General features: G+C 38.7%; 95 protein-coding genes, 4 tRNA genes and 4 pseudogenes. 61 read left to right on the forward strand and 42 right to left on the reverse strand.

Annotated features, from left to right (window positions below; translation table 11 throughout):
- From F993_RS19490 to F993_RS19480, 3 genes are all read left to right on the forward strand, one after another.
- On the forward strand, window positions 1-4,192 hold a 4,192-nt coding region (locus F993_RS19490), incomplete at its 5' end, for a beta strand repeat-containing protein (RefSeq protein WP_004651919.1).
- Between the two features lie 117 nt (window positions 4,193-4,309).
- A complete protein-coding gene (locus F993_RS19485) occupies window positions 4,310-5,983 on the forward strand; it encodes a hypothetical protein (protein WP_004651920.1) in 1,674 nt (557 codons plus the stop codon).
- Window positions 5,984-5,994: 11 nt separating this feature from the next.
- The gene (locus tag F993_RS19480) at window positions 5,995-7,719 is read left to right on the forward strand and encodes a CapA family protein (RefSeq protein WP_004651921.1); all 1,725 of its coding nucleotides are present in this window, start codon (window positions 5,995-5,997) and stop codon (window positions 7,717-7,719) included.
- On the opposite strand, the gene F993_RS19475 is transcribed toward F993_RS19480, so the two are convergent.
- Window positions 7,716-8,441, reverse strand: coding sequence for a zinc metalloprotease (locus F993_RS19475; RefSeq protein ID WP_004651922.1), 726 nt, complete (start codon window positions 8,439-8,441; stop codon window positions 7,716-7,718). The genes F993_RS19480 and F993_RS19475 overlap by 4 nt on opposite strands.
- 90 nt (window positions 8,442-8,531) lie before the next feature.
- Between F993_RS19475 and F993_RS19470 the strand changes: the two genes are divergently transcribed.
- Together F993_RS19470 and F993_RS19465 are read left to right on the forward strand one after the other, a co-directional pair.
- Window positions 8,532-8,852 (forward strand): MGMT family protein, encoded by a 321-nt coding sequence (locus F993_RS19470; RefSeq protein ID WP_004651924.1) that lies wholly within the window; start codon window positions 8,532-8,534, stop codon window positions 8,850-8,852.
- 35 nt (window positions 8,853-8,887) lie between these two features.
- Window positions 8,888-9,643: a barstar family protein gene (locus tag F993_RS19465; protein ID WP_004651925.1), complete on the forward strand. Its 756-nt coding sequence runs from the start codon at window positions 8,888-8,890 to the stop codon at window positions 9,641-9,643.
- Window positions 9,644-9,652: 9 nt separating this feature from the next.
- Here F993_RS19465 and F993_RS19460 read toward each other — a convergent pair whose 3' ends face one another.
- From F993_RS19460 to carA, 6 genes and pseudogenes are all read right to left on the reverse strand, one after another.
- Window positions 9,653-10,090 (reverse strand): universal stress protein, encoded by a 438-nt coding sequence (locus F993_RS19460; protein ID WP_004651926.1) that lies wholly within the window; start codon window positions 10,088-10,090, stop codon window positions 9,653-9,655.
- A gap of 234 nt (window positions 10,091-10,324) precedes the next feature.
- A complete protein-coding gene (locus F993_RS19455; RefSeq protein ID WP_004651927.1) occupies window positions 10,325-10,945 on the reverse strand; it encodes a CatB-related O-acetyltransferase in 621 nt (206 codons plus the stop codon).
- 60 nt (window positions 10,946-11,005) lie between these two features.
- Window positions 11,006-11,220, reverse strand: a pseudogene (locus F993_RS20845) (hypothetical protein).
- 100 nt (window positions 11,221-11,320) lie between these two features.
- Complete coding sequence (gene greA, locus F993_RS19450) at window positions 11,321-11,797, reverse strand: transcription elongation factor GreA (RefSeq protein WP_004651928.1); 477 nt, start codon at window positions 11,795-11,797, stop codon at window positions 11,321-11,323.
- Between the two features lie 92 nt (window positions 11,798-11,889).
- A complete protein-coding gene (gene carB, locus F993_RS19445; protein WP_004651929.1) occupies window positions 11,890-15,123 on the reverse strand; it encodes a carbamoyl-phosphate synthase large subunit in 3,234 nt (1,077 codons plus the stop codon).
- A 14-nt stretch (window positions 15,124-15,137) separates the two neighbouring features.
- Window positions 15,138-16,277, reverse strand: coding sequence for a glutamine-hydrolyzing carbamoyl-phosphate synthase small subunit (gene carA, locus F993_RS19440; protein ID WP_004651931.1), 1,140 nt, complete (start codon window positions 16,275-16,277; stop codon window positions 15,138-15,140).
- 360 nt (window positions 16,278-16,637) lie between these two features.
- Here carA and F993_RS19435 point away from each other — a divergent pair, with 360 nt between their 5' ends.
- The gene (locus F993_RS19435) at window positions 16,638-17,219 is read left to right on the forward strand and encodes a hypothetical protein (RefSeq protein ID WP_004651932.1); all 582 of its coding nucleotides are present in this window, start codon (window positions 16,638-16,640) and stop codon (window positions 17,217-17,219) included.
- A 47-nt stretch (window positions 17,220-17,266) separates the two neighbouring features.
- On the opposite strand, the gene F993_RS19430 is transcribed toward F993_RS19435, so the two are convergent.
- Window positions 17,267-17,803 (reverse strand): DOMON-like domain-containing protein, encoded by a 537-nt coding sequence (locus F993_RS19430; protein WP_004651933.1) that lies wholly within the window; start codon window positions 17,801-17,803, stop codon window positions 17,267-17,269.
- A 5-nt stretch (window positions 17,804-17,808) separates the two neighbouring features.
- Window positions 17,809-18,135 (reverse strand): ribosome assembly RNA-binding protein YhbY, encoded by a 327-nt coding sequence (yhbY, locus tag F993_RS19425; RefSeq protein WP_004651934.1) that lies wholly within the window; start codon window positions 18,133-18,135, stop codon window positions 17,809-17,811.
- Window positions 18,136-18,363: 228 nt separating this feature from the next.
- Here yhbY and rlmE point away from each other — a divergent pair, with 228 nt between their 5' ends.
- From rlmE to F993_RS19390, 7 genes are all read left to right on the forward strand, one after another.
- Complete coding sequence (rlmE, locus tag F993_RS19420) at window positions 18,364-19,014, forward strand: 23S rRNA (uridine(2552)-2'-O)-methyltransferase RlmE (protein WP_004651935.1); 651 nt, start codon at window positions 18,364-18,366, stop codon at window positions 19,012-19,014.
- Between the two features lie 136 nt (window positions 19,015-19,150).
- On the forward strand, window positions 19,151-21,046 hold the full coding sequence (gene ftsH, locus F993_RS19415; RefSeq protein ID WP_004651936.1) for an ATP-dependent zinc metalloprotease FtsH: 1,896 nt from the start codon (window positions 19,151-19,153) through the stop codon (window positions 21,044-21,046).
- A gap of 134 nt (window positions 21,047-21,180) precedes the next feature.
- A complete protein-coding gene (folP, locus tag F993_RS19410; RefSeq protein ID WP_004651937.1) occupies window positions 21,181-22,032 on the forward strand; it encodes a dihydropteroate synthase in 852 nt (283 codons plus the stop codon).
- Window positions 22,033-22,126: 94 nt separating this feature from the next.
- Window positions 22,127-22,885 carry an SIMPL domain-containing protein gene (locus F993_RS19405; RefSeq protein ID WP_004651938.1) on the forward strand — a complete coding sequence of 253 codons (759 nt, stop codon included), beginning with the start codon at window positions 22,127-22,129 and terminating at the stop codon, window positions 22,883-22,885.
- Window positions 22,886-23,031: 146 nt separating this feature from the next.
- Window positions 23,032-24,672, forward strand: coding sequence for a vWA domain-containing protein (locus tag F993_RS19400; RefSeq protein ID WP_004651939.1), 1,641 nt, complete (start codon window positions 23,032-23,034; stop codon window positions 24,670-24,672).
- Window positions 24,673-24,757: 85 nt separating this feature from the next.
- Window positions 24,758-25,666 (forward strand): pyridoxal-phosphate dependent enzyme, encoded by a 909-nt coding sequence (locus tag F993_RS19395; protein ID WP_004651940.1) that lies wholly within the window; start codon window positions 24,758-24,760, stop codon window positions 25,664-25,666.
- 188 nt (window positions 25,667-25,854) lie between these two features.
- Window positions 25,855-26,169 carry a DUF5713 family protein gene (locus F993_RS19390; RefSeq protein ID WP_004651941.1) on the forward strand — a complete coding sequence of 105 codons (315 nt, stop codon included), beginning with the start codon at window positions 25,855-25,857 and terminating at the stop codon, window positions 26,167-26,169.
- 33 nt (window positions 26,170-26,202) lie between these two features.
- Here the strand turns inward: F993_RS19390 and F993_RS19385 are convergent, their stop codons facing one another.
- The 3 genes from F993_RS19385 to F993_RS20360 form a co-directional block, all read right to left on the reverse strand.
- Window positions 26,203-27,804, reverse strand: a complete 1,602-nt coding sequence (locus F993_RS19385) for a CocE/NonD family hydrolase (RefSeq protein WP_004651943.1) — start codon at window positions 27,802-27,804, stop codon at window positions 26,203-26,205.
- Window positions 27,805-27,927: 123 nt separating this feature from the next.
- Window positions 27,928-28,878, reverse strand: coding sequence for a DMT family transporter (locus tag F993_RS19380; protein WP_004651944.1), 951 nt, complete (start codon window positions 28,876-28,878; stop codon window positions 27,928-27,930).
- 98 nt (window positions 28,879-28,976) lie between these two features.
- A complete protein-coding gene (locus F993_RS20360) occupies window positions 28,977-29,246 on the reverse strand; it encodes a hypothetical protein (RefSeq protein WP_157407260.1) in 270 nt (89 codons plus the stop codon).
- A 34-nt stretch (window positions 29,247-29,280) separates the two neighbouring features.
- On the opposite strand from F993_RS20360, the gene pnuC reads away from it, so the two are divergent.
- Window positions 29,281-29,853 (forward strand): nicotinamide riboside transporter PnuC, encoded by a 573-nt coding sequence (pnuC, locus tag F993_RS19375; protein WP_171065979.1) that lies wholly within the window; start codon window positions 29,281-29,283, stop codon window positions 29,851-29,853.
- Between the two features lie 45 nt (window positions 29,854-29,898).
- Here the strand turns inward: pnuC and F993_RS19370 are convergent, their stop codons facing one another.
- Both F993_RS19370 and F993_RS19365 read right to left on the reverse strand, forming a co-directional pair.
- A complete protein-coding gene (locus F993_RS19370) occupies window positions 29,899-31,041 on the reverse strand; it encodes a glycerophosphodiester phosphodiesterase (RefSeq protein WP_004651946.1) in 1,143 nt (380 codons plus the stop codon).
- A gap of 175 nt (window positions 31,042-31,216) precedes the next feature.
- Window positions 31,217-32,830, reverse strand: a complete 1,614-nt coding sequence (locus F993_RS19365; RefSeq protein WP_004651947.1) for a phosphoethanolamine transferase — start codon at window positions 32,828-32,830, stop codon at window positions 31,217-31,219.
- 330 nt (window positions 32,831-33,160) lie between these two features.
- On the opposite strand from F993_RS19365, the gene F993_RS19360 reads away from it, so the two are divergent.
- The 3 genes from F993_RS19360 (at window position 33,161) to F993_RS19350 (ending at window position 38,567) form a co-directional block, all read left to right on the forward strand.
- Complete coding sequence (locus F993_RS19360) at window positions 33,161-36,265, forward strand: efflux RND transporter permease subunit (protein WP_004651948.1); 3,105 nt, start codon at window positions 33,161-33,163, stop codon at window positions 36,263-36,265.
- Between the two features lie 293 nt (window positions 36,266-36,558).
- Window positions 36,559-37,896: a magnesium transporter gene (gene mgtE / locus F993_RS19355; RefSeq protein ID WP_004651950.1), complete on the forward strand. Its 1,338-nt coding sequence runs from the start codon at window positions 36,559-36,561 to the stop codon at window positions 37,894-37,896.
- A 77-nt stretch (window positions 37,897-37,973) separates the two neighbouring features.
- On the forward strand, window positions 37,974-38,567 hold the full coding sequence (locus tag F993_RS19350; protein ID WP_004651951.1) for a DUF4112 domain-containing protein: 594 nt from the start codon (window positions 37,974-37,976) through the stop codon (window positions 38,565-38,567).
- A 58-nt stretch (window positions 38,568-38,625) separates the two neighbouring features.
- Here the strand turns inward: F993_RS19350 and htpX are convergent, their stop codons facing one another.
- The gene (gene htpX / locus F993_RS19345) at window positions 38,626-39,531 is read right to left on the reverse strand and encodes a protease HtpX (RefSeq protein ID WP_004651952.1); all 906 of its coding nucleotides are present in this window, start codon (window positions 39,529-39,531) and stop codon (window positions 38,626-38,628) included.
- Window positions 39,532-39,748: 217 nt separating this feature from the next.
- The gene (locus F993_RS19340; RefSeq protein WP_004651953.1) at window positions 39,749-40,627 is read right to left on the reverse strand and encodes a lytic transglycosylase domain-containing protein; all 879 of its coding nucleotides are present in this window, start codon (window positions 40,625-40,627) and stop codon (window positions 39,749-39,751) included.
- 497 nt (window positions 40,628-41,124) lie between these two features.
- Between F993_RS19340 and ttcA the strand changes: the two genes are divergently transcribed.
- Together ttcA and F993_RS19330 are read left to right on the forward strand one after the other, a co-directional pair.
- Window positions 41,125-42,030 carry a tRNA 2-thiocytidine(32) synthetase TtcA gene (gene ttcA, locus F993_RS19335; RefSeq protein WP_004651954.1) on the forward strand — a complete coding sequence of 302 codons (906 nt, stop codon included), beginning with the start codon at window positions 41,125-41,127 and terminating at the stop codon, window positions 42,028-42,030.
- Between the two features lie 197 nt (window positions 42,031-42,227).
- Entirely contained in the window at window positions 42,228-42,611 is a 384-nt protein-coding gene (locus F993_RS19330) for an SCP2 sterol-binding domain-containing protein (protein ID WP_004651955.1), read from the forward strand.
- Between the two features lie 53 nt (window positions 42,612-42,664).
- Here F993_RS19330 and F993_RS19325 read toward each other — a convergent pair whose 3' ends face one another.
- The gene (locus tag F993_RS19325) at window positions 42,665-43,774 is read right to left on the reverse strand and encodes an MltF family protein (protein WP_004651956.1); all 1,110 of its coding nucleotides are present in this window, start codon (window positions 43,772-43,774) and stop codon (window positions 42,665-42,667) included.
- A 373-nt stretch (window positions 43,775-44,147) separates the two neighbouring features.
- Here F993_RS19325 and greB point away from each other — a divergent pair, with 373 nt between their 5' ends.
- From greB to F993_RS19300, 5 genes are all read left to right on the forward strand, one after another.
- On the forward strand, window positions 44,148-44,636 hold the full coding sequence (greB, locus tag F993_RS19320; RefSeq protein WP_004651957.1) for a transcription elongation factor GreB: 489 nt from the start codon (window positions 44,148-44,150) through the stop codon (window positions 44,634-44,636).
- A 96-nt stretch (window positions 44,637-44,732) separates the two neighbouring features.
- Window positions 44,733-44,822 (forward strand) — tRNA-Ser (locus tag F993_RS19315).
- Between the two features lie 168 nt (window positions 44,823-44,990).
- Window positions 44,991-46,202 (forward strand): tyrosine-type recombinase/integrase, encoded by a 1,212-nt coding sequence (locus F993_RS19310; protein ID WP_004651959.1) that lies wholly within the window; start codon window positions 44,991-44,993, stop codon window positions 46,200-46,202.
- A 280-nt stretch (window positions 46,203-46,482) separates the two neighbouring features.
- Window positions 46,483-48,612: a DEAD/DEAH box helicase gene (locus F993_RS19305; protein WP_004651960.1), complete on the forward strand. Its 2,130-nt coding sequence runs from the start codon at window positions 46,483-46,485 to the stop codon at window positions 48,610-48,612.
- 5 nt (window positions 48,613-48,617) lie between these two features.
- Complete coding sequence (locus tag F993_RS19300; RefSeq protein ID WP_004651961.1) at window positions 48,618-49,283, forward strand: DUF2290 domain-containing protein; 666 nt, start codon at window positions 48,618-48,620, stop codon at window positions 49,281-49,283.
- Between the two features lie 104 nt (window positions 49,284-49,387).
- Here F993_RS19300 and F993_RS19295 read toward each other — a convergent pair whose 3' ends face one another.
- Together F993_RS19295 and F993_RS19290 are read right to left on the reverse strand one after the other, a co-directional pair.
- The gene (locus F993_RS19295; protein WP_004651962.1) at window positions 49,388-49,654 is read right to left on the reverse strand and encodes a helix-turn-helix transcriptional regulator; all 267 of its coding nucleotides are present in this window, start codon (window positions 49,652-49,654) and stop codon (window positions 49,388-49,390) included.
- A 22-nt stretch (window positions 49,655-49,676) separates the two neighbouring features.
- Window positions 49,677-49,964 carry a pyocin activator PrtN family protein gene (locus tag F993_RS19290; RefSeq protein WP_004651963.1) on the reverse strand — a complete coding sequence of 96 codons (288 nt, stop codon included), beginning with the start codon at window positions 49,962-49,964 and terminating at the stop codon, window positions 49,677-49,679.
- A gap of 138 nt (window positions 49,965-50,102) precedes the next feature.
- Here F993_RS19290 and F993_RS19285 point away from each other — a divergent pair, with 138 nt between their 5' ends.
- Window positions 50,103-51,338, forward strand: coding sequence for a hypothetical protein (locus F993_RS19285; RefSeq protein ID WP_157407262.1), 1,236 nt, complete (start codon window positions 50,103-50,105; stop codon window positions 51,336-51,338).
- 42 nt (window positions 51,339-51,380) lie between these two features.
- On the opposite strand, the gene F993_RS19280 is transcribed toward F993_RS19285, so the two are convergent.
- The gene (locus tag F993_RS19280; RefSeq protein WP_004651966.1) at window positions 51,381-52,313 is read right to left on the reverse strand and encodes a hypothetical protein; all 933 of its coding nucleotides are present in this window, start codon (window positions 52,311-52,313) and stop codon (window positions 51,381-51,383) included.
- A gap of 558 nt (window positions 52,314-52,871) precedes the next feature.
- On the opposite strand from F993_RS19280, the gene F993_RS19275 reads away from it, so the two are divergent.
- Both F993_RS19275 and F993_RS19930 read left to right on the forward strand, forming a co-directional pair.
- Window positions 52,872-53,762 carry a YagK/YfjJ domain-containing protein gene (locus tag F993_RS19275; RefSeq protein WP_004651967.1) on the forward strand — a complete coding sequence of 297 codons (891 nt, stop codon included), beginning with the start codon at window positions 52,872-52,874 and terminating at the stop codon, window positions 53,760-53,762.
- A 121-nt stretch (window positions 53,763-53,883) separates the two neighbouring features.
- Window positions 53,884-54,159 (forward strand): hypothetical protein, encoded by a 276-nt coding sequence (locus F993_RS19930; RefSeq protein WP_004651968.1) that lies wholly within the window; start codon window positions 53,884-53,886, stop codon window positions 54,157-54,159.
- 305 nt (window positions 54,160-54,464) lie between these two features.
- Here the strand turns inward: F993_RS19930 and F993_RS19270 are convergent, their stop codons facing one another.
- Complete coding sequence (locus tag F993_RS19270; RefSeq protein ID WP_004651969.1) at window positions 54,465-55,730, reverse strand: phospholipase effector Tle1 domain-containing protein; 1,266 nt, start codon at window positions 55,728-55,730, stop codon at window positions 54,465-54,467.
- Between the two features lie 340 nt (window positions 55,731-56,070).
- Here F993_RS19270 and F993_RS19265 point away from each other — a divergent pair, with 340 nt between their 5' ends.
- Window positions 56,071-57,192: a PD-(D/E)XK nuclease family protein gene (locus F993_RS19265; RefSeq protein WP_004651970.1), complete on the forward strand. Its 1,122-nt coding sequence runs from the start codon at window positions 56,071-56,073 to the stop codon at window positions 57,190-57,192.
- A gap of 148 nt (window positions 57,193-57,340) precedes the next feature.
- Window positions 57,341-57,823 (forward strand): GIY-YIG nuclease family protein, encoded by a 483-nt coding sequence (locus tag F993_RS19260; protein WP_004651972.1) that lies wholly within the window; start codon window positions 57,341-57,343, stop codon window positions 57,821-57,823.
- Window positions 57,824-57,943: 120 nt separating this feature from the next.
- Here the strand turns inward: F993_RS19260 and F993_RS19255 are convergent, their stop codons facing one another.
- The 3 genes from F993_RS19255 to F993_RS19245 form a co-directional block, all read right to left on the reverse strand.
- Complete coding sequence (locus F993_RS19255; protein WP_004651973.1) at window positions 57,944-58,300, reverse strand: hypothetical protein; 357 nt, start codon at window positions 58,298-58,300, stop codon at window positions 57,944-57,946.
- Window positions 58,301-58,436: 136 nt separating this feature from the next.
- Complete coding sequence (locus F993_RS19250; protein WP_004651974.1) at window positions 58,437-58,742, reverse strand: hypothetical protein; 306 nt, start codon at window positions 58,740-58,742, stop codon at window positions 58,437-58,439.
- Between the two features lie 399 nt (window positions 58,743-59,141).
- Window positions 59,142-59,933, reverse strand: coding sequence for an NYN domain-containing protein (locus tag F993_RS19245; protein WP_004651975.1), 792 nt, complete (start codon window positions 59,931-59,933; stop codon window positions 59,142-59,144).
- Window positions 59,934-60,172: 239 nt separating this feature from the next.
- Here F993_RS19245 and F993_RS19240 point away from each other — a divergent pair, with 239 nt between their 5' ends.
- The 4 genes from F993_RS19240 to F993_RS19225 all read left to right on the forward strand — a co-directional run bounded on the left by F993_RS19240 (window position 60,173) and on the right by F993_RS19225 (window position 64,179).
- Complete coding sequence (locus tag F993_RS19240) at window positions 60,173-61,219, forward strand: DUF932 domain-containing protein (RefSeq protein WP_004651976.1); 1,047 nt, start codon at window positions 60,173-60,175, stop codon at window positions 61,217-61,219.
- 166 nt (window positions 61,220-61,385) lie between these two features.
- The gene (locus F993_RS19235) at window positions 61,386-62,462 is read left to right on the forward strand and encodes a YqaJ viral recombinase family nuclease (protein WP_004651977.1); all 1,077 of its coding nucleotides are present in this window, start codon (window positions 61,386-61,388) and stop codon (window positions 62,460-62,462) included.
- Window positions 62,463-62,694: 232 nt separating this feature from the next.
- A complete protein-coding gene (locus tag F993_RS19230; RefSeq protein WP_004651978.1) occupies window positions 62,695-63,597 on the forward strand; it encodes a recombination directionality factor in 903 nt (300 codons plus the stop codon).
- Window positions 63,598-63,834: 237 nt separating this feature from the next.
- Complete coding sequence (locus tag F993_RS19225; RefSeq protein ID WP_004651979.1) at window positions 63,835-64,179, forward strand: hypothetical protein; 345 nt, start codon at window positions 63,835-63,837, stop codon at window positions 64,177-64,179.
- Between the two features lie 20 nt (window positions 64,180-64,199).
- Here F993_RS19225 and F993_RS19220 read toward each other — a convergent pair whose 3' ends face one another.
- The 3 genes and pseudogenes from F993_RS19220 to F993_RS19210 form a co-directional block, all read right to left on the reverse strand.
- On the reverse strand, window positions 64,200-66,956 hold the full coding sequence (locus F993_RS19220; protein ID WP_004651980.1) for a UvrD-helicase domain-containing protein: 2,757 nt from the start codon (window positions 66,954-66,956) through the stop codon (window positions 64,200-64,202).
- Between the two features lie 98 nt (window positions 66,957-67,054).
- Window positions 67,055-67,240 (reverse strand): annotated as a pseudogene (gene xseB, locus F993_RS19215) (exodeoxyribonuclease VII small subunit); the annotation flags it as partial.
- Window positions 67,241-67,366: 126 nt separating this feature from the next.
- The gene (locus tag F993_RS19210; protein WP_004651982.1) at window positions 67,367-69,136 is read right to left on the reverse strand and encodes a hypothetical protein; all 1,770 of its coding nucleotides are present in this window, start codon (window positions 69,134-69,136) and stop codon (window positions 67,367-67,369) included.
- A gap of 339 nt (window positions 69,137-69,475) precedes the next feature.
- Here F993_RS19210 and F993_RS19205 point away from each other — a divergent pair, with 339 nt between their 5' ends.
- On the forward strand, window positions 69,476-70,945 hold the full coding sequence (locus tag F993_RS19205; protein WP_004651984.1) for a patatin-like phospholipase family protein: 1,470 nt from the start codon (window positions 69,476-69,478) through the stop codon (window positions 70,943-70,945).
- Window positions 70,946-71,087: 142 nt separating this feature from the next.
- Here the strand turns inward: F993_RS19205 and F993_RS19200 are convergent, their stop codons facing one another.
- Both F993_RS19200 and F993_RS19195 read right to left on the reverse strand, forming a co-directional pair.
- Window positions 71,088-72,317 carry a hypothetical protein gene (locus F993_RS19200; protein WP_004651985.1) on the reverse strand — a complete coding sequence of 410 codons (1,230 nt, stop codon included), beginning with the start codon at window positions 72,315-72,317 and terminating at the stop codon, window positions 71,088-71,090.
- Window positions 72,318-72,319: 2 nt separating this feature from the next.
- Entirely contained in the window at window positions 72,320-72,676 is a 357-nt protein-coding gene (locus F993_RS19195) for a hypothetical protein (protein ID WP_004651986.1), read from the reverse strand.
- Between the two features lie 843 nt (window positions 72,677-73,519).
- Here F993_RS19195 and F993_RS19935 point away from each other — a divergent pair.
- Together F993_RS19935 and F993_RS19190 are read left to right on the forward strand one after the other, a co-directional pair.
- Window positions 73,520-73,918, forward strand: a pseudogene (locus F993_RS19935) (hydrolase or metal-binding protein); the annotation flags it as partial.
- 239 nt (window positions 73,919-74,157) lie between these two features.
- The gene (locus tag F993_RS19190) at window positions 74,158-75,351 is read left to right on the forward strand and encodes a hypothetical protein (RefSeq protein WP_004651989.1); all 1,194 of its coding nucleotides are present in this window, start codon (window positions 74,158-74,160) and stop codon (window positions 75,349-75,351) included.
- A 148-nt stretch (window positions 75,352-75,499) separates the two neighbouring features.
- Here F993_RS19190 and F993_RS19185 read toward each other — a convergent pair whose 3' ends face one another.
- Together F993_RS19185 and F993_RS19180 are read right to left on the reverse strand one after the other, a co-directional pair.
- Complete coding sequence (locus F993_RS19185) at window positions 75,500-77,263, reverse strand: hypothetical protein (RefSeq protein WP_004651990.1); 1,764 nt, start codon at window positions 77,261-77,263, stop codon at window positions 75,500-75,502.
- On the reverse strand, window positions 77,260-78,984 hold the full coding sequence (locus F993_RS19180) for a hypothetical protein (protein WP_004651991.1): 1,725 nt from the start codon (window positions 78,982-78,984) through the stop codon (window positions 77,260-77,262). The genes F993_RS19185 and F993_RS19180 overlap by 4 nt, the downstream gene beginning before the upstream one ends.
- 568 nt (window positions 78,985-79,552) lie before the next feature.
- On the opposite strand from F993_RS19180, the gene F993_RS19175 reads away from it, so the two are divergent.
- The 4 genes from F993_RS19175 (at window position 79,553) to F993_RS19160 (ending at window position 84,393) form a co-directional block, all read left to right on the forward strand.
- Window positions 79,553-80,431, forward strand: a complete 879-nt coding sequence (locus F993_RS19175; protein ID WP_004651992.1) for a nucleotidyltransferase domain-containing protein — start codon at window positions 79,553-79,555, stop codon at window positions 80,429-80,431.
- Window positions 80,432-80,454: 23 nt separating this feature from the next.
- The gene (locus F993_RS19170; protein WP_004651993.1) at window positions 80,455-82,197 is read left to right on the forward strand and encodes a diadenylate cyclase; all 1,743 of its coding nucleotides are present in this window, start codon (window positions 80,455-80,457) and stop codon (window positions 82,195-82,197) included.
- A gap of 23 nt (window positions 82,198-82,220) precedes the next feature.
- On the forward strand, window positions 82,221-82,820 hold the full coding sequence (locus F993_RS19165; RefSeq protein ID WP_004651994.1) for a Cap15 family cyclic dinucleotide receptor domain-containing protein: 600 nt from the start codon (window positions 82,221-82,223) through the stop codon (window positions 82,818-82,820).
- A gap of 592 nt (window positions 82,821-83,412) precedes the next feature.
- Window positions 83,413-84,393 (forward strand): hypothetical protein, encoded by a 981-nt coding sequence (locus tag F993_RS19160; RefSeq protein WP_157407264.1) that lies wholly within the window; start codon window positions 83,413-83,415, stop codon window positions 84,391-84,393.
- Between the two features lie 84 nt (window positions 84,394-84,477).
- Here F993_RS19160 and F993_RS19940 read toward each other — a convergent pair.
- Both F993_RS19940 and F993_RS19155 read right to left on the reverse strand, forming a co-directional pair.
- Window positions 84,478-84,705 (reverse strand): annotated as a pseudogene (locus F993_RS19940) (tyrosine-type recombinase/integrase); the annotation flags it as partial.
- A gap of 235 nt (window positions 84,706-84,940) precedes the next feature.
- Window positions 84,941-85,537 carry a LysE/ArgO family amino acid transporter gene (locus tag F993_RS19155; protein WP_004651998.1) on the reverse strand — a complete coding sequence of 199 codons (597 nt, stop codon included), beginning with the start codon at window positions 85,535-85,537 and terminating at the stop codon, window positions 84,941-84,943.
- A gap of 387 nt (window positions 85,538-85,924) precedes the next feature.
- Between F993_RS19155 and F993_RS19150 the strand changes: the two genes are divergently transcribed.
- Both F993_RS19150 and F993_RS19145 read left to right on the forward strand, forming a co-directional pair.
- Window positions 85,925-87,088: an MFS transporter gene (locus tag F993_RS19150; protein WP_004651999.1), complete on the forward strand. Its 1,164-nt coding sequence runs from the start codon at window positions 85,925-85,927 to the stop codon at window positions 87,086-87,088.
- A gap of 246 nt (window positions 87,089-87,334) precedes the next feature.
- On the forward strand, window positions 87,335-88,222 hold the full coding sequence (locus F993_RS19145) for an ArgP/LysG family DNA-binding transcriptional regulator (RefSeq protein ID WP_004652000.1): 888 nt from the start codon (window positions 87,335-87,337) through the stop codon (window positions 88,220-88,222).
- Between the two features lie 182 nt (window positions 88,223-88,404).
- Here the strand turns inward: F993_RS19145 and F993_RS19140 are convergent, their stop codons facing one another.
- Entirely contained in the window at window positions 88,405-88,740 is a 336-nt protein-coding gene (locus tag F993_RS19140; RefSeq protein ID WP_004652001.1) for a hypothetical protein, read from the reverse strand.
- Between the two features lie 347 nt (window positions 88,741-89,087).
- Here F993_RS19140 and F993_RS19135 point away from each other — a divergent pair, with 347 nt between their 5' ends.
- The 3 genes from F993_RS19135 to F993_RS19125 all read left to right on the forward strand — a co-directional run bounded on the left by F993_RS19135 (window position 89,088) and on the right by F993_RS19125 (window position 90,944).
- The gene (locus F993_RS19135) at window positions 89,088-89,498 is read left to right on the forward strand and encodes a J517_1871 family lipoprotein (protein WP_004652002.1); all 411 of its coding nucleotides are present in this window, start codon (window positions 89,088-89,090) and stop codon (window positions 89,496-89,498) included.
- A 75-nt stretch (window positions 89,499-89,573) separates the two neighbouring features.
- Window positions 89,574-90,197 carry a MarC family protein gene (locus F993_RS19130; RefSeq protein WP_004652003.1) on the forward strand — a complete coding sequence of 208 codons (624 nt, stop codon included), beginning with the start codon at window positions 89,574-89,576 and terminating at the stop codon, window positions 90,195-90,197.
- Between the two features lie 228 nt (window positions 90,198-90,425).
- Window positions 90,426-90,944: an acyl-CoA thioesterase gene (locus tag F993_RS19125; RefSeq protein ID WP_004652004.1), complete on the forward strand. Its 519-nt coding sequence runs from the start codon at window positions 90,426-90,428 to the stop codon at window positions 90,942-90,944.
- A 133-nt stretch (window positions 90,945-91,077) separates the two neighbouring features.
- On the opposite strand, the gene F993_RS19120 is transcribed toward F993_RS19125, so the two are convergent.
- Window positions 91,078-91,272 (reverse strand): hypothetical protein, encoded by a 195-nt coding sequence (locus tag F993_RS19120; RefSeq protein ID WP_004652005.1) that lies wholly within the window; start codon window positions 91,270-91,272, stop codon window positions 91,078-91,080.
- Between the two features lie 478 nt (window positions 91,273-91,750).
- Between F993_RS19120 and F993_RS19115 the strand changes: the two genes are divergently transcribed.
- The 7 genes from F993_RS19115 to pgaD all read left to right on the forward strand — a co-directional run bounded on the left by F993_RS19115 (window position 91,751) and on the right by pgaD (window position 98,489).
- Complete coding sequence (locus F993_RS19115) at window positions 91,751-92,788, forward strand: CobW family GTP-binding protein (protein ID WP_004652006.1); 1,038 nt, start codon at window positions 91,751-91,753, stop codon at window positions 92,786-92,788.
- Window positions 92,789-92,842: 54 nt separating this feature from the next.
- A complete protein-coding gene (locus F993_RS19110) occupies window positions 92,843-93,373 on the forward strand; it encodes a YaeQ family protein (protein ID WP_004652008.1) in 531 nt (176 codons plus the stop codon).
- A 30-nt stretch (window positions 93,374-93,403) separates the two neighbouring features.
- The gene (locus tag F993_RS19105) at window positions 93,404-93,745 is read left to right on the forward strand and encodes an FKBP-type peptidyl-prolyl cis-trans isomerase (protein ID WP_004652009.1); all 342 of its coding nucleotides are present in this window, start codon (window positions 93,404-93,406) and stop codon (window positions 93,743-93,745) included.
- Window positions 93,746-94,113: 368 nt separating this feature from the next.
- Window positions 94,114-94,515, forward strand: a complete 402-nt coding sequence (locus F993_RS19100; protein ID WP_004652010.1) for a hypothetical protein — start codon at window positions 94,114-94,116, stop codon at window positions 94,513-94,515.
- A gap of 256 nt (window positions 94,516-94,771) precedes the next feature.
- On the forward strand, window positions 94,772-96,769 hold the full coding sequence (pgaB, locus tag F993_RS19090; protein WP_004652012.1) for a poly-beta-1,6-N-acetyl-D-glucosamine N-deacetylase PgaB: 1,998 nt from the start codon (window positions 94,772-94,774) through the stop codon (window positions 96,767-96,769).
- 13 nt (window positions 96,770-96,782) lie between these two features.
- Window positions 96,783-98,039, forward strand: a complete 1,257-nt coding sequence (gene pgaC / locus F993_RS19085; RefSeq protein ID WP_004652013.1) for a poly-beta-1,6-N-acetyl-D-glucosamine synthase — start codon at window positions 96,783-96,785, stop codon at window positions 98,037-98,039.
- A 33-nt stretch (window positions 98,040-98,072) separates the two neighbouring features.
- Window positions 98,073-98,489: a poly-beta-1,6-N-acetyl-D-glucosamine biosynthesis protein PgaD gene (gene pgaD, locus F993_RS19080; protein ID WP_004652014.1), complete on the forward strand. Its 417-nt coding sequence runs from the start codon at window positions 98,073-98,075 to the stop codon at window positions 98,487-98,489.
- Window positions 98,490-98,633: 144 nt separating this feature from the next.
- Here the strand turns inward: pgaD and F993_RS19075 are convergent.
- Window positions 98,634-98,719 (reverse strand) — tRNA-Leu (locus tag F993_RS19075).
- Window positions 98,720-98,931: 212 nt separating this feature from the next.
- Here F993_RS19075 and F993_RS19070 point away from each other — a divergent pair.
- Entirely contained in the window at window positions 98,932-100,692 is a 1,761-nt protein-coding gene (locus tag F993_RS19070) for an alkaline phosphatase D family protein (protein ID WP_004652015.1), read from the forward strand.
- A 128-nt stretch (window positions 100,693-100,820) separates the two neighbouring features.
- Here F993_RS19070 and F993_RS19065 read toward each other — a convergent pair.
- Together F993_RS19065 and F993_RS19060 are read right to left on the reverse strand one after the other, a co-directional pair.
- Window positions 100,821-100,906 (reverse strand) — tRNA-Leu (locus tag F993_RS19065).
- Window positions 100,907-100,914: 8 nt separating this feature from the next.
- Window positions 100,915-100,988: transfer RNA gene (locus F993_RS19060), tRNA-Cys, on the reverse strand.
- Between the two features lie 152 nt (window positions 100,989-101,140).
- Between F993_RS19060 and folD the strand changes: the two genes are divergently transcribed.
- The 3 genes from folD (at window position 101,141) to F993_RS19045 (ending at window position 103,132) form a co-directional block, all read left to right on the forward strand.
- A complete protein-coding gene (gene folD, locus F993_RS19055) occupies window positions 101,141-101,989 on the forward strand; it encodes a bifunctional methylenetetrahydrofolate dehydrogenase/methenyltetrahydrofolate cyclohydrolase FolD (protein ID WP_004652016.1) in 849 nt (282 codons plus the stop codon).
- Between the two features lie 47 nt (window positions 101,990-102,036).
- Entirely contained in the window at window positions 102,037-102,705 is a 669-nt protein-coding gene (locus F993_RS19050) for a class I SAM-dependent methyltransferase (protein WP_004652017.1), read from the forward strand.
- Between the two features lie 142 nt (window positions 102,706-102,847).
- On the forward strand, window positions 102,848-103,132 hold the full coding sequence (locus F993_RS19045) for a GNAT family N-acetyltransferase (RefSeq protein ID WP_004652018.1): 285 nt from the start codon (window positions 102,848-102,850) through the stop codon (window positions 103,130-103,132).
- A 61-nt stretch (window positions 103,133-103,193) separates the two neighbouring features.
- On the opposite strand, the gene F993_RS19040 is transcribed toward F993_RS19045, so the two are convergent.
- Window positions 103,194-103,616, reverse strand: a complete 423-nt coding sequence (locus F993_RS19040; RefSeq protein ID WP_004652019.1) for a hypothetical protein — start codon at window positions 103,614-103,616, stop codon at window positions 103,194-103,196.
- A 290-nt stretch (window positions 103,617-103,906) separates the two neighbouring features.
- Here F993_RS19040 and glpK point away from each other — a divergent pair, with 290 nt between their 5' ends.
- The 3 genes from glpK to glpD all read left to right on the forward strand — a co-directional run bounded on the left by glpK (window position 103,907) and on the right by glpD (window position 108,013).
- The gene (gene glpK, locus F993_RS19035) at window positions 103,907-105,421 is read left to right on the forward strand and encodes a glycerol kinase GlpK (protein ID WP_004652021.1); all 1,515 of its coding nucleotides are present in this window, start codon (window positions 103,907-103,909) and stop codon (window positions 105,419-105,421) included.
- Between the two features lie 51 nt (window positions 105,422-105,472).
- A complete protein-coding gene (locus F993_RS19030) occupies window positions 105,473-106,231 on the forward strand; it encodes a DeoR family transcriptional regulator (RefSeq protein WP_004652022.1) in 759 nt (252 codons plus the stop codon).
- A 261-nt stretch (window positions 106,232-106,492) separates the two neighbouring features.
- Entirely contained in the window at window positions 106,493-108,013 is a 1,521-nt protein-coding gene (glpD, locus tag F993_RS19025; RefSeq protein WP_004652023.1) for a glycerol-3-phosphate dehydrogenase, read from the forward strand.
- Between the two features lie 54 nt (window positions 108,014-108,067).
- Here the strand turns inward: glpD and F993_RS19020 are convergent, their stop codons facing one another.
- The 3 genes from F993_RS19020 to F993_RS19010 all read right to left on the reverse strand — a co-directional run bounded on the left by F993_RS19020 (window position 108,068) and on the right by F993_RS19010 (window position 113,124).
- Window positions 108,068-110,236 (reverse strand): TonB-dependent siderophore receptor, encoded by a 2,169-nt coding sequence (locus F993_RS19020; RefSeq protein WP_004652024.1) that lies wholly within the window; start codon window positions 110,234-110,236, stop codon window positions 108,068-108,070.
- A gap of 162 nt (window positions 110,237-110,398) precedes the next feature.
- On the reverse strand, window positions 110,399-111,106 hold the full coding sequence (locus F993_RS19015) for a hypothetical protein (protein WP_004652025.1): 708 nt from the start codon (window positions 111,104-111,106) through the stop codon (window positions 110,399-110,401).
- A gap of 188 nt (window positions 111,107-111,294) precedes the next feature.
- Window positions 111,295-113,124 (reverse strand): phosphoenolpyruvate carboxykinase (GTP), encoded by a 1,830-nt coding sequence (locus tag F993_RS19010; RefSeq protein WP_004652026.1) that lies wholly within the window; start codon window positions 113,122-113,124, stop codon window positions 111,295-111,297.
- A 398-nt stretch (window positions 113,125-113,522) separates the two neighbouring features.
- Between F993_RS19010 and F993_RS19005 the strand changes: the two genes are divergently transcribed.
- Both F993_RS19005 and F993_RS19000 read left to right on the forward strand, forming a co-directional pair.
- Window positions 113,523-114,461, forward strand: a complete 939-nt coding sequence (locus F993_RS19005) for a diacylglycerol/lipid kinase family protein (protein ID WP_004652027.1) — start codon at window positions 113,523-113,525, stop codon at window positions 114,459-114,461.
- Window positions 114,442-115,197 (forward strand): metallophosphoesterase family protein, encoded by a 756-nt coding sequence (locus F993_RS19000; RefSeq protein WP_004652029.1) that lies wholly within the window; start codon window positions 114,442-114,444, stop codon window positions 115,195-115,197. Before F993_RS19005 ends, F993_RS19000 begins: the two co-directional genes overlap by 20 nt.
- The last annotated feature ends 146 nt before the right edge of the window (window positions 115,198-115,343 follow it).

The following is a 115,343-nucleotide window of genomic DNA, read 5'->3' on the forward strand; positions in this document are numbered from 1 at the left end:
GGATGGTAGCTTTGATGCTCGCGTGGCCTTAGGTCCAGATGCAGCAGTGGGAACAGTGGTAACCGTAAATGGTAGCAACTACACAGTAACTGCAGCCGACTTGGTGAATGGCTTTATTACTGCAGCGATTGCAGTCTTGGCGGATGGCTCATTAGCGATCCATGCAGAAGCGGTGGATGCTCAAGGTAACATTGACAGCGCTGATTCATCAGTAACCATTGATATCACACCTCCAGATATCACAACTGCTGCAATCGCAATTAATGCAATCACTGGAGACAATATTCTCGATGCAACGGAAGTATCAGGTACAGTCACATTGACCGGTACCTTGACGATTCCAGCTGATGCAGTAATAACTTCAGTTCAAGTGAATGTAAATGGAACCAATTACACAGCAGTGGTTGATCCTTTAACTAGTACTTGGAGCATTGGTGTTCTAGGTAGTCAACTTGCCGCCGATACAGATTTAACGATTGAGGCGACAGCAACCTTTACCGATACAGCAGGTAATAGTAGTACGCTTCAAGACGCACAAACCTATACGCTTGCTAGCTCAATCATTGCATTCGATAATTTTGATACAGCAGTTCTTGCTCCACAGCCATTGCTGATTTCAGATGATGCACTACTTGGTAGTAAAACATACTTAGCGCTTGTTTCACTCGCAGGACTTGATTTACAGATAGGTTCTGAAGCCATTGGTTTTAGCGTTGCAGCAAATAATGAAGGTAATGCAACATTTACCTATAGCGCCCTCATCGGTGTGAACGCATTGGCCGATTACTCACTTGTGGTTCAAAAATTGGATCCTGTGACTGGTCAATGGACTTCAGTGTATGGTGGTGGCCAAGCCGATATTATTAAACTGACTTTACTAGGCTCGACCCCAGGTGTGGCCCTAGATGGTCTTAAAGAAGGTCAATATCGTGCGTTTATGACGTATACCGGTCTTGCGGGTATTGGTTTACTTGGTACTTTAACTGCGACAATGGATATCTACGATACCACTCAAATTGGCGGATTCTACACAGAAACTGCCACTGGTAACGTGATTGTAGACATCAATGATAGTGGTCAAGCTGATGTGGTCACACCAACAACTGTGATTAATGCAGTGAATGGTCAGCCAGTGTTAGCAGATGGTACTGTAATTATTGGTGCCTTCGGTGATCTGGTTATCAATCTCGATGGCTCATATGTCTATACACCGAACTCAAATGCTACAGGGATTGGTCAAACTGATCAGTTTGTATATACCTTAAGAGATCCTGTAACAGGTGATACGGCTCAAGCGACATTGAACATCCAATTAAGTTCTGTGAAAGCTTCAGATAACCTTGCTGTTGCGGAAATTAATCCAGAAGCCTTGCTTGTTGCTGATGATGTAGCCCTTGGTAGTGCAAGTTATGTCGCTGCAGTTTCTTTGGCTGGATTGAACTTACAATTGCTTGGTGATGCCACTGTCGCATTCAATGTTGATGCTGATCGTGAAGGTACAGCAACATTTACTTTCAGCGGATTATTGACTGCGAACCTCTTGAGTGATTACTCGCTGGTTGTTCAAAAATATGATGCAACAACAGGACAGTGGGTCTCTATTGGTGGCACTAATCCACAAGCAACCTTGGTTGATTTATCCCTCATTGGTGGGGTGGCAACTGCGGTGATTGAAGGTTTGGAAGCTGGTCAATATCGTGCCTTTATCGGTTATGAAGGCTTGTTGGGTGTAGGCTTGGGCGGAACATTAACAGGTACAATGGATGTTTATAATCCATATGTTATTGCTGGATATTCTGTTGAACCAATCTCTGGCAATGTCATCAAAGATGTGGGTATTAATGGGGCAGTTGATGCGGCTAGCAGCAATGCTGTCATCTCAATGGTGAATGGTGATCCAGTAAGTGCAACAGGTACAACCACTATTGTGGGCACATACGGTAACTTGGTGATTGATCAAGATGGTAATTACACTTACACACCAAATGCCAATGGTTTAAATCTCGGTCAGGTTGACGAGTTTACATATACCTTACGTGATCCTGTTACTGGCAATACCTCACAAGCGGTTCTATATGTCCACTTGGATAGTAACGGTGTCGATATGACATGGAATCCAGCAGACCCATCACAACCTGCTGTGATTACTGGTCCAGTGCCTGTAGATGCAATGGATAATGTTGCTTCAGCAGAGATTGATCTGGTTTATCCAACGACTACTCAGTTCTTTGATAATGCAATCAGCTACAACTGGTTACTCGGTGTCGGCGGTATTGTGATCGGAACCAAAGAGGGTACGGCAACCTTCACGGTTACTCCTGGGCATGTCACTGAAGCAATCTTTGCAGTGAACTTTGGTTCAGTTGCAACGGTTGTCGATGGTTTACATGTGGTGTTAACGCGAGTCAATCCAGACGGTACGCGTACCGTGATTGCGGATAGCTCTAATACGGGCATCCTTGATTTACTCGGTATCTTTGGCTCTGAAGTGAAATTCAAAGTGGATAATCTGGGTGCGGGTACTTATGAGTTGTTTATGGAGAGTAATACACTTCTTACAGCGCTTGGTAACGTCACTGCTGATATCACCTTGAATCATGGTGACATTACTCAAGTACCGACATTGGTGGTAGATCCAATCACAGGTAATGTGCTTGCAGATAATAATTCAGGTGTGTATGGCCCTGGCTATACCCCAGACTATATTACCACCACAACGGTTGTGACTTCGGTGACAGCTGAAAATGGTAATACAGCGGGTGTAAGTACAGGCTTAGCGACTGTTATTGTCGGTGCATACGGTACCTTAACCATTAACTCAGATGGTAGCTATAGTTATCAAGCGACCGCGGATACTCTGAATATTGGTAAAGTAGATAGCTTTACTTATACCGTGGTGGACCCAGTCACAGGTAGAACAGATACAGCAAACTTACATATCCAAATTGGTTCGCCAGATGTGGATATTAATTGGAATGTTGCGAATCCTGACGCAGATGCTGTTATCCCTGCACCAGTGGCGAACGCCGATACCAATGATGCAACGATTAGTATGAAGCCAGTCACTGATGCAGCGGCTGTCGATGTTCCAAGTGGTAATGTGACCATTGGTAATTTAACTGGTTTCCCTCCACTTCCTGTACTGAGTAGTACGGTCACATCGAACCAATTTGTTATTGCTGCAAATTCGGTGAGTGATGTACATGTTGCGTTGAATTATACGGCAGCAGGTATATCAGTCTTACCAACTACTGGATATGTAATTCAACAGTTCGTGGGAGGAGTCTGGGTAAATACAGTTTATTCAGGCTCTGCAACAGCTTTAGTTGGTGGTATTGGTGCTTCAGCATTCTCTGCAGATATCGCACATTTATCAGCTGGCACATATAGAGTCGAGTTTAGCTTAGCAGGAGCAAGCCTTGGAACACTTACGCTTGATTCTGTGGTTACAACTAAAGCAACCCACTTGGATAGTTATACACCAGACAGCTTAACAGATTGGGTTCACGGCAATATCTTGTTAGGCGATACAACCGGTGGCGTGGCAGATATCAAAGATGCTTCGCAATTGTATGTGGAAGTATCACCGGGCAATTACCAAATTGCAGCAGGTCAAGCGATCAATACAGGTGAAGGTACGTTGTATCTTTACAATGATGGTTCGTATTACTACAAAGCATTGGATAGTGCCGCGAATGCAACCTTTGACTCAATTAACTACAAACTGGTCTCTGTGACTGGTGCTGAGTCTACCAGCACATTAACCATTAACTTAAGTCAAGAGTTGAATAGCCTTGCAGTCAGCACTTCTGCAAATGATACCTTCACGCTCGGTAATGGCTCGGATACCTTGATTTATAACACCTTGACGGCTGCAAACGTTAACAGTGCAACGGGTGGTAATGGTTTCGATACATGGACTGACTTCCATGTGGGTAATGTGGCGACTGATAGTCAAGCTGATAAGATTGATCTAAGTAACTTGTTACTTGGTGATCCAAACAGCTTAACCATAGGTTTATATGTTTCGGTTAACTATGATGCGGCAACTCAAAGTGCCACGATTAGTGTAGATCGTGATGGTTTAGGTCTCACTTATTCAAGTACACAGTTGTTGACATTGCATGTGGATGAACCGACAGCATCATTAACACTGAATGATTTGTTGAATAATGGACAAATCATTTACTAATCCAAATCCTCCACTTTAAAAAAAGAGAACCTTCGGGTTCTCTTTTTCATTTTGCAAAGATTATAAAAATATGTGATATGGTGTGTAAAACACTTAAAAATTCTAAAAATTGAAGATATGACCATTACAACGATTTCAGCACTCGAGCAATTCAAGCAACATCTCAGTGATCATTTTTTTAAGCAGGTTCAGCAACACATTAATGTGTCTAATGCTGTGATCTTTTGTTCCTATGGAGAACACACACAACGTTGCCAAGTTTGGAACTCATCTTGTTCAGACTTTTCTAGCAGTCAACAGGAATTCTTTGATTTCCTCGCACATCAATTTACTCTGCAACCAGCGTTTGCAACATTGATTAAAATTGATGTCGCTTTTAATATCCAGCAAGAAAAATGGTCTGACATCGAACAAATTTTAAAAAACCAATTGCATAATAATCATTACCGTAAAGGGATCAGTTTCGATGCTGATTTTAAGCACTGTTTTTTGGAGCAAGAGCTATACGGCAAAGCCATTATTCGTGCGCTGAGCTATAACACGCCTAACTTTCTTGATGAGAAAAACTTAAATAGTAGCCTTTTAAGAAAATATCCGAATCAGCAACACAACATCAAAATTAAAGAACTTCAACAGCTGTGGTCTTTTGATACTTATGCTGTGATTTATGAAGCAGGGCAGTTGATTCCTTTACAGAGTCAGTTCACTGAAAATGGCGTGCGTTATCTACTGGAACCTAAAAAACAGCATTTTAAAAAAATGATTGAAGGGAATGCGCAATTTCTCTATCAGCAAATCCGAAGTGATGGGCGATTCGCTTATGGTTTTTTCCCTGCCTATGATCGTGAAATCCGGAGTTACAACACGGTTCGGCATTGTACGTCGCTGTATGCCTTACTCGAAACTTTAGCAATTCAATCACATCACGTTTTTATCGAAAAAATTCAGTTGGCGATTGATTATGCCTTACGGCTTTTTTACATCGAGAAACAGACGAAATTGGCGTATATGCTGGATGGTAATGAAGCGACAGGTCTAGATGAAATCAAGTTAGGTGCCAATGCCGCAGCGATTTTAATGTTGAGCAAATACCAAGAAATCACAGGTGATGATCGCTATCTGGTTTATGCGCAGGCCTTAGCCAATGGCATTTTATCCATGGTCAATGCGGCGGGCGAAACCACGCATGTATTGCATTACCCAAGCTATGAGATAAAAGATAAGTTCCGAATTATTTATTATGATGGCGAAGCCGCATTGGCATTATTACGGCTCTATCAATTGCATGCAGACGAAAAATTACTGCAAACCGTCAAACAGATGTTTGAACGATTTATGACGCAAAAATATGATCGCTATCATGATCACTGGCTGAGTTACTGCAGCAATGAACTGACAAAAATTTGCCCCGAAGAAAAATATTTCCAGTTTGGACTGAATAATTATTTAAGGCATCTGGTATTTATCCGTAACCGTAAAACGGCCTATGCCACTTTGTTGGAAATGATGATGGCAGCTTATCAAATGGTTCTCCGAATTCGAGCACTGGGTTTAGGACATTTGTTCGAAAAGACACAGTTTGATGATCTAAAAAAGCTGATTGAGTTTCGGGCTGAGTTTCAACGAACAGGATTTTTCTATCCAGAAGTCGCCATGTATATGGCACGGCCAGATAAAGTCTTGAATAGCTTCTATGTACGGCATGATCGTTTTCGTGTACGGATTGATGACCAAGAACATAATCTTTCTGGTTATGTTGCTTATGTTCAGCATTTTGAAACGGAAGCTTGAGGGTGAAATTGATGAGTACACCTCAAGAAATCAAAATTATTAGCCAGATGGGCAATCAAGACTTTCAATATCCTGTTTGGCAGACAGACATTGCAGGGGATTGTTCAGCTTGGATTCTATTATATTTAGCTTTAGAGGCAGTTGTTGATGGGCAGTTGCAACTTGAAGATGGAATGATTGTTGATGCGAATTTCCAAGCGAAGCAAAGTGATCAGCCTGATTTGATCTGGAATTCAAGCAATTCCGTTTTACAGTTATTGCAATATCTCAGCTTTACTCAAAACCAGTTTGCCCAACAGTTGCTTGGTTGCCTTCTGTTTGAAAATTGGCAACAGGCAGAAATTGAAATCGCCAGTAAGGCAGAGCAGTTTGGATTGAACATTCAGCATCAATCTAATACCTTGCAAAAACTCTATGGTTTGGCGGAATCCATCTTTAATTTGCCGATTGAATTGCTGGAGCAGGTTTTTGTCAAAGCACTGAATATTAATGGACAGGAGATTGCTCCGATCCATTCATTATCAAGCTGTACACAACTGGATGCAGTGATTTATTTGACAGATCAACGTCGAGACTGCTTTTTTTCTTATCGTCATGAAAATCAGAGCTTAGGTATTTTTCAGCTCTTAGATCAGCTACATCGAATTGATCATTTAGCCCCGTATTATCATTATTTTCAACAAGGGCTATTGCCAACTAAACAGCTGCAAGCCAAAACTGAATGGATCAATATTCTTGGCGATACCTATTTTGGGGAGTTTTATACCGAAAAAAGAAAAAACAAAGGCATAGAGGATGCTTTACAACGTTATGGTTATAGTCATTCTTTTGAAGCGATCAAACATTTTTTTGGCCCAGATGATATTAATATTGCCAATTTAGAAGCAGTTTTTAATCTTGAAGAAAATTCAATTTTAGCGGGAAGAAAAGACTATATTTTGGGGGCAAAAGCTCAGGAAACCTTAGCGGAATTTAAACGTGTTCATCTCAATACCTTGTGTTTGGCCAATAACCATTTAAAAGACTATGGTGAAGCCAGTCTAAAACATACTTTAACTCAGTTAGAGCGTACCAATATTGATTTTATTGGGGCAGGTGAGAATCAACAACAGGCACATCAATGTCTAGAAATTAAAAATAATCAGGGACAATGTTTGGCTATTTTTAATGGCTATTGGCATAGAAGAGCTGCCTATCAAGCGTATGATTTTTATGCCCTAGGCAACAGTGCTGGGGTGGCCTGTCTCAATGCGATTTTATTCGAACAGCTGATGCAATACCGTTTAGCACATCCAATGCATAAAATTATGGTGATTTGTCATTGGGGTGTGGATTTTAAATTGATCCATCCTGAGCAAGAAAAACTGGCTAAGGTCCTGACTCAGATTGGGGCAGATGTGGTGATTGGTCATGGCGCTCATACCCTTCAGCCGATTCAATCGATTCATCAAAAGCCCGTTATTTTTGGCATTGGCAATGGGGTATTTAATAGCAATGGTCATTTTGAAAAATATCAGGCCTTGCCTTATGGGACTGTGGTACGCATCAATTTAAGCCTATCGCAATTAAAACTGTATCCAATTTATACCCATAATCAGAAGACCTTTTGGCAACCTCATGTTGTTGATGAGAAGCAATTTGAACAGGCAAAATCATTATTGACCCATCAAGTAGATCCAGCATATTACATTGTTGGGCAGGATGATTTAGGTCATTATCTTCAGCTTAACTTTTAAGGGTATTGGTTGTAATTGTTGAGCATGATGTTCAGTTGTTCTTTGTTAAATCCTAGATTACGTAAGCCACCACTGCCTAAGCGACAATCATAACTGCTCATAATATTGGTTGGTGTGGTCTTGGTCGCTTTCGGTGAGCAAACATGACTGAGACCGAAAGCATGTCCCATTTCATGGATACTGGCAGCTTGAGTTTGGTAATTCAGTCGTTGCCAATCAATCAAAATAAATGGTTGTCCCTGATTGCGGAATCCCCAACTGGTGATATCGGCATCTTTTAATTTTTCACCATAAGAATCATAAATAATAAACAGCACTTCCTTGCTCTTTCGGCGAGGGAAGCAGGTTCTGACCGCACTAGGTAAATTGTCTGGAACGATGGCTTTGGATTGGCTTAATTGATTGGCAAGATCACATTTGCGTTTACTAAAATCTTGATAGGAATAGTAACGATGAATTTTAAACTTAAAGATTTTTTGATTATTTTCATCGACAAAGTATTGGTTCAAGATTGCCAATTCTTTGTACATTTGTGCTTTACGATCTAGAGCTTTTACTTCTGGGCGATTGCTGGTCACAATAAAACTGACATTGACCACAGGTAAATGGTCGGCATCTAGCGGATACTGATAGGGTAATTTTTTTATCGGGGCTTTTTGAGTGGTACAAGATGCACTAAAGATCAGACATAATAGCGTCAGGGCAGTGATTTTTAACCGCATTTTTTGTTCTCTCAAGTGGTCGTGTTTTAATTATTGTAAAGCTAGCTTTTCGCATGATTTTGATTATCTTAGCAGATTTTTGGAGCTTGTATGGTGCAAGATACCAATGAACTACATCGGCAAATTTTAGAAGTGATTGCCTTGATTCCTTATGGAAAAGTGGCAAGTTATGGACAAATTGCCAAGTTGGCTGGTTTACCTAAACATCCGCGTTTAGTGGGTTATGTACTCAAGCATTTAGATAAAGACAGTGAGATTCCTTGGTATCGTGTGATTAATTCACAAGGAAAAATCAGTGTGACCCGAATCAATGAGAAAGGTGAAAATGTTCAGCAAAGTTTATTAGAAGCAGAAGGGGTATTTTTATTAAATGGTAAGGTCAGTTTAAAAATCTTTGGCTGGCAACCTTAACTTTTAAATTAGCTCATTTTATCAGTGAAACATAAATGAAAATTGAATTTGTAAAACATGACGATGAAAATGAATTAGATACCGTACTTTATGGTTTAAATGTAGATCAATATCAATATGATCAAGAAAAAATTATTTTTTATAATTGTCTCAATCCGCAGATAATTACTGAAATGGAAGCATTAAAATTATTCACTAGAACAAAAAAAGATTATCTCTTTGGACTCTATTTAAGCTGTCATCAAAAGAACCTCCATGAAAAGATGAGTAATCAAATATATTTTGCTTTTGATTTTGCATATCAAAATAATGATTTAATTATTTTTTATTCTTTTGATGGAGAGGAGAACACAGAATTGGAGTTAAATGAGTTCTTTAAGAGAAAAGAGCTGATTTATAAATATTTAAATGGTGAGTGTGATCAAAAATATTGGTTTAGTCTAAGTGATTTTGAGAAAAAATGCTGGTTAGATATTGCTCATCTTAGGGCTCAATTAGCGCAAATGGATGATCATATTGTTAAAGAAATTATTTTGGATGGGACGTATATAGAGTCTGAATTAGATTTATATTGCCATATCGGGGAAGAGGTTGGTGGTGTGTTAGGTTACATGGGGTGTAATTCTGCAGCATTAAGGGATTGTTTGACTGATGATGAGATTAGACCAACTCAGTATCCTTTACGCATCATATGGAAAAATTTTGAATACTCAAAACAAAAATTTAACCAAGATGATATTCAGTACTTCATTGATCTATTATCTCAAAATGCCGATTTGAAAATTTATTGATTGTACCCATCAACGCACAATCAATACTGGAATGTGGCTTTCCGCTAAGACTTTCTGTGCCACACTACCGAGTACAAATTGTTTAAAACCTGTACGCCCATGCGAACCCATAATAATCAGGTCTGCACCTAGATTTTGCGCTGCGCCAATAATTTCTTGATGAACAGAAAAGCCTTCCAAAATTTGTGTTGCAACTGTGAGTCCGTGTTCTTCAAACTTTTGCTCAGCTTTGCTTAGATTCTCTTGAACATAGCCTCTGACACGTTCTATCAAATCATTGCTTTGTCCCATACGAACATAGGCATCGGCGAGATAGGGATCTAAGGTCATTACTTCGACAACCGTCAGTTCACTGTTTAAAGCTTTTGCCAGTTGCGCTGCTTCTCGAATGACATTTAGTGCAATTTCAGAGTCATCAATCGCCACTAAGATTTTTTGATAAGCCATGAGGGATACTCCTTATATTTATGATTTTGCATTTAATTTCAGAATAAAAAGTTGTTTAAAATACAGACTATATTTCTATATTAAACCTGTTGTTATGAAAATAAAACCTAGCATTTTTATAGGGATAGTTATTATTTATAGGATTATGGTTAAGCTTAGATGTATTTAAGAATAGATGAAATTTCCATGAAAATAAAAGGCGCGTATCATCATGATTTATCTATAAAAGCAGTCTTAATTACGCTCAAAGAATTGAATCAGTGCATCCACATCATCTGTCTGCAATTGTTCACGCATTTTTAAAATCTGCTTTTCATCCAGATCATAAAGTTTAAGAGCAAGCAGTTTTTCAATGTCTTGTTCAGGAAAACGATATTTAATGACTTTGGCTGGGACACCACCGACAATCGCATAGGGTGGTACATCTTGGGTGACGACAGCACCTGTCGCCACCACAGCACCTTCACCCAGTTTCACACCTTGCATGATCATGGCACGGCTACCAATCCAGCAACCATCGGCAATGATTGTATCACCCGCAGGTTGAAAGCTACGTGTATCAAAAGGGAAGGTTGAGATCCAGTCTGAGCGGTGCAATTGGTTGCCACCCATCATAATCACGCATTCCGCGCCAAAGCAGACAAAGTTACCGATATGCAGCTGATCGATTGGCTTTTCAGAGGTTGAGGCTTTGTCGTGTAGATAACGTACCACACAGCGTTCAAAGCCCTGATCCCAATAAGCTGAATAATAAGAATAATTGCCTTTGATATGGATATTCGGATTGTTTACCGTTTTAGCAATAAATTCGAACTCACACCAATGTTTAACAGGGGAGTTGATTAATGGATCCATATCTAGACAAAATATTAAAAGAAAGCCGTGGCATTATAGCTCTTATATCAGGAGAGAGTGCTAGTTGGAGAAAAATTTCCAAAGCCAAGTAAACAAACGTTGAATTTGATTGGGAAATACAAAGCCTAGAACTGCACAAAGCAGAGCTGTATTAAACATAATGAGCGCAGAACTGGTCGTAGAATTCACATGAAACCCCATGTGATGGCAATCCCAATACCCAGAATAATTCCTGCAATCGCATAGATCAATGCACTTATGAGTCGATCTTGCATTCTATGTTTCATTTTTATTGGATTTAGAAATAGAATGTCTGAAACAAAAGAACTCTTCAAATGATGAAGAGTTCTTTAATCGCTTAATCAGGTGGATAAATTAGATATATTCCACACTCACAATTTCGTATTCAACTTCACCTTGCGGTGTTTGAATTTTTGCTTCGTCGCCTTCGTTTTTACCTAAAAGACCACGTGCAATCGGTGAGTTCACTGAGATTTTATTGATTTTAAAATCTGCTTCATCATCACCGACGATTTTATAAGTCTTACGTTCTTCGGTATCAAGATTTTCAATCGTTACAGTTACGCCAAAGACAACACGGCCATTTTGCTCAAGTGTTTTGACATCAATTTCTTGTACTGCGCCCAGTTTACCTTCGATATCCTGAATGCGACCTTCGCAGAAACCTTGCTGTTCACGCGCAGCATGATATTCAGCATTTTCCTTTAAATCACCGTGTTCACGAGCTTCAGCAATCGCTTGGATAATACGTGGGCGATCCACTGTCTTGAGCTGTTGTAATTCTTTCTCTAAGGCAACCTTGCCTTCGGGAGTCATAGGATAACGTTGCATTCTGGTCCCCTCTAAATTGGTTGGGAAAATACAGGATTAAAAAAAGAAAAAGCCCGCCACCGATAAGGTGACGGGACTTTATCGGTAGAGAATTAACCTACAGTTTGTAAATCTTGCAAGCGGTATACATCCATTGGCAATTTCACAGCAAATGCTTGGCAAACTGCTTCAGCACCGTTAATTGTCGTGGTGTAATACACTTTGCCTTGGAGGGCAGCACGACGAATCATGGCAGAGTCATACTGAGCTTGTTTGCCTTCAGTTGTGTTGACAATAAGATGAATTTCACCATTTTTCAAGCGGTCAACAATATGTGGGCGACCTTCGGTCACTTTATTGACTGCTTCGCACTCAATGCCTGCTTCTTTTAGGACACGATGTGTACCATTGGTTGCAACAAGCTTAAAGCCATATTCGATCAACTGTTTCGCGATGTTGGCAATGTATTTTTTGTCTGATTCACGAACCGATAAGAACGCATGCTTTACTTCACCTTCGGTTGGTAAGCCAGGTAAACGTTCATTTGAACCAAGCACTGCTTTATAGAATGCTTCACCAAATGTTTTACCAACGCCCATGACTTCACCTGTAGATTTCATCTCAGGCCCAAGCATTGGGTCTACGCCAGGGAATTTAGCGAATGGGAATACTGCTTCTTTAACCGCAAAATGTGTTGGAATGATTTCTTGAGTGAAACCTTGTGATTCCAACGATTGACCCGCCATACAACGTGCCGCAACTTTTGCTAAAGAGTCACCAATACATTTAGAAACGAAAGGAACGGTACGTGATGCACGTGGGTTCACTTCAAGTACATAAATGTCGTCGCCTTTGACCGCAAACTGAACGTTCATCAAACCGATTACGCCAAGTTCTTTTGCCATTGCAACCGTTTGACGACGCATTTCATCCTGTACTTCTTGTGAAAGTGAGTACGGAGGAATCGAACATGCTGAGTCACCTGAGTGAATACCAGCTTGTTCAATATGCTGCATGATCCCGCCAATCACAACGTCTTTACCGTCAGATACGCAGTCCACGTCAACTTCTGTTGCATCGTCAAGGAAACGGTCAAGCAGGACAGGGGCTTCATTTGACGCTTGTACTGCTTCACGAAGGTAACGTTTAAGTTCTTCTTCGTTATAGACGATTTCCATTGCACGACCACCCAATACATAAGATGGACGAACAACCAGTGGATAACCCACTTTCGCTGCTTCTGAAATACCTTCTTCAGCAGATTTTACGATGCTGTTGTTTGGTTGACGAAGCTGTAGACGTTGAATCATTTGTTGGAAACGTTCACGGTCTTCTGCACGATCAATCGCATCAGGAGATGTACCAATAATTGGTGTACCTGCTTCTTCCAAAGCACGTGCCAATTTCAAAGGTGTTTGACCACCGTACTGTACGATCACGCCTTTAGGCTTCTCGGTACGTACGATTTCAAGTACATCTTCAAGTGTTACTGGTTCGAAGTATAAACGGTCAGATGTGTCATAGTCGGTTGAAACCGTTTCAGGGTTACAGTTCACCATGATGGTTTCATAACCGTCTTCACGCATTGCAAGCGCAGCGTGTACACAGCAGTAGTCAAACTCGATCCCTTGACCAATACGGTTAGGACCACCACCAATCACCATGATCTTGTCACGGTTTGATGGATTTGCTTCACATTCTTCATCGTAAGTTGAATACATGTAGGCAGTACCCGATTCAAACTCGGCTGCACAGGTATCAACACGTTTGTAAACTGGATATACACCCAAGTTCCAACGTTGTTTACGGAATTGCTTTTGTGAAATACCCATCAAGTCAGCAATACGCAGGTCAGATAAACCTTTGCGCTTGAATGAACGGATATTGTCAGCGTTTAAGTCACCAAAACCTAATGCTTTCACTTGAGCTTCAGTTTTAATGATGTCTTCGATTTGAATCAAGAACCAACGGTCGATCTTGGTTGCTTCGAATACGTCGTCTAATGAGAAACCATGACGGAATGCATCAGCAACATACCAGATACGCTCTGGACCAGGTACTTTAAGCTCTTTTAAGATGATGTCTTTGGCATTGGCTGTACCTGCTTCAACTTTCTCGTCAAAGCCACTGACACCTACTTCAAGACCACGAAGTGCTTTTTGTACTGATTCTTGGAAGTTACGACCAATTGCCATCACTTCGCCCACAGATTTCATCTGAGTTGTTAATACTGGCTCAGCTTGTGGGAATTTTTCGAAGTTAAAGCGAGGAATCTTGGTCACAACATAGTCAATCGACGGTTCGAAAGATGCTGGAGTTACGCCGCCAGTGATGTCATTTTTCAATTCATCAAGGGTATAGCCCACCGCAAGTTTCGCTGCGATTTTCGCAATTGGGAAACCTGTTGCTTTAGATGCAAGTGCAGATGAACGTGATACACGTGGGTTCATCTCGATCACAACCATACGACCGTCTTTCGGGTTAATACCGAATTGAACGTTCGAACCACCAGTCTCTACACCGATTTCACGAAGAACGGCAACCGATGCATTACGCATTAATTGGTATTCTTTGTCTGTCAATGTTTGAGCAGGTGCAACGGTAATCGAGTCACCTGTGTGAACGCCCATTGGGTCGAAGTTTTCGATCGCACAGACGATGATACAGTTGTCGTTTTTGTCACGAACAACTTCCATCTCGTATTCTTTCCAACCAATCAAAGATTCATCAATCAATAACTGATGCGTTGGAGAAAGGTCGAAACCACGTTCACAGATTTCAAGGAATTCTTCACGGTTATAAGCGATACCGCCACCAGAACCACCCATCGTGAATGATGGACGAATGATCACTGGGAAGCCAAAACCTGCTTGAATTGCCAACGCTTCTTCCATTGTTTCTGCAATGGCTGCTTTTGGACATTCCAAACCAATTTTACGCATTGCGATATCAAACAGTTTACGGTCTTCTGCTTTTTCAATCGCTTCTTTTGATGCGCCAATCAGTTCTACATTATATTTTTCAAGAATGCCGTGCTCGTCTAGGGCGAGGGCACAGTTCAATGCTGTTTGACCACCCATGGTTGGGAGGACTGCATCTGGACGCTCTTTTTCAATGATTTGTGCAACTGTCTGCCAAGTGATTGGCTCGATATAGGTTGCATCCGCCATTGCAGGGTCGGTCATGATGGTCGCTGGGTTAGAGTTCACCAAAATAACGCGGTAACCTTCTTCACGAAGCGCTTTACATGCTTGCGCACCTGAATAGTCAAACTCACAGGCCTGACCAATGACAATAGGACCAGCACCAATAATTAAGATGCTTTTAATATCCGTACGTTTAGGCATTATTCGCTCCTTAATTACTTCTTAGCGGCTTCAATAAGTTCGATGAAATGATCGAACAATGGAGCACAGTCATGTGGACCCGGGCTAGCTTCAGGGTGACCTTGGAAGCTGAATGCTGGTTTGTCAGTACGATGGATACCTTGGTTTGTACCGTCAAACAGTGAACGATGTGTCACTTTTAAGTTTGCAGGTAAGGTAGTTTCATCGACAGCAAAGCCGTGGTTTTGAGAAGTAATCATCACTGTACCATTCTCAAGGTTTTGTACAGGATGGTTGGCGCCGTGGTGACCGTGATTCATTTTCATGGTCTTCGCACCCGAAGCAAGCGCTAAAATTTGATGACCTAAACAAATACCGAATACAGGTAATGTTGTGGTTTCAACAATGGTTTTCACTGCTTCAATCGCATAGTCACATGCTGCTGGGTCACCAGGACCATTTGACAAGAACACGCCATCTGGATTCAATGCGAGCACTTTTTCAGCAGGGGTTTGCGCAGGAACAACTGTTAATTTACAACCACGGTCTGCGAGCATACGTAAGATGTTGGTTTTGACACCATAATCGTATGCAACAACATGAAACTTAAATTCTGGTTGAGTAAAGCCTTGACCCAAGGTCCAAGAACCTTCGGTCCATTCGAAACCTTCAGGATCACAGCACTCTTTTGCAAGATCTAAACCGTTCAAACCGCCGAATGCACGTGCCTTGGCAATTGCTTCTTCTTCTGTAATATTTTCGCCAGCAAGGATGCAACCATTTTGTGCACCTTTGTCACGCAAAATACGTGTCAATTTACGTGTATCAATATCAGCAATTGCCACAACATTATGTTGTTCCAAGTATTCACTGAGTGATTGTTCAGCGCGGAAGTTGCTGTGTAATAAAGGAAGATCACGAATAATCAGACCATTCGCCCATACTTTATGGATGCGACCTGATTCAACGTCTTCACTATTACAGCCAGTATTTCCAATATGAGGATAAGTCAACGTCACAATTTGTTGCGCGTAACTTGGGTCAGTCAAAATTTCTTGATAACCAGTCATGGCTGTATTAAAAACGACTTCACCAGTCGTACTACCCGATGCACCGATAGACGTTCCTTTAAAGATCGTTCCATCTGCGAGGGCTAAAATGGCGGGGGTGCTCAAACCAAAGCTCCTGAACTAAGACCACAAAAATAGGGCTGTAAAAAAGCGAGTAGACATAAAAAAAGGCAGGCCGTCTTAAAAAAACATGCCCCTCCTTCCAGTCTGCTCGCTTGTAACTTAACAGCGCATTATACGCATGAGTGCGTGAAAAGTCTATGTGTTTTATTTATTAAAGTCACAATTCAGCAATTTCTTTTATAAGCATCAGTAGGGGTATGTCTATTGCAATATCAATCATCCTTCTATCGATATTCTGAGATATTATGCAAATTGTCAGACAATTTTTTTTGAGTTTGAGGGGCCGTGGTTTTATCTTATATCTAGCCAAAAAATCAACAATCAATAAAGAGGGTAATCAACATGGCTGCGAATCAAACAACACCTACTGCAACTGCTGAAGAAGTGAAAGATGCTGTAGTGGAAAAAGCTGCAAAAGCAAAAGACACTGTTGCTGAAAAGACTGCTGAAGTCAAAGAAGCCGTTGCTGAGAAAACAGCAAAAGCGAAAGAAGTGGTCGCAGAAAAAACAGCAAAAGCAAAAGAAGTGATTGCTGAGACTCAAGAACAAGCAAAAGAAGTAATTGCTGAAACTCAAGGGCAAGTTAAAGAAGCACTTGCTGAAACTCAAGAGAAAATTGAGACTGAAGCGAAAGAGTTGAACCAAAACATTCAAAATCAGCTCACTCAAATCAAGCAAGATCTGTTAGAGCGTATTGAAGTAATTAAAACTCAACTTAATTCATCTCAAGGTAACTTGCTTGAATTGAAAAATGCATTGAAAACAGAATTAAATGCATTGATTGAAGACTTGACTAAAGTCAGCAAAGAATTGAAAGATGACATTAGCCAGATTTCAGTGAAGCATAAAGATACTTTAGTGGGTAGCTTTAAACGTACCAAAGAACAAGCAGTTGAAGCTTGGAACAAAGTACGTGCCAGCTAATTTGGCATAGCGAAAAAAAAAGCGAGAATTTTTCACGCTTTTTTTATTTAAAATTGATGTAACCAATCGCGCTTGTTATGGAAGTCGGCTTGAGGGCTACTGTGTTGCATTGCAAAATAATGCATACCTTGGGTGGTATTTAACACGGCCGTTAAACCGATATACAGATCCGCCCATTTGAGTTGATGCTCGCGCATAAATTGCGACAGATCTAAACTGACATTCAAACCGTAATGAGTACGCTGTAAATGATTCAGTTCAATATCATATGCGGCAACGGGTGGCATATCTTCTGGGAAGCGGTATTCTTCAAATTGATAGGCTTGCCAAGCTTGAGAAGGGGAAAGATTGATTTCACGATAGAAATCCTGATCTTTCACACCCACAAAAATCTCATAGCAAGTGTGTTCCCACAAAAAGTCATGGCGTGGATTCGCTGCAACTTGATCTGGGTAAATCAAAAATTGATTTGGGTCACGAACCCAAAAACCAACATTCAGTGTTGCTGGTGTTTGTTGCTCAATCGCGCCAACCACCGTAATGGCGCTAAAGCGATCAAAAGCAGACAGTTCATAACTTGCCATCGTAATTACTTATTATTTAAATGAGCAAAACGAACCAAGTTAGACAGGTGTTGGTTTTGCTTTGCTGCTTTTTTATAAAGCAAAACAATTTTACCAATTTTCTGTACAGATTCCGCACCTGTTGCTTCAACAATGGCATCAATCACTGCAGCACGCGCATCACGATCTTCACCCGCAATTTTCACTTTAATCAATTCGTGATCATTTAGCGCACGATTTGTTTCTTCAATGACGTTTTCTGTAAGACCTTGGCCACCAACCATTACCACTGGATTAAGTGCATGACCAATTTGACGTAAACGTTTACGTTCATGGATAGATAAAGCCGCCATTAAAAATACCTGATTGGGAAAACGACCTAGTATAACTTGCATCCCGTTTCTAAGATAGATTCAGCAGACAGCCACTTGAAACAAATCTGTGAAAATTGCCGAAATAACCAATAGTGATGATCGAAAAAAATCTGTAAAAGTTCGTGTGAATGAAGTACATCCGTACTGTAATGAGAGTAATTTTCACGTACAATGACCCATCAGAAGTTTTTTGAAATTTAGTGAGTTATGGCGACACGCATTACCAATCAAAAATTGTCTAAAAGCAGTCGTGTGTGGATGCGAGAGCACTTAGATGACCCTTTTGTAAAGAAAGCACAAAAGGAAGGTTATCGCGCACGCGCGGCATATAAGTTACTTGAAATCCAAGAAAAATATAAAATGATCAAGCCGGGGATGACGGTTGTCGACTTGGGTGCAGCCCCAGGCAGTTGGTCTCAAATTGCAGGTAAATTGGTCGGCTCAAATGGTTTAGTCATTGCTTCAGATATTCTGGCAATGGATGCTCTTCCAGATGTGACCTTCTTGCAAGGTGACTTCCGCGAGGAAGAAGTTTTCGAAAAATTGTTAAATATTTTAAATGGACGTCAAGTAGACGTTGTAATTTCAGATATGGCCCCCAATACATCAGGTAATAGGGCTGTTGATCAACCGCGTCAAATTTACTTATGTGAATTGGCTTTGGATTTTGCTCAGAAAGTACTCGGACCAAATGGACAGTTTCTTGTTAAAGTGTTCCAAGGTTCAGGATTTGATGAGTTCAGAAAACAAGTGGTCGATGGTTTTGATGTATTAAAAACAGCCAAACCTGCGGCTTCACGTGCTCGATCGAAAGAAGTTTTTTTGATTGGCCAAGGTCGTAAAAAGGCATTGCAATAAAAGTGTACTTGCCAAGTTGTTAAAAATTGTGCATTTTGTACCTTTTAAGTTTTTTGCAACGCAAATTCATTGCTGTTTTTGTGAAGGTCAGCCAAGATTAGGTATGATCAAATTAGATTGATATGGGAATAAAGCCTTGAGCGATTACTTCAAGAATGCCGTATTGTGGCTCATCATACTCGGTGTTCTGATTTTGATTTTTAGCAACGTCAGTGACCGCAATAAGCCTGCAGCGATGAAATATTCTGATTTCGTTGCAGCGGTGAATGCTGGGCAAATTAAACAAGTCACAATTGACGGTTTAAATATTAATGGTGAAAAAACCAATGGTTCTTCATTTGAGACGGTTCGTCCACAAGTCGAAGACACTGAGTTGCTACCAAGCTTAAATAAACAAAATGTAGTGGTTGAGGGCACAGCGCCACAACGTCAAGGCATTTTGATGCAACTTCTCATTGCGAGTTTCCCAGTATTGCTCATCATCTTATTATTCATGTTCTTCATGCGTAATATGGGCGGTGGTGCTGGTGGCAAAAACGGTCCTATGAGTTTTGGTAAGTCAAAAGCAAAAATGTTATCTGAAGATCAAATCAAGTTAACATTTAGTGACGTCGCGGGTTGTGACGAAGCAAAACAAGAAGTGGTTGAAATCGTTGATTTCTTAAAAGACCCAGCCAAATTCAAACGCTTAGGTGCAACCATTCCTCGTGGTGTATTGATGGTTGGTCCTCCAGGTACAGGTAAAACATTATTGGCGAAAGCAATCGCGGGCGAAGCTAAAGTTCCATTCTTTAGCATCTCGGGTTCTGACTTCGTTGAAATGTTTGTCGGTGTCGGTGCTTCACGTGTCCGTGACATGTTTGAACAAGCAAAACGTCATGCGCCATGTATCATCTTTATTGATGAGATTGATGCAGTCGGTCGTCATCGTGGTTCTGGTACAGGGGGTGGTCATGATGAGCGTGAACAAACCTTGAACCAAATGCTTGTTGAAATGGACGGTTTTGAAGGCAATGAAGGCGTGATCGTGATTGCTGCAACCAACCGTGTAGATGTATTGGATAAAGCCTTGCTTCGTCCAGGTCGTTTTGACCGTCAAGTGATGGTGGGTTTACCTGACATCCGTGGTCGTGAGCAAATCTTGAATGTTCACTTGAAGAAATTACCTTCAGTGACCGGTGTGGATCTTAAAGTACTTGCACGTGGTACACCGGGTTTCTCTGGTGCGCAATTGGCAAACTTGGTCAACGAGGCTGCATTGTTTGCTGCTCGCCGTAATAAAAACACGGTGGATATGCATGACTTTGAAGATGCGAAAGACAAGATTTACATGGGCCCTGAACGTAAATCGATGGTGATTCGTGAAGAAGAACGTCGTGCAACGGCTTACCATGAAGCGGGACATGCGATTGTTGCTGAAATTTTGCCGGGTACAGACCCTGTGCATAAAGTAACGATCATGCCACGTGGTTGGGCATTAGGTGTGACTTGGCAATTGCCTGAGCAAGACCAGACCAGCCATTATAAAGATAAGATGTTGAATGAACTTTCAATCTTGTTTGGTGGTCGTATTGCAGAAGAAGTATTCATCAACCAAATGTCGACAGGTGCATCTAACGACTTTGAACGTGCAACTAAAATGGCGCGTGCAATGGTGACCAAGTATGGTATGTCAGATAAGCTTGGTGTGATGGTGTATGAAGATGAAAACCAAAATGGTTTCTTCGGTAATGTCGGTAGCCGTACCATTTCTGAAGCGACTCAGCAAAAGGTAGATGAAGAAGTTCGTCGTATCTTAGATGAACAGTACAAAGTTGCACGTGATATCTTGGAAAATAACAAAGATATCGCACATGCTATGGTGAAAGCATTGATGGATTGGGAAACAATCGATCGTGACCAAATCCGTGACATTATGGAAGGGCGTGAACCGCAACCACCTAAAGTTTATGTTGCTGATAATCCAGTGGCTGCATTTGAACCGCCGAAAGATGGTCCATCAACGCCACCACCATTACCAGCAATGGGCTAACTTAAAGATAAAATAAAAAGAGCGACTTCGGTCGCTCTTTTTTTGTCTCGATTTTGGCCTAAACTGAAAATAAATCAGCTATGCCGCAATCTCTGTCTTGTTAAAATAAGCACATTCCAATATGGAGCATTTTGATGCAATTGATGCCCTTAGCACAATGTCAGTTACCGTGTGGCCGTTTTAAATTAGACCTCTCCCAACCCCAAGTGATGGGAATTTTAAACGTCACGCCAGATTCATTTAGTGATGGTGGGCAACATCATCAAAAAGACCAAGCCATTCAACATGCGTTGCAGATGATGCAAGATGGTGCCAGCATTATTGATATCGGTGGTGAGTCGACTCGTCCAAATGCTTCAGCAGTTGCATTGGAAGAAGAAATTCGTCGTGTGATTCCTGTGGTTGAAGCATTGTCTAGATACGATGTGATCATCTCGATTGATACCAGCCAGCCAGAAGTGATGCGTGCAGCTGTTCAGGCAGGAGCGCATATCTGGAATGATGTCCGTGCATTGACTCGGCCTCAGGCATTAGAAACGGCTGCAGAATTAAATATCCCTGTAGTCTTAATGCATATGCGTGGTGAACCCACCAATATGAATCAGTTGGATCAATATCAGGATGTGACTGAAGAGGTCATTCAGGAGTTACAACAACGCTTAGATCAAGCGATTGTAGTCGGAATAAGAAAAGAAAATATCATCGTTGACCCTGGCTTTGGTTTTGCTAAAAATGCACAGCAAAACTTTCAATTGCTGAATGAGTTCTGGAAACTCAATCGAATGGGCTATCCGATCTTATCGGGTCTATCACGGAAACGTTTTATTGGTGAAGCCTTAGATGGCGCGCCTGCACAGGAACGTGCTGTGGGGAGTGTAATGGGACATTTGTTGAGTATTCAGCAAGGGGCCAGTATTGTACGGGCGCATGATGTTAAAGCCACCAGTGATGCGATTAAAGTCTGGAATAGGATGCAAGCTTATTAAGCTTGTATCCGTCAATAGGGCTCAAGGGCTCTATTGACTTGCTGAATCAGATTAAATATAACAAATGTATAATGAAGATGAGTGATATTAAAAAATGGAAAATAAAACAATTACATATAAAAGTTTATGGGTGTTTGCCCTGATTCTGAGTCTCGGTTTTATAGTTTCTGCTGCGGTGATGGGTTATGCGCTCAAACAGTTTAATAGCACCAAAAATTCAATTACAGTCAAAGGATTAGCTGAGAAACCAATTCAAGCAGATTCAGCACGTTGGGAAATCAACTTACAAACCAACCACACTTCAGACACGATCCCAGAAGCTTATCAATTACTCGATCAACAAATGAAAGCATTACAGGCTTTTTTTGTTGAACATGGCTTTAAGGCCGCGGATATGCAACTCGGGAATAAGCGTTCTCAATCTTATTATGAGGAAGTTGATACAGGCGAGGGACGCATCAAGCGTGAGTTTAAAGGCTATATCGCCTTGCAGTCTTTGGTGATCAGCAGCCGAGATATCAAAAAAATTGAACAAGCGGCAAAAGATGCCTATCTACTAGATGAAAAAGGCATCGCGATTGAACAAAAACCTGAATATCTGGTGTCTAATTTAGAAGAAATCAAAATGTCCTTGATTGCCAATGCCACCAAAAATGCCTATAGCCGAGCCAATGAATTTGCCAAAGTCGGTGGGGTAAAGGTCGGGATGATGCGTTCAGCCAGTCAGGGCGCATTTTATATTCTGCCTGAAAGTGGTTCGGATGATGATAGTGATTATGGGGGGGCTTATGACAAAGGCACCATCAATAAAATTGCCCGTGTGGTGGTCACCATCAATTATGCGATTGAATAACTTTTCAGTCTTGAGTCGAGTGCACAGGCTCTAAATTGATTGAAGTAAAGATACATACAAATACCATGTATCTTTGTTTTTTTTTCATACAATCTTGGCATATATCTTTCATTTGAAAAGACAAAATAGAATTTAGGAATTTAAGCATGCACCAATCCACAAAAATATTAACACTAAGTTTGCTTAGTTGCATGATCATGGCTTGTAGTAATTCTGTCAAACACAATGACCAAGTGATGATTGAAACAACGATGCCGATATCGCCATCACCGATTACTCAGTCAAATCAAGGCTTGGCTCAGACGCGTAAAATGATTGCACCTGCATCATATATTGCGACAGTGCCAACGATGGAGAGACCACGTTTAGAACAAAATACCGAAAAATACCAAAAAAATGAGGTTAATCCCGTTCATCGTGTTGCGGATCAAGCAGTTTCTACTTTTAGTATAGATGTCGATACCGGAAGTTATACCAACACGCGTCGCTTCTTGAATGATGGGCGTTTGCCACCTGTCGATGCAGTTCGTGCCGAGGAAATGATCAATTACTTTGATTATCAATATCCACAGCCGAATAGTATTCATCCATTTTCTGTGACTACAGAAACCGTAGATTCACCATGGAAAGAAAATGCCAAGCTGATCAAGATTGGGATTCAGGCCAAAGATCTCACCACCAAACAATTACCTCCAGCCAATCTGGTATTTTTGGTGGATGTCTCAGGGAGTATGGATTCAGCAGATAAGCTTCCCTTGGTGAAACAAACATTGCGCTTACTGACTGAGCAATTACGTCCACAAGACAAGGTCACCATTATTACTTATGCCAGTGGTGAAAAATTGGTTTTAGAGCCAACCTCTGGAAATGAAAAAGACAAGATTTTAGCCGTGATTAATGCCTTGCAGGCAAGTGGGGCAACCGCAGGTGAACAAGCAATTCAACTGGCCTATAAACAAGCTGAAAAAGCTTTGGTAAAAAACGGCATTAACCGCATTTTATTGGCGACAGATGGTGACTTTAATGTAGGCATCACTGACTTCAATATCTTAAAAGGTATGGTAGCGGAGAAACGAAAAAGCGGGATCTCGTTAACGACGTTAGGTTTTGGTACAGGTAATTACAATGAGCAGTTGATGGAGCAACTGGCGGATGCAGGCGATGGTAATTACAGCTATATCGATAATAAAAATGAAGCGAAAAAAGTGGTACAGCGTCAGCTTTCCTCAACTTTGGCAACCGTTGCTCAGGATGTCAAAATTCAGGTGGAATTTAACCCAACCACGGTGAAAGAATATCGCTTAGTCGGTTATGAAAATCGGATGTTAAAGCAGGAAGATTTCAATAACGATAAAGTGGATGCCGGTGATATTGGTGCAGGGCATAACGTCACGGCAATCTATGAAATTATTCCAGTCGGTCAGCAAGGTTGGCTCAATGATTCACGTTATCAGGAATCAGCAAAAACAGATGCGGCGAAAAAGTCTGAATATGCCTTTGTAAATTTACGCTATAAATTACCAAACCAAGAAAAAAGTATTTTGCTCAATCAAGCAGTCAAGGCTGAAAGCAAAACGCTTGCACAGGCCAATAATGATACCCGTTTTGCAATTGCGGTGGCTTCCTATGCACAGCAACTAAAAGGCGGCCAATATAATGGTGCCATGGGTTGGGATCAAATTATCCAGTTGGCGCAGCAATCAGCAAAACCAGACCCTTATCAAATGCGAGAAGAGTTTGTGGAGCTGGCCAAGATTGCCAAAAGCTTAAGCGCGAAAAAAGATTAAGCCATTTTTTAAACAAGCGGTCAGAAATGTTAAATGACTGGCCGTGAAAAATGTTGATTATTAACAATAAAGAAATGATGCCAAGATGAAGACCCCTCTGATTAGATCAAGCAAGTTAAGTGAGCTGAATGGTTGCAATGTGTGGTTAAAAATGGAGTCTGCTCAGCCTACGGGTTCTTTTAAGCAGCGTAGTATAGGCAATGCCTGTCTAAACTATGTTGAAAAAGGCGCAAAGAGATTTGTGAGCTCTTCTGGTGGTAATGCAGGGATTTCTGTTGCATATATGGGCAAGTTGTTAGGGGTAGCCGTGACCGTGGTTGTCCCGAAAACAACATCGCAAACAGCAATTGATTTGATGCGACAGGAAAGTGCTCAAGTGATTGTACATGGTGATTCTTGGATCGAAGCCAATGAACATGCACTTTCTTTTGTCAGTGAGGAAGCTGTTTATATTCATCCTTTCGATGACCAATATTTGTGGGATGGCGTTGCCTGTATCATCGATGAGGTGATTGAAGAGGGAGTACGTCCTTCAGCAGTGGTTTTATCTGTGGGTGGAGGGAGTTTACTTTCTGGTGTTGCTCAAGGATTGCATACACATCATCTGGACATTCCCATTTATGCGATTGAAACAGAAGGCACAGCATCTTTGAATACATCAATACAACGTGGGCGGCATATTAGCTTAGATCAGGTTACAGGCATTGCGACCACACTTGCAGCGAAACGGGTTTGTGAGCAAGCATTTAAGATATCCCAACAGCAAAATGTTCAGGGAATAATGGTTGCGGATGCAGATACAGTAAGCGCATGCTTAAAATTCTTAGATGATCACCGAACCTTGGTCGAACCTGCGTGTGGGGCAAGCTTATCCATTTTATATGATCAAAAGGTGAGCTTTAGTCCATCTGATGAGGTACTGGTGATTGTTTGTGGTGGTGCATCGATCACTTTTGATCAGCTTGCAAAATATGTGCAACAATTCGCCATCTAAATATCGATTTAGCAGCGTTTCATCTTGGCAAAATCATTTTCAGTTGGATTGAAAGAGACGACTTCGTAAAGTTGGTCATCATCCATGTTCAAAAAAGTGGTCATAAAAACCGCTTTTTTTATCGCTAAATATCGTGATTTTGGTTGGATTATGGTATAAGCATGGCGTTTTATTGCATATTATTTTTTATGTTTGAAAATTTACTCCTCCCGATGTTTGATGATGAATATTATCCCGATATTCTCGTTGCTGAAGTGAAGCAGCATATCCAGCAGTTTTCCAAAAAGGTCAATCGTACTGATTTATCTGAGACGGAAATCTATCGCTATGCACATCAGACCCTGATTGAAATTAACGAAATGAAGCCACAGTTTGAAGACTTGGAATCAAGTTTAGATGATACCGCAGCAGATTATATTGCTGAAGCCATGATGATGGTGGTGCAAGATGTGGGTTATCTGGACATTGAAATGGAAGAATTGATTGCCAATCGAGAGTGGTAAATTTCACTCTCGTTGGTTTTTTTATAACAACAACTAATTCACAGCTGTTACCTGCCAAAGTTTTGGTAACACAATTTGCCCTGAGATCCATGCTTCAATTTTGGGTTGTTGTATTTTTTGATAATACAGACTTTCGCTATTGATCAATACACCCAGCGTATCTCCCTCATTGAGTTGTCCATATACACTCGGTAATTCGATGCTTGGTGTTTTGCTGTTCTGAGCCATTAAACCCAATCGAATCTGATCATAGCTTGCTTTCTTGGCTAGATTAAATGGGGCCGCTTGATCATTTAAAACGGTATATTTTCCTGTGATCTTGGATTTAATTGCCATTGAGATAAACAAGGTCGCATCTGCATATTCATGGCTAGTTTCTATGTTTAAACTCAGTAGCGCTGAACCTGTGATTGAGGTGGGTTGCAGAGCAGTATGGATAGGGATAAAAACGGCTTGGGTCGCTGTCGGTGCGATCCATGTTTTTTTCAGATCGTAGCTGGTTACAGGTTTAAGATCGGTAAAATGATTGACAGGGCTTTGATCTACGCATAACTCAGGTAATGATTCGGCAGGTGGTTGATCTTTTAGCTTCTGGTTAAACCAAGTCAAAATGGTTTTTTGTAGATTGTACTGCTGTTGATTGCCACAGCTTACTGATTTGCCAATATACCAAAAAGGGGTACTGCCTAAGGGAGAGTGCTGGGTAAAGGGTTGTAAATGGCCGCCTTCTACCCCAATCAAATGCACTTCATGTTGTGCCTGCTGGATGCATTGTGCTGCTTTAACCCCTTCATTAAAAGGGAAGAGCACATCTCTGAAGCCTTGAATAATCAGGGCATCTGCTTGAGGCGCTTGATTGTGACTGCAAAACCAGCTGGCTTGATGGGTGTTAAGGAAATTATAAGTGGACTGTTTTAATTGTCCTCGTTGAGTATCTAGATAGGCCTGTTTCAGTTCAGGATCAAATTTATTCCAGTTCCACCAGTCTCCAATTAAATTGAGGAAACCAATCCAGTTACTTTTAGGCACACCATTGGGCGCCAGACTATCCACAATGTCATACCAAGTGGTAATGGGAACAATGGCCTGTAAACGTGGATCTAAAGCTGATGCTAGATACTGCACACCACCCGCATAGGATTCACCAATCATACCAGTACGGACGCCATTTTGATTTTTGGTTAGTTGCGGCAGGTTTTTTTCTGCCCAGTTCATAATGCTGATGACATCTTGCGCTTCTTTTTCTGGATCAGTCAGACGAATTTTACCCTGACTGTCTCCATGTCCACGTTGGTCATAGCTAATCACCCAATAACCATTCTGCCAAGCGGTTTTTGCCACTTGTCCTGTTGGTAAAAGAAAGCCATATAAACTGAGTTCAGGTCGTTTCATTCGAGACAGACCAAAGCCATGCGTATGTAAGAGTAAAGGGGCGGTTTGATCCGCTGTTAAATGCGGTTGATACACGGTAAATGCGAGTACCGTGCCATCAGCTGCAGTGGTTTTGGCTTGATAATAGCGTTGTTTGAGTTCCGCTGTTTTGAGCGTTATTGAATTGGGCTGTGTCGTCGCATGCACACAACCCTGTAACGCCAATATCAGACTACAGCAAAGCCATAAAACGTAAGAACGCATCGATTATTTCATCCTTGAACAAATCTTTGAGATGTCACGCAGAGCGTTGGGACAGTGTACTTGAGCCGATCAATAGATACTATCACTGATCGGTGTTGTTGTTTGACCGATCCGTTTGCGTATTTATTGTGGGCGTGGTCGATTGCGATAGGCATAAAGAAGCAGACCGAAACACAGCAACATTAGACCCATGATCAGATGTGAGCTGAGCGGCTCATGATTGAACAAAAAGCCCCAACAGGTAGCAAACACAGGTGTCAGAATGGTGATCAGCATGACTGTGGTTGGGTTAAGTTTTTGGATTAAGTGAAAATAAAAAATCATGGCCAATACAGAAGAAAATAAGGCGCTATACAGCAGGGCCAAACTAGTTTGCAGACTAAGGAACTGCGTTGGTGCCTCAGCGAGAAAAAAAGGCAGTAAACACAGATAGCCAAACCATGAAACCAAAGTTGAGCCTGTGGTCTGAATAATTGGATGAATCTCTGCACCGACTTTAGCAACAGTAAACATTGACAGCACATAGAGTAGAACCGCAATGATTTCATATAACACCCCAAGTAAATCCAGCTGAATATGATCAGTACCAATCCCCAGTGTCAGAGACAAGCCAAAAATTGCCAGTGTGAGTCCGTACCATTGACGTTTTAGAAAACGTTCACGTTTGAGAATAAATACCGCAATCAAACCTGACCAGAGTGGCGCCGTGCCATAAATAATTGAAATCATACCCGATGAAACACGGGTTGCGCCCATATAACAAAAAGTCATAGAGCCAAATAAACCAACCGCACCTGCGCTATAACTGATCAAGGCCTGAGGTGTCAGAATAAGCTTTTGTCGAAAATAAAATAGGCAAATCAATGCCAGTGGAATGGCGATACTGAATCGGAAAAATAGTCCCCAAGCCCAATGAATTTCGTGCACAGTCAAAACTGCGGCCAATGGCGTGAATGACCAGATCAGCACGACTGCAATAAATTGACCGACTGTGGCAAGGCGAGGGGAAACGAAGGCCACAGCCGGTTGTATCTGTGTGCTAGATATAAAATTCTTTTCGGGTAACTGGCTCATGTTGAGGTTCCTGTTATAACAACGGTAGATTAGGTTAAAAATTTAGGCAACAAAAAAGGTCGCTGTTGAGGCGACCTTGGGATTCAAATGATGCTTTTTTAAATGCTCATCGGATGAAGCGGTACAAAGTCTCCTCGCATAAAAATGCAGACGCGTCGCCATGCCGCATGGACAGCAATAGCATGCGAAATTACGATGAGGGATGTTGAAGACACTTTGTTGCTGAACATATCAATATTCTGAAATAAGCTTGAGATTTTTATAACATAGGCTTTGGGTGAAAAAATAGTCGTTTTCTCAAATAAAGATAAAAATATAAGCAAAGTAAATAAACAATTGGGCATTGCTAAAATTGTAGATTTTTCCATAATGTTGCCATCAAATTCTGAAAGAAGTTTGCTCTTGTCTGCCTTTGAAATTTTTGCGGTAGTGATTAGTCTGATTGGTGTGACCTTGACCATTCGACGTAATATGTGGTGTTGGTGGTTTAACTTTCTGGCGTGTAGTTTGTATGCCTATTTTTTCTTTAGCATCAAGTTATATGGTGAAACCATCCTGCAATTTTTCTTTATTGCGATGAATGTTTATGGATTCTATTACTGGCTTAAAGGCAAACGTCAAGACCATGATATTCGGATTGAACCGATTGCCAAGAGCACTGTATTGGCGCAAATGTGCGTGGCGCTGATTTTTGGTCTGCTATTTGGCTTGATTCTGAAATATTTTACCGATGCTGCTGTACCGATGCTGGATTCACAATTGGTGGCATTTAGTTTACTTGCAACCTACTGGACCAGCCGTAAGCATATTGCCACTTGGATTCTCTGGATTTTTGTCAACATCATCTATGTCGGTATGTTTATTTACAAAGAGGTTTTTCTGACCGCGGGACTCTATGCGGCTTTTGTTGGATTGGCGGCCTATGGTTGGTGGCAATGGCAACAGGTCAAACAAAAACAACAGTTTCACTTATAAATAAAAGGGCAGCTGAGCTGCCCTTTTTATGTGTATTTTTAAGTCTTATTTCGTCGTTGCCTGATAGGTCTGTACGGCTTGACGGCCTAAAGCTGGATCATCGGTAAAGACGCCATCGACCCCTGCTTTAAAATAAAGCTGCATTTCTTTGATGGACCCTGTAGGGCAACGCTCAGCTGCTTTCGCAACATCAGCATTACATTTAAGTGTATCAGGTAGGAAGTTGTTTTCTGGGCGGAAAGTATAAGGATGTACTTTTAAATTCACTTTATGTGCATCTGCAATAAAAGAGGTGGTCTGTATCATTGCTGCATCTTTAAAGACATAGACTTTCCATGGACCGACGCCATTGGCATAGCTTGAAACGTCTTTGAGACCCTGTGCCGTTGCCAGATCTGCATAGGTTTTAGGATTGTTTTGCGCGACATAATCTGCTGGTTTTGCTTCTGGTGCATCGTAGAGTTGAATCAATTGCGCATGCTTAACACTCTTGTGTAAGTCGAGTTGGCTTCTTAAATATTTTAAATTTCCAACTTCAAAAGACTGTAAATAAATCGGTGCAATATCTCGGCTGTATTGATACTTGGATAGAGTTTTCAGTAAAGCATCTTCCATCGCTAAATTCTGCTGCTGGAAGTAGGTCGGATGTTTGGTTTCAATATACAGACCAATGATTTTGCCAGTTTTTTTATAATGTGCTTCTGCCAGTTCAATGATTTGTTCTAAGGTGGGAATGGCATAGAGATCATTATATTTCTGGTTGTCTGGACGGAATTGAGGAATTCGTTCACGCGCTTTGAGTTGCTGTAACTCTTTTAAAGTGAAGTCTTCGGTAAACCAACCTTCTAAAGTGACTCCATCAATGACTTTGTTTTTTTTACGGTCCGCAAATTGAGGTAGGGTGGACACATTGGTGGTGCCACCGATTTCATTTTCATGGCGTGCGACCAAAACCCCATCTTTGGTTGAAACCAAGTCCGGTTCAATAAAATCAGCGCCGTCATCTATGGCTTTTTGATAAGAGGCGAGGGTATGTTCTGGTCGAAGTGCACTGGCACCACGATGTCCGATCACTAAAATTTTGGGTAGTTGATATTCAGGTGGAGTGGTATTACTTTGATTATTATTGTCATCATTACAGCCTGCAAGACTGATCAGGCAGAGACAAAGCGCAGCTTTTTTAAACATGAACAAACTCATCAGTTTTTATTTAAGCGGCTAGTTTGCAAGCGAAAGTTATCAAATAAATGACAGTTGCATGATGCTTTTATGAAATTATCAAGAATTTTAAAATGTGTATGCAACTTATATGCTTGAACATCCAGTTGCACAATTGGGCACAACTGGATGTTTGCTCATGATTTTAGGATTTATGCTTCCAATATGGCCAATTGATCTCTGGGATAAATTGATAGTTATCATCTAGCCAATAAGACTGTCCAGTTGAAGATTTATCTTTTAGTCCCATGATATGCATCAGGTTGTCATCAAGTTCGGCGGTATTGATGTTTCTGTCTTTATTGACGCCCGTGGCGAGCATTTTATCCGACCACATAATCACCGGAACTTGATAGCCGGCTTTGGTATTAGGGCTATGCCCAGCATAGTCAATTTCATGTCCAACCTCATTGCCATGATCGGAAACAACCGTGAATGATCTAAAGTCGGGTACAGCATCAGCTCTCAGTGTATCTAAAATCTGAGACAGTAAAGTATCTTCGTATAATACGGCATTGTCATAATCATTACGTAAGGAACGAATCCAAGGATCAATATCCCGATCTTTAAGTTCGACTTCGACTTGATCATTACTGGTGCTGGTAAATTTATTGAATGCAGCAGGGTAACGTTCTTTATAATTTGGATGTGCACCAATCAGATGAAGAATAATTAATTTTTTGGGATCTGGATCTGCAAGTGCTTGCTGATAATCAGGTAACAAGCTTTCATCTAAAGAGGTACTACTGCGTCCAGAGCGATTGTTTTTATACACGGCTTTGTCCGCATAGGAACCAAACAAAGAGGATAAATAGGTATCATCTTGGTTACTGAGCCAATAGATCTTATATCCAGCAGCGCGTGCATAAGCCAGAACACTTTCAGGTGAATATTTGTTGTGTTCAGCAGCAGGACTTTCAGTGAGTAAAACCCGTAATGCATTAATGGTCGATGGTGAGGGTGAAAAGGCATTACAAAAGACTTTAATGTCAGCGAGTCGCTTTGCCAGCTCAGGTGTGGTATCGCGTGGATAATCACAGACACCTAGGTTGAGACTGGTGAGACTTTCGGAAAGCACCAAGACATGGGTTTGTTTACCTTTGGCCTGATCGGTAAGGACTAAATTATTTTTAGCACTGATATCCCATTGCTGATGGACATCTTTATGTTGCTTAATCCGATTTTGGAAATCTTCAATTTTAGTTTCAAACTCAGTCCAAAAAATAATGGGGTGGACTTTGCGTGAAGGTTTCATCAAATAGCTGGTCACGGTTACTAACATCAATAAAATAATGCAACTGCGATAAATGCGACTCTGCCAGAGCTGACTAAAATGGACAGGCTGAACCAGTTTAAATACGGAAAAGCTATAAATAGTCAGCACACTGAGTAAAGCAAACACTACTGCAGCAATCGTAACCAGATGTAGCTGTAAGAATCCCCAAATTTCTTGATGGTTAGTATTGGCTATTGCTTCAATAATAAAATAGGCTTCGTTATCGCTATTAAATAAAAACCAAGTACTGGAACGTAGTAAGGCATCTAACCAAGCAATAAACCACCAAGCAATGGTCAGGACATACCAATATGTTTTCTGGTGAGTAATTGCCAAGTAAATGAACAAAACACCAGGGAGAGATAAAAAGCCGAGCCTTAAACCATCAGATAAATTACCTGCGGCAATCAGTAAGCCGCCCGTAATTAATGCCGGCAGCAAAATCAGCAGCAGAATATTTAAGTTTTTTAAGCTGGCCTTCATAGATGCCTAGTACAGTGAGGGAGAGAAGTTAAGCGGCTAATATCGGTTTAATGCAGAAGTGTGTCAATTCTAAATTAAGAAGTATTTGATTGCACAGTAAATTAAATTAATTAGACAGTTAAACTGTTAAATGAGTGCAAAGATCGTGCATGAAGATAAGTAGAAATCGCTCAAAATCCATTATTCCTCCTCAATTTCTACTTTTTGAAATGATATGTTAATAGGGATGGTGTTTGCCTGAAAGCTCAGTAATGATCGTAGATTGAAAGTATTCGTTTTATAGCTATCTTTTTGAAAAATTGACTGTTTCTAGAATGGAATAAAACAGCCATGTTATCTAAGTTTTTTATTCATCGCCCAATCTTTGCTGGTGTACTGGCAATCATAGTCATGGCTGTTGGTCTCTTTTCGATTCTAAAATTACCGGTGGAGCGTTATCCCGATATTGCACCACCACGGATTACTGTTGCGGCAAATTATAGTGGTGCAGATGCACAAGCAGTTGAAGACAGTGTTACCCAAGTTTTAGAACAACAAATTAAAGGCATTGATCATCTGCTGTATTTCAACTCCAGCAGTGATGCCAGTGGTAATAGCCGGATCAGCCTGTTCTTTGATCAGGGTACAGATCCTGATCAGGCACAGGTTCAGGTACAAAATGCGATTAATGGCGCGATTAACCGCTTACCTGAAGATGTACAACGACAGGGCGTCAATGTCCGTAAGTCGCTGAGTGATTCGTTTATGGTGATCGGCCTAGGGGATAAATCAGGACGTTCCACCAATTTAGATATTTCAGATTATTTAACCAATAACTTTGAGTTGAATCTCAGTCGAATCGAAGGCATTGGCGAGGTGAGTGTATTCGGGTCGCAATATGCCATGCGTATTTGGCTTGACCCACAACGCCTAGAACGTTACCAATTACAAGTCAGTGATGTTCGTTCAGCTTTGGAAAACCAGAATGCACAGGTCGCAGCAGGTGCGATTGGTGATTTACCTAGCGCTCAAGATCAATATTTAAATGCCAAAGTCACCTCGGGTTCTTTATTACGGACACCTGAACAGTTTGAAAATATTATTGTCAAAGCCAATTCAGATGGCAGCTTCGTTTACTTAAAAGATGTGGCACGGGTCGAAGTCGGTGCAGAGAATTATCAGGTGTTTAACCGTTTAAATGGCTATCCCGCATCGGGGCTTTCACTGTCTTTGACGGTCGGGGCTAATGTGATGCAGGTTGCTGACGCGGTGTATAAGGAAGTAGCACGCTTAGAGAAAGCCCTGCCTGAAGGCTATTTTGTGGTCTATCCACGCGATGACACACCTTTCGTAAAAGAATCCATGTCGCAGGTGGTGTCAACCTTGATCGAAGCCATTGGGCTGGTGGTCTTGGTGATGTTTATCTTCCTGCAAAACTGGCGGGCCACCTTGATTCCTGCGGTTACCGTGCCTGTGGTGATTCTCGGAACCTTTGCTGTCTTAGCCGTTTTAGGAATGAGCATCAATACCCTGACGTTGTTTGCGATGGTGTTGGCGATTGGTTTGTTGGTTGATGATGCGATTGTGGTGGTGGAGAACGTTGAGCGGCTAATGCATGAGCAGCAACTCAGTGCCAAGGAGGCCTCAATTCAATCTATGCATGAGATCAGTGGTGCCTTGGTCGGGATTACTTTGGTACTCACCGCCGTGTTTATTCCAATGTCGTTCTTTAGTGGTGCAACAGGGATTATTTATCGGCAGTTCTCGATCACGCTTGTGGTTGCGATGGGGCTTTCACTATTGGTGGCCTTGATCTTAACTCCCGCGCTCTGTGCCATTCTATTAAAGCCTCAGCAGAAGCAGGCAGGTTGGGCGATCAAGTTCAATCAGGGCTTGGACTATATTAAAACGCGTTATCTCAATGTTTCACAAAAAGTCATTAACTTAAAAACCATTTCGCTATTGGGTATAGTGCTGCTGATTGGAAGCTTTATTTGGGTTTATCGTGACCTGCCAACTAGCTTTTTGCCACAAGAAGATCAAGGTTTATTAGGGGTTCAATTCCGATTACCGGAAGGAACACCGATGAGCAAGACCGAAGAGATTGGAAAACAAATTTCTGATTATTTCCTTGAACATGAAAAGGTCAACCTGAATGGCGTGATGGTGATCCATGGACGGAACTTTTCAGGAACAGGACAGAATTTGGGGCAGGCCTTTGTTTCATTAAAGCATTGGAATGATCGTAAAGGAGCAGAAAACAGCGCTCAGCAAATTCGTGCACGCGCAATGAAGTATTTCTCCCAAAATAATCAAGCGCGTATTATGGTGCTGATGCCTTCGGTGATTCGTGGTTTAGGTAACTCGGACAAAATGGAGTTTTGGTTGCAGGATACCAAAGGCTTGGGTCGAGAAAGCTTATTGAACTCGTTCCGAAGTTTGCAGCAACAGGGCAATGCACTGCCTTCGGTCGAAAATCTAGATAAAAAAGGCAATGATGATCAGGCAGTGCTGAATATCAAGATTGATCATAAGGCTGCAATGATTCATGGTCTCAATGTCAGTGAAATTAACCGTACACTGTCGACGGCGTGGAGCGGTAGTTATATCAATGACTTTATTGATCGTGGACGTATTAAACGCGTCTATTTACAAGGCGATGCACCGTATCGCTCTAAACCTGAAGACCTGAATTACTGGTACGTCAAAAATGCCAATGGGCAGATGGTGCCTTTCTCACAATTTAGTCAGATTGCTTGGCAAGGCGCACCGCCGATGTTAGAGCGCTTTATGGGTTATCCTGCGATTAGTTTGGAAGCAGATGCTGCTAATGGCTTTAGTAGTGGGCAGGGAATGCAAGCTATTCGTGGTTTAGTCGATAAAATGCCTGACGTGGGACTAGAATGGAGTGGATTGTCTTATCAGGAACAAGAATCCAGTAATCAGGCAATCTGGTTATATCTGGTGTCTGTGGCCTTTATTTTCCTCTGTCTTGCCGCACTGTATGAAAGCTGGTCAATTCCTTCAGTGGTCATGGCCGCGATTCCGCTTGGGATTGGAGGAACCATTCTGTTTAGTTATTGGTTTGGTTTTGCCAATGATATCTACTTCCAGATTGCGCTGCTGACCACCATTGGTCTGTCCTGTAAAAATGCGATTTTGATGGTTGAGTTTGCAGCAAGTTTGCAGCAGCAAGGTCGGACTGCACTGGATGCTGCCTTACAGGCTGCAGGACTTCGCCTCAGGCCAATTTTAATGACCTCGATTGCTTTTGGCGCGGGTGTCATTCCATTGATGTTCTCCAGTGGTGCGGGCGCATTAAGCCGACAAGCAATTGGCTATAGTGTGTTTGGAGGTGTGGTATTTGGTACGATTCTGGTACTGATTTTTATCCCATTTATGTATGTGCTAGTTAGAACCATGTTTAAGCCAAAAGTAAAAATTGAAACTGCTTAAGCGCAGTCAAAATTAGTGGCAGCAATGAACAATTCGTTCCATTTATAAAGGTTCGAATTGTTCATTTTTGTTGTCTAAGTTGAGAATATAAAAAAATATTTGTAGTATTGCGATGCCGTATAAGCGGTTGAATGAGGTTTGATCCCCCAAATGGACACGCAGAGTTGTAGTTTATTTCAAATTACACATTTTGATTTTGATTCACATCTGAATGAAGCTCCCTATTCGCTAGTAAAATAATACGCTGCGTCTAGTCGCCTTCATTGCAGATGTTTTGTAGTGAAGAGGCAGACATGAGCTACAATAATTTTTTGTATTTATTAAACGACGCACTTAAAAATAATCATATTGATCTGGCACTTGCATCGGTTGAAACCTTTCAGGCGGTGGATATTGCTGATGTATTGACGCAACTTGCGGTTGAGCAGAGTCAATTGTTACTGACGCATTTACCCGATCGGGCCTATGTCTTTTCCTATCTCCCCCCCAGCGAACAGGTTAAACTGGCCCAAGCCATGCCCAGAAATGTTTTGGCTGAGATTATTGGTGAAATGTCATCGGACAAACGTGCTGACGTATTCAAATGCTTGGATGAAGAACAACAAAATGCGTTGTTGCCTGCTTTGGCGCAAGCGGAACGTGAAGATATCCGCCAATTGTCTTCTTATTTAGAGGGCACGGCAGGGGCAATCATGAGCTCCGAATATGCGACTCTAAAACCGAATATGACAGTTAATGATGCAATTAAAATGTTGCGTCTTGAAGCACCAGATACCGAAATGATCTATTTCGCTTATGTGCTAGATGAAGCGCGTAAAATTCTGGGCGTATTGTCTTTAAAACAGCTGATTCTTGCGCCTGAAGAGCAAAACATCAATGAGTTGATGGAGACCAATGTCTTAACCGCTTATGTGGATACCGACCAAGATGAAGTGGCAAAAACCATTGCCCGTTATGACTTGCTTGCATTACCGATTATTGATCATCAACAGATGATGGTCGGGATCGTGACCTACGATGATGCGATGGATGTGGCCAGCGAAGAGGCAACCGAAGACTTCTTAAAAGTCGGTGCGGTCAATGCATCTTCTAAGCTCAGTATTAAATCGGCGCCGATTCTGCAACTCTATCAGAAACGGGTATTTTGGTTAGTGTTTTTGGTGTTCGGTAGCTTGCTGTCAGGTATTGGTATTGCTCACTATGAAGATGTCATTGCGAAAAATCTGGTATTGGTGTTCTTTTTGCCCTTATTGGTGGGTAGTGGCGGGAATGCCGGTTCGCAATCTTCCACCTTGATGGTGCGTGCCTTAGCCACAGGGGATGTACAGTTTAAAGACTGGTTTCACCTATTAGGGCGAGAAAGCTTAGTGGCTTTATGCTTAGGTGGAACTATGGCAGTTGCGGTGTCATTGCTGGGCTATTTCCGTGGCGATGAGATGGTGGCCTTGGTGCTGGCCTTGAGTATGATGGGCATTGTACTGATGGGTTGTCTGATTGGTATGAGCTTACCGTTTATTTTAAATAAGGCTGGGCTTGACCCTGCCAGTGCTTCTGCACCCTTGGTCACCTCAATTTGTGATGCGACAGGGGTATTGGTGTATTTATTTATCGCGTCGATGATTCTATTCTGAGCCGTAATAATAATTGTACCGACAAAGGTGAAAAACTACTTTATTCTCAAACATAAACATTGTCTTAGGTTGCATGAATGACTGCTCCAACACAACAAAAAAAATTAACTCAGCAGCAAGCCATTGCTGTAGAACGTGATTTAGCCAAATTTGCCAACACCATGGACAGTTTGGTACGGATTCCTTTTACCAAACAGGGTGTCGGGGCCGATGCTGCATTGAGTACCATTCCTTTTGCTGGCGATATCGCGGGTTTTGTGTTGACGTTATATGCCTTTAAAAAAGCCAGAGAAGTGGGCGTACCGCAACATAAACTCAAAGGCGTGGTGAAACTGGCAATTATGGATATGTTGGTCGGATTTGTCCCCATTGTCGGCACTGTATTCGATGTCTTTATTCGTCCAAGCCGCAGGACTTTGGAAATCGTACATGCGCATATTCGTGAGGAATATCAGGTGCACACTGATATTCATGTGGTACATCCATTTCTGCACGAATCACTGGAACAAAAGCAGAAAACCTCAGCTTTCTGGCGTAATCCAGTGGTGAGTTGGCTCTGGCTGCGTATTCCAGATTTATTGGGAATCGCAGTTCTTATTTTATTGGTTGTCGCGGTTTGGGCAGGCTTCAGTTATCTGTGGCAGTTTTATCAGTCTTTCCAATCACACTAGATTTTTAAGCAAAAATAAAGCCTCCGTGACGGAGGCTTTATCGTTTATCTGATACTGATTATTGAACATTTAATTGCTGTAATGCAGCAACACGTTGTTCAATGGTTGGGTGAGTTTGGAATAAAGCCGCTAAGCTAAAGCCTTGTTCCTTACCTTCCGCAATCGCAAATGCTTTCATTTCTTTCGGCATTTGATCTGGCATTTCTGATTCTGCCTGTAAACGAAGCAGCGCAGAGATCATTGCTTGTTTACCTGCTAAACGTGCGCCGGCTTCATCTGCGCGGTACTCACGTTGACGAGAGAACCACATCACAATGGCAGAGGCCAAAATACCAAATACAATGTCGAGTACAATTGTAATGGCAAAATAAGCAAGGCCTGGTGCTTCACCATCTTCACGACCGAACACATTACGGTCAATAAAGTCACCTGCAATACGTGCAAAGAACATCACAAAGGCGTTCACTACACCTTGAATCAATGCAAGGGTCACCATGTCACCGTTGGCAACGTGACCGATTTCGTGCGCAAGTACAGCACGAAGTTCATCTTTGTTCATGCGCTCAAGTAGACCTGTTGAAACAGCTACCAGTGCGTCATTTTTATTCCAACCTGTCGCAAATGCATTGGATTGGTAAGAAGGGAAAATACCGACCTCAGGCATTTTAATACCTGCACGTTGCGATAATTGCGCCACTTCTTGTAATAACCAAGCTTCAGCTTGACTACGAGGTGCATTTGGGTCGATTAATTCAGTTCCAGTGGTTTTTTTCGCCATCCACTTCGACATGAATAAGGAAATTAAAGAACCCACCATACCAAAGACAAAACAGACGACTAATAGGTTGCCTAGATTCAAGCCACCCGCGCCATGGTAACTACCGACACCGAAGAGTGACAAGATAATGCCAGCTACAACCAGTACCGCGAGGTTGGTTAGCAAGAACAAACCAATCCGCATCATTGAGAAAATCCTCTTATAAATAAAAAGTGATCTGATTTATAAATTATAAATCATAACGCTAATATGCAGGGCGAACTGTAAAAATTCAAGCAAAAAGTGGGCGTAGATACATTTAGCCTATAAAACGATGAATTGGCTATGAAACAGTGACTTAAATAAAATTTTGTCTAAAAAATATCAGCTAAAATCATTCTGCGAGAATCGCTGACCTGAATTGTTAATCACTGAGGCGTATTCTGGCAGAAGCGGTGGCATTGGTGGTGGTATATGTCCCTGATGGCGCATCGGTAAAGGTACCATCTGCAAGGGTAATGATTTGACGATTATACTGTCTTGGGGCAGGTGCTACTTCGACTGCGTCATTGGTCGGGGCAGTGTAGTTTGCTGATTGGGCCAATACTTGGGTATTCGCAGGCGCACTATTGGAATTATTGAGTGAGTTGCCTAAGCCAGAGGCGTAAAGATTCTGATAACGGCTGGTCACACGACGTACATAATCTTGGGTTTCACGAAATGGCGGAATACCACCATATTTATCGACATTGCCTTCCCCAGCATTATAGGCCGCAATTGCAAGTCGGGTATCGCCATTAAAGCGTTTGATTAGCCAACTCAGATAACGTGCACCTGCAAAGATATTTTGTTGCGGGTCATAGGCATTATTCACATTAAAACGGCGTGCTGTGGCAGGCATCAATTGCATCAGGCCCTGAGCACCTACAGGTGAGCGTGCATTGATATTAAACCCAGATTCAGTATGCATGACGGCTTTAATCAATCCTTCGGAAACGCCATGTTGTTGTGCAGCTTGGCGAATTAGATGATCAAAAGCATTTTTATTACGGCTATAACTTGGCAGTACAGAGGCTTCACTGGCACCCCAGTTGCTATAACTATGGATATTGCTGTCAGGATAATAGGTGGCTTTAATCACTTTTAAATGACTGTACTCAGCTTTTTTCTTATTGGTGAGCAGAGTAGTGCCATTATTGTCTTTAAATTGATAAATGGTCTGCCCCGCATAACTTGAGGTTATGCCATTAAAAAAACCGATTGTCCCCAAGCAAAGGGTAAAAAAATACGTTGTTTTGTTCATCGTTATAATATTCACGAAAGGATGAGCATAAGTTCTTCACAGCAGTTTAACAAAAAAAAGTAAAAAAAGAACTTTGGCTACAATTTTTTTATTTTTGGCTGTCGGACAAAAATCAAGTCTTTTTGCTCGAATGTTCAGCAAAAAAAATTAAAATATTTTTTTTAAAAACCAAGTCTTGACTTATGTAACTTGTTGATTTTATTTTAATAAAATAGGTGGTTAAAAAATGATCAATTTAATGGGAAGCCTTATTTTAAGATAAAAACAGTTTGTCAATAGCGAAGAAATCCACAAATTTATCCACAGCTTTTGTGGACAACTGTGGAAAAGTTTGAAATATAAGCAATCCAGGCCAATTTGACATTTTCTGATCAGAATTTTACCAGTATGAAACTGAAATATGACGATTGGAAGAAATTGAAAAATTCTTTAGATGCGCATCTTTTCGGAATGAGATAAAATCTTGCGGTATTTTTGTTTATGAGTAAATCACGTCTATGTACGCGCCAGTGGAGTCCAATCAAGGATTTAATTTCAAGCCAGAACTTCCGACAAGTTCGGCCTATTATCGCCTGTTGAAAAAACTTCGCCGTCAGGTTGGGCATGCAATTCGTGATTACAACATGATTGAAGATGGCGATAAGGTCATGGTCTGTGTGTCTGGTGGTAAAGACAGCTATACCTTGCTCGATATTTTGTTGCAGTTTAAACGTATTGCACCGATCAACTTTGATATCGTTGCGGTAAATCTTGACCAGAAACAACCAGGTTTCCCTGAAGATGTATTGCCACGTTATATGGAAGAAAACAATATTCCATATTACATTCTGGAAAAAGATACTTATACCATTACCAAGCGTTTAACTCCTGAAGGTAAAACCTATTGTGCCGTGTGTTCACGCTTACGTCGTGGTTCGCTATATGGTTTCGCTCAAGAAATTGGTGCAACCAAAGTCGCGCTGGGCCATCACCGTGATGACATCATGGCAACGTTCTTTTTGAATTTATTTCATGGCGGTAGCTTAAAGGCAATGCCGCCAAAACTGCTTTCTTCAGACAAAAAGAATATTTTGATTCGTCCTTTGGCTTATGTTGAAGAAAAAGACATTATCAAATATGCCGAATTACGCCAATTCCCGATTATTCCGTGTAACTTATGTGGTTCACAAGAAAACTTGCAACGTGCCATTATCAATGACATGTTACGTGAATGGGATAAACAGCATCCTAAACGTTTACACAGTATTTTTGGCGCCTTACAGAATGTCTCTCCATCGCAATTGGCGGATCGTGAGCTATTCGATTTTGAAGCATTGGATGGTCAACGTGAGTTTGACATGAAAGATCCTGAAGAACTGAAAAATCGTCTGGATGTGGTTAATCTGAGTTTTGCTGCTGAGTAAAGTGTAAAACTTTTTTTAAAAGGTACTAGTTAAGTACCTTTTTTTTATAAAAAATTTAAAAATTGAATCACGCGTACAAAAAATCATAGCCTAAATTAAAAATTACATGCTATAACAGGGCACAAGCAAATTGCTTCATGAGATGTCGTCTGGATAGATGGCACAAGAAATTGAACAAATACATTTGAGGAATAATCATGGCTGCATTTTTAACTGATGATTGGTTTGCAACTGTTGAAAAACTTACTGCTGAAGCTGGTGATTTAAACTTACCACCAGCACTTGCGAATTTAGCGATTAACTTGGTTGTAACAGATGCAGCAGGTAATACTGAATTAGCTCTAGATGCAGGTAAAATCCAAAAAGGTTTATCTTCAAATGCTAAAACAACGTTAAACATGGATGCTGAAACTTTACGTAAAGTATTCTTGGAGTTTGACATGGCTGCTGCAATGCAAGCATTCATGACAGGTAAAATCAAAGTACAAGGCGATATGTCACAACTTATGGCTTTACAAACAGCGAAGCCAAGCCAAGAACAAAAAGATTTATTCAAGAAAGTACTTGAGCAAACAGCTTAATTACGGTTTCCATAAAAAAAGCTTACCTAGTGGTAAGCTTTTTTTATCTGTATTTAGACATCAATACGACTATTGGTTTTGAGGTGCTCTAAATAAGTTCGGATACGCGTTACATATTGTACTGCTTGCTTATAACGGCCATTTCGCGCTTGGTTGCGTTGTAAATAATCGTATAAGTTGACCCATTGATTCGGGTCTTTACCTTGTGCTCGAATACGTTTTTGAATCTGGCTGACTGCACCAGGTCCCATATTATAAGCCACCAAGGCATACCAGTTACGATCTGGATAAGCTACATTACTAAATTGATCTAACATGAGATCAAAATATTTCGCACCACCTTGAATACTTTGCAGTGGATCTGAGCGGTTGCTCACGCCCATTGCTTTGGCTGTGCTATTGGTCAGCATCATTAAACCACGAACACCAGTGGGAGAAACTGAGCTTGGTTTAAGGTAAGACTCTTGATAGCCAATCGCTGCCAGTAAGTGCCAATCTAAATTGTATTTAGACGCGCTTTGTTTAAAGCTGGCCTTATAAATGGGTAAGCGTTGTTTCAAATCTCTTTGAATGGTTGACCACGACTCGGGTTTAACCACATTGCGGTTATAGAACGAAGCCAGTTGCTGGGTCATACCCGATTGCTTACTCTGACAGATAAAACCACTTGCGGTCAGGGTAAGCGGATCATCAGCTTGTTTGAATACCCAGTTTAACTGAGGATTTAAACCATTTTTGCTCAAACTTGCTTGGTCACCACAACTTGCTGAAAATGAAACCAGTTGTTTATTTTCAATCGCAGCCAGATTGGCTGTGGTCATCGCAATATTCGCTTTACCTTGAGCAACCCATTTCAATGCTGTGGCATTGTCTGGAACCGTTTTAAAATCGAGCTTTACATTTAAACTTTGTGCGTATTTACGCGCTAAATCATAACCAAAACCATGTAGGAATTCACCTTCTTTAAATACTGTCGTTGGGGTTTCAACCGCAACCACTGTTAAAATATTGGTGTTCACAACCGTATTGTATTGATGTGATTTTTCAGCATTCAAGCTATTGAAAGGAAGGATGGCTACTCCTAAGGCTAAAGCTTGAAAAGATCGTTTGGAAGATAAAGAGTTAAGGCTAGGCCTCGACCCAGAACTTGAATTACTGTGCATGTTGTCTCCGCTACAGATAATTTATGCCCAAAAAGTTCAGCAAAACACTGCCTTAGCTTTTAAAAGTTGATAAATTCAATAAGGGTGGGCAAATCATGAACGTCATTCAAAATGACATTGATTAAAGGGGATAAATGATGCAAATGTTTCACAACATTTACAAAGTGTATAAAAAATAAACAAAAACAAACTTAGGGGCGCATATTAAGCGGCAAAAGCAAGAATGTCAAATTTTGTACAATAAAAAAATGAGAGTTACATCACAAACCTATGATTTGGAAAAGAATAAAATTTATACACTTTAGTGGTGGCGAAATAAGGAATACAATGCAAAAACTTGTAAATGGACTGTTGTATTAACGTATTTGGGCTTATGAAATCGAATTTAATTACACGTACTGGACATGACCTTTTGGTTGCTGAGCTCAAAAAACTTTGGCATGACGAACGTCCTGAGATCACAAAGAAAGTGAATTGGGCCGCAAGTCTCGGCGATCGTTCTGAAAATGCTGATTATCAATATAATAAACAAATACTTCGAAAGATAGATCGGCGGGTTCGCTACTTGGGGAAACGTTTAGAAGAATTAAAAATTGTCGATTATGTACCTGAGCAGGAGGGTAAGGTCTACTTTGGTGCTTGGGTTGAAATTGAAAATGATGCAGGTGAGCAAAAAAAATTGCGTTTGGTGGGTGTCGATGAAATCTATGATCATCATCCACAACATATTTCGATTGAGTCACCTATGGCGCGTGCATTACTGGGTAAGCAAGTCGATGAAGAGGTTGAAGTGCATACGCCGTTGGGGAAAAAACTGTGGTATATCAACTCAATTCGCTATGAAAAACCTGAAAATGCTTAAAATTACAGGGTGTTGATTTTATTTTGAGCGGTTGATGCATTATTTTGAATAAAAGATTTGCCAAGTTGAACTTTTATTTATATGATAGCCGCCATTGGAAGCGTGGCAGAGCGGTTTAATGCACCGGTCTTGAAAACCGACGAGGGTGTGAGTCCTCCGTGAGTTCGAATCTCACCGCTTCCGCCAAATTCAAGTTTCTGACAATGTTTAACACTATATAAGTTTATGATTTATAAAGTTAAAGTTGGAAATACACGATATGACAAGCCGTGACGCACTACGCCAATCGGTGGTTATAAAGTAGTAAAAAATGCAGTAAGATTATTTCTTACTGCATTTTTTTATGTCTGAATTATGGCGACTCGTGGAATCAACAAGCTTAGTGCTTTGCAGGTTAAAAAAGCTAAACCTGATCCTGACAAGATGTATAAGCTGTCAGATGGTGGAAATCTGTATCTGCGTATAGACCAGAGTGGTAGCAAGTACTGGATCTTCAATTACACGCGCCCATTCTTAGGCAAGCGCAACGATTTATCTTTGGGGACTTACCCTGAAGTTTCACTGGATGATGCACGTACGATTCGTGATGAATATAAGAAACTCATCAAGCAGGGCGTAGACCCAGCAATGGAGCGTATTGAAACCAAGTCCCAAAAGCAGAAAGAGGCTGAAAACACCTTTCGTATTGTTGCTGAAGCATGGTTGTATAAACGTGAGCTAGAGCAAAAGCAGGATGAGGAAACAGTCCGTCGTTTAAAGCACGATGTCTATCCCTACATTGGTGATTTAACCTTTCCACAGCTTACCTTAGAAATCCTTGAGATTAAGGTCTTTAAGCGCATTATTGAGCGTGGTGCTTTGTCTGTTGCCAAACGCCTTAAATCAGACCTCAACCAAATCTTTAAATCAGCACGTAAGAAAAAGCTGATCCAATATAATCCAATTGAAGATATTGAATTACCAAAACCACAGGGTGGAAACTTTGCAGCCGTGACAGAAGAGCAGGATCTAGCTCCAATGTTAAATAAGATTTGGAACTACTCCAAACTTTACACACGCTGTTTACTGACCACGCAGGTAGCGTTAAAAATCTCTGTGCTGACATTTCAGCGACCTGGGGAGATCCGCAAGTTGAAAAAGGAGTATTTCTATCGTGAGGAGAGATGCTTTAAATTTACAGCCAGTAAAACCAAGCAACTTCATATTGTGCCATTGTCAGATCAGGCCTTTGACTTGATTGATTCAATCATTGATCTGCACCCATACAGTGAATACATTTTTGTGGGTCGGAATGGAAAAACCTTTATTTCTGACAATACCATCAACTCAGCATTAAAACGCTTGGGCTATGGTGGTGAACAGACAGCACATGGCTTTAGGGCAACTGCACGTACTATGCTAGATGAAATTCTAGAGCAGCGTGTGGATTTTATTGAGCATCAGTTGGCGCATAAGGTAAAAGACAATAATGGTACGGCCTATAACCGAACCAAGTTTTTGAATAACCGTAGGGCGATGATGCAGGAGTGGGCTGACTATTTAGAATTTTTACTTAAGCTACAATAGAAAATTATAACCATCTATGAGCTTATCGAAAAAATATTACAGAAATGAAAAATAAAATCTCTCTGTAATAAATTAGTTTTATGGGGTTTTTATATATTGTGTAAGAATTTGATTTTTAAATAATTTTTTATCTTGTTTTGGCGGGATGATTAATAGGAAATTCCTGTTTTTAGAGATTTTAAGTTAAATAGTAGTCGATTAAGGTGTCAATAATCAGTTTTTTATCAATAATACTCTTCAATTTGTTAGTATTGAACAAATTTTTATTTTGAGATCTCATATGATTGATGTGATCCATGGAACAACAGATAAACCAGTGACATCAAAGCAGCTACAAGAAGCTGTTCAAAAAATAGAAAACTTAGATGGAACTCTATATTTAGGTTATCCAATCATAGGTACAGTTGATGGTGCTTATGAGATTGATGCGCTTTTAACATCGCCTCAGCATGGAATTATTGCGTTTATTCTAGTAGAAGGAAAGGAATTACCTGAGGAAATATTAGATATACAAGATACCTGCTATACGATGCTATCTGCAAAACTTATACAATATAAAGAACTTTTAAACAGAAGGCAGCTTGGTGTTGATGTCCGAGTTTTAACTTTTGCTCCTGTTGTGTCCAATACCTTAGAAAGTTTTGATGAAGATGATCTTATTATTACTCAGGTTGATTCTTTAATTAATTATCTTAAAAATCAACAACTAGATAATTCTGAAAAATATAAGCAAATAGTTAGTGCTATTCAGGCTGTTTCTAAAGTCAAAGTTGGAAAAAAACGAAATCCTCTGAAACCTGATTCTAGAGGAGCTAAATTAGTAAAATTAGATCAATCTATTACCAATTTAGATTTACAACAAAGTAAAGCTGTATTAGAAACTGTCAATGGTGTTCAACGTATAAGAGGCTTAGCAGGTTCAGGTAAAACAATTGTTTTGGCAAGAAAAGTGGCTTATTTACATGCTAAAAATCCAGATTGGAAAATAGCCGTTACCTTTAATACCCGTTCATTAAAAAAACAATTTGAAAATTTAATAACAAGTTTTGTTTATGAACAGACTAACGAACTGCCTGATTTTGAAAAAATTAAAATAATACACGCTTGGGGCAGCCCTTCTATGGAGGGGGTATATTACAATGCAACATTGGCAACAAATTCTAAATATTTTGATTTTCGCTCGGCAAAAACTTATAGAAGATCATCTGATCAGAATGAGTTCGATTTTGCATGTAAGTCGATACTGGATCAAAAACATTCATTCGCACCTTTATATGATTTGATATTAATTGATGAAGCTCAGGATTTTGCACCATCATTTTTACAACTTTGTTATAAAATTTTAGATAAAAATAAAAGACTGATATATGCTTATGATGAGCTACAGACTCTGTCAGAAAGTTCAATGCCTAATCCTGAAGATATTTGGGGGAAAGATGAGCATGGTCGTCCGCTAGTTAGTCTGAATAGCAATGAAGGTGAGCCTGATAGAGATATTATTCTTGATACTTGTTATAGAAATCCTAGACCAGTACTAACCTCTGCTCACGCTTTAGGTTTTGGTGTTTATCGTAAAGTTCCTGAAGGTAAATTGCCTTTGGTTCAGATGTTTGATTATGCTCCTCTTTGGAATGATATTGGCTATGAAATTTTAGAAGGGAATTTAGTTGAAGGGCAAAAAGTTCGTTTAGCGAGAACACCTAAATCAAGTCCTGAATTTTTAGAAAGTCATTCAGAAATTGATGATCTGATAAAATTTAAGACATTCAACACTGAAGAAGAACAGATCCTATACTTGGTTGACTCAATTAAAAAAGATATCGAAGAAAATGAGTTAAAACCTGAGGATATTATGATAATTCATCCAAATGCTTTAACAGCTAGAGATAAATTTGGATTAGCACGATATAGTTTATATGAAGCAGGAATTAACTCTAATTTAGCTGGAGTAACTATTTCACCTGATGATTTTGCACAAGATGATAGTGTAACTTTTACATCTATTTTTCGGGCTAAGGGTAATGAAGCTCCGATGGTTTATGTAATAAATGCCGACTATTGTGCACAGGGTGTGGGCTTAGCAACGAAAAGAAATATTCTTTTCACCGCAATGACTAGAACAAAGGCGTGGCTAAGAGTACTGGGTGTTGGCTCAAGTATGCAGATTCTAGAAGATGAATTTGAGGAAGTAAAAAGGAATGATTTTTCACTTTCTTTTATTTATCCTACAGAAGAGCAACGTCAACATTTAAGAATTGTTAATAGGGACTTATCTGATAAAGATAAAAAAAGAATTCAAGCTAGAAGAAAATTTTTAGAAAATTTGATTAAAGATTTAGATGAAGGCGTACTTCACAAAGAAGATTTAGATCAGGATGTTTTAAAAAGATTCAAAGATATTTTTGGTTGATTAATATGTCTCTAAGTCCATCTGAAATAGCAAGTGAAATAAGAATCATAGATGAATTATTTTTGAAAAATAGCTTAGTAGACAAATATAATAGCTGTTCAGTAAAGAGTCATCGTGAAAATAAAACAGAGATATGTATTTCATCATGTAAAGATATTTCTTTTACTTTATCATCTATGAGTTATAAAGATTTATATGATGAATCGTATAAACGAAACCTTTTTAATTATCTAATGTTGGATGGAGCAATTATTCAATTAAATTACCTATTTCATAATAGTAAGATTTATAAGCATAGATTAGCATATCTACCAAATCCTAATATGGAGGCATTTCAGCACGAACCTGATATTTATATTGAACAACCGATGTACGCCGAAATTATAGAACCTTCAATAGTTCCTGTACCAATTAGGTTTGATTATGATGAAATGGCATTTGAAGAATTTAACCATCCTAAAAGTCATTTAACTTTGGGACAATACAAAAACTGTCGTATTGCAACTAGTGCTCCAATATCACCAATTGTTTTCATAGATTTTATTCTTAGAAGTTTTTACAACACTGCATATAAAAATTATAACAAAGATATTAGATATCCCAAAAGATTTTTTGAACCTACCATAACTGAAGGTGAAAAAAGTTTTTTGCATCTAAATATGATTAGGTAAATATAAGATTTTGATACTATTAACATAGTATGCCGTGTATAAAATATTATTATTTAATTTAAGATTTTTAATGCAACAGCCTGCCTTTGGCAGGCTGTATTGATTTATGCGGCATTTAGCTCTTTCTGTTCAAGCCAATTCTTAATCTGGCTTTCAGTCCATGTTGGCATACTTGCAGTTAAATATGTTGGTTTGGGAAAATTACCACGACGAATCATCTTCCAGAAAGTTGACTCTGCAACATTTAGCAAGCCTCTTGTTGCAGGTTTATGAGACAACTTCCGTCTGCGGCCACTACGATCAACATAGTCCTTAGCTGGGCGCTCGGGGTAGTTCACTAAATCTTTTACACGATAGCGAGTTTCTAACATTTTATTCCCTCTATCTAACGAATTAGTTCTTTGAATGGATTGATTTTTGTATAGAGCTTTGAAAGCTCTGATAATTATTTAAATAGATTTCATCCAAAACTCTTGCTAGTTCGTGGATATCAACGAACAGAAAACCTTTTTGGCTTTCATCAATACGGAAGCATGTAAATGGAAACTTTTGTTGGCGCACCTTTTCGAGCACTTTCTCTTTGCATAAGTGAGGGTAGAACTCTTTACAAACATCATCTAACTTAATGAAAGTTGAACGAAATTTTAAAAATAAATAATCGGCAGTTTTTAAGTGAGGCATAGTGACTCCAATAGACGAATTAGCACTTAAAGTTTTAAGTTTACTGAAAATATTTCACCAAACTGTGTGTTCGCTATTGTAGAAAAAAGAAATTGTGCTAAAAATTGGTAAATAAAGTCCCCCAATTTTGACACTAGATTGAACTTAAATAATATGCCTAGGCTTACAGAAATTCAAAGTATCGCATTAGAGATTGTTGACTATTTGTATTTTTACGATATTGCTTCTCTGGAGACATTTTCAGAAGAGAAAAAACAAATTTATATCGCTTTATTAAGGGCTATAGATCATATTCTTTTAGAACGTAATTTAACCAATGATAGATATGAAATCTATAAACATTATTTACTATGTGGTGTAGAGGTTGTTACAACTCAATATACGAGTCCAAATATAAAGATAGGTGAGGTTGAAGAGGGATTATCTGAAGAGGAAAAGGAAAAGGCATATAAAAAAATTAATCAAGATAGGCTGAAAATTGCATTTCATGCTTTATTAAGAGAGGTTCAAAGTAGTGGATATGATTCTGATTATTTCGGTGAAGATGTAACTCAAGTAATAATTCTTTCGAGGATAGATGAAGCGTCTGATTCGGTTAGCTTTAGATTGGTAGCTCAAGTGCTATGGTCGGAATTCGAGGGCTGTATATCCGCTCATGTCTATCGTAAATTTTTAAACTTAAAAATATTGTCTACAGCTAAAAGTACCTCGAAAAATTATTATGATGAGATAGAAAATAAATTTTTATTTTTAAGGGCTCTGCTATTTATAGAATTTGAAATCTTAAGACAAAAGTTGTTTTTAGAGTATGATCTTAAAGGACTTAATCAACCTGTACCCCTTAAAAATATATCGGAGTCGTTAGGATTAAAGCAAGCAGGTTATTATAGAAAATATTCAAGTTTGCTTTATAGTCCTTATTTTAATAAAATTTATAATTATGATTTAACTATTGCTAAGCAAGTTAAAAAATATTTATATGAATTTTATCCGAGCTTCGCACATAACAAAATTTTTACCAATAGAGATAAGTGGGTTGCCTTGTTTGGGGTGTGGGAGTTAATGTACGAGAAAAAAACAAATTTAGAAAAAGCAATTTATTCGGATACAAATAACAAAGGAACTTGTAGTGATGTTGCAAGTATTCTGATGATGGAAAGATATGGACTAATTATTTCAGCTAGAAGCTTAGCTTTATACTATAATAAAGCTAATAACTTATATGCCTTTATTCGTGAGGTTTTTATGTCGATAGAGGAGGAGGTTCAAGTAGGATTCATGTCCCTAGATATATCTAGTAATTTTTATTACAATCCAAATATGTCTGAAAAGATTAATTCTTTGTTGGATGATCTCATTAAAATGAAAGACTAAGGATAACCCCCTCTAAGAATTTAGAAGGGGGAAATTGACTAATTAACAAGAATACATAGATTGTCCAGAATAATCAGCGCACTCTTCAACAAAACATTTGTTAATTAAATGCTCGATCATCTTCTCTTCACTCTTGTCATACTTTAAGCTGAGTACTTTTAAGCTCTCTAATGCTTTATCTGTCAGGAAGTAACGATGAGCTTTGCCTTTATTTTTAGTACGATAAATTTTTTGATACCAAGCATTTGCTAGCTTGTCCTTTAAAGCTGAATAGACGTGAGGATTTTCGATGTACATCCTGTCAAAAATTGAATTCACAACAATGCTAAAGTCAGAGTCTTCGATAGGAGTAATAAGAGAGTTATTGAACTTTCTATAATTGTCTTGATCTTCATCCATGTAATTTTTAGCCCATTTATAGAACGCTACATGATCATATTTTTTAAAGTGTAATGATTTTTCAGTCATGAGTTGGGCATAAGTTTTTTCAATGTAATCTAGTTCACGGTTATTTCGATAATATTCTCTAAATATAAAAATAATATAAAGAAAGCGAATATATGGATTTGAAATTGAATTAATTAATTTGGAAATCTCTCTATCTCTAATTTTTATCTCATTTAGAGTGAAAATTAATAAGCGATTATTTGATTGATACTGGGATATGTCACGACCACGTATCGATAATAAATCCTTATATTCATTGAAATAGTGAATAAGATCCGCTGCAAGATCCTCATGGAAATTTGATATTTCTCTAGTGAGATTAAGTTTAATTTCATTTAGATTTTTAGAGGAATTTAATTTTTCAATATCCATCTCAATGAGTTCTATATCATCATCCTCTATATCATCAGATTTTAGTTTACATATTAGTTTATCTTTGTTAAGCACATGCAATATCCAAACCATATCTTCGCTACTAAGCTCTTTAACTAACTTAATTAGTTCATTACGATGATTCATTGAGTTCATACGGCGTTCCTTACAATAAGATTTGCATAAAATTTATTGTAAGTGTAGATAGGTTTCAAGTGAGTATTCCGAACGATACCAGTCGATTTTGGCTTGTTTTTTTATAATTTTTGAATAAGCAAGAAAGTCTGAATTTAGCTCCTAAGGTGTCTTGGCCTATCAAGTCTTTTGCTTGAAGCACTGTAATGGAAATTCATGTTCTTCAAAGTATCAGTAAGAGTATATCAATAATAGTATTGTAAGGCTATTTTTTCAAAGATTGAGATCATTTCGTTATATTTTTTATCTCGGATAACTTTAACTTTGTTATTTTTGTTTTTATAAAAGCCGTATTAATGGTGAAACCTTTGTATTTTTATATTTTTAAATGATATTCATACCTTAATTTTAATATCTAAAATAAGTGTAATGACTATGTTTATATAATTTATACTATTTTTCTTTATGTGGCTTATAAATTTATATCCTATACATTAGTTCTTATTTGATTTTATGTCCAGAAGTTAATTAATTACAGATTCGCCATTTCTTATAGTTCCAAACTATAGGTAAGTGTCCATGTCTCATCCAGCTAAAATAAATGAATCATTCTATTCAAGTAATGAAGCAATTTTAACTATCGAAATTGAAGAGTTTATTCAATCCTGTATACAAGTAACTAGACAACCTCGTTCCTTCTATGAAAACTTCAGTGATCTACTGTTAGAGTTTGACCAAATTTATAACCCTGATTTTAGCTATTCAAGCTTAATAGATTTATTTTGTACCCTATTGTATGACTACCAACAAGAATTAGATTCCCCTGTAGCTCTATACCGGGCTCTGAAACAAAATACCTTTGGACAATGGCAGGAGTATTTCATTCAAACTCAAGCAGCACATCAGAATGATATGTCTCAACATCGCTACAATGAAAAACTAAATGCAGAGAGCTTGGATAAGCGATTGTTAGAACTAGTTGATGAGTATCAAGCCTTATTGGTGGTACGTGTTGATTTAGCTTATATCCAGAGTCCGAATATCCAGCAAGCAGAGCAAGATTTAGAGAAACTCCGCAGGAGAATCAATCGTTCTAAATATGGAGATGAAATATTACTTTTGGTTTGGGCTTCAGAGCAGGGGGCATCGAAAGGCTATCATTGCCATCTAGCATTGATTTTTGATGAAAGAGATCGAACAGGGGCTTGGAGTATAGCAAAAGCAATTGGTGAGCTTTGGGAGGAGATAACAAATGATCAAGGATGTTATTTCAATTGCCATGACAGTAATTATCTGAATCGTTATGCAAAGAGAGATGTCATTGGTATTGGGATTATTTATTGTAATGTGGCTTATCAAGTTGAGAAGATGCGTTCAACACTAGCTTATTTTGCAAGGCCCGATAAAGGACAACATCTAAGAGTTAAGACTTCAAAGAAAAAGAGATCCTTTGGGATGTCACAACGTTGATCCCAAAAAATCAAAGATATACATCATTAACATGAAGATTGAATGTTTTCTATTTCCCTTACATTCACAACTTAAAGCTTATCAATCGATAAGCCTTTTTTCATTTAATGAGGATAATCTTATGAAGATTACTTGTCCATATTGCTATTCAGATAATGTAAGTCGTGCTGCAGCGTCATCTAACAGAACTAATACTTATGGCTCTATGGCTGGAGCAGGGATTGGTACGATGATTTCTAAAAGTCTACCAACACCGATGTCACCTTTATTGGGTGGATTGGTGGGAGCAGTTGTAGGAGGGATAATTGATAGTTTGACACAGCCTTCACAACCAGTCGCTACAGCTAGTCCTTATTTCCACTGCAACATTTGCCAACATAACTTTCAGGCAGTCTAAAGAGTGTAAAACTTCCCCTTTTATTCTCAATTCTAGAATTGAGAATAAAAGGGGGTAAATCAAATTAAAGTTTTTAGTAGAAAAATACAGAATCCAGATTTGTATTGAAAGATATAAGATAGATGGTCATTACTTTCACTCAAATGAATTAATATCAAGACTGTTAAGAAATTGAAGAAGATAACATTCTGCCATTTATGAATTGATGGACCTAAATTTTAAGTATCAAGATTTATCTTTTCTAAAGAAAGCAAACCTAAAGATTAATCATATTGGGTGGATAACTATTTTATAATCACTTCACTCTAATGTTTTGTAGTTTCTATTCTAAAACACTGTTGGTTAGGATTAAGTTGAAGCACACATTCTCTAGAATGGCAATCGGTAGGAGTTGCAGTAAAGCATTTAGGGTAATTGTTTTTATCAATCCAGTTGAATTCATGCCATTTTTTTCCTACAACTGGATTTGATAATCGTTTAATGACACTGTCATGAATAGGTAATAGTTCATTGGGATAAGCTGCTTTATCTGCATAATTAGGAATATTTCGATTGAGATTCCAATAAAAGAGGAAGCCAAGTAGTCCGTTATCGGGGTTGTGGGATTTACTATATATATCTTCATAAACACTTGTTTTTGGAGGCACTAAATCATAGGATTCAATTTTTCCAAGCATCCAGTTAAGTGAAACACCACTTAAATCAGAATCATGATAACCACCTCCAACATCAGAATGTGCTCCAGAGAACCATACTTCAGATACAATTTTTTGTATGTTGATATTTTCTTTACAGCTACTAATCAATTCTGGTTGTGTTAATAGTACTGGAGTAAATAGTCTAGCTCGGTTGTCATCAATTGATAGTGCATGCGCGGCATGCTTAATATTGCACAATTGGTCAAAGTATCTAGGATTTAGTCTACCGACATGCTCACGTGTTGTTGGAACTCCTAGAGCTTCTACAGTATCCCATAGCCCCATAAATTCAATTTTGGCAGGTTTTGAATCCAGATCTTTGATCTTACTTATATTTTTTCGACGTTCTTCTGGGGAGAGAATACCTTTATGAGCAGAGTAAATTCTTTCTATTAAATCTTTTCTTTTCTTTGTATCAGTTCCAATCTTAGAAAAATCAGGTATGCCTGCTACTTCAATCATTCCTGCAAGAATACGGGCAGAATAGGCTCCACGACTAAACCCAAATAAGTAAATCTGATCTTGATTTTGTGGTTGATATCTCTCAGCAATGAATTCATACCCTTGACGAATATCTTTTCCAATACCATAACCAGCGCCCATGCCTAACAATCCTCTTATTGGAGAGTTTTCTGTACCTACGCCTTTTATATATATGGTGTGTATATCACTACGGTTTCTTAATGACACCAAATTGTGTAACTTAGCCACGTTTGTTCGACTAGCTTCATCATTGGCTGTACCATCAAAAAAAACAATAATTTTTCTTGGAGAATTATCATTTTGAATACGTTGTGGTTGAGAAGTGTATTCCACACTAGCGCATGAAGAAATAAATATAGTTCCTAATAATGTCAGTATTTTTTTTTTCATATACCTGCCCTCTTGAGCTTACTTTTTTGTTTTATATAGCTTATTTAATTTTATAGAATTGTGTTGACTAGAAGTCAAGATGGAATGTTGATATATCAGATATATGAAATTAAATTTAAAGATTACTGCATATTGCTACTTATATAATGTTAGCTGTGCGGCAGCAGTACCCTACCTAGGTAATCGTTATTGGAGAGATCAGCAATAAGAAGATTAGATTTCCAAAGAAAAAAATCAGGAACACGACAAATTATGACTTTCCAATGCTAATGATGGCTGAAAAATAATTAAATTTCGGTAAACTAAAAAACTGTACTGCTTTTTTAGCTCAGGGGAAGAGATGCAAGAATCAGAAGATTTACTCATTCAAAAATATGAAAATCTGTTACTTAAAGCACTGAAGTATAAAAGGCCTGAACGTGAGACTACAATTTTTGATACGGCACTAAAGAATCATCATGAAAATCCAATCACAGAGCTTTTTGCTTTCTTTTTAAATCCAAATGCTAAACATCAATTAGGTGATAGTTTTTACCAAGGTTTTGTTGCTGCCTTAAAAGAGTATGAGCAATATCAAAACTTTGAATTTGGTGAGTTTAAGCAACTATCTACTCAACAAGTCACCGACCAAGGTAAATTTATTGACTTATGGTTGGAAACAGATACAGCTTTAATCGTATTAGAAGTGAAGGTATACCACCATCAAAATAACCCTTTTAAGGAATATGAGGCTTGGGCAAATGAGAAAATTAAGAGGCAAGATATCTATAATCAAAGAAAACGTCTCATTACTATTGTGTTATGCCCAAATGGCAAATGTACTATAGAGAATTGGTTAGGGCTATCTTATAATCAACTAACTGCATGTATTAGACAATACGTATCACAATATTCATTTAATCAAAATTTAAACAAATGGGCAGTTTTTGCCCGAGAATTTTTATTGCATCTAGAAAGTTTTAATCATTTATTGGATATAGATATGGGTCGTTTAAATTTTGTTGTCGATAACATGCACAAAATTCAAGAGTTAATTGATTTAAAGCAAAGTGTTTTTCAAGAAATTATTGGGCATATCAATACAGAACTACAGATCGCATTAGGTGAAAACTATCTACCAGAAGTAAAGCAAAATACTTGGAAAACTGATCCCGCTTTCTATTTTAGGGGACAAAATTGGAAAGATGCTTCAAGTTCAATCTTACATTTACGCTTAAATGATAAGCCAATGAGTTGTTCTGTCAGAATGTATGTACACAAACCTACTAGCGAATTACGTGAGTATATTAAAGTATTGTTACAGGATTCTAAATACTTACTCTCAGATCATTGGAATGAAGGTAACGGTAAATGGTGGTGTTTGAAGTGGGATTTTTCAGAATTCGATTTAGATATAGTCACAGATCACATCATCTTTACACATAAAATTTTAAATCATGTTGAACTTGAATGGAAAAAATAGATTTATATGAATAATTATCCGTTTTTGAGTCCTTCAGTATCGGTAATTATTGGTCATTCTTACAATGGGTGACGATTTGGAAGCAGAATTAAGATAATGACATTCCAATTGAATTAAAAAGCATAGCAACATCACAAAGGGGAAATGTATGAAAATCGAGCTTAGTTGGTTTGAGCCAATTGACTTAGGTAGTTCAAATACTTTAAGAGAAAATACGAGAAATGGTAATTTTGATTACAATCTAATTCCAGAAATTTCTGGAGTTTATATTTTTTATAGGGAATTTAATCAAACTCAAGAACCACTCTACATTGGAAAATCTTTAAATATTCGTACACGTATGAAGCAACACTTTAAAAATATAGATTTATTAGAGGGGCTACAGAACTCAAAAAAAGGGCAAAAAAAGTTAATTTTTGCTGAGGTTAAAGTGCGGGGAAATGTTGATCTACAAAGGGCCATTGCCCAAGCTGAAAAGGGACTAATTCAGCATTTCGTTGAAGATTATGAATTATTGAATCAAAAGCTTATGAAGGATCATTTTGATGAGATATATTCAAGCGGTAGTCTAATTGAATTAGTAAACATTGAACTTGATGTCTATTCATCTAAAAGTAATAAAGCTAATTGATTTTAAATTTATAGATTATTAGGGAAATTATTACTACAAAAGAAATAAGAGAAAAAATCTCTTATTTCTTTCTATAGTTTGATATTTAGTCAAATTGTTAAATTAGTGATAGGTATTGAATTACCATGCACAAATTTTAAAATCACTACCGACCCAACAAGCTTTTTGTTTTTGAGAGCGGGTAGCTTCGCCCCACATAGAGCCACCACCACCTAATCTAGTGGCTTGGACAACAGCTTGATCTTTACTTTCGATCATCACCATGATCCCTTCAACTTTTACCTTTTTAGTGATGTTCGGATGGCTGATATAGAAGCTACCACCACCTTGAGATTCAAACTTACATTTTCCTTTGTAACGTGTTTGACCACCTTCATCAATTTGACAGATTGCTTCTTTGGCTTTTGCTTGAGCAAGCATCGGGAAGCTAGACAGCAATCCAAAAGATAAGATAAGGCATAAATTTAATTTTTTCATTTTTTAATTTCCTTTAATCATTTGTTTCTTGTTTTAGATATGGCTTAAGTCAATTGAGCAATAAAGTTTGTATATCCAGAAAGCATAAAGCGCTGACTCAAGCATAACTAAAAGTTAAAGCAGGGCAGTTTGCCCCTTATTTACAAGCGACCTTTTTAGCACTCTGAAATTCCATAATCGAGATCGTGCCTTGCTGTTTTGCTAATTTGCTATCTTTAGCGGTGATGAGGACACAATCACCTTTTTTTAGCGAATTTAGACTTTGGAATTGTTTAGGTGTGATGCCTACCGTATAGATAGAAATATCTCCTTTACTTGAAGAGAAGTAAGCACCTTCTTCAGTCCATTCCAATTTGCTTGTGACTTTAGTTGTTAGCGTGGCAGCATAAATGCTAGATGTTGAGAATAGTGTAGCAATAGCTATAAGTTTGATAGCTTTCATTTTTAACCCCTGAATAAGTAATAATAAAGAATGGTTGCAGAACTAATTCTTTAAAGATTATCTGGGGTGAATGAGATGAACTGTTCTGAAGAGATGAATAGTGAATTCATGGTATTGATTCCTTTTGATTTAAAAAGAGTCTTACCAAATTACTGTCAAATAATGGTGGCAAGACTAGAAGGGTTGACAGACCGGTACAAAAGGAAACCAGCGCACGCGAACGTGCCCCTCCTAGCCTCACCATAAAGGCGTGACTTAAGAGAACGCACAAAACCAGAACAGCGTTGTTGTGCGCCTTTTGTAAACGGTCTGTCAAAACCGACTGGCAATGTAGGCCAGCATGTGAATGATAATGCCTGCTTTAGATGACGTCAAATCACTTTAAGGGTAGGTGGTGTGTTAATTTGATTTATTATCATTATTAGAAACCTTATTATTTTTCAATTTCTTGAGGAACATTTGACTGCCTTCAATTCTAGTTTCAAACAAATTTAGCATTTTGATTAAGCCAGAAAGCTTAGCTCGTCCATAATTCCTAGAGTCAAAATCAGGGCGAACGTTATTAATATATTGACCTACTTCAGAGAGATTGGCCCAGCCATTTTCATCTGAATTGTCCTTAACGGCTTTATAAATTAGGTTGAGAGTAGGGCGATCGACTTGCTGTGATGTGTCTTTATCTGTAGTGGTCTTAACATTATTATTTTCTTTTTCCTCAATGGTATTTTTGCTCTCAGTTAAAACTTTTTCTTCATCTGTTAAGTTTTCAACATAGATGAACTTATCACAGGCCTTTCTAAAGGCTTCTGGTGTTTGCTTTCTGCCAAATCCGTAAACGACTAAACCACTTTCCCTGATTCTTGAAGCTAATGGGGTGAAGTCGCTGTCACTGGAAATTATGCAGAACCCATCTAAAGCACCGCTATATAAAAGATCCATTGCATCAATAATTAAGCCCATATCAGTTGCATCTTTGCCGATAGTATAGGCAAATTGTTGTACAGGCGTGATTGCATTTGGGAGAAGAATATCCCGCCACTTATTTAAAACATCTTTACTCCAATCTCCATAAACCCGTTTTACACTTGCAATCCCGTATTTTGCAATTTCTTCTAATATAGGGCTAATTGAATTAACGGAAGAGTTATCAGCATCGATTAGTACAGCAAGCTTTTTTGTTTGATGGTCCAATCTTATTCCCTCTTAAGTTACTTATTTGTAATTCATTATTCTAAGACTAAGTTAATCTTATTTAGAAATACACAATACCAGAAATAGAATAAATTTCAGATATATATCATCTAAGTGAATGAATGCGTTCACATGCATTTTGACGTCACTTGATTTTGGCCTGCATCACTAGCAGGCCTTTTTTATACACAAAATCTGAATTTGAAGTCATTCAGTATTCATTTTTATAAGGAATTCTTATGGCACATTTAGTTGAAACAATGGCATTTGTAGGTCAAACCCCTTGGCATGGTTTAGGCAATCAACTCACCCCAAATCAGCCTTTAGAAGTCTGGGCACAACAAGCAGGTATGGACTGGAGAATTAAATCTTCTGATGTCAGCTACATGGCTCAGAATGAGAAAGGCCAGAGTATTATTATGCCTTTTGAAGAACAAAGAGTTTTGTATCGTTCAGATACTCATGCACCGTTATCTGTGGTCAGTCAACGTTTTCAAGAAGTACAACCGAGTTCTATTTTGGAGTTCTATCGAGATTTAACTGAACAATCAGGCTTTGAGCTAGAAACCGCTGGTGTACTCAAAGGTGGTAAGAAATTCTGGGCATTGGCTAAAACAGGACAAAGCTCAGCCTTAAAGGGGAAGGATGTCAGTAATGGCTACATTCTTTTAGCTACGGCTTGTGATGGTACCCTTGCCACCACTGCACAATTTACTTCGATCCGAGTCGTATGTAATAACACGTTGGCAATTGCTCTAAAAGGACAGAGTAGTGTAGGCGTTATTAAGGTTCCACACAGTACCAAATTTGATGCAGAAAAAGTGAAGCAGCAATTAGGTATTTCAGTCCGTACATGGGATGAGCACATGTACGAGATGAAGCAACTCAGTCAACGTAAAGTGACCCAGCAGGAAGCCGCAGCTTACTTTGATGCGGTATTTAACAATACCAGTCTAAGCATTGCTGAACAGGATGAAAGCATCATTCAGTTCTACCGTAATGCTGCAATGCCAAGTCAAACTAACTTATCTCGATCAGACAGTAAAACTGAACCAAACGGACGAGCCATGTCTAAAGTCATGACCATGTTTAATGGACATGGGCGTGGGGCCGAACTCAGTTCAGCCAAAGATACAGCTTACGGTTTACTTTGTGCCATTACCGAGTTCTGCGATCATGAACGACGAGCCATGAGTACCGACCATCGACTGGATTCTGCTTGGTTTGGTATGGGGGCAGCGATTAAGCAACGCGGCTTGGAACAGGCATTAAGAATGGTAGCTTAAATACAACTCAACATATGTAAGCACGGGTTTATTAAATGAATAGCCTAAGCTAACTTTTTCCTAAATCAATCAATTTTAATGAGTAGTTTTTCCTTTTGCCGCACCTCCCCCAGGTGCGGCTTTTTTTATGCCCAAATTTTAATTTTTTACAGATATGGAGAATATGATGAACCCAAATACTCACACCTCATTAAGTCATGCAATCACTCATTTACCTTTATCCCTAAAGTCACCACAAACAGTTTTGACTTCTAAATCACAGCAAAATTCAGCTAAACGCTTGACTAAAACCAAAGGTATAAGTCGTGAACAATGGTTACAGATAAGGAAACAAGGCATTGGGAGTAGTGATGCCGCCGCAGCCTGTGGTTTAAATCCACACATGTCAATGCTGGAATTATGGATGATTAAAACAGGCCGAATGCAAGCTCCTCCAGATCAACCGCTGAAGAATCACTATTCACCTCTATATTGGGGGAACAAGCTCGAACCACTGATTGCTGATTACTATCGACAGCGTACTGGTAATAAGGTTCGTCGGGTCAATGCCGTATTGCAGCATCCCGATGAAGACAAAGCCTTTATGTTAGCTAATCTGGATTATGCGATCGTAGGCTGTGATGAGGTACAGCTTCTGGAATGTAAATCCGTAGGAGAGTGGGGAACTAAGCATTGGCGAGAAGGTGTTCCTTTGTATGTACTTATTCAAGTGCAACATCAATTGGCCGTTACGGGTAAACAAGCAGCACACATCTGTGCCTTAATCTGTGGACATGAAGCGAAGATATTTAAAGTCGAACGCAATGAAATTGTGATTAATCGTCTGATTGCTTCAGAAAAAATCTTCTGGTCTTGTGTGGAAAACGATATACCACCGCATGTAGATGCCAGTGAATCAGCAGCAAAAGCTTTACAGCTTTTATATCCGCAGCATATTCCTTTACAAACTGTGGATCTGTCTACGTTGTCAGGAGTAGATCAACTATTTACTGATTTACTCTCTGAGGAAAAGCATTTAGCACACCATCAAACCAAATATGACTACCTCAAACATCGTATTCAGATATTAATGAAGGATGCAGAAAAAGCCATATTTAGTCAGGGTAGTGTGACATGGAAGAAATCCAAGGATAGTGTGGTGTTGGACCAGAAAGCGCTGCTTCAAGCACAGCCTGAATTATTACAACAGTATTCTCAGCCTCGAACAGGCAGCCGCAGATTTAACATTCATCCACTTCCTTAAACATCATCCCTTACACCTAAAAAAGCGCAAAGCCACCCCACTTGCCCTCCCTCCAAATAACAGAGAAAAGGCGTTGGAGCAGCTTTGCGTAAATCTTTGATGCACTCAATCTCTTATGACCGAAGAATAACGATAGGTGATTGATCAGGCTGAACAAGAATCGGTGAAGAGGCGGTGCTTTACAGTAAATACCGTGATTTCGTAAATATTTAACAAAACAAGGATTCATCTCATGATTAAAGGCCTAGCAATCACACCACCTGTACTTGGACGTATCAGTATCGGCAAAATCGTAGAAAGGAATGGCAAACGACTCCCTGAAAAGGATGATCAATTTACTATTACCAGCCAAATCCAAAATAAGGATGGTTGGGTTAAACATCCACTTGATGAACAGTTTCGTGCCAAAGCTCCTAACCAAAACCAGAAACTGAGAACCATTCCAGTCCGAATGCTCTTTAATGATCCCGATCTTAATTTAAGAGCGGAATACACCTTATTTGACCGTCAATCAGGACGGCCCATCTGTACAGGCAATGGAGAAACCTGTCAACGATTTGGGCAAAGTGGTATTGAGCAACATCCATGTCCATCACCTGATTTATGTCCATTGGCACAAGGAGGTCCTTGTAAGCCTTATGGACGACTCTATGTGAACTTAGATGAGTCTGATGAATTTGGAGCTTTTGTTTTTAGGACCACAAGTTTTAATAGCGTTCGCACCTTGGCAGCACGACTTCGTTATTACCATGCAGCTTCAGGTGATCTACTCTCATGTTTGCCATTGCAACTTACTTTGAGAGGCAAGAGCACTACGCAGAGCTATCGTACCCCGATCTACTATGTGGACTTAACTTTACGTGATGGAGTGAATCTACAAGATGCGATTAGCTCAGCCAAGCAGATTGATGAACAAAGCAAGGCAGCGGGGTTTCATCAGGAAGCTTTGGACCATGTGGCACGGCAGGGTTATGGCAATGCCAGCTTTGAGGTAGGTGGTGAAGAGGGAGTGGATATTATTGAGGAGTTTTATGCAAATGAGTTTAAACCAGAGCAGCATCAGCAAAAGCATGACTTGAGCCATGTTCAAGATATTCAGAAAGGGTTACAGCAGTCTGTGCAGATTTTGAACTGAATAATTACCCTCTATCTCTTAAGATAGGGGGGTGTTTATTGGGTTGGTCTTATTTTTTGCATTTGTGGAAGCCTTTATGGAGAGGGAGGTTCTCAAAAAATATAGTTTTTGGGCTTGAAAACGAAAAATGAAAACCATAAATAGTGATGTGTTAGGCATATTTTTAATTGCCTAAAGGAAAGCTAACCAATAATAACTGTGAGCTTTTAATTATTAATGAATAACTAGGAAGAAAACATGAACTTTTTTAAAAATCTCTTCAATCGCTTTAAACTTTTTTGTCAATCCGTCTATACCAAATATCGAAAGCCTATCAAGGTTGTCGCTACAACAGTAATCTGCTCTGTTACGGGATACATTTTTGCACCTGCCTTTGCCTCTGTACTTGGTGCGTTGGGATTTCTGGGTAAAGCTAGTACAGGTATTGCAATAAGTTCATTACATGGTGCAGCCTTGACAAATGCCTCCCTTGCCGCAGTTGGTGGTGGAGCCATGTCTGCTGGAGGCGGTGGAATGTTTGCTGGCAAGCTTTTGATTTCAGGTGCAAGCGCGGCCAACGGAATGTTCCTCTCAGCAGCATAAATTAAAAAAGACTCTTTCGTTTAAATGAGAAGTCTTTTATCGGACTTCTTCTTTAAACTATTAGTGTATCCGCATTCTGAATAACGGTTACAAGCCATAAAGTCACCGTATGGTCCTGTTCGTTTCCACATACGTCCCTGATTACATCTCGGACATCGCCATTTTTCTGGAATATCATGGTTAATGGATGTATTTTCATCCTGAGGTATATGGATAAATTCCTTGAGGCTTGAGTCCGTGATAACCTCCTCAAGGAATATTGAATTACGTTCGCCAATAAGAAAGACTTTTTCTTTTGCACGGGTCAGGGCTACATAGAACAGACGGCGCTCTTCAGCAAAGGCGTGTGTTTCTGGTTGTGGCAACACCATGTTTAACAGGGGATCATCTTCTTTCTCTGCAGGAAAAGCACTTCCACCGCTGTTTAAACCCATAAGAAATACATAGTCTGCCTGTAGGCCCTTGGATGAGTGGATGGTTTTAAACTCAACACTGCAATTTCTGAGAAAGGGCTGAATACTGTCTAAGTTTGGCTTGTGGTGTCTGTAGCGACCTAAAATATAAATGGATTTCTTCTTGCCCGAACCTGAATTGGCACTATTGATTTCCATAATGGTTTTCATCAGGTATTCATGAATTTCCTGAGTCTTTGTTAAAAAGCTTATCTCAACCACTTTACTGCTGGTCTTATCAACGGCATTGACCACTTTTTGAAGCTGGGACTTATTTTTTTGGATAAAACCACTGGCGACATTGGCAATACCCTGATTGGAACGGAATGTCTGGGTAAGCTGAGTCTGCTTGGTATAGCCAAAGACCTTTTCAAATTTAGTAAAAATACTGATGTCTGAACCAGCAAATCGGTATATGGCTTGCCAGTCGTCCCCAACACAAAACAGCTTTGCTTCAGGTACTTGTTTCAATAACGACAGAATCAGTCTGGCCCTTGCTTGTGATGTATCCTGAAACTCATCCACGATAATAAGCTTGAACCGACTCTTGTATCTGTTTTCATTGATTAACTGAGTAGATTCAATCAGCAGGTCATCAAAGTCATACTCTTTAGTACTTCTTAATAACTGGTCGTACTGTTGGTAAACCTTGGAAAATAGCTGTAAAAAAAGACTTTCGCGCAGGTTGAGTGTGGGGCTGGCTAGTAGGTTGGCAATGTTGGCTTGATTGGATTTGTAGTGACTTAAAAAACTGACATAAAGTTCATTGGTGTCATATTCATAAATGGACTGTGCTTTAGCGTTGATCTCAGCAAGGCTACGTGGCTTAAATATTTGTCCTCTTGATTTAAGCTCTTGTTCTAACTTCTGAAAGATTGAACCTGTAATAAACTCATGAAAGGTGGTAGTAATTAAATCCGTCTTATATTGTTTATGGATTTCTGTCTTCCATTTCATATCTTCCAGATACTTTTGCCCAAAATGTGCAGGCGGTTTGCCATGTTGGTCTACGGCATAGTGTTCCAGATACAGGTTTATTTCAGATAGGTAAAAGTCAGGCTTATATTGGCGGTGGTGTTCATTCGCTGTGTCATGCTCGTAGTTTCTTTCGTACTGGTAGGGAACCCCTTGACTGTATAACCAGTTTGCTATCGCTTTTTCACCATGTGATTTAACGATTTCTCCCTGATAGGTTTCAAAGCCATCCTTGAACCTGTCAAATGAACGTTTGTGTGCCTTTTCCCATTCACTTTGAGTTTTAAATGCAAATGGTGATAAGGGTGGTCTTAGGTAGGCCGTTTTAAATAAAAAATATTTTGCCTGAAAGTCTGTATCTGTTTCGATCAGTTGTTGAATAATCCGATTCAACAGGGACTGAGGTTTTCCTGCTTCATTGGAAACAGATGGACTTTTTCCAGTTGCCTTGCCAATCACCTTAATGCCAAACTTATGGAAATTAAGTGATTCAACCTGAGTACTAAACTGGGAGAGAATATCTTTTAATCGAAAGTTAATACGTTCACTGAGTTCCTCACCTGCATTTTTATTGAATGCAAGAACCAGAATCTCTTCAGGTTTGTAGAGTCCAGTTAACAAGGCATAGCCTACCTTTCCAACAATCGTGGATGTTTTGCCTGAACCAGCCGCAGCAACTAATAAGTTGCGGTCCTCAAAAATAATCGAGGAAATACGCTGTTCATCGGTTAGTGGCATACTTTCCACCTGATCAAAGAACTGCTTAGATATCTTTAACTCACTTTCAACAAAACGCTTATTCTTTGCATCGATGGCATAGTTTGCCTCAACTGGTAATTCAATAAACTGTCGCAATTGCTCAAACAGGTTCTGTCGAGGTGGTTCAAATGAAAAAGAACTATCCCTTTGAATCAGGCTGTTAAACTGTTCAATAGAGGCTCTTGACCTTTGTGATAAATCTGACCTAAACAACTGGCTGAGGCGATGAGAGAGGTAAATGTTTTGCTGGATAAAATTCTGATATTCCCGTAAGTACGGTTTTAAGGTTTCTTTGATCTTTTCAGCGTTTCTTTTATTTCTCAGGAATTCCGCATCATTATGGATTTCAGCTCGAAGCTGTTCAGCCTGTGTGTTGAACATACCTTTGAACTGAAAGTTTTGATCAAGGGTCTTGAGCGTTAATGATGACCATATCAAACCTTTCTGAATATGCGTATCTAGCACTTGTTCAGGATTAAGATTTACTGTTCTGGTATCCAGTTCAAGTACCAGCTCAGGAAATGTATAGTTGATTCGCCATTTGCTAGAGTCTGCAAAAATGAAGCTGAGTAAACTTGGTCGGATATCCATATTGCCCTAAAATGAAAATGATTTTTTAAGAATTCAAAATTTGTAATTGGTTATAAAGTCTGTAGAAATTTTACTTAGTCATTTTATTCCTTTCACAACTAGACCTTGAATATTTCATTTAATGCTTGCTGTACAGCATCTACTTGTGACTTACATGCCTTGTAGACAGGTATTGATTCTTCCACAATCTTCATGAGGTTGTCGATGTCTGGTTCTTCCTGAGATTTCTCTAGGGCAGCATTCTTTTTCATCAGTTCATAACCCTCTTTAAAGCTTAACTCATTTTACCAAGGATTCGTCACCGCACTTACATTGACATGAATATAGTCCTACTACATCTCAATTGAAACATTTGAATCGGCCTGTTGTACAGAGCGGATTTTCTAATAATATTTAATATTGAATAGACGTTAATCATTTAAAGGAATGATTCGGTATCCTTTAAATATAGAACAGTATGTTTGAATCGCCTTGGCTGCTAACATTGCCTCTGATGGATCTCTCGCGGTTAAGTGCAAGTAAGCAGCGTAGCCATGTACCTTTTCTACAGCAACTAGGCCATATCCAGAACGGGTAATATCAGGACTGACAGCGTAGTTATAAACGATACGTAGCGTATTGGGCGTTTTAGAGTTAAATTTTGTGCCCCGTAGATCTGTAATTAAGTTACCAATTTTATTATTTTTTTGACTATTAAAAGAGCTCTGTATGGATTTCAGATATGCTTTAGAATGATGTTCAGGCTCTGAGTACTCATAACTTTTGCTTTTAGGCAGATCAGGATTACTTATTAGGATATTGTAGATTTTTCTGGATGAAGTATCTGTACCTGAAAGTTTATCAAGCTCATATTGCAAATCTGCTTTATGAGACTGTAGATCAAGTATTCCAGACTTTAACACTTCGACTTCCTGATTTTTTGTTTCCAGTTGTAGTTTGAATTGATTCTCCATATCTGAAACATACTCCAGATAATCTTTTAACTCAGACTCTTTGTTATCCACCTTACTAATCATCGCAACTTTCTGGGATTCTGAGGTTGCCAACTTGTTGTTTAAATTAGACATTTCCTGATTTAGATCATCCAGTTTTTTAGAGAGGTCTAGTTCTGTATTTTTACTGGCAGCATAAAGGCTTTCCAAAGCAGCCAACTCATTTTTTGCTAAGTTAAACTCTTCCATAAAGCTACTGTTGTTAGAGATATTCTGCTCTAAATCCTTATTTTGCTTTTCTAACTTTTCTAGAATATTTCTTTGATGTTCCAGGGACTTTTGTAGCCTTTCTTTTTCTTCAGTGTTAATTCTGTTTTGCATTTCAAAAGACTGGATTTGATTTAATAAAACAATCCTATCTTGATGGATTTCACTTAGTTTCAACCCTAGAGCATTGATTTTATTTGTATATTCTAGTTTTTCATGATTAAGAATTTTAAGATTTTCAGTAGATTCCTTATGAAGTTTGCTGAAGTCTGTTTTTATCAACTCACTTTCATCATGCATGCTTCTAAGAGTTTTTTCTTTATTTATGATTTCCTCTTGAAGATTTTTAATTGAATGGTTGAATCCAATATTTTTAAACAGGAGTGTAAGGATATAGCCCAGTAAACCTAAGGCAATTATCCAGATTGGGAGTATAGGATAAAAACGCCCCCATGCTACATACTTGGCAAAAGTGTATGGAGTCATTTCACCAAAGGCAGAGGGTAGACCATTAACATGTGCGTAGAGTGCTTCAGAATAATCAAGTATCGAGAAGAACATGGCATTAAAGGAAGACTTATATAGATTCTGGTGTCGCGTTAGCTTGGAAAGGGTAACTACAGGCTTGCTATCAAACTCAGTAAAAGTTTTGGATACAGAGACATTTTCCCTATCATCTTTATGCCTTTCATTGTCCCAGACCTGAATAATTTGGTGCTTGGAGTTTGCAAGCTGAACAGAGCCTCTAGGATTTAAATGTTCAAGACTTTTAATAAAACTTTGATAGCAGTCATGCTTAGTAGAATATTTAAGGCAAACTTTATTTGTTTCAGACTTGGCTTCCAATAAAAGTTCAAATCCACCAATCCTATTTTTTTCTTGAATTTCGTAATACCTCTGCTGATTAAAATAGGTAACGTAGAAAATTATCAATATTGTGATTGTGAGACATAGTAATGCAAGTGAATATTTTTTGATCATTTTTCTGCGAAAACATTAAATTTTCCTTTATTATAACTTTGTGAAATTTAAAGAATAAAGTAAATTCAGATGAAATATAAATATTCAAGATATTACTTTTAATTTTTTAAAATTACTTCACTATAAGAAATTTTTGTTAATCTATCTAAAGAATGGGTGGTAATGGTATTACTATTAGTTGATGAGAGGGAAAGCTACTTAATTGCCAGTTATCTGAAAATGTAAAAAAGTAACTTTAAAAGAATTTTTTTTATTAAAAGACATTTATATTTATAAGAAGAAATCGAACAACATGAGTTGTTATAAGTTTACTATTTGATAATTATAAAGGGGGAAACTATGTCTCTTATGGACTTGATAAAAAAGAATGAAGCAATAAACGGTGATGGAAAAGATAACAAAGGGTATATTGAAGAGATCAGAATGCAAATTCAAAACAATCCCATATCTGATATTACTGACAAAGATGGAAATCAATATATTGATATCGTCTTAGAGGGAGGAGGTGTTCTGGGCATTGCCTTAATAGGATACACCTATACGCTTGAGCAGGCGGGAATACGCTTTTTAAATATTGCTGGAACTTCTGCTGGGGCTATTAATGCTTTATTTTTGGCAGCCTTAGGCAAACCTGACAGTTTAAAGAGCCAAAAGATATTGGAAATATTCAATGAAATGGATATGAAGAGTTTTGTGGATGGCGGAGTGTTTGCAAAAGGATTGGTAGACGATATTAAAACGAAAGATAATATCTGGACTGCCATGTTGCCTAAAATTGGGCTTTTATGGGCAGAGGGTAAATTTTCAAAAGCAAAATTGGGCATTAACCCTGGAAAAGCATTTGAAGAATGGTTGGGAGAAAAGCTAAAGGAGCATGGGGTTACCACTACCAATGATCTTTTACAAAACTTAATCAATCCCGATGATCTCCAAATCAAGGACCCAGCTAGACAAATTGATGAGCAGGAATACTTTACTCAAAACTTTAAAAAGAATGAATTAGCAATAGTTTCAGCGGATATCACAACGCAGACAAAAGTGATATTTCCGAAGATGGCTGCTTTATATTGGGAAAACCCTTTAACAAAAGAGCTTCCAGCAAAATTTGTTAGGGCTTCAATGTCTATACCTTTATTTTTTCAACCTTTGGTTGTACCAGATATTCCAAAAGATAATAAAAATTGTTGGAAGACTTTAACAGGGTACGAGGGTGAAATACCCTCTTCTGTGCATTTTGTTGATGGTGGCATCGTATCCAATTTTCCGATAGATGTTTTTCATAGAAAAGATAGGATACCTCTATGTCCAACTTTTGGGGTAAAATTAGGTGTTGACCGAAATGAACCTAGAAAGATGGAGAGTATGGGGGATTTTATTGGAGCACTGTTTGATACAGCGCGCCATACATCAGATTATAGCTTTTTATTTCAAAATACTGATTACCAAAAGTTAATTGCATATATTGATACTTCTGAAAAATTCGAAAGAAAAAAATTATCATTTATTGAAAAAATTAAACCCAAAAACTGGTTTTCTGAAAATGATTTGGAAGACTACCATTGGCTGGATTTTGAAATGAGTGATGAAAAGAAACTAGCCTTATTTACTTTGGGGGCAAAGACTGCTTACGAGTTTATAGTTGGAAATGGAAAAGCAAGAAAAAATAATCTAGATAAAAGTAAAAAGATTAATGAAATCTTACCATTTGATTGGGCTACTTATAAATCTATAAGATCCGAATGTCGGATAACTTATACCCAAGTGGAAATATCAAAGCGAAAGAAAATTGAGGATTTGTCTATAAAATAATTCTTTGTGAAAATTTTTTTAAAATATATTTTGGTTGCCTATTAATTAATTTAAGATCATTCCTTATTTTTAATTTAATCCAAACTATAAATATTGTTATTTAATAGTTGAATGTGAAATTTTATGAATTCATATCTATGATTCACCAATCAAATGGGCCTGTACGTATACACTTATCATTTAGCAAATAACAGTATGATGCTCTAGATAATTTGAGTTTTCTCAAACTTGATTCAATTTTTTTATGGATAGTTATCTTTTTATTATCAGTAAGTAGCATCCATTCATCTGTTGCTTGAATAACAAAACTATCAGGATGCAGAGGATCGTATCCTACTGAATTTATATAGGGTGCTAGGCTTTTTATATTGAATAACTTGGAGTCGACATTCTTGAATTTTGATAAAGAAGTAGTTGGCTCTCCGACAGAACGTGGTCGGAAATAAATTAGTTTAACATTCGATTTGGTAACCTTCTTTCCTCTAGCAGAAAAAACAGTTGCTGTAATGTTAAATATAGCAGATTTATCTGAGTATACTGCGATTTGAAAATGGTCAGTACCTTTGGCAGGTATAGACTGCGAAATAGGTAGCTCGATTGTGTATCCTGATTTACCTGCTGGGAGATAAAGGTCATATGTTGTATTTGGAGGAGCTGGCATACTTGATCCTGGGGGTTCAAGTCGTACACTTGTGCGGAATGGTACTCTCCACTGGTTCTTTAGTTCATCAGTATAGCTAAGTATCCCAACTGCGCACACTCTCATATTTTCTTTAAGTGTAGGAGTAATTAAATCATCGATTTCTATACTTTTGGACTCCAAAATACGTCCTACCTTAATTTTTTTAATTTGTTGAAAAGAGGATTTAGAAACAACGACATTTTCATTACATACACTTTCAGGCTGTAATCCCATTTCAATCTCTGTATTAATAAGAGCACCCCAACCATCATTGTAAAAGGTCACTGCTCTAGTGGCATCTTTGATAAAAATTGGAATAGGAGTTTGATCAAATTGACTAGAGTTAACGGTAAATACAACTTTTTCCAATAAAATTTCATTATTTGTAGAGTTTTCAGTTTTAACACTCAATCTCGGTAAGTTCCATTCAAAAGGAGAATACCAAAAATGCTCAGCAGTAATTGGTGTGCTTTTTTTCAAGTTGTCTATATATTCAATTGATGGAGTAATATAAAGAGTATTATCTAAAAAGTTAGAGTTGTATTTCACTTGCATGAGGGAGGATGAAAAATCTTCAAACTTAATGGGCCATGTCTTAGTACTAGAATAGGGCGAGGCAGAATATGATAATGAAGAATATATAAGTGCTAAACATAAAAAGGCTATAGAAGGTTGTAGTTTTAGATGCATAGTTAATTCTCCAATCCAATAGATCCACTTACTGAACCGTTGTAAACATAGAACGTTAGGGTGATGATTGCAAAAGTTGTTAGACACACCACGCAGAAACCTACGAGATAAAAAGTATGAATTCGAGAACGCAACCATTGTTCTGCTGATACGCCTCCTTTCACCTGAACTGTTCCCATCTCCAAAGAAATTGCTGTTAATCTATCCTTTTCAGGTAGTAGACTGATATGATTTAGTAATACCTGATGACGATGAACTCTCCATGCGATTAAAAACCAAGTTATTATAGTTACGATATATGCAGCATATGCAAGTGGATTAGATGCTGCTGTTTGAAGTGCGAGTAGAAATTTTTCCATATTAATTTTCTTACCTATTATTTTTATAGTTCAATAATTACATTTTTTATTATTTTTGTCATTGAAAAAGTGACAAGCTGATTTCGCTTCTGGGGGGATTAGTGTCTATAGCATTTATATACAAAAGATAAGACTCTTTGAAATATAGGAAAATATGTAAATAATTTATTTATATTCTTCTAGTTAGTTGCAAAATTTGTAATTAGTATTCAGAGTTAATTATATCAAATTTTATTGAGTTGAGTAGTAAGCTTATTCTATTAGGAAACGGATGTTGCATATTGTGTATTTTTTCTAAAAAGATAAATAATATTAACTTCTTTAGTGAAATGACTCATTTTATTTTTTGAGTTATAAATTAAAGAATATGCACAGTTCCAAACCAAAACATAAATTTCTAGATATTTATGCATGAGTTAATAGGCTATACAAACTTAAATGATGGTTTTAAAGCCGAACAGATCGACCGATCTATATACGCTACGTTTTAGTAAAAAAACAGTTTACTGGGATTCAGATTGTGATAATCAAATCTCGCTAAAGGACTGATTCAGTTTACGAGAATCGTCATTTAGGCGTGTAAGGACAAACCAGCGATAGCCTGACCGTACTGACTCTGGATGATCCAAAGGCTATATAGAAACACCGTAGAAACAGCTGTGCCTTTATGAAAATTCTGTAGGTTATAAATCAATGCATCTAATTATTAAATCCGATCATTTATTCTATGAACATCAAAATGATGGTTTAAGTTGTTTTGATGATTTTTAAAAAAGTGTAGATTGATGTATAGGTTTCTGAAAAGAAGTAAATAAATACTTTATAAATCAATATGAAGGTATTTCTGCATCAGGTAATTTACTGTCATGTTTACCATTGCAATTGACCTTACGAGGCATGAGCATAACACAAAGTTACCGTACTCCGATCTACTACGTGGACTTAACTTTACGTGCTGGAATTAATTTACAAGAAGCAATTACTTCAGCCAAGCAAATCGATGAGCAGAGCAAGGTAGCAGGTTTCTATCAGGAGGCTTTAGATCATGTGGCACGGCAGGGTTATGGTAATGCCAGTTTTTAGGTAAGGGGTGAAGAAGGCTTGGATATTGTGGAGGAGTTTTATCGTGACCAGTAAAATGCTGTGGAAGTACAATCTGATTCAGCATCTATTCATCAATTTATGGATGATGCCACAGGCATAAAATGGGGAATTCGGCAAAGTGTACGGGCTGTAAATTAGGTAACTACCTGAATCAATATACTTAACTGAAATCTGTGTTGGCTGACTCTCACAAGAAATTTACCACTGGCTGGAGCCGAAGATTGCTCAAAGGGAGAAGGAATAGAGGGAGGTCACTCCCTTTATTTTTTGTTGGTTGGTAGATGCAATAGGATTGTCTTGAAAAAAATATTGGCATGATATAGTGAGTCAATTAGGATATTGTTTAATTGGCCATAATTTAAAAGGAATAAGGTTTCATGACATCGGGGAAAAAGAAGGCTCCACACTCTGACATTATCGCATTTAATGAGCTTTTAACAAAACAGCAAAGAGTTGCTAACCAAAAACTGTGTATATGGAATGAGTCAAAGAATGACCTATGTGGCTCGATTATCAAGGCTCATTCTATACAGCGTAGGAAAATGGAGGTGCATATCTCTGAGAGTGGTATGGTTTATACCCTTAAAATGCAGTTATCAAATGATAATCCTTCTGATCTACCACACAGTAGTTTTATCAAAGAAGGTATTGGTAGTTTTAGTGTATTTAAAGGGTTCTGCGGTAATCACGATAAGAAAATCTTTGCAACCATTGAAGATGAATCTTTTACAGCTACCGAACATCAAATGACAACGTACGCCTATAGAGCCGCTGCCAAAGAGTTACATACTAAATTGGAATCCAATATCAAAATTCAACTGAATATTGATACAGCCAAAGCCAAGATTGAAGCTATGGGGATACCTGATCAGCCACTTCCTTTGCACATTAAAATGACTATGCCTGCGATTCGTAGTGGAATAATGAATGTTCCTGCCTATTTAATAAAGCCTTGGTTAGCTCAAGATGACTTAGATAATCTTCGTTTTAAAGCAGAAAATGACAAGCTAACGGCTCAAGAACTTAGAGCTGTGTGCGATCACATACAGCACTCTTGGGAAGATACAGACATCTTAACATTGGAGCATAGCTATTTCAGCTTCGATACTGAATACCCAGTCGTGTGCTGTAGTACGTTTATTCCTTATTTTGATTTTGAGGGTCGGCAAATTATCACTACAGAACAAACTGTCAATCTAACCCAACAACTAAAAGATGATTTCACTGACTTCCCAAATGTTTTTTTTAATCTTTTCCCAGAAGGTGGTAAGACACATGTGATCTTCTCTTACTTTAAAAATAATCAAGCCTTTAAAGATTCTATTCATAAGCTTTTGTCGTATGAGGATCAAAAAATTAAGTTACTGCTCTCTTCTTTTCTCATTAATTATGTTGAAAATGCTGCATATAAAATCAGTTACATTGATCAGATGTTTTCTGAATCTGAACGTAAGGCAATTAATGATATTTTCATGAGTAACATTTTAAATCCAGGTTCATATAGCACTACGCCTATAAACCTGTTCAAACGCATCACTCCTAAAGTTGATGTCGCTGAAACAGAAAGCTAAAATCAGGTAACTAAGCGTAGATAGCCGTTTAGACTAATAGCTTCTTTTCACTACGCTCATAAATTTTTTTACTTGGACTACTCACAGTATCTTAGACATCGAAATAGCCTCATTTTGAAGCTGCTTCAAAGACTTCTGGATTCACCAATTAAGATGCGAATGGCGCCTGATTCGATTGTAAAGTATCTTCTTCTTGCTTATCAGCAAAAATATCTATTCCTAATGTCTCAAAAAAGAAATGATAAGGAATGGGTAGTCTATAATGACGACATGCGGTAAGAATGATTGGAAAATGTTCATATTTGATTGCAGATAGTTCAGTGATATCTCTATCTATTTTGCAATTATCCTTAATTTGGTTAAAGACAGAGTCAATATTTTCATAAGTCATACCCGTAAGACATAATCCATGAGTATCAGAATTCTTATAAAAATGTGTTTCAGAATCAGAATCAGGATGCCAGATTTGTGAAGTACATTTAGGAATATATTTTTCTATTATTTCCTTAATTGTTACATTCATTTCATCATTTCTAAAGACAGATGCAAAAAAAGCTAATAGTGGGTAAAGTATAGAACCTTTAGTAACACTCTGTCTGTAGTTATCACTATCATCTTCAGGATGAAGAACTAATTCTAAATAATCATGAATATTAGATGGATATTTCCAATTGTGAGCAAATGCTCCATTTATAGTTTGAGTTATTCCTGATAACCAGCTCAATAGGTCACCATCATTACCATCCTGTTGTAGAAAATAGAATGAGGTCAATCCTATATCTATTGCTTGCTCATCTTTGAAAGGATGAAATAGTAAAGGATTGTTTATAATTAATTTCTTGATTGACTCACTAATATCCATGTACGTCTTCAAAGAATTGTTTAGTGTTTCATTAGAAGGAGAATATGCTTGCATTCTAGTAAAGCACCATTCTAACCAAATTCCAAAAAGAGAAATTCTGCCGATGATATCGAATAATTTTAAGTTTATATCTACATCGCAGTTTCCTCTAACTGCATTTGAGACAGCATGTAAAGAGTTTAGATGAGGTAATATCTTTTTGTAGTAAGATTCTGAAATTGAAAGATATAGAAATACTAATGATTTGAATACATCTTTAATTTTTTTTGCATCTGCTGATTTTTTTGATGCACTTAATTTCACAATTTCCCAGCTATAAAGAATTAACCTTTCAGCAGATAAATATGCACTTTCTATGTTATCCTCAGAGTTACACCAAGAATTAAGAATTCCCAATGCTAGATAGCTCTGACGTATTATTGTTAATTGGTTTTTTATTCTAATACTCTCAATATTCTCAAAAAGTTTTTGAATTAGTAAAGAAAAATTTCTGAAAGAAACTTCAGGTTGGTCAACCATTGCCAATGACTTTCTTAATAGGGATTTTAAGTCATCTTGTAAAAATAATTGCTCATTAATTAAATGTTTTTCTAAAAGTCCAGCTATTCTATCACCATTCCATACTTCAAATTTAATCTGATCATTTTCCTTAGCTTGTGTATATTGGCTTAAATTAATTTCTAATTCTTGTTTTAAATCACCGCCAAAAGTGAGACAAATTACAATAGGATATTCTTTGAATTGAGTAGGTAGATGTGTTGGGATATAGACATCAAGGATTTCATCTAGAGATGGTCTCAAATCTTGGGGATTACCACTATTCCAATCTGAACGGCCTAAATTCCCTGCCTTAATTGAAAATAAATAGATTTTTTCAGGTTCATCATTAATTGATCCAACAGCAGAGATATCAACACCAAATTGACGATTTCCTATACTTGGTTCCGAAAGAATTGTTAAACCCATTTGTGATAATAAAGTAGGTAAAAGTACATCTAATTCATTTCTTTCTTTTAAACTAGCCAGATAGTCTTTAATAATTAATTTCATTTTGAAGAACCTTCGACTTTAAAACTTAATAAACAATGATGTAGTGAGGTTGAATCCAAAATTTCCATAGATGGAAAATCAATCTTTCGACTAAAAGATTGTAATGGCATAGTTTGTCTTTGGCTTCCTTCAGAGGTCCGAATTATGAAAGCTGTGCTTTTACCATATAGAAGTGTATTTTCAGTAAATAGACCAGCAAACACTGATTTTTTTCTTGCTTCAGCATAGGCTTTATTCATGCTTTGTTGGTGATGTCTTCTGTACTCAAAATGTTCTGATGGGCTTATCCTTAGCTCTTTCAAACTATATGAAGCTTCAAGCCCTGTATGATATTTTTCTAATTTTTCTAAGATTTTCTCTGCACATAGTAGCTTCTCAGTAGGCAACTGTTCTTTATATTTATTTAAATATTCAGTCACTTTACTTGGATAACTAATACAAAGTGGATTGAAAACTATTTTAGCTATTTTTTCATTCTGGTTATCAGGACAAACCTTAAAAACAGAAAATATTAATGAAATTGCAGTAGTTGGGTTCATAAAGCACCAGCCACATGCTTTTTTTGCTAAAAAAAAGTGATCTTGAGAAAATTGATTAATTAATTGAGTTGTATCAAATTGGGCTTCTAGTTTATGATCACTTAGTAGCTCGGATGCAAAATAATTAAGTGATATCTTTCTTGAAAGAAACCATCGTGTAAAAATTAATGAAAGCTTATCTTGATTTTCATTTTCAAATAAATATGAAGTAAAAGTATTGAAATTATCGAGGCTAATTTTATATTCTGTATGAATGAAAAAATTCTCTAGCAAAATAAGAGTTTGATTGCAGTTTTCATTAAATAGTTTTGGTAGCAGCATATCAAGATATTTAATCGTTCCTGTTGAAGATGATTCTATAAAAGGTATTGTCTCTAATAGCAATGCTTTTATACTTGTAGATAGTTTTTCAATATGATGAAAAAGTTGAAACATGCAGACATGCACGGTTCTTATACTGTGATTGGTAAGATTAATAATACTAGATATTTTACGTTGGATGATGTCGTAAGAACTGAGATGATTTGTTGAAATCTGAATTAGTGAATGTAAAATTGATGAAATTAGTATTTCGTTAGATGGTTGATAGGAAGTTGAACAAATAATTTCGATACTTCTTTTCAAAAGCGACATATTTGATGAGTAATCTATTTGACATAATGCTAACATTACATCTGCACTAAGATTTTCATTCTCTAATGAAATAATTTCTTCAGCTTTGTCAAGTGATAATTTTGAGTCTTTCTTTGAAATAGAGATTAGGGTCTTTGTAAGAAATCTAATAGTGTATTCGTTGGTTTTTAAATGTTCTATTATTTGACAACTAAACTCTAAATCTGTATTTAATAATTTTTCAAAATCTTCTAATGGGTAGTGTGATGCCATATCATCACCTGCTTCAATAATTATTTTTTCGATAGTATTTAATAAAATTGGAATATTTCTATCTTTAAGATGTGGTAAAGCATCTGAAAACAAATAACGAACCATAAAAAAATCAATTGATTTGTCATTTTTTATTTTTGAAAATATTTCGATTAGATTTAATTTACCTTCATTATGTAATTGGACAAATGCTTCTACCGTATCTTTATCACGATATTTTTTTCGAGTGAACTCATTGATAGTGTCAAACGCATTATGCTGTGCTAGATGTGATTCTATTTTACTTTTTAATTCCATACTTTTTCAAATTTTTTAAAGTTGAATGGGAGAAGCTTGCGAAGTTAAGCATATCAAAAATCATAAAAATTTAATATTTCTCTTATAAAATTAGTAAAGCAAAATGTAGGGGAAGTATTCGGTTCCTATTGGGGTGGCTCACTATCAACTGCTATTACCTAAAGACAAACTGCAAACTTTAGTATCTAATGAATTAAAAAAGTTTGAGTTGATTGATGATGAGTAAGGTGGCAAGGTTTTATCAGGAGGCTCTAGACTTGTAGCATGTCTAAGCTATGGCAACACCAGTTTTGAGGTGGATGGTGAAGAGGGACTGGATATTGTTGAGGAGTTTTACATGAAGAACCAAATAAGAGGAACTTAGCTAAATATTTGAGTAAAGTTATAACTATAATTAAAACGATACTAAATGTCGTTTAATCCTAATTACAATTATATTGTCTGCATATTTGGTGGTAGTGTTGAGTAATAGATCACAGTGAGCCGAATAAAATGAAAAGAGATTGGGATGTATTCGTAACTTGCTTAAATTCTTTTAAGTTTCTAACGTAAGGAGATATAGAGGAATATGGTTTCTGAAATCACTTTATCAAACTGGACTCTGCCATCTAGCGATACCGAAATAGAAAAGCAGGAAAGAGCTGAACGTATGATTCGTCAGGCAATTGATGCTCATGAAGCTTTTCAAAATTGCTCATTGAAAGTTTATGCAAAAGGGTCTTATGCAAATAATACCAATGTACGTTCAGATAGCGATGTCGATATTGCTGTGGAGTGTACGGAGGCTTTGTATTGGGACGAATCTGAAAAAGGTAATCATCAAACATCAGGAAATCTCTATCATGGGATATGGACACCTGCAAAATTAAGAGCAGAGTTAATCTTAGCAATGAAAAAGAAGTTTCCAGATCAGCTGGATATATCGGGAGTAACGGCTATACAAATAAATTCAAATAGTGCCCGTGTTAACGCTGATGTGGTTCCATGTTTTAGTTATCGCTATTACATGAAAAATAATTATAGAGATGGTACAAAAATTTTTAAGACCGATGGTAAAGGTATAGTTAATTATCCATTACAACAAATTAAAAATGGTAAGGATAAGAATAATAGGACAAATTATAACTATAAAAAAAGTGTAAGAATTTTAAAACGTATTGAAAATGCAATGGCAACTGAGGGGAAGTGTAAAGAACTTCCATCCTATTTCATTGAGTGTTTAGCTTATAACTGTCCAGACTACATTTTTACCAGAATTACATGGGCACAGATGTTAAGAGAAATTATTATATATATTTATCACTCATTGGATGGAGTAGAGCCTAGTCTGGAACGTTGGGTCGAAGTAAATGAATGTTTTTATTTATTTCATTCACAACAAAAATGGACCCGTCAGGATGGAAGAGCATTTGCCCTTGCAGCTTGGAATTATTGTGGGTTTAAATAAATGAATAATTTAGGTGAGTTTGAATGTCTAGAGGTATATATCTTTTTATGTGGGGTTATCAGGTAAGTTTTAGAATATCGTGTCAGCGTCTTATTCGTGACGTACTAAAAGAATTAGGAGCAGAAGGAAATGCTGAAGTTTTTCTCGTAGGCGCTAGAGCTCCAGAAAATGAAAATAAAAATGAGGTATGTATTGAGCCAGAAGATGGGAAGTGGTCTCTTTCAATTTTTAGTGGATTATTAGATTCAATTGAGACTATTTATAATACTCATCACTTACAAAACATTGCTTATGGTGATGAAGCAAGTAATAGAGATAAGCCAAAATGGATGCGACAGGATTCAACTCGTAGAGCTGTTGAGGATGCGCTTAAAGACTATGATGAAGCTAATGGTGTAATTTCTTTTTGTGGTGTAGCTCAACGTTTAGGTGGATATTATATTACCCCAGTAATCCAAATCCCCAAGAGTACTTTCCTAAAATTTCCCGCATTAGCAAATAAACCTAAAGGAAATCGTCAACAAGGCTTTGGGTATCGTAGTTTCATACATGCAGCAATATTTACTGTCCTTAATGAAATATCTGAAGAACTTCAAAGTCCTGAACCTGGGCGTTTTATATATAAAGCTATGCGGATTCCTGAGGAAATAATACGTATTGCAGCAAAAGATTTTTTACGTACACCAGGATTATCAATTGATGAGCGATATTATGAAGATGGTCTTTTTGAACAATTGAATCTTGTTTCTTCCCTTATGTACGAGCAGATGAAAGGAATAGGGCGCTTGATTCTGATTCATCCTGAGAATGAAGCCATTGACTACTTGATTCAGTTTATCCAACCAGTATCACTTCGTGAACCACGTTGGGTTCGTAAGATTTTACAAATGGCCGCATCAGGATCCGCAATAATTGCAGATTGGCAGCATATTTATGGATTAGGAGATTTGAAAACAACTCATGATCCAAGTGAACAAGATGCTTTTACTATTAATTTTCTTGACCATTACTATTGGGAGTTATGTTGTGGCGAACAAGTGCTTCTTCGCAGTAAATATGGAGTGCCTAAACTTCCGCAAGAGTATTTTGATCAACAATCATTTATGGCGAATTATATTCGCTTATTTCCTCTATCTTCAGTTGAGGATAGTTTGCATTTGTGGAATCTATTACAAGTCCAGATAAAACAAGGATATGGTAGCATGATTGTTGTCACAGAAGATGCAGCTATTGAAGCGAAAAGGCTAAGTAAACAGGGTACTTCAATTGTGGCAACTCGTTTAACAGAAACATTGCTTGAAAGTATTAGTAGTATTGATGGCACAATTTTGCTTGATCCTTATGGTGTTTGCCATGCGTTTGGGGTTATTTTGGATGGTGAAGTTAATGACAAATGTACACCCTCTAGGGGGGCAAGATATAATTCAGGAGTTCGTTATGTATACTCTGAAGGTAGATGTGCTCTTGCAATAGTTGCATCAGATGATAAAACTATTGATATTATTCCTGAAATTCGTCGTTTAGTAAGTCGTTCTTTACTTGAGCGATATGTCAAAACATTTATTGCATCAACCATTGAAAATTTTCATGATTCTAAGAATTGGCTTGATAAGCATAGGTTCTATATTAATGCTGAACAATGTGAGCAACTTAATTCTACGATTGATCGTTTAGATAATAGTCCGCAAGAAGTAGGTCGCATATATTTTGGAACAGATAAATTTGAGGTGCATCCTGATTTTAATGAAAGTTATCTAATTGATTAAACTTCTAATATTTGGAGAACTTTATGCATGATTATGCGGTATTTGGGCATGATAGAGCATCAATTGGAAGATGGCTTGGGTTTGCTGCGATAGCTGTAGCTGGTGGAGTTGCTCAAATTTTAGCTATGGCAAGTAATTTGACTGGTCTAGACGCTTTTACAAAAGCGACTATTACAACTGGTTTAGTGTATTTAGCACTTCATTGGTTGTTTAATAAATGGATATGGAAATTTCCATTTTTTGAGATCCCAAATATCAGTGGGAAGTGGAAAGTAACAGGTCAAACTTTGAATGATGAAGGAGCTATTACGTTTGAGTGGGAAGGGATAATTGGAATTGAGCAAACATGGAAATGTATTTTAATACATTTAAAAACTGAAATGAGCCAAAGTCAAAGTTATACTGCAACGCTTTCACGTAGATATGGACCGACAGGTGGTTGGTTACTTAGTTATAGTTACAAAAGTGATCCTGAATTAGAACAATCACATGTGTTGAATTCTCACAAAGGATACTGTGAAATTGAGTTTGATAAAGAATTAAAGTACGGAAAAGCTTCTTATTTTAATAGTTCAGGTAGAAGGACTTTTGGTATCATAAGTTTAGAAAAAATAAGCGAATGATTCAGTTTGAAAGTTACAATTACTTAATTTGCACAGTATTAGTTCAGACTTGAATCTATATAGAGCGTACAAAATTGTTGATTCTGAAAAGGTATTTTAATCAATATTGAGTCTAGTGTTAATGCTTTATGTTTTTCAAGAAAAATTCCCCGTAATTAAGCAGCTTCCACTTAATCATACAATCTATGTGCAAGTATATGCTTACACAGCCTACATGGGTAATCCATCTTATCGGCTGACTAGTCATAGGGTCTGGAATGGAAACTATGTGTTGTAACCATACGATTCTGTTTTGGATCAATATAGCCTAAGCGGTATCGTAGGTGTAGTGCAAGGAACAGTTCTGAATGGCTTGTTCGATTCACCTCAACCTATATCAGTACTGATCAGTTGTTTTTCTGTCAGAGTAGGTAGTGAAATTTACTGTAAATAATTAAGCATAAAAAGTCGATTATAACTAGTTAGTCTTTTATGCGTCATTTCATGGTGTACTCTAGTTGACTATATTGACTTAACTTTATAGTTTTAATTGATTAGTATAATTTTTAGTAGAAAGTATATGAAAAGAGGCCTCTATAATTCGATACAGGAAATGCCTGAGTATAATAATGCTGAGAAAAGTTGGCACATTACAATAGATTCATCATACTTTCTTTGGTACGACTTGATTATTGATCCACCATTTGATGGAGCTAAAAATGAACTTAAAGAAATGTTGAATAATTTCAAAGTGTATGTTGAGTCAAGTAATGAAAAAAGATTTATCTATTTTGTCACTTCACGAAAGAAAGTTCGTTTCGATGTAAAAAAGCAACCTAAATTTTCATTCTTCGATAGACGAAAGTTGACTATTTATTTATTAATAGGAAATAAAGATAAAACGAAAATTGAAATTTATTTCCCAAAGGAAATTCCAACTAACATAACTGTAGATGAAAAGTTTATTTATTTTCACAGTGAAGTTTTTGAATCTTTAGCTTATCCCATACATTATTTTCTAAGAGAATATGTGATCAATTTAGGGATCGCAAGTGAAGTACATTATGTTGGTATAACTGAAGACCCTGTAGAGCGGGCATTGGGCTTGAAACATAGAGGCTTGACAGAGATACTTTATAAAGTACCTACATCAGAAAATGATATTTTTTTAACAGTTAATACATTCAAAGTTGGATCATTTACTAAAATTGAAGAGAGCAACATCGATATAATATCAACTAACTCAATGATTTATGATATCCCTTTAGACAAGGAAGGTTTAGTTATTGAAAAAGCACTAATTTATTATTTCAATTCCAAAGTTCAAGAGGTTGATAAGAAAGCTTGGGGCGAGTTTCGAAATCTTCTGACAATGATGAAAAAGAAGAAAAATATTAGTTCAGTATCCTTTCATCTGGAAATTAGCGACCCAAATGAATATGACATAATGGGCTCTAAAGATGTGGAAGCAAATATATCCCATTCATTTTTATGGAAATTAAGAGAGATAGAACCTGAATTAAAGAAATTTAATTCAGAAATAGATCTTTTGGAGTATACGAAAGTTTTTAGCAGAGATTTGGGTTCTGTTTAAATGGATGATATTGAGTGATTTTTCTCCAATATGTGAGAAGTCACACTTTATGTGTTTGATAGAAATAAGTACCTAGCATATGAGCTAAAGAGTACAAAAGTTAGCGCAATCATTCATTTGGCTTTTACGTTTCTCAAGATAAGCTCCACGTAAATAAGCAGCTTCGACTTCATCAGGTAGCTTATGTGCTAATACATGTTCACACACTTCACGAGGGTAATCGGTTTTATCTGCTGATTAGTCATGGAAAGTAGACCGAAAGCCGTGAGTTGTAATTATGCGGTTTTGTTTAGGATCATAGCATAAGGAGTTTTGTGACGATTTTTAATGTACACTTACCAAGTCAATGAGTAAAAGTAGTATTGAATAACTGAAGTGAAAAAATATTTAGTTAAATTTTTTGTAGTAAAAATAGTAGTAAAAAATTAAATTTAAAATATTTTATTATTATAAATCAATAACTTGTGTTTTTAATTTGACAGTCACCGCTTCCGCCAAATACGAAAAAGCCCTTATGAAAATAAGGGCTTTTTTATTTCTCTGTATTTTAGATTAACAACTTAGTTGCAATTGCCCACATCATCAGTCCAACAACAACATCTAGAATTCTCCACGAACTGGCCTTTTTAAACCAAGGCAATAAGACTCTTGCGCCATAGCCTAAAGCGAAAAAGAAGATCCATGAGGAAAATATGGTTCCAGCCGCAAACCAGTACAGATGATCTGCAAACTGAACTGAAATCGAACCAACCAGAATTACGGTGTCTAAATAGACATGTGGATTCAGCCAGGTGAAGGCCAAACACATTCCAATGATTTTAAGCAAAGAGTCTTTTTCAATTTCACTGGGGTTGAGTGCAGAGTTATTATTTATGGCTGAGTAGAAGTTTCTAAGTCCATATAAAAATAAAAAAGCAGCACCAAAGTATTTGGCAATGCTAACGATCAAGGGGAAGTCGATCACGATTTTGGAAAAGCCCATGACCCCTAAATAAATCAGGATAGAATCTGAAAGTGCACAGATCAAACAGACCCAAAACACATGCTGCTGCTTTAGGCCTTGTTTTAAAACAAAGGCATTCTGCGCGCCAATGGCTAAAATTAAAGAAAAGCCAATACCAAGCCCATAGAAAAATGCAGTCATATTTTGGTTCCTCAATCATATAGGGTGGTCTGTACTGGCTTTGAATGGAAAAGAACTTACAGATGCATAGGCAAAGACAGTCCGTCTAACGCTGAGATCAAGTGTTAGATGCTTTTTCCATTGGAAATTTACTGTTTGCTATTATCTTTTTTTATTTATAAAAGTCAGTAAAATTAAGATTGTTTTGGTTTAGATAAATTTTTTTAAGTTTTTAGGGGTGCAGCAATGCTCGTTGAAATATTGTTGTCCGAATTTCCCCCCTTTGTTTTTCAATTATTACCCTTATTTTTAGCGCTGTTTTCAATAAAAATTAAACAATAATCGACACAGGACGTGTTCGAGGCAATATCCAAGCAAATATTTGAAAAATAACTAAGTGAGTCAGGCATGGACCTCAATCATAATATTCATACTGAAAATAATCTGATGCTCAGTAAAACACGGAAAGTGATTGCGCTCGGTTTTGCGACACAAGGTCTGGGTTACGCGACCGTGATGACCGCACTGCCCACAATAAAAGGCCGATTCAGGCTTTCTGATGATCAGTTATCGCTGATTATTCTGGGGGTATGCATTGCAGCGGCGCTCGGTTCAATTTTAGCTGATCGTATTGCGGTTAAACTTGGCTCACGACTTGCTGTTGTAACCGGTTTTATTTTTGAAGCCATCGGAATCGCAATGGCTGCATTTAGTGCAAATGTGATCCTCATGATTGTGAGTTTTTTGCTTTATGGACTTGGGTTGGGCTGCTTAGATGCAGCACTGAATATGCAAGCAGTTATGATGGAACAACGGCTGGGTAAAAGTGTATTTGGTGGTTTTTTTGCTTGCTACACTGCGGCTGCATTTTTAGGTGCATTAATGATGTCGGCCACTGTTTCAACTGTATTTGGAGCAACGACTGCATTATGCATTGCGGTGCTGATTGCATTGCTCACCTCGCAACTTGCTAGACACTGCTTATTTCAGCAAAAACAATGCTCAGAATTACATCCACAACAGAAACCGGCAATTCCATATCAACAACTTCTTATTTTTGGGCTGATTATTCTGATCGTGTTTACTGTCGACTCTGCAATCAGTACATGGAGTTCAATTTATCTCAAAGATGTTCTAGCAAGTACTGCAACGATTGCTCCTTTAGGCTATGCAGCCTATCAAATTGGAATTTTACTCACACGCTTAAGTCTTGATTATTTACTACAATTTAAAACAGCAACGTGGGTTGCTTTGGTTACGCTGCTGGTTGGAGCATTCGGATGTGTATTGTCTGGAATAAGTCATTCATTAATGACCGTTATTTTAGGTTTTGCATTGGCTGGTGTTGCTGTAGGTGCATTGGTTCCACTGACCTATTCTGCTGTAGGTCGTTTAGATGAAAGTCGGCGAGATGAAATTATTGCTCGTGTTAATATTTTTAATTATGGCGGTGCAGTAGCAGGTGCGGTCATCGTTGGCTTGTTAGCAACGCCTTTTGGTTATGCGCCATCCTTTATTGGCTTGGCATTTGCCTTACTCAGCATTATTTATTTGAGAAACAGACTTGCTTGATCTACCTCAATCAGGACAAAGGCATTTTGCGTTGGTCACGATCAAGGATAAATTAACAACGACCTTGGAAAGTCCAGTTATGCCAAGACAAATCAGAATCCTCCTTGAAAGTGCGTAGATCTATTTCCTAGAACAATAGAAGGTTTTTCAGATAGACAATTTACGCGCTACGCTCATCTTTTTTTATTTCTAAAAGTCAGTAAGATTAAGGTTGTTCTAATTTCCCTAAAATTTTTTAAGGTTTTTATGCTGGACAATAAACAATGTGAAGCTTTTTTTGCAGTGGCAGAAAATGGAAGCTTTGACCAAGCAGGATTGAAGCTTTGTATTACTGCTTCAGCTGTGACTTTAAGAGTGCAGGCACTGGAAAAGGAATTGGGTCAATTACTGTTGATTCGTGGTCGTCCTTGTGTTTTGACGCAAGCAGGTCAGCAAATGTTTGAGCATTTACAGCATATAAGGCGGTTAGAGCAAAATCTGTTGCATGGCTTGAAAGGTGGTGGAGAGTCACACTTTTTTAAAACCGTGATTGGTTCTAATGAGGATTCCTTGGCTACATGGCTGCTTCCTGCATTAAAGGAGGTGTTACTCAAAGAAAAGATCGTGATTGAGCTGAGAACTGATGACCAGTCACATACCTATTCATTATTAGAAAAGGGCACAGTCAGTGCTTGTATCTCGATTGAAGATCAACCGATGCGCGGCTGTCATGCTGAATATTTAGGACTCATGCGTTATCGAATGATGGCAACTGAGCAATTTAAAAAGAAATGGTTTGCGGAAGGGATTCATCGTGAAACACTGCGTAATGCACCTGCGATTATCTTTAATGACAAAGACCGGATGCATTTTGATCTGCTGGAAAGAAACTATGGACTGATGAAAGGAACATATCCTTGTCACTTAATTCCATCATCAGAGTCGTTTGTGACTGCAATTAAATTGGGGCTGGGCTATGGCATGGTACCTGAGCTGCAATTGGATACTGAAAATAAACAAGAGAGTTTGGTTGAATTGTTGGCCGATGCGAAAATAGATATTGCATTGTATTGGCACCATTGGAATCAGCAGTCGAAACCTCTACAACTTCTAACTGAACATATCATAAGACATGCTCGACACATTTTGGCTTGAATAGGCGTATTTATACATTGACGCGATTGAATTATCACGTCAATTTTGTGAGGGCTATATTTTAAATTAAAGCTGCAATAAGGCTTCTAAATCGTGTGCTTATAATCGTGCTGTATAAGTACTGCTGTAGAAGCCTGATTTAAATGTGGTCTGAACTCAGGTATTTTATTTCACTTCAATCATTAAAAGATTCTAGAGCTCTCGATATATTGCGTAGAGACATTGTTGAGAGCCGTTAATATTCGTGTTGCATCTTGCGTCGTTAGAGCTTGGTTGAGCTCATTCATATAAGCTAAAAGCTGAGCTTTTACTTTATTGGAAAATTCTGGTGTAACAGGTTGATCTTCATAAAGTAAGACATAGTTTTTTGCAAAACCATAAATAAGCAATAAAGCAGCGTGTTCTAGCGGCTGCTCTGCAGCAACAATCGCTTGTTCACATTGATTTTTTAATTGTTTGTAGGCATCCGTTCCATTCGGAAGAGTCTGGAAAGTTTCAAATATAGATTGGAAAGTCATTTGAATTACTCGCTCAAAAAGAAAATCTACAGATGATCGAGCTGAAAATCAAGCCTTAATTTTTTATTTATTTTAATTTTATTGGTGTATACCTTTTATCCAAAGATTGACATTCCGTTTTCTTAAAAATATCACATGTTGAGAGTTGTATGTTAATGAAAATATTAAATTGTAGTTGTCTTGATGAGAATTAATTTAAAAAAAGAAATTGAATATAAATCTTGGATTGGGATTTATTTAAACTATTTTTACATTTCCGATACTTGTCATATACATGGAGTACAAATTAAAAAAAGTGCTGATATGTGAAAATGTTAAGAATTATTTGATTTTTATCGTTTTAGGTGATGGTTGTGAAAAACCTTTTATTGGGTGTTATTTTTGCATTTGCTTTGGCGGGCTGTACCTCGATTTCAACCATGTCGCCTGCTCAATTTAACCAGCTTACCACGACCCAGATTCCATTTGCTGGAAATTGGACGGGGAAAGTTGGGCCTTCCACTGCCGTGTTAAATTTGAATCGTCAAGGCCATGGTGGGCTATGCATTGATGATGGTAAGGAGCGTATGTCCTATCAGGTCAAATTGGTTGACCAGGTACTGTATAGCGATAAAGGGATAAAGTTTAAGGTTAATGCATTAAACGATCGTAATGCCAAAATTCACATGAGTTTATTGGGTGTTGGGGCAACATTGGATCTGAATAAAGATGATCAGTTACTGAACGCGACAGCAGCCTGTAAACAGGCACTTCATTAAGCCTGTATTTGGGTTTCATAGCTTTGCCTGAGTAAGCAGGCAGATAATTTTTTCCGCAGATGAAAAGAGAGTATTATGTTTTCTCCTTATATTCATGCATTTGCATTGTTTTTCTCATTGCTTAATCCCTTCCTGATGAGTGTTTATATGGTGGGGATGATTCGGAATACCGATGCCAAAATTTTTAGCAAAGCGCTGATCCAAGGTAGTTTAATTGCCTTTGGGGTGTTTGTCCTATTTGCGTGGGGTGGGGAAAATATTTTTAGCCGCTATTTGAATGTTCGTTTTGAGTCTTTTCAAATTTTTGGTGGTCTAATTTTCTTGGTGATTGGTTATCGCTATGTGTTCCAAGGGGCTGAAACCATTGGCGAGATGCGCGGCGCACCTGAACATTTAGCTGGTACGATTGCCATGCCATTTATGATTGGTCCTGGGACCATCAGTGCCGCCGTGGTGACTGGCGTCAGTGTCCCTTTTACAGGGGCGATGGCCGTGATTGCCCTCACTTTGATTTTGACCTGTAGTATTTTAATTTTAATGAAGTTTGGCCATGATCACTTACGTTATAAGCATGCAAAATATATTGATCGCTATTTTGATATTGTCGGGCGCTTATCTGCTTTGCTGATTGGTACGATTGCTGTAGATATGATTGTTAATGGTGTGGTGGGCTTGATTCGTTCTGCCAATCTGACTTAATCGCGTCTTAGCTTGAGTTAATTCACAGAAATTGAAGCTGTTTTTATTGTATTTATGATGCTCTCGTTTGAGGAGAATAGTTGGATAAGACAGCTTCATTGTCATTATTTTGAATTGAATGGTAGAAAGGTTATAAAAATAATTGATGATGTTTTATGGTTTTGCGCATATTTTTACACGCATGAATGAACGATAATAACAATGTTGCATTCTCAATGAGCTCTTCCCATGTACCAATTAGATCAAGCAAACCAAGCACCTGATGACCAGTCAGAGTTGACAATGACGGTTTTGATGACACCTGATATGGCAAACTTTTCAGGTAATGTTCATGGCGGAACAATTCTCAAATTACTCGATCAAGTGGCCTATGCCTGCGCTAGCCGATATTCAGGTAGCTATGTGGTGACTTTGTCCGTTGATCGTGTCAATTTTAAAGAACCGATTTATGTGGGTGAGCTGGTAACGTTTCTTGCCAGTGTCAATCATGTCGGTCGTACCTCGATGGAAATCGGTATTCGCGTAGAAGCACAACATATCCAGAATAGAACCATTCGCCATACCAATACTTGTTATTTCACCATGGTAGCGGTGGATGAGCAGCGTAAGCCAAAAGAAGTCCCGCAATTAAATTTAGATACGGAATGGAAGCGTTGCCGTTTCGAAGCTGCTGAGCAACGTAAGGCAACACGTTTGCAAGAGGTTCATCAACCTTCATGCAGTGTGTTCAAGAAGACGCAGTGTTAAGTTCCTGGTGTACGAGCCATTAAAAAAGATCGAACCGCAGCATGGTTCGATCTTTTTTTTACATTGGTAATGAAGTAAGGGTTAAGTCATTACAAATGTGAGTCTAAGGAACTGGAGGAACCTTGAGATCTAATTAGTTTGTTGGTGCTGGTGTAGATGCAGGCGCTTCAGTTGCTGTTGCATCAGTTGCAGCTTGACCTTGAGTTTCAGGTTGTTCTTGAGTTGAAACAACAACTTTTTCTTCAGTTTGTTGTTCTACTGGCGCTGCAAATGTAGATGCAGCTGCAAGAGTAAGTGTAGTCGCAAGAACAGTTTTGATAAGTTTCATGTTTGGCATCCTTATTTCATTTAAAATAACAACCGCAATAGGAAGATTCAGTTTATCCAAATCTCTCAATTTCGGCATGAGGTCCATGCTATGTGCCAATCCAATTTGCGGCAATATTCTTAACAATCTATTACGTCTATCTTAACAATATGAAATATTGCATCCTGTTTTGTAGGTGCTGTGTAAAATAGCATGGAGAAATTAAGGATGAAAATGTATGGAAATATGTTTTTGTGATTAAAAAATAATCGCTAATTTTACGTGTTTTAAACATTAAGTTTGCTTTTCTAAAAAATGCTTAATTGAATAAAACATTTATATTGAATATTTAAATAAGATTTTTAGATTTAGTTTGTGATGTATATCACTTTATTTTTACTTGATGGGGTTTTGGTCTAATTGTCAGTGAGGTTATTCTTTATTTTATTTCATCGATTTTTCTCTTTAGAATGAAATAAATTTTTAATGCGAGTCTATCGTGAAGCTTATTGCTCCGAAAACAGTCCCTACTCATATTATTTCTGGCTTTTTAGGTGCAGGTAAGACCACGTTATTACAGCATTTATTGAGTCAAAAGCCTGAGCATGAAGTCTGGGCAGTTCTGATGAATGAATTTGGACAAATTGGTGTTGACCAGCAACTGATTACCCATCAGCAAGGTTATGCGGTCAAAGAACTGCTAGGGGGCTGTTTGTGTTGTAGCAGTCAATTACCTATGCAGATTGCACTTTCTCGCCTGCTGAGTGAAAGCAAACCTGATCGTTTATTTATCGAACCAACAGGTTTAGGACATCCTGCACAATTATTGGAACAACTGACTGAACCCCATTGGCAAAGTAGCTTAGACATGCGGGCTTTGGTGATTGTTGTGGATGGCAGTCGCCTACATGATCGGAATTGGGTCAAACAGAACTTATATAGTGACCAATTAAAAGCTGCACAAATCGTGGTGTTGTCGCATACCGATTGTATGACCGCAGCACATCATCAAGCGTATGGCGATTTAAAACAAGAGTATGAAACCTATGTTCAGTTTTGGATAGAAGCCGAACATGGGCAGGTGCAGATTCAGCAAATTGATATTGCGCAGCAGCCGCTACAACGTCAAATTCAACCTTTATTAAAGTTGCAACAAGTGCAGGGAGCGACTGAACAACTGCCAGAAATAAAGCAGCTTCCATATCATTATGTTGAAACGGCTCAGGGCTATACGGTCGCAGGTTGGAAATTTCCTAAACGCTGGCAGTTTAATTTCTATGATCTGTTGGATCTGTTATGTGCACAACAGGATTGGGTACGAATTAAAGGCATATTTAACACTGAGCAAGGTTGGAAAAGTTTTAATTTTAATCCGCAGCAGTTTAATTATAAGTCGGCCGAGGAGAGCGTCGATAATCGCATTGAAGTCATTTGTCAGTCAACACGTGACTGGTTGGCTTTTGAAACACAATTATTGCAGTGCCGTATCGATCCGATTGATGATCAACATAATCAAATCGCACATGCTTCTCAGTAAAATAGAGTATGCTTAGCGCCAAATTTGAGAACACTGAATTTAAGAGTATCGTTTATGGCGCTAAAAGCAACAATATATAAGGCAGATCTGAATATCGCCAATATGGATGAGCATATCTATGCAGATTATCAGCTCACACTTGCTCAGCATCCTTCTGAAACCATTGAACGTTTAATGGTGCGTATTCTGGCTTATGCACGTTTTGCCGATGAACGTTTAGAGTTCACCAAAGACTTATTTGAAACCGATGAACCTGCATTATGGCAAAAAGATCTGACTGGATTATTGGAAAAGTGGCTTGAAGTCGGTTGCCCATCTGAAGATAAAGTGAAAAAAGCCAGTGCGCGTTGCAAACAGGTTGCAGTGGTGACCTATGGTTCTCAGTCAGATGATTGGTGGCAGAAGAATACCAAGATTAAAACCTTGAGCAATGTGCAAGTGTGGCAATTGGCTCCACAAACTACGCAGGCACTTGAGGGCTTATGCGAACGTACCATGCAATTGCAGTTGAATATTATGGATGGCGAATGGACTTTGTTAAGTGAGCAAGGTCAAGTCGACATTCAGTGGCAGCAATTGCAATAATTTTAGTCTGAGTGATGTGGAGAGATAGAAATGAGCGCAGAATTAGAAATCATTGACTTGAAAGTAGGTGAAGGCAAAGAAGCGGTTCGTGGTGCTTTGATCACGACTCACTATACCGGTTGGTTGGAAGATGGAACCAAGTTTGACTCGTCTTTAGATCGTGGCAACTACTTTGAAACCGTGATTGGTACAGGCCGTGTGATTAAAGGCTGGGATCAGGGTATTATGGGGATGCGTGTGGGTGGAAAGCGTAAGCTGATTGTGCCTGCACATTTGGCCTATGGCTCACGTAAAATGGGTAAGATTATTCCTGCCAATGCCAATCTGACTTTCGAAATTGAACTATTCGATGTGAAAACACGCGACGAATAACCAGTTTGGATTGAGTAAATTGAAGCGATTTGGTTTATTTTTAGACTAAATCGCTTTAAAATCATAAAGATAAAATAATATTAATAATTGTATAATAAGGTTTTGATTTTAAAAACATTTCTTTTATCTGAATTTTATTACAGCCCAAGAAAAATATATTGATTCTGTATACAGTCCTGTATATCTTTGAGTTAAAAGAGCAATTTTTCTATGGCCCTTATTGTTAAAGCATAAATCTGTACGCTCAGGGTGTGAAATATTGTACTTCAGACGACTATACATTGATGGGGGTAAGTCAGTTATAGTCTATCGATGATAAAAAATGCCGCAAAAAGTAATGATAAGAATTTGAGTGAGTAGAGGTTGTTATGAATGATTATTTGGATATCACTGCATCTGAACTATTAAGAGAGTTAGATCATTTTTTTCTGATTGATACCCATGATGGCGCCCAGACTGGTTTTTGGGTCAATGAAAAAGCATTGACAGATAAACACTACTGGATGGATGGCGACTATAAGGTTGAAATCTTGAGATCCTTACAGCCTTCGCATCAATATGCGCCACATGACTATAAAATCACGCGTTTGGCCGTGGGCGAAAATGATAGTAATGTGGTGTTATTGGACTATGACGGGGTGCATAAAAAAATCCAGACCTTTCGTCGAGGTGAGTGGGTGAACCGTCTGAATAAATATTTTTATCAAAAAGAGCGTCACTATTTACAGCAGCTTGCAGATGATCCCAACTTTCAATTAATTCAGTATTAATATCATGCCGTGATGTTCAAATGCCCCTAATTCAAATCTTGGAATAGGGGTGAGTGTGCTTACCAAAAAATATTCAATTAAAATGTGATTGATTTCATAAAAAATACATTTAAGTTTATTTTCAGCTTTTAAAATTATAAATACAATCCGTACTTCCAGCTGACCATTCAAAAACATCTTATCTGTCCATAAAATTGTAAGATGATGCAGGCATGATCTGCGATCAGCGAATTTCTAATCTTGAGACGATATCTCTATGACAACACGTTTAGTGTCCCCAACTTTAAAAACTGTTTTAGGTCTTGTGTTTGGGGTGGTTGCCAGCACCACAACGTTTGCGGCAAATCCAAAAATTGATGCAACCACATTGACGGTCATTGGGTATCACGAAATCACAGAACGCAAAGATGCCTTGATTCCAAGTTATGCCGTGACAGCAAAGCAGTTCGGTGAACATATTGATTGGCTAAAAAAGAATGGCTATCACTTTATTAATGTTGATCAACTGATTAAGGCACATCAAGGTAAATATAAACTGCCGACTAAGCCTGTGTTGCTTACTGTTGATGATGGCTATCAATCCTTCTATCAAAATGCCTATCCGATTATTCGTGCGAAAAAGGTTCCAGTGGTTTTAGCTGTCGTGGGTTCTTGGTTAGAGCCTAAAGCGGATCAGAAAGTTGACTTTGGTGGTGAGCTGATTGAGCGTAATAAAATCCTGAGTTGGGATGAGCTTAAGGAAATGCAGAGCAGTGGTCTGGTCGAAATCGCCAGCCACAGTTACCATTTACATCAAGGTGTTAATGGTAATCCACAAGGAAACTCTGAACCTGCTGCGATTACGCGTATTTATGACCCTAAAACTAAAAGTTATGAAAGTGATGCTGCTTATCAAGCCCGTGTTTATCAAGATTTAAAAAAGAACAATGACCTCTTAAAATCACATGGTTTACGTTCACCTCGTGTGATGGTCTGGCCATATGGTCGCTATAATATGCAATTGGTACAAACCTCCAAACAGTTGGGGATGCCGATTACCATTACTTTGGATGATGGAGCAGACCACGCTAAGCAATCGTTACAAAACATGAGTCGTATTCTGATTCAGGGCAATATGTCAACCACGGCCTTGGCGCAAGAGATCAAGAACCGCGAACTGAATCTAAATGACAATAATCGACCACAAAAAATTATGCATGTCGATTTAGACTATATTTATGATCCAGATGAGAAGCAGCAAGAACGTAATCTTGATCATTTGATTGATCGTATTAATGGCATGGGCGTGAACACAGTCTATTTACAAGCGTTTTCTGATCCAGATGCCAACGGTTCTGCGGATATGGTGTATTTCCCAAATCGCCATATTCCGATGCGTGCAGATTTGTTTAATCGTGTGGCTTGGCAAATTCAAACCCGTACACCTGTACAGCGTCTATATGCCTGGATGCCACTTTTGGCTTGGGAACTGCCTAAGTCTGATCCTGTGTCAAAAGATTTAGTGGAAACCCAGCAAGCCAAAGCGGGTGAGCATTTAAATATGGGCTATATCCGTCTCAGTCCATTCTCGCCAGAAGCGCGTCAGACCATTAAGGAAATTTATCAGGATTTGGCTAAATCAACGCCGTTTGATGGCTTGTTGTTCCATGATGATGTGACCTTGTCCGACTATGAAGATGCCAGTCCTGATGCGTTGGCTGCGTATGCAAAACAAGGCTTACCAACAGATCTGGCCAAAATCCGTGACAACGATGCAGATTTGCAAAAATGGACAGCATATAAAACCAATTATTTAGATGATTTTGCAATGGAGTTGGCAGGAGAGGTACGTCAGTATCAGCCGTTTTTGGTGACTGCCCGTAATTTATATGCACAGGTGGCTTTAAATGCTTATGCGGAAAACTGGTATGCACAATCTTTAGAGCAATCACTAAATCGTTATGATTTTACTGCGATTATGGCGATGCCTTATATGGAGCAATCGGACAATCCTGCAAAATTTTATTCAGACATTATGAATCGCGTGAAGCAGTATCCAAACGGCATTAAAAAGACCGTGATGGAATTACAGGCGGTGAATTGGCGCAATGACCAAAAAGTACCCTCTGAAGAAATGGCAGCAACGATTAAGTCCTTATACGAGCAAGGTGCAATGCACGTGGCCTATTATCCAGATGATCCGATCAAAGGTCATCCAGAGGTCGAAACAATGCGTAAGGCTTTTGGTCTAAAATCATCTCAATTAATACCATAGTCGAGTAATGTAGATGAGTTGGATTGCTTTATTGTGGTCATACGCCATTAAGTTTGTTTTTTACTATCCATTATTTATGTCGTATTTGTGGATGGTCGGGGCAATCATTTTCTACTGGAGAGAGCGCCAAGACCCTCCTTATCAGCAACCTGCAGCTTTGCCCGAATATCCCAAAGTCGCGGTATTGGTTCCTTGTTTTAATGAAGGGGACAATGCTGAAGAAACCATTAGCCATGCACTGAAATTAGATTATCCCAATTTTGAAGTGATCGCGATTAATGATGGTAGTTCTGACAATACAGGTGAGGTGTTAGATCGATTGGCCACGCAGTATGAAAAATTACGTGTGGTACATCTGGCACAAAACCAAGGTAAGGCGATGGGTCTGCAAGCGGGAAGCTTGATGACAGATGCAGAATTCCTGATCGGGATTGATGGGGATGCATTGCTAGATCCACATGCGGCTAAATGGATGATGCGACATTTCTTGGAAGACCCAACGGTGGCTGCCGTCACGGGGAATCCACGTATTCGAACTCGTTCGACCTTGCTTGGACGGATTCAGGTCGGGGAGTTTTCCTCAATCGTCGGTATGATCAAACGCGCACAACGGACCTTTGGTCGTTTATTTACGGTATCGGGGGTGATTACTGCCTTTCGTAAAAGCGCCGTGCACCAAGTCGACTATTGGTCACCAAATATGTTGACTGAAGACATCGACATCACTTGGAAGTTGCAGCGCGCAGGTTGGGATGTCCGTTTTGAGCCAAATGCCTTGGTCTGGATATTGATGCCTGAAACCTTAAATGGGTTGTGGAAGCAACGTCTACGTTGGGCCATGGGCGGTGCACAGGTTTTGGTTAAAAATATTGACGTATTTTTAAAGCCTAAACTTAATTTTTTATGGCCGTTGATGTTTGAACTGTGTTTGACACTCATTTGGTCATATTTGATGCTTATTATGGCGGTGATCTGGTTATTGCATTTTATTTTAGCAATCCCAGCTTTGGCGATCGTGAGTTCACCATTTTTACCTTATGGTAGTGGAATTTTATTAGGGGCGACCTGTTTAATTCAGTTTGCTTTAAGCAAATGGATGGATAGTCGTTATGAACCAAACCTTGGGAAAAATTATTATTGGATGATTTGGTACCCGTTTGTGTTTTGGTTGATCACAATTACTGCTACAATCGTCGCCTTTCCAAAGGTACTGTTGCGTAATGATGAGAAACGTGCCCGTTGGATTAGCCCAGATCGTGGAATTCGTTGAATCGAAAAGATTCATTTTGCTGAGTAAAAAGCAATGAAAGCAGACAGCTTGATTATTGATGTACGTCGCCAACTCCCATGGCATAAGCGTTACTTCTCGACCACCACCACTGCAATGATGTGGGCGGGGTGGTTACTGTTATGGCGTCCATTTATTTTGGTATGGGTGTTGGTTGAATTACAAAAGACCCATATCGCTCAACGTTTGATGACTGCATTTAGTGATGGCATTGAGCATGGCATAACTGCATTATTTATGTGTGCGATCGCACTATTGTTATGGGGTTTATTACCTGCAAAACGTGTGCATAAAAAGCATGCTGTTGAAAAGACACTTCCTGATTATGCACGTTATTTTGAATTAGCTGAGCAAGAAATTCAGGTTGGACGTCAGCAGAAAGTCAGCATCGTTCATCACGATGAGAATGGTAAAATTATTCGCGTAGAATAATAGCTATTGTTCTGACTCGAAAAATATCGAATGCCTTAATTAAAGAAATTAAGGCATTTTTTATGATCTGGTCTTAAATTTTAAACATAAAAAAACCAGCTTACGCTGGATTTTTATTTGCACTATCTTTCATTAGTTGAAAGATGGTGCCCGAGGCCAGACTCGAACTGGCACGCTTTGTGGGCGGGGGATTTTAAATCCCCTGTGTCTACCGATTTCACCACTCGGGCATGTGCGCAATAATAGAGGACACTTTAAAACTTGGCAAGAGCAAAACTTGCTATTTGCTTTCTTTTCAATCAATTCATGTGCTTATCTGATGAAAATTAAGCACTGTCATATAACTTTCATGATTCTTTCATCAAACTGAGATCAAAGCTTCATTTAAGCCAATTAATTTAAGTCATTTATTTATAGTGATAAAATTAAGGTAGCTATCCAAATGACAGCAAAAATTTCACGACGGGAACTCATTCAAAAAAGTCTATTCGGTTTCGGGGCGTTGTCTTTATCTGCAGGGTTTACAGGATGTAATGACAGTTCAGATCAAGAAACAGCAACATTGCAAGTGAGTTTTGAACATGGGGTTGCCAGTGGTGATCCTTTACAAGATCGCGTGATCTTATGGACGCGCTTGACGCCAAGCGAGAGTAGTGCCCGTCTGCAAGTGACATGGGAAATTGCGTTAGATCAGCAATTCAAACAAATCATTAAAACCGATAAAGTCACCACAACAGCTTCACAAGATTTTACGGTGAAGGTAGATGCTACAGGCTTAAAACCAGATCAAAGCTATTTCTACCGTTTTATCTTCGGAGATAAAGTTTCACCTGTGGGCCAAACCAAGACTTTGCCAAGCAGTGCGACAAAAGTCAGTTTTGCAGTATGTTCATGTTCGAATTATCCAGCAGGTTATTTCTATGTATATCGTGAAATGGCCAAGCAAAATGTCGATGTGGTGATCCATTTAGGTGATTATATTTATGAATATGGCGCGGATGGCTATGCAGCAGAGGATGCAGCCAAACTAGGCCGTACGCTTGCCGCAGACAATAATAAAGAAATTATTAAGTTGGATGATTATCGCAAGCGTTATGCGCTCTATCGTAAAGATAAAGACTTGCAGGCCTTGCACCTTCGTCATCCATTTATTGTGATTTGGGATGACCATGAATTAGCTAATGATGCATGGCGAGAAGGGGCGGAAAATCACCAGCCAAACGAAGGATCATTCCTTGACCGTAAACTAGCCGCTTTACAGGCCTACTTTGAGTGGATGCCAATTCGTCCTGTCGATGATCAACACACCAAGATTTATCGCCAATTCGATTTTGGTAATTTAGTTCAATTGACGATGTTAGATACGCGAATTATTGCGCGTGATGAACAGTTGGACTATGCCAATTATATGACAGCGAATGGTTTGGATATTGCAAAATTCCAAGCAGATTTGACCAATCCAGCACGTACTCTAATGGGTTATACCCAACGTGATTGGCTGATTGGAAAACTGCAACAGTCGACAGCAAACTGGAATGTACTTGGTCAGCAAATTCTGATGACCAAGATGTTGGTTCCTGCTGAGTTGCTACTTGCTTTGGCTGAAATTACCGCAGGGAATCCGAGTGCGGATACTTTAAATAAGATGAATGCACAAATTACCGAGTTGGTGACTTTAAAAGTTCGCCTGCAGAAAGGTGATCCGACTTTAACAGCACAAGAAAAAGCACGTGTTCTGACGGTTGCACCTTATAACTTAGATGCATGGGATGGTTATTTTGCTGAGCGTGAGATTGTGTACGCTGCTTTGGCGCAATTAAAGAAAAAAGTGGTGGTATTAGCAGGGGATACCCATAACGCATGGTCATCAAATTTATACAGTAAAGACGGTGCATTTGTTGGGGTAGAGTTAGCAACCAGTTCGGTGTCTTCGCCGGGCTTAGAAAAATATTTAAATATTCCATTGGCACAGTTGCAACAGTTTGAATTTGCATTCACGACTTTGATTGATGAGTTGAATTACTGCAATTTAAATCAAAGAGGCTATTTGATTGTTCAATTTGATGCTGCACAAGTTCAGTCACAATGGATTTATGTGGATTCAATCAAAAAGCCTGAATATGTGATTGATCAATCACGAGGCTATCAATTGAGTTTGGATAAAAACTTATTGCCAGTGAAAACAGGGCAGCAAGTGGCTTAAGTTTCAAAAGTGGGGGGAAGCCAAGTCAATGAGCTTGGCTTTTTTTATGGTCTATTCTTAAATTTTAGGCATAAAAAAACCAGCTTGCGCTGGATTTTTATTTGCACCATATTTCGGTCGCTGAAAGATGGTGCCCGAGGCCAGACTCGAACTGGCACGCTTTGTGGGCGGGGGATTTTAAATCCCCTGTGTCTACCGATTTCACCACTCGGGCTTTACCAATGGAGGCGGAGGTCGGAATCGAACCGGCGTACACGGAGTTGCAGTCCGCTGCATGACCACTCTGCCACCCCGCCATCTCTTGGTGATGCACATATTAGCAATCTTTTAAAAAAAAACAATAGTGTTTATTGCGAATATGCACATAAAAACAACATCTAAAAGAATATTGCTCAAATTATCATGTATTATTTACGCAATTGATTCATACCCACTTTGGAGATGCGCTGTGGCATTGGTTTTAGACGGTCGTGCATTAGCAAAACAAATTGAAACGGATTTGTTGGTACGTGTAGAAGCATTAAAAGCAAAATCGGGGCGTACCCCAATCTTGGCAACCATTTTGGTTGGTGATGATGGTGCATCTGCCACGTATGTGCGTATGAAAGGTAATGCTTGCCGCCGGGTTGGCATGGACTCGCTTAAAGTTGAACTTCCAAAAGAAACTACAACTGAACAATTATTGGCTGAAATTGAAAAATTAAATGCCAATCCTGATGTGCATGGCATCTTGTTACAGCATCCAGTGCCTGAACAAATTGATGAAAGAGCGTGTTTCGATGCGATTTCGTTAGCGAAAGATGTCGATGGCGTGACGTGTTTAGGTTTTGGTCGTATGGCTATGGGCGAAGCGGCGTATGGTTCAGCAACTCCAGCGGGCATTATGACCATTTTGCAAGAAAATAAAATTGAAATCGCAGGTAAACACGCGGTTGTCGTAGGCCGTTCTGCTATTTTGGGTAAACCAATGGCGATGATGCTATTACAAGCCAATGCGACTGTGACCATTTGCCATTCTCGTACTCAAAACTTACCAGAATTGGTAAAACAAGCCGATATTATTGTTGGTGCAGTCGGTAAAGCTGAATTGATTCAAAAAGACTGGATCAAACAAGGTGCGGTCGTGGTTGATGCGGGCTTCCATCCTCGTGATGGTGGTGGTGTCGGCGATATCCAATTGGTCGGTATTGAAGAGATTGCTTCAGCTTATACCCCAGTACCGGGTGGTGTGGGACCGATGACGATTACGACGTTGATTCGTCAAACTGTAGAAGCTGCTGAAAAAGCATTAGCGTAACGATTAATAACCCCTCGCGAAGAGGGGTTTTTTAGAATTCAAGAAATATGAGTTGCACTTTTCAATTTACCAAAGCACCTGAACATTTGTTGCAGGCCTTGCATCAGGTGATTCCAAATACTGATTTACTCGCACAGCAGTTACCTGAAACACCAATTTCGCTTTGGCTAATTCCGCCAGTATTTCCAACCGATCGTTTAGACGATGAAGTGATTCGACGGATTTGGAATGAAACGCCGTATTGGATTTTTTGTTGGGCTTCTGGTCTGGCAATGGCACAATGGCTATTGGCTGAGCCGCATCATGTTAAAGATAAGGTTGTTTTAGATTTTGGTGCTGGTTCGGGTGTGGTTGCGATTGCGGCAAAAATGGCAGGTGCTAAACGTGTGATTTGTTGTGATATTGATCCCATCAGTCTTGCATCATGTCGTGAAAATGCGTTGCTGAATGATGTTGAACTCGAGTATCTGGACGATTTGTACCAGTCCGAACAAGTTGATGTGTTATTGGCGGCAGATGTACTGTATGACCAATCCAATCGTTTCTTTCTGGATGAGTTTTTAAAATTTGCACCTGAGGTCTGGGTCGCGGATAGTCGAGTCAAAAACTTTAGCCATCCGCAATATCTAAAAATTGATGAACGTAGCGCAAGCACTTGGCCAGATCTGGATGAAGGCAAAGAATTTAGAAACGTCAGTTTTTATCGAACCAAATAATACCCCCTAGTGAAAAGCTATTTTGTATTGAGATTATCAAATCTCAACACAATCTCCTGACTATGCATGCTAAAACATTCAGATGAAATAAACAGATGGCCTTGGGGCTGTTATACAGAAAAATGTTTAAAAAGGAAGATGTATGAGTATCCAGCAGATTGATGATGGCAAACATGGTGCTTTTAAGCTGTACGAAGGCGAGGAACTCGCTGGTGAGATGGCTTATACCTGGGCGGGGGACAGTATGCTCATTATTGACCATACCGATGTAAGTGACCAATTTCGTGGTCAAGGTGTCGGGCATAAGCTGCTAAAGGAGCTGATTGCCTTTGTGCGTCAACGTCAGGTGAAAGTCATTCCTTTGTGCCCGTTTGCAAAATCGGTGTTTGATAAGGATCTTTCGATTCATGACGTTTTGAAAGGATAAGCGGTGTTGGATGTATTCCCCATGATGGAATACATCCATTTTCATTGGCTAAGCCATAAAATTAAGAACAAGTATAACGAACCACTTTGAGTGTGCTTGGGCGAGCTTCAAGCGCCTGACGGGTGGCATAGCCTTCGCTATTATTTAAATCGGGTGAATTGGATAAACCAAATGTTGCACGGCTATTGCCGAGTTTTACACCATATTGTTCTTGTTGGATTGGATTTGCGATCTCATTGACACTCAATACAGCAAGTTTATAGGTTTTGTCCGCACCTAGAATTTGCTTGCAGGCATGTTGTAATTTTTTCTCATCTAAGTCGCTATTACTACGTGCAGCGAGCGTATAAGCAACAGTCGCAGAAGTGGCCGTTTTATTTTCAATTTGATAACCCGTTGTGCCATTGTATTGATGTGGACTACTTTGACAGGCTGCAAGAACAAGAGCACCGCTCATAATTAACAATAAATTGGTTTTTTTCATATCAATAATCCTGTTATTTCTGGTTTTAGTATCGCATAAAATAAGTTTTTTATTGTGAGGAATCTTTAAAACACAGGCTATTCATCGTTTTTTAGCTTCAAATATCAAGAAAGAATTTTCGTTTTCGAACAATTTTGCATATAATCTGCCAAGTTTTTTATTTAATACAGAAGTCATTGCTTTTTTTGCAGTATTGGAGCCCGTTTTTTAACGGGCATTTAATTTATTGCAGGATAGGGTTTGTTGAATGTCACTTGGCCCTCAATTAAGCAAGTCTGGATAGGTATGTCATGATCTCTACAGATAGTCAAAAGAAATACGTGGTTGCATTTGACCAAGGTACAACGAGCTCACGTGCGATCGTGTTGGATCACGATGCGAATGTCATCAGTATTGCTCAGCGTGAATTTACGCAAATCTACCCACAACCAGGTTGGGTTGAGCATGATCCAATGGAAATCTGGGCGACACAAAGCGCCGTCTGGGTTGAAGCTCTAGCGCAAGCAGGTATTTCTAGCGAGCAAATTGCAGCAATTGGGATCACTAACCAACGTGAAACCACCGTGATTTGGGATAAACAGACTGGCAAACCTATTTACAATGCAATTGTATGGCAAAGTCGCCAAAGCAATGAAATTTGTAATCAACTACGTCAAGACGGTTGGCAGGATTATGTTCATAAAGTCACTGGTTTGGTGCTTGATCCGTATTTCTCTGCGACAAAAATTAAGTGGATTCTAGATCGCGTCGAAGGTAGCCGTGAACGTGCACAACGTGGTGAGTTGCTGTTTGGTACGATTGACACTTGGTTGCTGTGGAAATTGACCAATGGTCAAGTGCATGTCACTGATTACACTAACGCTTCCCGCACCATGCTATTCAACATTGAAACTTTGCAGTGGGATGACAAGTTACTTGAAGCACTGAATATTCCAAAAGCGATGTTACCTGAAGTGCGTAGTTCTTCAGAAATCTATGGTTATACCCATACCATTAGTGGGCAAGAGATTGGAATTCCAATTGCAGGTATTGCTGGTGATCAGCAGGCTGCGCTATTTGGACAAATGTGTGTTGAAGTGGGGCAGGCAAAAAATACCTATGGTACGGGTTGCTTCTTGCTTATGAATACGGGCAAACGCATTGTGCAATCTGATCATGGTTTATTGACGACAATCGCATGTGGTCCGCGCGGTGAAGTGAATTATGCACTGGAAGGTGCGGTATTTAATGGCGGTTCTTGTGTGCAGTGGTTACGTGATGAGCTCAAAGCGATTAATGATTCGCATGACTCTGAATACTATGCAACCAAAGTAAAAGACAGCAATGGCGTCTATGTGGTTCCAGCCTTTACGGGTTTAGGGGCGCCCTATTGGGATCCAACAGCGCGCGGTGCGATTTTAGGGATTACTCGTGGCGTCAGCATCGAACATATTATTCGTGCGACATTGGAGTCAATTGCTTACCAAACACGTGACGTCTTGGATGCCATGCAGCAGGACTCTGGTGAGAAATTGCGTACTTTACGAGTCGATGGTGGTGTAACCGCGAATAACTTCTTGATGCAATTCCAAGCCGACATCATGGGCACTTCAGTTGAACGTCCAGCCATGAAAGAAACCACGGGTATGGGCGCAGCATTTTTGGCGGGTCTGGCGGTCGGTTTCTGGTCGGATTTAAATGAATTGAAGAGTAGAATGACCATCGAAAATACCTTTACCCCAGAGTGCAGTCAGGATGTGACTGAAAAACTCTATAAAGGTTGGTTAAAAGCAGTCGGACGTACTCGTGATTGGGCGGAAGATTAAGCTAAAATAACCCCAATTTAAGATGACTAAAACAACATAGGATGGATGAGCATGAGCTTGATACTACGCCAACAGAAAACCCTCGAATTAGTGAGAGAGCGTGGCTATATCAGTATTGAAGAGCTTGCTCAGCATTTTGATGTCACCCCGCAAACCATCCGTCGTGATATTAATCAACTGGCCGATGAAGGCTTGCTGCGCCGTTATCATGGTGGTGCAGCGCATGATTCAAGTGTGGAAAACACTGAATATACGATGCGTGTTGGCCATATGTTGGAACAAAAAAGAACGATTGCAGCCGCAGTGGCTGCAGCTGTTCCTGATTATGCCTCTTTATTTATCAATATTGGGACCACCACGGAAGCCATTGCTCACGCATTACTGAATCATACGGGTTTGCGGATTATTACCAATAACCTCAATGTCGCCAAAATCCTCAGTACCAAAGAAGACTTTGAGGTACTGATTGCCAGCGGGCGTGTCCGTCCGGATGGTGGGGTGATTGGTCAGGCGACTGCAGACTTTTTTAAACAGTTTAAAGCGGATTATGCTTTAGTTGGTATTAGTGGTATTGAAGAAGATGGCACCTTGCTGGATTTTGATTTCCAAGAAGTATGTGTGTCTCAGGAAATTGTATCCAGTGCCCGTCAAGTGTTCCTTGCAGCAGATAGCAGTAAGTTTGGTCGTAATGCCATGATCCGTTTAGGTTCACTTAAGCAAGTTGATTGTATTTTTACTGACCAGCAACCGAATGATGAATTTATGAAAACCATTCGAGATTTAGATGTTGGCTTGATTGTTGCCCAGTAAATCTTCATTTTCGAAAAATTGTTACTTTTCTTGAGTCGAGACGATTTGGCTCAAGTCTATTTAAATAAGAACTAAACGCTAAGCATCAGCCGCCTTTATATTGAAAGATTCTCTGTGTTTTAATGCTTCTATTTTCAGTTTTGACCATTTATCTAAAAATGCCTAGAAATTGGCATTTTTTTGACGTTTTTTTATTGTTTGTTTTCATTTTACATGTTTAAATGTTCGTTATTGAACAATAATGAAAATTTGCGGTGACTTATGCAAACTTCTCCTCAGTCTAACGACAAAATTTATGACCTTGCTGTCATTGGTGGTGGTATCAACGGTGTTGGTATTGCAGCAGATGCTTCAGGTCGTGGCTTATCTGTATTCCTCTGTGAAAAAGATGATTTGGCCAGCCATACCTCTTCTGCAAGCAGTAAGTTGATTCATGGTGGTTTGCGTTATCTTGAACATAAGGAATTCCGCTTAGTACGTGAAGCGCTGGCTGAGCGTGAAGTGTTGTTGGCGAAAGCACCGCATATTATTCGTCCCATGCGTTTTATCATGCCGCATCGTCCACATCTGCGCCCAGCATGGTTGATTCGTACAGGTTTATTCTTTTACGATCACTTGGGTAAACGTGAAAAGTTATTGGGTTCGAACAACGTTTACTTTAAAGAAGACAGTCCATTAAATGCAGCAATTACACGTGGTTTTGAATATTCAGACTGCGCGGTGGATGACTCGCGTTTGGTGGTGTTGAATGCCATGCACGCCCGTGAAAAAGGGGCTGACATTGTGACGTGCACCCGTTGCTTATCCGCACAACGCCAAGGTCAATACTGGATTGTGGATTTGGAAAATGCACAAGGCCAATTCCAGATCAAAGCCAAGGCTTTGGTCAATGCTGCTGGGCCTTGGGTGGCACAATTTATTAAGCAAGATTTACAGCTTAAATCACCGTATGGCATTCGTTTGATTCAAGGCAGTCATATCATTGTGCCGAAGCTTTATGAAGGTGATAAAGCCTTTATCATGCAGAATGATGACCGTCGTATTGTGTTCGCGATTCCATATTTAGATCAATACACCATGATTGGTACCACAGATCGTGAGTATCAAGGTGATCCTGCACAAGTAAAAATCACCCAAGAAGAAATTGATTACTTGATTGAAGTCAGTAATGCACACTTCAAAAATCAGTTAACCCAAGCTGATATTATTTCGACTTTTGCAGGTGTGCGTCCATTGTGTGATGATGAATCAGACAATCCATCTGCAATTACCCGTGATTATACTTTGGCTTTATCGCAAGAATCGGAAGATCAAGCCCCATTACTGTCTGTGTTTGGCGGTAAGTTAACCACGTATCGTAAGTTAGCAGAATCTGCCATGCAGCAGTTAAAAGCATTTTTCCCAGAAATGAAAGGCAGTTGGACAGCGACAGAAGCCTTACCGGGTGGCGAAAATATGGCATCAGCTGAGCAGTTGGCAAAAGAAATCCGTGCACAAGTGACGGATACATCTGAAGCGTTGGCAAAACGTTGGGCATCTGCTTATGGTTCACGTATTTGGAATATTTTAGGAGAGGCAACTTCTGTTGCACAGCTTGGACAACATTTTGGACAAGGTTTGTATGCCAAAGAAGTGGATTATTTATGCCGCTTTGAGTGGGTCACGACCAGCCAAGATATTTTGTGGAGACGTTCAAAGCTTGGTCTCAATTTTACGCCAACTGAAATCGAAAGCTTAGATGTGTATTTAGCAAATAAACCAAATAGCACGGTTGCTGCTTAAAAATTCTCAATAAAAAAGCCCCTTTGAATAAGGGGCTTTTTTTATGGGTCTTCATTAGTACTTAAAGCGGAATGCAACGGTGTAATTTGCAGGTGCTCCGTAGAAGGCTTGTCCATCGGTAAAGCTGTTTAAATATTTTTTATCAGTTACGTTATTAGCGTTGGCCTGAATACTGAGATTTGGACTAAGGTCATAGCTTGCCATTAAATTCAGCAAGGCATAATCACTTTGTTTGAGATAAGTGTTATAACTTGGATCAAAACGGGTGATTTTACTTTGCCATTTTAGACCTGCACCAACTTTCAATTTTGGTAGCTGAGTAGGGGAGTAGGTCGTTAATAGATTAAAGCTTTGTGTTGGATTATAGGTTCTTGCAGCACCGCCATTCTTTAGATCTTGCAGGCTAAACTGGGTATAGCCGAGTGAAACATTGACTTGATCTGTTAATTGTCCAGCCAAGCCAACTTCTAAACCTTGTGAACGTAAATCACTAATGGCTGAAGTACGGTTAAGTGGATGGCTATCTGTTGGACGTAGTGGATAATTATTTTCCTCGGTTCTAAATACAGCCAGTGTCCCAGTGAGTTTGTTATCTAGCCATGAGCTTTTAAACCCAACTTCATAGCTTTTACCTTCAATTGGATCCGCAACTTTACCTGTTTTTTCATCGACTGCAGTTTGTGGTCGGAAAATCGAGGTGTAGCTCATATAACCAGTATATTCCGGGGTGAAGTTGTAGGTGATACCTGCATATGGGGAAACTTTGCTTTCATCATAAACCATGGGCGCATCGTAACTTGTACCTTCACTTTTGGCTTTTACATAGTTTGCCCCTAAGGTAACTTTTAGATCATCGTTAAGGTGAAGGCGTGTTGCTGCATAAACCGATTGGTTACGTTGTGTATAGTCTGCGGTCTGAGAAAAATTAGACCAAGTGACATTGTTGGGGGTCCAACTTGCCCAATCTGTTGTGTAAGGAACATTATCAGTATAGTTAATATTACTATCATGCAAGGTCCCATTTTTTGCATGATCATTCTGATGGCTGTTTGAGAAGGAATAGCCGATGATTGCTTCATGCTCTTGATTGAACAGGTCAAATTTGCCTTGTAGATTTAAATCGGCCGTATGTAGTTTATTATTTTCTAAAAAGCCGCTTGGTGTTAGGGAAATACCTGAGCCATCAGCATTTGGATAGCCATAGTAGTAGAGCAGTTGGCTTTTACGATCTTTCTCATTGTAGTTGTAGCTTAGGTTGGCAGACCAAGTTTCTGATAATTTTTGTTTTAACTCAAAAAACGCATTACGTGAAGTGTTGTCCCAATAGGCCCAATCGGGGTTTGGATTGTAAGAGCGATCATAATTGATTTGTTTGCCCGAAGAATCCATTAACGGTAACGCACCCCAGTTATTAGCATTGGGTTTATTTTTTTCTTGGCTGGCACCAATAGTTAGTAAGGTATTGTCTCCAAGATCAGCTTCTAAAATTCCTGCAATGCCATTTTTCTCAGAACTATAGCGGTCTAAGTTTGAATTGCCTGTTTGTTGAAAACCAGAAACACGGCCGCGAACAGTACCGTTTGGTAATAGGCTACCCGAGGCATCTGCCTCATAACGTTGTGTATCCCATGAGCCATAGCTTAAGCCAGCATTGGCTTGAAACTCTTTGGTGGGGCGTTTACGGATATAGTTAATGGTTGCGCTTGGATCACCAAAAGCATTGGTTAGAGCATCTGCACCTTTAATGACTTCAATGCGATCATAAAAGTAGCTGTCTGGATTGGTGTCATTATAATTCCATTCACTTGATGGAAAACCAACTCCATCAACCAGAATGTTTGAAATTTCAAAACCACGTGCCATATACACAGAGCGTTCAGTTTCAAGTGAGTTTACGGTCACACCAGGGGTATTGTTGAGTACATCTCGAGAACTGGTAAGGCCAAAATCTTCAATTTGTTGGCGTGTCACTACATTGATAGTTTGAGGGATTTCTTTGGCTTCAATATCGAGTTTGGTGGCGCTTGAACTATTTTTAATGGTATATGCTTTAGTTTGTTCACTGGTATTGCTATCTGGCGAGGCTTGAACTTTGATGGTTGGGAGTTGTTGTGATCCTTCCTCAAGTGCATGGCTATATGAGCTGATACTGACTAATGTGGAGATTGCTAAAAAAAGGGGAGTGCGTTTGAACAGCGTGGAAGAACTCATGTCTACAACCATGTAAATGAGAAATATTATTATTACAATTATTGTTAATATTCGTTAACTTTGCAATTTATTTCGTCCAAAGCTTAATGGGAATACCTAGCGTGGGGTGGAGGATTGATAGGAATTTTCGAAAATTGGACATTAAAAAAGGCCGCCGTAGCGACCTGTGATCAGTTATGTCCAGTCAAATGTAAATAGGACACGTCGAGTTTCGGGTTGGTAAAACATCAAGATATTGTCGGCACCATGATTGCAATACTCCCAACCCGATGCTGAGGCAATGAAATAATAAGGTCGTTGTTGTTGATCAAAGATGTGTACAAAACAGTTGTCATCTTGTTCAATATTTTTCAATTGAAGTTGCTCTCCGATTGGATAGCACCAGTTACCATAATTTGCGTCACCACCCAATTGATTGAGTAAGATGGCGGGTTTGTTATTTTGATACTTGACATCAGAGGTGCTAATTACTCTTTTTTGTTCTAAGAAACGTTGTTTAACCTGTTGAAAATCTTCATGCATTTTTTGGCTATGATCCAAAACGTCAGCATATGAAGCGTGATTGCTATTTTCTAGAATAAAATAGTGTTGATCAGCCAACCAATGATATTGAGACTGCTCATCCAGCTGTAAAATAAACCAATTTTCATGTGCAAATTCATTATAGAACTCAGCAGTTTCTGAGCCAATGTAACACTCATAGGGTTCAATTGGATTGACTAAATGAATCCAGCCTTGCCATTCGGGATTGATCTGGGTAAGGTCAATCGAAATGAGGGGGAGTAAATGTTTTGCAAGAAAAGAATCTTGGGCTGCAAAAACAGTGTTTGGGTCTGGGAGTAATTTTAAAAAATCCTGTGCGGTTGTAATCTCTTGTTGCATAGCTTTTCCTGTTTAAATTAAGATGTGGCTCTAGCGTATTTTTAACTTAGTTTTGCTGACACATTAAAATTTTAATCTGTTCATCTGCATTGGATGAAAATTACTTTTAAGGCTGTTAGTTTATTATAGTTTTGCAATGTAAGATGACAAAAAAGGCCGCCGAAGCGACCTTTTTATGTCAATTATGATTAAGCAGATTTAACAGCTGCTAATAATTCATTTTGACGATCTTTAAGTGCTTGAGGTAAGCGAGCGCCAAGTTTAGTGAATAACTCAGTGTGGCTTTCAAGCTCTTTGATCCATTGATCTTTATCTTGAGCTGTAACGGTGTTGAATTGCTCTTTAGAGAAATCAATACCATTCCAGTTCAATTGTTCATAAGTTGGCACAAAACCGATTGGTGTTTCAGTTGCTTCTGCACGGCCTTCACAACGATCAATGATCCACTCAAGAACACGCATGTTTTGACCGAAACCAGGCCATACGAAGTTGCCTTCAGCATCACGACGGAACCAGTTTACGTTGAAGATTTTTGGTAATTTATTACCAGCAGCTTCAGCTTTCGCGCCTACTTTTTTGCCCATGTCTAACCAGTGACCGAAGTAATCAGCCATGTTATAACCCGCAAATGGAAGCATTGCGAATGGGTCACGACGAACGATACCTTGTTGGCCAACCGCTGCCGCAGTTGTTTCAGAACCCATCGTTGCTGCTTTATAAACGCCATCAACCCAGTCAAATGCTTCAGAAACTAAAGGCACTGTATCTGCACGGCGACCACCGAAGATGAATGCAGAGATTGGTACACCTGCTGGATTTTCCCAGTCAGCGTCAATCGAAGGACATTGACCCGCAGAAACAGTAAAGCGTGAGTTAGGATGCGCTGCTTTTTCGCCTTCAACGTATGGTTGGCCTTTCCAAGTGATTAAGTCAGCTGGAACTTCTTTAGTAAGACCTTCCCACCATACTTCGCCATCTTTGGTTACTGCAACGTTGGTATAAATCACATCTTTATGCATGGTTGCGATGCAGTTCGGATTAGTTTTGGTATTTGTACCAGGTGCAACACCGAAGAAACCAGCTTCTGGATTGATTGCATATAAGCGACCATCTTCACCTGGTTTGATCCAAGCGATATCGTCACCTACAGTTTCAATCTTCCAGCCTTCGTAACCTGCTGGTGGAATTAACATAGCAAAGTTTGTTTTACCACATGCAGAAGGGAATGCTGCTGCGATGTAGTGTTTTTCACCTTGTGGGTTAGTCACACCTAGGATTAGCATGTGTTCAGCTAACCAACCTTGCTCGCGACCCATTGCAGAAGCAATACGTAATGCTAAGCATTTTTTGCCTAGTAGTGCATTGCCGCCGTAACCAGAACCATAAGACCAGATTTCACGCGTTTCTGGATAGTGAACGATATATTTTTCGTTATTACATGGCCAAGCAACATCTTTCTCGCCATCTTTAAGTGGCGCAGCAACAGTGTGTACACATGGGATAAACTCGCCATCTGTACCTAACACGTCATAAACGGCTTTGCCCATACGTGCCATTTTCGTCATGCTGACAGCAACGTAAGGTGAATCTGTTAACTCAATACCGATGTGAGCAATGTGGCTTCCTAAAGGACCCATCGAGAAGGGAACCACATACATGGTACGGCCTTCCATTGCACCGTCAAATAATCCATTTAATTTTGCGCGCATCTCAGCAGGAGCAACCCAGTTATTGGTTGCGCCAGCATCTTCTTGATTTTGAGAGCAGATATAAGTGCGATCTTCAACACGAGCAACGTCAGAAGGGTCAGAATTTGCAAGATAAGAACCAGGATGTTTTTCTTGGTTGAGTTTCTGCATGGTGCCGTTAGCGATCATCAAGTCCATTAGACGTTGATATTCCTCTTCGCTTCCGTCACACCATTCGATTTTTGCTGGTTTGGTCAATTTTGCAATTTCTTCCACCCATGCAATAAGCTTAGGGTGACGAACGAATTCTGGTGCGTTCACTTGGGTCATGGTGATGCCTTTTTAAAGTGTGTACAACGTACAAATTCTATCTACTGGATGGCAGTAAGACAGATGAAGTAAAAAAAGTGGCTGTATTAAAGCATAAAATCATAAAAAATATAAGACTAAAGAATAGGTCCGACTCTTCGTGTGGAAATGCATATTTAATTACAAGGCATTGTTTTTTATATATTTGATTATTTTATATTTTACTATTTTGTATATTTATATATGTTATTTTTGTTGTAAATCATGATGTAAAACAATGGCTTGAATTTATTTTTAATTTTATGAGAATTGTTATTGATTATATGAATGAAGCTCATTCAAAATTTACATAAACAAGCTTTTATTTGTTGATTTTGTAAACAAAAATATGCATATGATCTGTCTTAAGGTTGTGATTCATGGCTCAAAATATAAAGCCTTTATCGATTATTTATAATCAAAAATCAGGTTTTCATGCAGCTCAACAAGATGAAGAATATGAGCGTCTCATGACTTTTTGGACCCAATATGGATTCGAAATTCAGGTTTTTGAACTTAATTCTCAAGTTGATTTTGATGACCTGATGACAACCGTTCTGGCTCGGCATCAGCAGTCAGAACATAAAGGGGTTGTGGTTGCGGCAGGAGGCGATGGAACGTTAAATGCTGTTGCAAAAAAACTGCTGCATAGTGATATAGCAATGGGAATTATGCCATTAGGGACATTTAACTATGTGGCTCGGGCATTAAATATTCCAATCGATGTTGCTCAGGCCGCAAAGGTGATTGCGACTGGAGCAATACAAGAAGTCCATGTTGCTGCAATCAATGATCAGATTTATCTCAACAATGCGAGTCTGGGCTTATATCCTTTATTTATAAAAAAACGGGAACGCTATAATCAACGTTTTGGACGATTCCCATTGAATGCGTATACATCGGGTTTGGATGTATTACTGCGTGAACATAAATCCTTAAAACTTGCGGTCACTATTGATGAGCAGCGCTATCCGGTTGCGACACCTTTGGTTTTTTTTGGCAATAATCAATTGCAACTGAGTGATATGAAATTAAGGATTGCAGAATGTGCTGCACATGGAAAGTTAGCAGGGGTCGTCGTTGCCAAAAGTGATCGTCTCAGTTTAATGAAAATGCTATGGAAATTAGTTCAGGGTAAAATTGATCAAGCTTCTGATGTGTATTCATTTTGTGCCGAACATATACAGGTGAACTGTAAAAAGCCAAAATTAACAGTGGCAATAGATGGAGAGCTTATGGAGATGGACACCCCATTAAAATTTTCAGTTAAAAAATCAGCGTTAAAAGTGATGGTTCCGAATGCTGTTACATCTGTCTGATTTGCATTTCGGTACTGAACGTGAAGGTTGCATTCAAGCAATAAAACAATTTTGCCAACAGCATCGCCCAGAAGCCATCGTGGTGAGTGGGGATTTGACGCAGCGTGCGCGTTTTAAGCAGTTTTATGCATGTCGACAATTTCTAGATGCGCTCAATCTTCCTTATATTGTTGTGCCAGGTAATCATGATATTCCGCTGTATCATGTCTGGAATCGTTTTTTCTCTCCCTTTGTTCGTTATCAGGCATTTTTTGGTCGCTTAGAAACAACCTTGGAAACAGCGCATTTTTATATTGTTGGAATGAATAGTATTCGGCGACGCTATCATACGCGGGGACACATTTCGCTGGATCAAATTCATGAGACCTATGAAAAGCTAAATCATGCGCCTGCGAATAAAATAAAATTGGTGGTTTTCCATCAGCCTTTTTATACCTTTCCGAATGAGCATGGGGATAAAGACTGTCCTGTGCTTGGAAAAATCGCATTAGAACGCTGGGGTGCAACCGGTTTATTTGGTCTATTACATGGGCATTTACATAAAGTTGCTGTACATGATTTAAATCAAATCTTTCAGTTGGGATTTGATCACCCAATTTTAGATATCCATGCTGGGACCGCGACTTCAAACCGATTACGCTTTGGATTAACCAATAGTTTTAATGTAATTTCAGATGATGGAAAGATTGAGCATTATTGGTTTGATGAGAAAGAACAGATCTTTGTTCCATCTTAAAGTGTTGTTTAATTCAGCAGCTTTGGGTGTTGTGTTTAAAAAAACATCTAATAAGTAGAATTTTTTTTCTTTTCCCCCTTGAAGCTATTTTTTTCAACCCCACAAAAGTGGCATATCAAAATTTTATGTATTGCCATGAATTGGCG

Origin of the sequence: Acinetobacter proteolyticus, assembly GCF_000367945.1 — a bacterium.
GTDB lineage: Bacteria > Pseudomonadota > Gammaproteobacteria > Pseudomonadales > Moraxellaceae > Acinetobacter > Acinetobacter proteolyticus.

Excerpts from the sequence above, each read along its gene's own strand:
- F993_RS19930 (WP_004651968.1), top strand. The coding sequence starts at position 53,884 with ATGAAGATTACTTGTCCATATTGCTATTCAGATAATGTAAGTCGTGCT.
- F993_RS19385 (WP_004651943.1), bottom strand. The coding sequence starts at position 27,804 with ATGCGTTCTTACGTTTTATGGCTTTGCTGTAGTCTGATATTGGCGTTA.
- F993_RS19190 (WP_004651989.1), top strand. The coding sequence starts at position 74,158 with ATGACATCGGGGAAAAAGAAGGCTCCACACTCTGACATTATCGCATTT.
- F993_RS19135 (WP_004652002.1), top strand. The coding sequence starts at position 89,088 with ATGGTTGTGAAAAACCTTTTATTGGGTGTTATTTTTGCATTTGCTTTG.
- F993_RS19270 (WP_004651969.1), bottom strand. The coding sequence starts at position 55,730 with ATGAAAAAAAAAATACTGACATTATTAGGAACTATATTTATTTCTTCA.
- F993_RS19465 (WP_004651925.1), top strand. The coding sequence starts at position 8,888 with ATGAAAATTGAATTTGTAAAACATGACGATGAAAATGAATTAGATACC.
- F993_RS19280 (WP_004651966.1), bottom strand. The coding sequence starts at position 52,313 with ATGAACTCAATGAATCATCGTAATGAACTAATTAAGTTAGTTAAAGAG.
- F993_RS19295 (WP_004651962.1), bottom strand. The coding sequence starts at position 49,654 with ATGTTAGAAACTCGCTATCGTGTAAAAGATTTAGTGAACTACCCCGAG.
- F993_RS19325 (WP_004651956.1), bottom strand. The coding sequence starts at position 43,774 with ATGCACAGTAATTCAAGTTCTGGGTCGAGGCCTAGCCTTAACTCTTTA.
- F993_RS19300 (WP_004651961.1), top strand. The coding sequence starts at position 48,618 with ATGTCTCTAAGTCCATCTGAAATAGCAAGTGAAATAAGAATCATAGAT.
- F993_RS19120 (WP_004652005.1), bottom strand. The coding sequence starts at position 91,272 with ATGAAACTTATCAAAACTGTTCTTGCGACTACACTTACTCTTGCAGCT.
- folP (WP_004651937.1), top strand. The coding sequence starts at position 21,181 with ATGCAATTGATGCCCTTAGCACAATGTCAGTTACCGTGTGGCCGTTTT.
- F993_RS19185 (WP_004651990.1), bottom strand. The coding sequence starts at position 77,263 with ATGAAATTAATTATTAAAGACTATCTGGCTAGTTTAAAAGAAAGAAAT.
- F993_RS19020 (WP_004652024.1), bottom strand. The coding sequence starts at position 110,236 with ATGGTTGTAGACATGAGTTCTTCCACGCTGTTCAAACGCACTCCCCTT.
- F993_RS19400 (WP_004651939.1), top strand. The coding sequence starts at position 23,032 with ATGCACCAATCCACAAAAATATTAACACTAAGTTTGCTTAGTTGCATG.
- pgaB (WP_004652012.1), top strand. The coding sequence starts at position 94,772 with ATGACAACACGTTTAGTGTCCCCAACTTTAAAAACTGTTTTAGGTCTT.
- glpK (WP_004652021.1), top strand. The coding sequence starts at position 103,907 with ATGATCTCTACAGATAGTCAAAAGAAATACGTGGTTGCATTTGACCAA.
- F993_RS19360 (WP_004651948.1), top strand. The coding sequence starts at position 33,161 with ATGTTATCTAAGTTTTTTATTCATCGCCCAATCTTTGCTGGTGTACTG.
- greB (WP_004651957.1), top strand. The coding sequence starts at position 44,148 with ATGAAATCGAATTTAATTACACGTACTGGACATGACCTTTTGGTTGCT.
- F993_RS19380 (WP_004651944.1), bottom strand. The coding sequence starts at position 28,878 with ATGAGCCAGTTACCCGAAAAGAATTTTATATCTAGCACACAGATACAA.
- F993_RS19480 (WP_004651921.1), top strand. The coding sequence starts at position 5,995 with ATGAGTACACCTCAAGAAATCAAAATTATTAGCCAGATGGGCAATCAA.
- F993_RS19180 (WP_004651991.1), bottom strand. The coding sequence starts at position 78,984 with ATGGAATTAAAAAGTAAAATAGAATCACATCTAGCACAGCATAATGCG.
- F993_RS19000 (WP_004652029.1), top strand. The coding sequence starts at position 114,442 with ATGCTGTTACATCTGTCTGATTTGCATTTCGGTACTGAACGTGAAGGT.
- F993_RS19230 (WP_004651978.1), top strand. The coding sequence starts at position 62,695 with ATGATTAAAGGCCTAGCAATCACACCACCTGTACTTGGACGTATCAGT.
- F993_RS19430 (WP_004651933.1), bottom strand. The coding sequence starts at position 17,803 with ATGGCAAGTTATGAACTGTCTGCTTTTGATCGCTTTAGCGCCATTACG.
- F993_RS19260 (WP_004651972.1), top strand. The coding sequence starts at position 57,341 with ATGAAAATCGAGCTTAGTTGGTTTGAGCCAATTGACTTAGGTAGTTCA.
- F993_RS19175 (WP_004651992.1), top strand. The coding sequence starts at position 79,553 with ATGGTTTCTGAAATCACTTTATCAAACTGGACTCTGCCATCTAGCGAT.
- F993_RS19395 (WP_004651940.1), top strand. The coding sequence starts at position 24,758 with ATGAAGACCCCTCTGATTAGATCAAGCAAGTTAAGTGAGCTGAATGGT.
- F993_RS19225 (WP_004651979.1), top strand. The coding sequence starts at position 63,835 with ATGAACTTTTTTAAAAATCTCTTCAATCGCTTTAAACTTTTTTGTCAA.
- F993_RS19305 (WP_004651960.1), top strand. The coding sequence starts at position 46,483 with ATGATTGATGTGATCCATGGAACAACAGATAAACCAGTGACATCAAAG.
- F993_RS19220 (WP_004651980.1), bottom strand. The coding sequence starts at position 66,956 with ATGGATATCCGACCAAGTTTACTCAGCTTCATTTTTGCAGACTCTAGC.
- F993_RS19140 (WP_004652001.1), bottom strand. The coding sequence starts at position 88,740 with ATGACTTTCCAATCTATATTTGAAACTTTCCAGACTCTTCCGAATGGA.
- F993_RS19240 (WP_004651976.1), top strand. The coding sequence starts at position 60,173 with ATGGCACATTTAGTTGAAACAATGGCATTTGTAGGTCAAACCCCTTGG.
- F993_RS19110 (WP_004652008.1), top strand. The coding sequence starts at position 92,843 with ATGGCGCTAAAAGCAACAATATATAAGGCAGATCTGAATATCGCCAAT.
- F993_RS19290 (WP_004651963.1), bottom strand. The coding sequence starts at position 49,964 with ATGCCTCACTTAAAAACTGCCGATTATTTATTTTTAAAATTTCGTTCA.
- F993_RS19160 (WP_157407264.1), top strand. The coding sequence starts at position 83,413 with ATGCCTGAGTATAATAATGCTGAGAAAAGTTGGCACATTACAATAGAT.
- mgtE (WP_004651950.1), top strand. The coding sequence starts at position 36,559 with ATGAGCTACAATAATTTTTTGTATTTATTAAACGACGCACTTAAAAAT.
- F993_RS19255 (WP_004651973.1), bottom strand. The coding sequence starts at position 58,300 with ATGAAAAAATTAAATTTATGCCTTATCTTATCTTTTGGATTGCTGTCT.
- F993_RS19235 (WP_004651977.1), top strand. The coding sequence starts at position 61,386 with ATGAACCCAAATACTCACACCTCATTAAGTCATGCAATCACTCATTTA.
- F993_RS19350 (WP_004651951.1), top strand. The coding sequence starts at position 37,974 with ATGACTGCTCCAACACAACAAAAAAAATTAACTCAGCAGCAAGCCATT.
- F993_RS19040 (WP_004652019.1), bottom strand. The coding sequence starts at position 103,616 with ATGAAAAAAACCAATTTATTGTTAATTATGAGCGGTGCTCTTGTTCTT.
- F993_RS19030 (WP_004652022.1), top strand. The coding sequence starts at position 105,473 with ATGAGCTTGATACTACGCCAACAGAAAACCCTCGAATTAGTGAGAGAG.
- F993_RS19200 (WP_004651985.1), bottom strand. The coding sequence starts at position 72,317 with ATGCATCTAAAACTACAACCTTCTATAGCCTTTTTATGTTTAGCACTT.
- F993_RS19365 (WP_004651947.1), bottom strand. The coding sequence starts at position 32,830 with ATGAAGGCCAGCTTAAAAAACTTAAATATTCTGCTGCTGATTTTGCTG.
- F993_RS19275 (WP_004651967.1), top strand. The coding sequence starts at position 52,872 with ATGTCTCATCCAGCTAAAATAAATGAATCATTCTATTCAAGTAATGAA.
- greA (WP_004651928.1), bottom strand. The coding sequence starts at position 11,797 with ATGCAACGTTATCCTATGACTCCCGAAGGCAAGGTTGCCTTAGAGAAA.
- F993_RS19170 (WP_004651993.1), top strand. The coding sequence starts at position 80,455 with ATGTCTAGAGGTATATATCTTTTTATGTGGGGTTATCAGGTAAGTTTT.
- F993_RS19330 (WP_004651955.1), top strand. The coding sequence starts at position 42,228 with ATGGCTGCATTTTTAACTGATGATTGGTTTGCAACTGTTGAAAAACTT.
- F993_RS19210 (WP_004651982.1), bottom strand. The coding sequence starts at position 69,136 with ATGATCAAAAAATATTCACTTGCATTACTATGTCTCACAATCACAATA.
- F993_RS19195 (WP_004651986.1), bottom strand. The coding sequence starts at position 72,676 with ATGGAAAAATTTCTACTCGCACTTCAAACAGCAGCATCTAATCCACTT.
- F993_RS19005 (WP_004652027.1), top strand. The coding sequence starts at position 113,523 with ATGGCTCAAAATATAAAGCCTTTATCGATTATTTATAATCAAAAATCA.
- F993_RS19145 (WP_004652000.1), top strand. The coding sequence starts at position 87,335 with ATGCTGGACAATAAACAATGTGAAGCTTTTTTTGCAGTGGCAGAAAAT.
- F993_RS19130 (WP_004652003.1), top strand. The coding sequence starts at position 89,574 with ATGTTTTCTCCTTATATTCATGCATTTGCATTGTTTTTCTCATTGCTT.
- F993_RS19340 (WP_004651953.1), bottom strand. The coding sequence starts at position 40,627 with ATGAACAAAACAACGTATTTTTTTACCCTTTGCTTGGGGACAATCGGT.
- F993_RS19250 (WP_004651974.1), bottom strand. The coding sequence starts at position 58,742 with ATGAAAGCTATCAAACTTATAGCTATTGCTACACTATTCTCAACATCT.
- F993_RS19010 (WP_004652026.1), bottom strand. The coding sequence starts at position 113,124 with ATGACCCAAGTGAACGCACCAGAATTCGTTCGTCACCCTAAGCTTATT.
- pgaD (WP_004652014.1), top strand. The coding sequence starts at position 98,073 with ATGAAAGCAGACAGCTTGATTATTGATGTACGTCGCCAACTCCCATGG.
- F993_RS19405 (WP_004651938.1), top strand. The coding sequence starts at position 22,127 with ATGGAAAATAAAACAATTACATATAAAAGTTTATGGGTGTTTGCCCTG.
- F993_RS19070 (WP_004652015.1), top strand. The coding sequence starts at position 98,932 with ATGACAGCAAAAATTTCACGACGGGAACTCATTCAAAAAAGTCTATTC.
- F993_RS19105 (WP_004652009.1), top strand. The coding sequence starts at position 93,404 with ATGAGCGCAGAATTAGAAATCATTGACTTGAAAGTAGGTGAAGGCAAA.
- F993_RS19205 (WP_004651984.1), top strand. The coding sequence starts at position 69,476 with ATGTCTCTTATGGACTTGATAAAAAAGAATGAAGCAATAAACGGTGAT.
- F993_RS19310 (WP_004651959.1), top strand. The coding sequence starts at position 44,991 with ATGGCGACTCGTGGAATCAACAAGCTTAGTGCTTTGCAGGTTAAAAAA.
- F993_RS19165 (WP_004651994.1), top strand. The coding sequence starts at position 82,221 with ATGCATGATTATGCGGTATTTGGGCATGATAGAGCATCAATTGGAAGA.
- F993_RS19485 (WP_004651920.1), top strand. The coding sequence starts at position 4,310 with ATGACCATTACAACGATTTCAGCACTCGAGCAATTCAAGCAACATCTC.
- F993_RS19015 (WP_004652025.1), bottom strand. The coding sequence starts at position 111,106 with ATGCAACAAGAGATTACAACCGCACAGGATTTTTTAAAATTACTCCCA.
- rlmE (WP_004651935.1), top strand. The coding sequence starts at position 18,364 with ATGGCGACACGCATTACCAATCAAAAATTGTCTAAAAGCAGTCGTGTG.
- F993_RS19125 (WP_004652004.1), top strand. The coding sequence starts at position 90,426 with ATGTACCAATTAGATCAAGCAAACCAAGCACCTGATGACCAGTCAGAG.
- F993_RS19050 (WP_004652017.1), top strand. The coding sequence starts at position 102,037 with ATGAGTTGCACTTTTCAATTTACCAAAGCACCTGAACATTTGTTGCAG.
- F993_RS19460 (WP_004651926.1), bottom strand. The coding sequence starts at position 10,090 with ATGGCTTATCAAAAAATCTTAGTGGCGATTGATGACTCTGAAATTGCA.
- ttcA (WP_004651954.1), top strand. The coding sequence starts at position 41,125 with ATGTACGCGCCAGTGGAGTCCAATCAAGGATTTAATTTCAAGCCAGAA.
- F993_RS19370 (WP_004651946.1), bottom strand. The coding sequence starts at position 31,041 with ATGTTTAAAAAAGCTGCGCTTTGTCTCTGCCTGATCAGTCTTGCAGGC.
- F993_RS19435 (WP_004651932.1), top strand. The coding sequence starts at position 16,638 with ATGGCTGCGAATCAAACAACACCTACTGCAACTGCTGAAGAAGTGAAA.
- F993_RS19045 (WP_004652018.1), top strand. The coding sequence starts at position 102,848 with ATGAGTATCCAGCAGATTGATGATGGCAAACATGGTGCTTTTAAGCTG.
- htpX (WP_004651952.1), bottom strand. The coding sequence starts at position 39,531 with ATGATGCGGATTGGTTTGTTCTTGCTAACCAACCTCGCGGTACTGGTT.
- F993_RS19470 (WP_004651924.1), top strand. The coding sequence starts at position 8,532 with ATGGTGCAAGATACCAATGAACTACATCGGCAAATTTTAGAAGTGATT.
- F993_RS19475 (WP_004651922.1), bottom strand. The coding sequence starts at position 8,441 with ATGCGGTTAAAAATCACTGCCCTGACGCTATTATGTCTGATCTTTAGT.
- F993_RS19455 (WP_004651927.1), bottom strand. The coding sequence starts at position 10,945 with ATGGATCCATTAATCAACTCCCCTGTTAAACATTGGTGTGAGTTCGAA.
- yhbY (WP_004651934.1), bottom strand. The coding sequence starts at position 18,135 with ATGGCGGCTTTATCTATCCATGAACGTAAACGTTTACGTCAAATTGGT.
- F993_RS19155 (WP_004651998.1), bottom strand. The coding sequence starts at position 85,537 with ATGACTGCATTTTTCTATGGGCTTGGTATTGGCTTTTCTTTAATTTTA.
- carB (WP_004651929.1), bottom strand. The coding sequence starts at position 15,123 with ATGCCTAAACGTACGGATATTAAAAGCATCTTAATTATTGGTGCTGGT.
- F993_RS19390 (WP_004651941.1), top strand. The coding sequence starts at position 25,855 with ATGTTTGAAAATTTACTCCTCCCGATGTTTGATGATGAATATTATCCC.
- F993_RS20360 (WP_157407260.1), bottom strand. The coding sequence starts at position 29,246 with ATGGAAAAATCTACAATTTTAGCAATGCCCAATTGTTTATTTACTTTG.
- F993_RS19100 (WP_004652010.1), top strand. The coding sequence starts at position 94,114 with ATGAATGATTATTTGGATATCACTGCATCTGAACTATTAAGAGAGTTA.
- F993_RS19150 (WP_004651999.1), top strand. The coding sequence starts at position 85,925 with ATGGACCTCAATCATAATATTCATACTGAAAATAATCTGATGCTCAGT.
- glpD (WP_004652023.1), top strand. The coding sequence starts at position 106,493 with ATGCAAACTTCTCCTCAGTCTAACGACAAAATTTATGACCTTGCTGTC.
- F993_RS19265 (WP_004651970.1), top strand. The coding sequence starts at position 56,071 with ATGCAAGAATCAGAAGATTTACTCATTCAAAAATATGAAAATCTGTTA.
- pgaC (WP_004652013.1), top strand. The coding sequence starts at position 96,783 with ATGAGTTGGATTGCTTTATTGTGGTCATACGCCATTAAGTTTGTTTTT.